Source organism: Mycobacterium sp. NGS27, assembly GCF_059813005.1.
On the sequence record NZ_JCALDT010000001.1, the window covers coordinates 1 to 115,343 of the forward strand.

A 115,343-nucleotide genomic window follows, 5' to 3' on the forward strand; every position below is an offset into this window, starting at 1 on the left:
TTGCGGGGCTGACAAGCCGTCCCCTCAGCCGCCCCGGGCCGCGATCATCGCCGAGCGATTGACCTTGGTTGCCGCGGTGCGGGGGATGGCGTCGACGAACTCGACGGTCTTTGGTGCCTTATAGGGGGCCAGCCGGCTCTTCGCGTACTCGATCACCTGCTGTTCGGTGACCTGCGCGCCGTCCGCGATTTGAATCACCGCGTGCACTCGGCGTCCCCACTGCCGATCAGCCAGCCCGATCACCACCACGTCGGCGATCCCGGGATGACCCGCGAGCGCCGACTCGACCTCCGCCGGAAAGACGTTGGCGCCGCCAGTGACGATCATGTCGACGCGGCGGTCGACGATGTAGAGGTAGCCGTCCGCGTCGAGGTGACCGATATCGCCGGCGGAGCGGAAGCCGTCGTCAGTTGACGGCAGCGGTGTCGCACCCCCGAGGTAGCGGGATCCCGCACTCATCGGCGCGCGCAGGTACACGTCGCCGTCCTCGCCGGGACCCAGCGGTCGTTTGTCGGCGTCCAGGATGCGGATCTCGGTATCGCGGAAGCCGCGGCCCACGCTGCCCGGGTGGGTGAGCCACTCGTCGCCGCGCAGCGCGGTGAGTCCGAGGTTCTCGGTCATGCCATACGCCGACACGATCCGCTCCGGGCTCAGGAGTTCGAACCAGGTGTGCATCAGCGACGGCGGCATCACCGCGGCGCCCTGCAAGATGAAGACGACGCTGGACAGGTCTCGCTGCCGGACGTCCGGCCGGGCCGCAATGCGCGCAAGCATGGTGGGCGTGGCGGTGAAATTGGTCACCCGAAACCGTTCGATCACATCCAACACCAGTGCGGCGTCGAACTTTTCGAGTATGACAAGGTGGTCGCCGGCAAGCAGGAAGAAAAACGTCGCAAAGCCGTTGGTGTGATACATGGGTGCCGGCACCATGATCGTCTGCGGCTGTGCCACCGGCGTCCAGTTCGACAGAAACGGCTCGCCGTGCTGAGGCGTCCACAACGACGGTGCCAAGCTCAGGATCACTTTGGGTACGCCGGTCGAACCGCTGCTGCAGATGCCGTTGACGTGCGGGGAGACGGCGGTGGGCAGCGGGCTTGCGGACTCGCCGGCCGCGCGAGTCTCCAACTCCCACCGCGTCTTTTCGTCGACCACGACGGCGGGGTCGATCACCTCACGCACCCGGTCTCGCTCCCACTCGGGAAGATCCCAGTGCATCGGGACGGGGACAGCGCCGACCTTCCAGCACCCCAGCGTCGCCAGCACCAGATGTACCGAGTTCGGAATGGCCAGTGCCACTAGCGAGCCCGCCTGCGCGCCCAGGCCGGCCAGCGCCCGGCCCCACTGGTTGGCGCGGGCATCGAGTTCGCCGAAAGTCAACGCCTCCGCGGTGCCATCGAGCGCGACAATGGTGACGCCTAAATCGTCGCGGCGTTGCTCAGCGAGCTCGTGCAATTTGGTCGCGAATGGTATTCCCTCGTCGAACGGATTGGGCGTCACCTCGGTTGCGGGGGACTCGGTCACGCCGATACCGGCCCGCTGAACAATGTCTCGAATGACCCATCCGAGACGCACGGCATGAGGCGCAACGCGAGTTCCTCGGTGCCCAGCGGCAATCGCATCAGCGGTTGGGTGTGCCGGTCGAGCACGCTCACGTCGGACTCGTCGCAGAAGCCCAAGGCTCCCAGTAACTGGTGCGACGTGCGCATCACCTGTCGTGCGGTGTCGGCGGCCTTGAGCCGAAGGATCAGGGCGTCGGCCGAATGAATCTGCGCGGCAAGCGATTCGGCGCGGCAGATGGTGAACTTAGCGAGTTCATGCAGTCCGCGGACCGCGACGGCCGCATCGGCGACGGCGAACCTGACGGCCTGAAAGTCCGCGAGCGGCTTGCCGAACTGAATCCGGGCGCGTACGTGCTCGGTGACAATCCGCAACGATTGCTGCACCGCTCCCAGAATCCGCCATGATCCCAGCACGAGATGAAGGTTAATGTCGGCGGCGGGCACGGTTGCATCGGGTGCGCTCAAGGTGGCCGGGACCAGGAACGGGCCCAGCTTGGCGCCGGTCCGCGAGGCCGGCTGAGGCCGGTACCGATTTCCGTCTAGGTCCGCCGCCACCCAGTCACCGGCCAGATCGCCATGGTCGATGCGCGGGGCCTTCGGATTGACCAGGGCAAGGCGCGCGCCATCAATGGCCAGCAGCTCCTCCACCAAGGGGTAGGGGAGCGCCGTGGCGCCGGCGGCCTGACACAGCACCGCCGCGGCCAGCAGGTCATCCGGCGCCGAGCGCACGTCGAGGTCGAACGCGCCGACATCGTGCAGCGCGACGCGCGCCGCGTCGCGGATGGCGTCGTCGGTCTCGGCGCGCAGCGCGGCCGGCGGTCCGCCCAACCGGATGAGTCGCTTGCCGGCGACTACGGCGAAATCGCTGACATCTTGTGGTAGATCGGTTTTCACCTGTGTTCTCCCAATACGTCTCGTGCCACCAGCATCCGTTGCACCTCGATGGTGCCCGACGCGACGGTCGCGGCTTGTGCGTAACGCCAGTGGTCCTCGATGGCTCCGTGCAGCGCCGCGGAACTCCCGCTGTCGAGCGCCGTCGGGCCGAGCACGTCGAACAGCAGCTCGGCGACGAGTTGGTCGCACGTCGTGGTGATGATGCGTGCGGCACTGGCGGCCGCCCCGGCCGCCGCGTCGTCCTGCAGGGATACGGCGCGATAGGCGAGCAATCGGGCGACCCGCAGATCGACGAGTGCGCGCACCCATCGGGTGCGGATTGTTTCGGGCAGCTGATCCCAGTCGTCGCCGAGTTGGGCGCGCATCCTTTCGAGCAGCGATTCACAGCGCGCGTAGCGTGCGATGCCCACTCGCTCGAAAGCCAGAGCTTCGCGCATCACCCGCCAGCCGTCGCCGACCTCGCCGAGCACGTCGCCGGGAAACGCCTGCACGTCGTCGAGGAACATCTCGTTGAGGTGGTGCGGTCCCAGCATCGACGGGATCGGCCGGACGGTGAAGCCGGCCCGGTCCATCGGAATCAAAAACAGGGTGAGCCGCTTGTTCTTTGGTGCCTCGGGGTCGGTGCACGCCGCCAACACGCACCACGATGCCATCAGCGCATACGACGTCCATACTTTCTGGCCGGTGATGCGCCACCCGTCGCCGTCGGCAACGGCGCGGGTGCGCAACGACACCAGGTCGGTTCCGGCCTCCGGCTCGGAAAAGCCCTGGCACCAGATCACATCGCCCGAGGCGATGGCCGCCAGGTGCTTGGCCTTCTGTTCGGCCGTCCCGTACCGCATCAGCGCGGGCCCGACCCAGTTGATGCCCATGTACTGCGGACCGCGCGGCTCGTGCTGTGCCCACATCTCCTCGCGCAGCACCGTCTGCTGCCAGACCGAACCACCGCCGCCACCATGCTCTTTCGGCCACGCCAGCGCCAGTAGCCCCTCGGTCGCCAGCAATTTGCAGAACGTCTCGGTGGTGGCCAGGTCCTGCGGGTTCTCGGTGCAGGCTCCCAGAAAGTCGGCCGGGATGTGGTTGGCAACCAGCTCACGCAGATGGCTGCGCAGTTGCCCTGCATCGTCGCCGAGGTCGTAATCCATTGTCGTCATCCCTTCGGCAACCCGAGCAGCCGCTCGGCGATGATGTTGCGTTGAACCTCCGATGTCCCGCCGTAAATAGTCGCGGCCAACGCGTCCTGGCGTTCGAACAGTAGATCCGGATCGGTGGCGGAAACCGGGCCCGTCACGGCCGCACTCAGTTCCCAAACACGCTGTAAGGTAAGCGATCCGAGCAACTTCATGGTGTCGGCTTCCGGACTGGGCCGTCCCGCGAGTTCGTTGCCCAAAGCGCGATATCCGGTGGCCCGCAACGCTTTAGCGTCTGCCAACAGCGAACCGAGTTCGGCATACACGTCCTGGCCCGAGTCCGCGGCGCCGGCATCACGCACCGAGGCCAGTCCGCGTTTGATCTCGACCCAGTTCATGATCCAGATCATCTGGCGTTCGTGGTGCAGCGACGACAGGGCGACATTCCAACCGCCGTTGAGCGGTCCCAGCAGATTTTCGGCAGGCACCTCGACGTCGTCAAGGAAGACCTCGCAAAAGGTTTCGTCGGAGATGGAGGCCATCCGGATGGGCTCGACCCTGACCCCGGGCGAATGCAGGTCGAGGATGAGGCAGGAGATGCCGCGGTGTTTCGGGGCTTGCGGATCCGTGCGCGCGTATAGCGTGCACCACCGCGACTCGTGTGCCTGGGTGGTCCAAATCTTGTGACCATTGACCCGGAACACGTCCCCGTCGCGCTCGGCACGGGTTCGCAGACCGGCGAAATCCGACCCGGCTTCGGGCTCGGACATGCCCAGCGCCCACCACTCGTCGCCGCGCAGCAGCGGAACGAGCAGACGCTCGATCTGGGCGGGCGTGCCGAACTGGCGAATGCCGGGAGCGGCGACGTTGGGTCCGGCGATGTTGGGCAGCTTGGGCGCCGACCGCATAGCCGCCTCGATCCGGACTTCCATGGCGTCGCGCAAGCCCAGCGATCGGCCGCCGTGCTCGCGTGGCCAGGTCGGCTGCAGCCATCCGGCCTCGAACGAGGCGCGCTGGTACTGGCGCCGCAACCCGAGATCCCATCGGTACTGCCGGTAGTTCGCGTAGTAGTCGTGGGGCAGGAACTCCGCGAGCCAAGCGCCGAATTCCGCCACGACCGTGCTCACGGGCACCGCTCCTCCTCATCGCTGCGCTCTGCATCGTCGCCGGTGCGGCTCATGCGGCACCCCCGCAAAATCGTCGCCCCACCTCGAAGTACAGGGAGCGGCTGTCGCCCAGCATTGCGGCGCCCTGCCAGGCACGCCTGACGTACAGGTGGGCGTCGTGTTCCCAGGTCTGCCCGAGCGCGCCGTGTACCTGGACGGCGGTACGCGCACAGCCGACCGCCGCGTCGTTGGCCGCCGCCTTGGCCAGCACCGCGGCGGTCCACACTTCGGTGCGCGGCGCGGCCGGATCGGCGAGAAGGGCCGCCGCCGCATAGGTCAGGCTGCGGGCGCGTTCGACGCTGACGTAGTTGTCGGCCAGTGCGTGTTTGACGCCCTGGAACCCGCCGATCGGCTGGCCGAACTGCCGCCGTGATTTGGCGTGCTCGACCGAGCGGTGCAACGCGGCGCTCGCCACGCCGAGGAGGTCGGCGGCCGCGGCCACCCAGGGCGCCGTAAATGCCGATTCGAGGTCGACCGGTGCAATAGCGATGGGCTCGGTGTCGATTTCGACGGCGGCCAACGGCTGAGCGGGATCGGTGGATTCGGTCGCCGGCACCGCGGTTACCCCGTCACCGCAGCGGGCGACGGCCGCCACAGTGTCACCGTCGTCGGTGCGAGCCAACGTGACGACGAGCTCCGCGCGCGACAGGTTGGGGACGGCAACGGCGGTGCCGCGCAGCCGTCCCTGGGACAGGGCCATCGGCGCGCCGGGCAGTCGCGATCCCTTGGCGTGGACAGCCAGGGTGGCCACCACACCGCCGGCGATGTCGGTCAGCACCGCGTCGAGCCCACTGTTGCGCAACACGCCCGCGGCCAGTCCGACGCTGCCCAGCAAGGGAATTGGCGCAAGGGCCGCGCCGCATTCTTCGAGAACCGCGGTTAGCTCGACCGGCCCGTAGTCGCCGGCGTCAGGGGCGGCCAGCTCGGTCCAGCCGAGATCGACGACGGTCTTCCACAGGGCGCGCCAGCGCTCGGGGTCGCTGATCGCTTGGCGCGCGGCGTCCGGCGGGCACTCCGTACGTAATATGTCGCGTACGGTGTCGCGCAGCGACAGCTGCTCCGAGTTCAGTCCGACATCCATAAGACCTCTAACATAGTAAAGATAATAAACTAGCCGTGCCGTCGCAATCGCACGGATATCAACGCATAGGTGGCGCATGGCCGAGTGGTATCTGTTTCTGCCGCAGGTAAGGCTGTCGGCGGCCGCCATCGCCGACCGGGCGCGTCACGCTGAGGCCAGCGGCTTCGACGGGATCGCGTTCATCGATCACCTCGAGGCCCCGGGGCTCCCCGACGAAAGCATCTGGGAGGCAATGGGCATTGCGACCTGGGTGGCGGCCAGGACCGAGCGGCTGCGGGTCGGTCATCTGGTGCTGTGTGACGCGTTTCGGCACCCGGCCGTGCTCGCCAAACAGGCCGTCACCCTGTCGGAGGCGTCCGAGGGGAGGTTCGAGCTCGGCCTGGGATCGGGATCGTGGCCCTCCGAATTCGCGAGATTCGATGTCGGCCAACAGGATCCGCGGGCCCGAGTCGAGCAACTGGGCCGTCACCTGGATCTGATCAGGCAGTACTGGGGCGACGGCGACGAAGGATCCGGCCCGGCTGCACAAGCCCCGCGCCGCTCGTACCCGATACCGCTGGTTCTGGGTGGGAGCGGACCAAGGATGATGGAACTCGTTCGCAGACACGCAGATTGGTGGAATCTGCCGGCGAATCAGCTCGACAGGCTGACCAAGCTCGCCCCGGCCGCGGGAACGGCCAGGATGTCGATTCAGCAGATGGTGGGTTTCGTGCGGTCGGGCAGCGACCCCGACACGGTGGGCGAGGTGAGCACCCGTCGGTTCGGCAACCTGGGGTCCGGACTGGTCTGCGGCGATGCCGACGAGTTGATCGGGCACTTCCGCGGTTTGGCCGCCCAGCGGGTCGAGCGGTTCTACGTGTGGTTTGCCGACTTCGCCGCCCCGGACTCCCTGCACGAGTTCGGCGAATCGGTGATCAAGGCGTTTGCCGGCGGCGGCGGGCTTCGGTAGGCACCACCGGCGGGCGGGCGAACGGGCCCCGTTCCACGGCGGACAACCGGATCTCCGGTAGATCGACCGACGGATCGACGGTGTCCAGCCAGGCGACCGCCTCGGCGACGTCGGACACTCCGATGGCGTACATCTCGAACGGAACGTCCTGCAGCATCTCGGTGGCCACCGGTCCCGGGGTGACGATGTGCACGCTGATGCCGTCGCGGTCGACTTCGAGCGCCAGGGCTCGCGCGAACGCGTTCATGCCGGCTTTCGAGGCGGAGTACGCGGTGCGGGCCGGCATGGGCTCGTGTGCGGCGGACGACGAAATGAACACCAGTCGGGAGCCCGCGGTCATTTTCGGCAGCACCGCCGAGGTGACCACGAAACACGAATCGAGGTTGGCCGACATGATGGCCTGCCACTGCTCGAAGGTCTGCTTGCGGGCGTAGGTTCCGCCGAGCGCACCGGCGGCGTGCACAACGAGGTCGATTGTCTCCAATGCGCTTATCGCGGCGCCGAATCCGCTGGGGTCGGACGCGTCGGCCACGACGTGTCGGGCACCGATCTCCTCGGCGGCCGCGCGTAACGGGGCTTCGCGGCGCGCCGAGAGCACCACGTCATAGCCGCGTTCAACGAGCTTGCGGGCGCATCCTTTTCCGATCCCGCCGCTTCCGCCGGTGACTAATGCGGTTCGCATGACCGTCGCAGGCCGCTCGTCAGGAGTGCCGAATGTCCCGCGGCCGCGACAACGCCTGCGGGGAGAGCGCATAGATGCGTTGATCGTGCTGACCGGACAGGACGTAGGTCTGCGTGTCGGCCAGGTGGCGACCCGCGATGCGGCGGGCGCGGTCGACGTTGCCCTCGGCGATCGTCTCGGTCAGCTTGACGTGCGTGTTGAGCACCGCGCGGCGCTGGGCAAGCGACGGGTAGGTGCCACGCGACGCGCTCTCGTCGGCCCACTGCCGTTCGTGACTGCTCCAGAGTGTCTCCAGGCTTCCCACGACCGCGATGATCGTGTGATTGCCGCAGCCGCGGACGATGAGATCATGGAACTCGCGTCCGATCTCGGTGAAAAGCCTTCCGTCGTCCAAGTTTTCGGCCATTGACTCGTTGATCCGGGTGAGCTCGGGCACCAGCGTGTCCGCCCGGTCCGGCCGGCGGGCGGCCAGGGCGGCGCAGGCGGGCTCGAGTTCCTGCAATGCCATGCCGAGGTCGGCGACCTCGACGGACTCGCTCTGCAGCAACAACCCGAGCATGTAGGCGGCGCTGGTCTTCGCCGGGGCGTGGACGACGGCACCGCCGCGGTTGCCGCGCCGCACCGAGACCAGGCCTTCGGTCTCCAGGATCCGCAGGGCTTCGCGCAGCGAGACCAGGCTGACGTTGAACTGTTCGACGAGCACCTCTTGGCGCGGCAAGAGATCACCGTCCGCGAGCTCGCCGTCGATGATTTGACGGCGCAACTCGTCGGCTACGATTTCGGCGATCCGCGGCGCCGACAACCGGCGCCGGGCGTCGGGGCCAATTCCCAAGGCGGTCATCCGATCCTCGAAACGAAATGCAACACGCTGGCTTAGCTATTTTAGCAGTAATGATATAAATAGCTTCTCTGATCGCTTGCCGATCGGAAGGGCGGGTGCAATTGAGCGAGCGGTCCGAAAGCCGGCCGACACCCCTAAACGATTTGTGTGTCGTCGAGATCAGTGACCGGATAGCGGGCAGCTATTGCGGCAAGCTGCTGCGCGACGCCGGCGCGCAGGTGCACAAAATCGAACCGCCGCAAGGGGATTGGCTACGACGATTCTCCGCCAGCGGTTCCCCGATTGCGCAGGAACGCAGCGCACCGTTTTTCAGTTACCTCAACGCGGGCAAACGCAGCATGACTTTCGCACCCGGGACCCAGCGCTACCGTGACGAATTGGCCGGCGCCGACGTCGTCGTCGTGACCGGCGGGCGGGCGCGCGCCGCGGCGCTGGGCGTCGACCCGCAACAACTGCTGGAACTCTCGCCGCGGGCGATCATCGTGTCCATCTCCGACTTCGGCTGGGCCGGGCCCTACGCGGACCGGGCGGCCACCGAGTTCACCCTGCAGGCGTGGGCGGGCTCGCCCGGCTTCCGCGGCGACCCCGCCGGGCCGCCGATCTCCATCGGCGGCGATCTCGGCGAGTACATGGGCGGCGTGTTCGCCGCCTTCGGCGTGCTGGCAGTCCGCCGCCGTGTCGAGCACGGCGGTCCCGGCGAACACCTGGACCTGTCCATGCTGGAAGCCATCACCACCATGCAGAGCAGCGAATGGCTGCATTCACAGCTGCTGCGCGTCCCGCCGATCCGGCGCACCACCGAGGTGCCGTCGATCGAGCCCGCCAAGGACGGGTACGTCGGGATCACCATGGTCACCGGTCAGCAGTGGCTCGACTTCGCCGCGATGGTGGAATGTCCGCAGTTGGAGGAGATCGAACAGCTGCGGTTCCAAATCGGCCGGTGGCAATACCGGGACCTGATCCGCGAGCAGATCCACCCGTGGCTGGCCGAACGGACGGTCGCCGAAATCGTCGAACTCGGGCAGCTGTTCCGGCTGCCGATCGCCGCGCTGGGCAACGGCTCGACCATCCGGGAGCTGGATTACGTGCGCGAGCGCGAGGTCTTCACCCGCAACCCCGCCGGGTTCGATCAGCCCCGGCCGCCCTGGCTGATGTCGGTGTGTGCGCCCGCGCGCTTGGGCGATACGCCCGCTCTTGGTGAGGCCGACGGCGAATCCCCTTGGCGCCGTGTGGAACCCGAGATAGAAGGGGCGCCGAACGGGCTTCCGCTGGCCGGCGTGCGCGTCGTCGACCTGACCGCGTTCTGGGCCGGCCCCGCCGCGACCCACCTGCTGGCCGCCTTCGGCGCCGACGTCGTCAAGATCGAGTCGATTCAGCGTCCCGACGGCATCCGGTACTCGGGCGGGATGCGCACCGACGTCGACGACTGGTGGGAGTACGGCTGGGTGTTCCACGCAATGAACACCAACAAGCGTTCGGTGACACTGGATTTGGGATCCGAGCAGGGCCGTCGCCTGTTCATCGAGTTGGTCGGCCGCGCCGACGTCGTGATCGAGAATTTCTCGCCACGGGTGATGGAGCAATTCGGGCTCACCGACGACGTGCTGCGCGAAGCCAATCCGAAACTGGTGTTCGCCCGGATGCCCGCGTTCGGCGTCGAGGGGCCGTGGCGGGAACGGGTCGGGTTCGCCCCCACCATGGAACAGATCGCCGGTCTGGCCTGGGTGACCGGTCTGCCGGAATCTCCGCCGGTGACACCACGCGGGGCCTGCGACCCACTGGCCGGCGTGCACGCCGCGTTCGCCGTGCTGGCCGCCCTGAACTTCGCCGAACGCACCGGGACGGGTCAGCTGGTCGAGCTGCCGATGCTCGAAACCGTGCTCAACGCCACCGCGATTCAGGCGATCGAGTCCGAAGTCTTCGGGGTGACCCTGAGCCGCCGCGGCAACCGCGGTCACAACGCGGGCATCCAGAACATCTACCGCTGCGCCGGATCGGACGACTGGATCGCGATCACCGTGCGTGACGACGCGCAGTGGCGGGCGCTGGTGGAATCGATGGGGCGACCAGCCTGGTGCGACGACGAGGAGCTTGCCACCATCGAAGGGCGCCAGGGGCTAGCCGACGAAATCGATCGCGGGCTGGCGGATTGGTGCCGCGGGCAGCCACTTGTCCCGACGGTGGAGCGCTTGGCCGCTGCGGGTGTTCCCGCGGCGCCGGTGGTGTCACCGTCACTGGTCACCGACAACTCGCAACTGCGCGAACGCGGATTTTTCGAGGCACTGCATCACGCGAGTACCGGACTCGGCCTGTACCCCTGTCCGCCGTTCGCCCGGCTCGGCGGTCAGGACCAGTGGCTGCTGCGGCCGCCACCGAAGCTGGGCGAGCACAATGAGGAGATCCTGCGCGATCGGTGCGGGCTGACCGACGAAGAACTGACACGCCTCGCGACCGGCGGGGTGATCGGGACCCGACCCAAGGGCCTCTAGAGAAGTGGAGGGCAATCAATGCGCGTGACGGTCGACGAGAACTTGTGTGAAGCCAACGGTTTTTGCGAATCGCTTGCGCCGGAGGTGTTCGAGCTGGGCGACGCCGATGTGGTGCAGATCGCGGACGGCCCCGTGCCGCCGCGGCTGGAAATCGACGTGCGCGCCGCGGTGGACCAATGTCCGAAGGCCGCCTTGCGGTTGGTCGACTGACGGCCGCACGAGCGCCGTGCGCTGACTCAGCGCCGCTCGGTCAGCTTGATGGACATCTCGTCGTAGATCGACATGTTGGTGGCCAGGTTCGGATGGGACACCTTCGCCGGACCGATCTCGATGTCGTCGCAGCGCAGAAACAGTTCGTCGAGGACCGCGCGGAGTTCCGCCCGGGCCAGCATGGCGCCCAGGCAGTGGTGCGGGCCGCCACCCCCGAAAGCCACATGAGGATTGGGCTGCCGGCCGATGTCGAAGGTGAACGGGGACTCGAAGACCTCCTCGTCGCGGTTGGCCGAACGCAGGGTGGACACCACGCGTTCGCCCTTGGCGATGTGCTGACCGTCCATCTCGACGTCGACCTTTGCGGTGCGCGTCCAGTACGCCACCGGCGACGCCCAGCGCAACACCTCCTCGACCGCGCTGGCGCGAAGGTCTTCGCGCTCGCGATACCGTTCGATTTGCCCGGGGTTGGCGACGAACGCCTGCAACCCGATGGCCAGTGCGTTCTTGGTGGTGTCGCTGCCGGCGAACGCCAGCACAAAGAAGAAGAACTCGAGTTCGTTCTCGGGGAGGCTGAACTGCTCGCCGTCGTCACCGGTGATCACCGCGGACGCGAGCGTGCTCCAGATGTCGTCGGTGGGATTGCGCCGCTTCTCGGCGGTGAGCTCCATCGCGTACCCGAAGACCTCGCCGAAGAGTTCGAGTTCCACCTGCCCGCTCGGGCCCGCCTCGGGCGCAAGCACCTTCAGGATGCGGTCGAAGATGTCGAATATCCGTGGCCGGTCTTCCTCCGGGATGCCAATGATGTCGCCGATGACCGACATCGGTAACGCGTCGGCGACGTCCTCGATCCAGTCTCCACCGCCCTGCGCGAGCAGGCCGTCGATCATCCGCGCCGCACGCGCCCGGATGCCGTTCTCCAGCTTGGCGATCGCGCGCGGGTTGAAGGCGTTGGAGATCAGTTTCCGGCGCTTGTTCAGGTCCGGCGGGTCCAGCGTGATGATCGTCGGGAACGACGAGAACATGGCGACTGGCTGAATGAGTGGGCCGTCGGCCGCGGTGAACGACTCGGTGTCGCGGTGCAGGCGGACCGCGTGACGGTGTTTGGTGGCCACCCAGAACTGACGCTGGACGGTGTCGACGACGCCCGGTGTCAGATCGTGCCGAAAAAGCGGCCTGGTGCGCCGCAGCTCGGCGAACAGCTCATCGGGAAAACCATTACGCCACAAGGCGAAATCGGAAAGGTCCACTGCAGCGGCCGTCATGCGAACCCCCATCGGCTCAGGCGTCACGCGGCGACCCGCCGGTGCCGCGTTGACGTTCAATGCTTAAAATAGTAAAAATAGACTTTAGTCGTCGAAACGCGGTGAGGTAAGAGCGGCCCATGATGCGCCCGGCCGCGTGGGAAACGGAGTTCTCGTGACGAATACGATTCCAGAATCAGACCCGTCAGAACGGGAGTTCGGGCAGGCCGGCATCGCGCTGTCGGCCTACCGCTTCCCGACGGGCTGGTTCATCGTCGCCTTTGGAACCGATCTGGCTCCCGGCCAGGTCAGGCGCGCGCACTACTTCGGTGAGGAACTGGTGCTGTTCCGCACCGAGTCGGGCCAGGTCCACGTGATGGAGGCCTACTGCCAGCACCTCGGCGCGAACCTCGGGGTCGGCGGCACGGTGGAAGGCGAGAACATCGTCTGCCCGTGGCATGGCTGGCAGTGGCGCGGCGACGGTACGAACGCGCTGATTCCCTACAGCAAGATCGGCTGCAAGAACAACGTCCGCATCCGGACCTACCCGAGCATGGAGTGGTACGGCTTCATCCTGGCCTGGCACGAGCGGCACGGACGGGCGCCCTACTGGCAGCCGCCGGTGCTGCCGGAATTGGAAACCAACGAGTACTACCCGCTGCACCCGCACACCCAAATGCTCAACCGGGTCAAGGTGCATCCGCAGATGATCATCGAAAACGCGGCTGACCCCTACCACGTTCAGTACGTGCACAAGGCCGCCAATCCGGCCACTACGGCGTCATTCGAGGTGGCCGGCTATCACCTGCACGCCACCGTCAACGCCCATTTCGGCGGGGGACGGGCGCAGACGTGGCTGACCCCGAACGGCCCGGTCGACGCCAAGATCATCTACGACAACTACTCGCTGGGCCTCGGCGTGGTGCGCTTTCCCAGCGAACTGGTTGCCACCGTGCAGGTCACCGGCCAGACGCCGGTCGACGAGGATTACACCGACTACTTCTACACCCAAGCTTCCGTACGTGAACCCGGCGACGGCGGTGACGTGCCCACCGGACGTGCCGCCCGGTTCCTGGCGCTGCAGCAAGAGGTCATCAAACAGGACTTCTTCACCTGGGAGAACATGAAATACCTGGAGAAGCCGAATCTGGCTCCCGAAGAAGCGCACGACTACGCGGCCCTGCGGCGCTGGGCGCACCGCTTCTACCCGGGTGAGGAGCCGTCGCCCTCCGACTTCGGTTACAGCGCCGACGGTGAGCCCGACCCCGCGGCCGCCAAAGCTTGATCAGAGCCAGACACCTCGATGTGCGCTGACCGCAGCGGGCCCGCACGGCCCTCCGATTTCGGCGTCGACAGTTTCACCGTGCCGGCCGTGCTCGATCGCCGCGCGCGGCAGCACCCCGATCGGGTGATGATGTCCATCGCCGGTGTCGACGTGACCTTCGAGCAGATGCGGCAGCGGTCCTGTGCGGCGGCAAACATGTTGGCCGGCTTGGGTGTCGGGCGCGGAGACCGCGTCGCGCTGTTCACCGGCACGTGTCCGGAGTGGGTGTACTTCTGGCTGGGCGCCGCGCGGATCGGGGCGGTGAGCGCGGCGGTCAATGCCGCGAACAAGGGCGACTTCCTGCTGCACGCCCTTCGGCTGTCGCAGGCCAAGGTGATGTTGACCGACGCCGAACGCCAGTCCCGCGCCGTCGAGGTTGCCGACGCGGCAGAATCTCTGACAAACATTGTGGTGCAGGGTGATTCACTGACGGAGGCGCTGGCTCGGAACGCAGAAGGCGCAGCCACCGACGCCCCCGGAGATCCGGGCGACCTTGGCTGCTTGTTCTACACGTCAGGAACCACCGGCCCATCCAAAGCAGTCGCCACGACATGGCACTACCTGTTTTCGGTGGCCGCAACCGTCGCGTCGGCCTGGGAATTTCGCGAGGGCGAAGTGCTGTGGACGGCGATGCCGCTATTTCACCTCAGCGCGGCGCCCAGCATCCTGGCGCCCATGCTGGTAGGTGCGACGACGGTGCTGGCCGGGGCTTTTCACCCGGGCGAGGTGTGGGATGACATACGCGCCCACGGTGCCGTCGGATTCGCCGGCGCCGGGGCGATGGTTTCGATGCTGCAGAGTCTTCCCGCGGATCCGGACGACGCACGGCTACCGCTGCGGTTCATTTCCGCCGCCCCGATCGACGCGAAGTCCCACCGCGACATCGAAAAGCGCTACGGCTGCCGCATCGTCACGATGTACGGGCTCACCGAGGCGTTCCCCATCGCGGTCAAGGCGCTGGCCGACGCCGGGGTTCCCGGTACGTCGGGTCGGCCCAATCCCGATTTCGACGTGCGGATCCTCGACGAACAAGGAAACCCGCTACCCGCCGACAGCGTGGGTGAGATCGCCTGCCGGCCCAGGCATCCGCACGTGATGAGCGAGGGTTACGTGGAGGCGGACTCGCGAATAAGGCCGCATCCGGAATGGTTTCGCACCGGCGATCTCGGGCGCCTCGATTGCGATCAGAATCTGACATTTGTCGACCGTGCCAAGGATGCGCTGCGCCGCCGCGGCGAAAACATCTCTTCGGTCGAAGTGGAGCGCGTCGTCATGTGCCATCCCGCGGTTGCGGAGGCCGCCGCGGTCGGCGTGCCCAGCGAACTGGGTGAGGACGATGTACTGGTGGTCGTTACGTTGCGACCAGGCACCACACTGGATTTCGTGGAGTTGCTCGACTTCTGCGCGTCACGCATGCCGTATTTCTGTGTGCCGCGATTCGTGGAGACCGTTGGCGAACTCCCGAAAAATGCGATCGGCCGGATACGCAAAGACTTATTGCGCGAACGGGGCGTCAATCCGACTACGTGGGATCGTGAAAAGAGTGGGTATGTCGTTAGCCGTTAGGTTCCGATAGTGTCGCTAGTAGTCGATGAGTTGTCTCAGTGTTCCGTCAGCCGTTGTTGGCAGTCATTTCCGAGAGAGGCTGAAAAGCGATGACCATGACTTATCAGGAACAGCAAATGCTCCAAGCGGCCACCGGACGCGGCGCCATCCTGGATTTGGATGCCCGGCACAATCGGGCCTATTCCGACGGTGACCGTGACCGCTGGATCGCCACCTTCCGCCACTCCGGCGCCAGCTACACCCGCGACGGCGAGCTGTTCAACGACCTGCGTTCGGCCTTCGACGGTGGCGATGGCCAGCGACTGATCACGGTCGATCACGAAATCCAGGTCGACGGCGTCAACGCGACTCAGCATTGCGTCGCCGTGCTTTTCGCAGCCCTTTATGGCGACACCGTGCTGCGCGCCACCGGGATATTCCGTGACACGCTGATCTACGAGCGGGGCGGCTGGTATTTCACTTCCCGCATGTTGCAGTGGGATTCGGTGCCAAGTCGGCACCCGCTCGTCATGTGAGCGGCGCCGATTACGTGGATCGGGATTTCGGTGAGCGGCTGGCCTTCGGCACGTACGACGACGCGCTGCGGATGGTCGGCGCGAAAGGCGAGCCCCGCACCGCAGCCACCGCGGTCAGCGCCGCGCGCATCCAGCTGTTCGCCGCGATGGTCCGCGACGCCAATCGCTCGTATTGGGATCCCGATTTCGCGCGCCTGCATTGGGGTGGCCTGCTGGCGCCGCCGGCGCTGTTGATGGGCTGGCTGGTCGCACCGCCATGGCAACCGGGAGGTAGGAGGGCGGCTTCCTTGATCGCCCTGCGGGTGCCGCTGCCCGGCACCACAATCATCAACGCGGCCAACGAGGTTGAGTTTCCACAACCCATCGTCGAGGGCGACGTGCTGACCGTCGTCGACGAGCTGGTTTCGGTGTCGCCGGAGAAGCGGACACGGCTGGGCGTCGGCCATTTCGTCGAGACGCTGGAGACCTATCGCCGCCAGGATCAGACCGTGGTGGCCACTTGTCGCAATACCTTGTTCCGGTTCACTCCGAAAGCGTCCACGTGAGCGCCGACGGCCTGGAGTGGCACCAGATCACCGTTCCGGTCGACCTGCCCGAGGTGATCGACCACATCAGCTACCAGCGGGTGGTGGAGAACGCCGGAGCGACGTGGGACTATTTCCCCGGCCATTTCGATCCGGAATACGCTGCGGCTCAGGGGAACCCGACAATCTACGTCAACACGATGCACCTGGCCGGATTCGCCGACCGCATCGCGACGGACTGGGCTGGCCCGCGCTCGCGCGTGGTGCGGCGGTCCATGCGGCTCGCCGGGTCGGTGTATGCCGGCGACACGATGATCGGCCGGGGCCGGGCCGTGGCGAAGCGCCGGGACACCTCGGTCGACCCTCCGCGCTGCTTGGTCGACGTCGAGATTCAGGTCACCAATCAGCATGGCGCGCTGTGCTGTCCCGTCGAGCTGACCTTGCACGTGCCCGACTCCCCGCGCGACGGCGATGGATGACGCCGGCGAACTGCATTTGGCGGTGTGCCGTCGCTTCGGCGCGGCGGTCGCCGCGGCGAACGGCAAGTGGGACCGTCCGTCGCCGTGCGATGCGTGGGACGCGCGGGGAGTGCTCGAGCACGTCATCGGGTTCCATGACGTTCTTCTATTGCGTCCCTTGGGATTGAAGCCCGACCGGCCACGCGATGATCCTCGGGCGCGGTGGCAACTCACCTACGACTCGCTGGCGAAGGCCCTCGGGTGCGGCGGAGCGACGCAGCTCGATGCCTACAGGTTGATGCCGAACCTGACCCGTGACGTCCTGGTGCATACCTGGGACCTCGCCCGCGCGGTGGGCGCCGACGACGGCGTGGACCCCTCGTGGTGCGAAATGTTCTGCGCCGCTCTCCCGGAGGACCTTCAGGCGTTGGCCGCATCGGGGATGTTCGGTGCGCCAGTCGTGATCGGCGACAGAAATGGTGCGCAGGCAACGCTTTTGGCGCGGCTTGGCCGCGACCCGCGGTGGCGAGCGGAAACCTTATACGGGCGGCAGCTGACCTTTGCAGATCAGCGTCTGCAGCTCGACATACTCATCTAGCCCCTCCGGTCCGAACTCGCGCCCGATGCCGGACTGCTTGAACCCGCCGAACGGTGCACCGATGTCCAGGGTGTACATGTTGATGCCATAGGTCCCGGTGCGGACGGCGGCCGCGACCTCAAGGCCGTGCTGGATGTCGGCGGTCCACACCGAACCGGCCAGGCCGTAATCGGTCTCGTTGGCGATGCGGACCGCGTCGTCTTCGTCACGGTAGCGAAGCACGGTCAGCACGGGACCGAAAATCTCCTCGCGGGCGATGCGCATGTCGTTGGTGGCGTCGGTGAACAGCGTCGGCTGTACATACCAGCCCCGCTCGGAAGGGCTCTGTTCGCCACCGAGCACAACGCGGGCGCCTTCGCTGCGGCCCGACTTGATGTAGTCCTGGACGCGGCGCTGTTGGCGTTGGGCCACAAGCGGTCCGATGTCCGTGGCGTCGTCGGCCGGGTCACCGACATTCAGCGCGGACATCATGTCGGCCAGCGCGTCGACGACCTCGTCATGCTTGCGGTCGCTGACCAGAATCCGGGTCTGCGCGACGCACGCCTGGCCATTGTTCATCAGCCCGGCGGACTTCAGGCCCGCCACCGTCTTACCGATGTCGGCGTCGTCGAGAATGATCGCCGCCGACTTGCCGCCCAGCTCCAAGCTCACCCGCTTGAGCTGCTCGCCGCACAGCGCGGCGATCCGGCGGCCGACAGCACTGGACCCGGTGAACGCGATCTTGTCCACGCCGGGATGGCGCACCAGCGCCTCACCGATCTCGGGGCCGCCCGGCAGCACCGACACCACGCCTTCGGGTAGCCCGATCTCCTCGATCATCTCGGCCAACCACAAAGCGTCCAAAGGGGTTTCGGGTGCGGGTTTGATGATGACCGTGCAGCCGGCGATCAGCGCCGGGATCAGCTTGGGCATGATCAAGAACTGCGGCACGTTCCACGGTACGATCGCGCCGACCACCCCGACTGGGGCCCTGCGCAGATGTACTTCGCCGAGCACACCTTGGCGACGTTCCTCCCACGGGAACTCGCGCGCGGCGGCCAGCGAGAGGTGGATCAGCGCTACGGCGGCCGCCCCCTGGCCCATCCGGCTGAAGCTGCGCGGCGACCCCATCTCGTCGGTGATGAGGTCGGCCATTTCGTCGGCATGGCCGGCGTAGATCCCGGCGAGCTGCTCGACTTTGGCCATTCGATCGGCATGGCTCATCCGTGGCCACGGACCGTGATCGAACGCGTGCCGTGCGGCGGCGACGGCGGCCTCGACGTCGTCGGGGCCCGCGACCTGGACATGCCCGACCGGCTCTTCGGAGTGCGGCGAGATCACCGAGAGCTGCTGGGGATTGGCGGGCTTGCGCCACTGGCCCCCGATGAACAGCTCGTTATAGGAGCGATGGCCGGAAGTCTCTGTCATCGGGGCACTTCCTCAGGGATCGGGCCGTGGCCGTAATTTCGCTATTCACGCTAACATAGCGAAAAAAGCAGCGAGGCCCTCTATGACCAGCGATTGGCGCAGTTACCCGTTTCAATTGGTGCCCGGCGACGGCCAGTTGGAGTTCCCCGCCGCCGAGGGCGAACACCCCGACCAGGAGTCGGACACCTGGTTCATCGCCGGGCAACTCGACTCCGCCCAGGCCGATCGGTCGTTCGCCTTCCTGACCATCTTCAACAAGAACCGGCCCGGGGGAACGGTCGTCGCAGACTTCTACACGATGGCGCTGTTCGACCTCGACACCGGTGAATACGGCACCTTCACCGATTACGACATGCCGCCTGCCAACATGGAGCCCGGCGCCCAGCGCAAGCTGACGATGGCGGTGGGCCATCTCGACATCAACTACCACAGCAGCGCGGGAACCGCGTCGTGGACGACCAGTCGCAACGGCGATGGCGAACTGCTGCCCTACACCTACCGGGTCAGCCTGGTCGGAAAGGATCAGTCCGGGCGGCCCATGCGACTTGATCTGGCCGTAACCCCAACGCGCGCACCGACACCAGTTGGTGCATCGACCTATAACGGAAAAATCGTCTGTTTCGGTCAAAGCGATACCTACTCCTATTTCCAGACCGGCATGGCGATGGCCGGCACTCTGCGCTGGGGGAACGTGGTCGAGCAGGTGTCCGGCACCAGTGGGCACGTCGATCGGCAGTGGTTCCCCAAATACGCCGGCGGCGGGGGATCCGCGGGAGACCCGCGGGCCCGGTCACACGAATGGCGCACGATCAATTTCGACAACGGGGTGGACCTGAGCATCTGGCGGCAGTTCGACCGCAAAGACGGCAATGCGCTGCAGCCGTTCACCGGTGTCACGACGAGCTACCCGGACCCCGCGATCCCGCCGGAGTGTGCCGAAGACATCGAGGTCACGGTCAGCAGCTATGTGCGGTGGCCCGAGGCCATCCGGCCCCTGGTGCGGCCTCTCGCGCCGGCCCGGTACATGCCCGACCGGCACCGGATCACCTGCCCCACACTGCAATTGGATCTCATCGGCGAGCCGCTGGTGGCGGCCCCGGCCCACGGGTTGCCGATCGAGTACATGGAGGGCCCCTATCGCTACCACGGGACCATGTGGGGAAAGCCGGTGACGGGCTTCGCGTTCAATGAACGATCGCTGGCGCTGTACCGGGATTGGGAACTCGTCGAGGTGCTGTCCACGACTGTCGGGAGCCTGGCACCGCCGGAGCCCGAGCTGCAGGCGATGGTGGATCGGGTCGCGCCGCTGGTGGCGGCGGGCCGGCGCAAGGACGCCGTCGAACTGCTGTCCAACGTGGCGTCTGCCGAAAACCACACGCTGGCACAGCTTCTCGACGATCTGATCGCGGTCCTGTCAGCCGGGGTCAGCTGACCGCGACAGCGCCCGGTCCCACGTGATGTGGCGATGCTGCAACCCGGGTTCGTTGCGGCCGAAGACCAAGTGGTCTCGGACCCCGGACTCGAGATTGGCCTGCAGCCCCTCGACCAGCCGGTAATCCTCGTCGCGCACGGTGGCGTGCGCGTACTCGAAGACGGCTTGGGCGCCGGCGGCCACCGACTCATCGGCGAGGTCCTGCGGTGTTGCGTTCTGGTGGACGGTGATTGAGCTACCGGGCCGATCCCCGGGGTAGACCCGGAACAGCTCGCCGTTGGCGATGGTCACCGATAGCACGATGTTGGGGAACAGCGCATAGATCACCACCATGTTGTGGAACGGATTCCATTGATCCTCGGGCACATCGTCGAGCTCCAGAATGGTGTTCAGCGGGAAGATCAGCCGGTGATGCGGCCCATAGGAGTCGAACACCGTGCAGTTGCTGCGCGCAATCGTGGCGAACGTCTGCTGATGCACGGTGGCGAAGTGGTAGTTCTCGGCGAACGTGTCGATCGCCAATTTCCAGTTGATGGGGGAGTCCAATACCTTTTCGCCCAGCGGTGACCAGCGCCCGATGCCCCACGAGTCGAGTTCCTCCGCGAGCGGGCCCAAGTGTGCCGCCACATCCAACGTCGATTCGGGATTCAATGCCACCCAAAGGAATCCGGCGAACTCGGTGGCCGGGAGTTCGGTCAGACCATCGGACTTGACCGTCACTTCTGGGAAACCCTCTCGCCCGGGAACTGCCACCAGGCGACCTGTGTTGTCGTATGTCCAGGCGTGGTATGGGCAGGTGAACCGCTTTGCGGTGCCGCATCCCGTCGCCACCTGCGACTGGCGGTGCAAGCACACGTTGCTGAACGCCTTGACCGTTCCCGCTGATGTTCTGGTCAGCAGAATGGACCGCCCCATCACCGTTTTCGTGCAATACGAACCCGGAGTGGGAAGTTCCGAGACGTAGCCGACCAACTGCGGGCTGGCCAGCAGCATGGCCCGATCCCGGTGGTGCCGCTCGAGACTGGTGTAGTCACGCGCGTCGACCGTGTGCTGGGCCGGAGCGAGATCGGTCGCCTTGTCCCGCGCCAACTTCAACGCGCGCCGTGTCAGGTCGATGAGCTGGTCGTGATCCATCTGATCTCCGATTGCAGTCAAGCGCTCTCGATAACTTTACTAACTTTATAGTGACAATAAAATAAGGCCAACCGCAGTCCCGGCGCGTCAGCGGGACCCGAGGAAGGGCAGCACCTGGGGGTATCGCCGCGCGATCGCGCGCACACGCTGATCGCTGTCGAGGTTGTGCAGGTAATCGGCGGTGGCAGGGTCAGCAGGGAAGAACGACTCGATGATCAGGCTCTCCACCGAAATGTCGAGCGGGCTACCGAAGGTCGCGATGGTGCTGACGAACCGGAGCTCGGTTTCGTCCAGGGTGACCATTCGAAACGGCACGTACAGCTCGCCAGTCCGCTCGCCGCGCTGGACTCCCCGGGGCGCCGGATAACTCGACAGCTCCTCGTAGAGACGGCGGATGTCGGGTGCCGCCGTGGCCTGCGCGTGCCGGCGAACCCGACCGATGATCGCCGAGTGCACCTCGGCGCGGTTGAGTAGTCGCTGCGCCAATCCCTGCGGATGCAGGCACAATTTCATGACGTTGATCGGCGGGCGCAGCAACTCCGGGTCAACGCCCTCGGCGAGCACGACGCAACCGACATTTCCGGCTATCAGGTTCCAGCACGCATCGGTGACGATGGCCGGATACGGGGCATGGCCGGCCAGCACCGAGTCGACGGCCGCCTTCACGGGCCTCATCCGTTCGGCATCCAGGGTGTGCTCGCCGAACACGGGTGCGTAGCCGCCGTCGAGCAGCAGTCGGTTGCGCGCGGCGAGCGGAAGATCCAGCGACTCGCCGATGCGCAACAACAGGGCCCGGCTGGGATTGGCCCTGCCGGTCTCGACGAAGCTGAGGTGGCGAGGCGAGACACCGACCTGATGCGCTAGTTCCATCTGGCTCAATCGCCGGCGAGTGCGCCACTCGCGCACCGCTATCCCCGCGGACATCTTTCGAACCTAACGCGTGCGCGAAGGTGAACCACTACCTCGAAGGTAATCGACACACTTACGTCGGCGGCGAAAACTGCAGTTATGAACACCACACTGACACGCACATCGCCGCCGCAACCCAGGGTTCTGCGCCGGGCATTCACCGCGGCCGCGGTCGGGCGGATCCTGTTGGGCGCCACCGCATTTGCCTACCCAGCTTCTCAGACTCGCATGAACGGCGTGCCCGACCACATGCTGTCCACGGAGCTCAAGTATTTGATCCGCATTTTCGGCGCCCGCGCCCTGGCGCTTGGTGTCGGCTATCTCGGTAGTGACGAGCCCAACCGCCGGCGTTGGCAACGGATCGGCCTGATGGTGGACACGCTCGACAACGTCAACGCCCTGGTGGAGCTGAGACGCCTCAAGCGTGGCGACCCCAAGATTCGGTCGCTGCTGAGCCTGATGGCGGTGACCGGTCCCTATGCGGTGTTGGGCGCGGCGGGCGCGCTTCAGCGCCGATGTGGCACTGTGACGCACCTGTGACCCGTGTGATCAATGTGGTATCTGAGGTGTTTGTCGTACTCTGTGGCTTGTGTTATCCGTTTCGCGTCGCGATTTGCTTAAAATCGCGGCCGCGACCCCGGCCCTGCTTGGCGCGGGCGTCGCGGGCGCGTCGCTGAGCGTCCCGAGGGCATCGGCGTCGCTCGGCACTCTGCTGGACTACGCGGCCGGAGTCATCCCGGCCAGCCAGATCCGGGCAGCCGGTGCAGTGGGGTCGATTCGGTACGTTTCCGATCGGCGCCCCGGCGGCAACTGGATGCTCGGCAAACCGATTCAGGTCAGCGAAGCGCGCGACCTCGACAGCAACGGGCTCAAAATCGTGTCCTGCTATCAGTACGGCAAGGCCAGCACCGCGGACTGGCTGGGCGGTGCCAACGCCGGCCTGCAGCACGCACAGCGAGGGATGCAGCTGCACGCCGCGGCCGGCGGGCCCGCCACCGCGCCTATCTATGCCTCGATCGACGACGACCCGTCCTATGAGCAGTACAAAAGCCAGGTGGCGCCCTACCTGCGCTCGTGGGAATCGGTGATCGGCCATCAGCGCACAGGCGTGTACGCCAATTCGAAGACCATCGACTGGGCGCTGCATGACGGGTTGGGCTCCTACTTCTGGCAGCACAATTGGGGCTCGCCCAAGGGCTACGCCCACCCGGCAGCCCATCTGCACCAGGTTGAGATCGACAAACGCAGCGTCGGAGGGGTCGGCGTGGACATCAACGAGATCCTCAAGCCCGAATTCGGCCAGTGGGCCTAGCGGCCGATGCCGTCGCCGGGCGCGGCCGAGACTCCCGTTCTTAAAAATTCCAGCAAACACTCGTTCGCTCATTTTTCAGACGCGCGCGGGCGGCCGATCGCGGTCAGCCGCGGCCGACGGCGCCGCGACGACGCTTTGCGACCAAAAATTTTTATGTAACGATTCGATAACAAGACAGCTTTGATCTGCGCAGTTATAGCTACTCGACCGTAACCACCTGCATGCAGCGGGTTTGTGAATCGGCTCCGCGCCGCCGGTCAAACCGCGTGTTACCCAGGACACGGTTACCCATGCGTAGAACTCACCAGTAACCGATCAGCACGCAAAACGAGGGCCAATCCTTATGACACTCTTAGTACAGCCGATGGAGTCCGTCGCGCCGCCCGGGCGGTTCGCCGACCACACATCGGCCGGCCGTTTCCCGGTTAGTGATTCGACGCTGAACCACGCCGCATCGACAGGACCCCGCCCTGCGGTGGTGAACCGCCAGACGAACGAGACCTAAAGACGCATACAGGGGAGACAACAAGGTGACGATCCACGAGCACGATCGGGTGTCCGCTGACCGCGACGGGCACGGCCCGCAGGGGAGTCAGAACTCCCACGCCGGGGACGCCCTCGCTCTGGTCGACCGGCTGACGGCCGGGGAGCCCTACGCCGTGGCATTCGGCGGCCAGGGCAGCGCCTGGCTCGAGACCCTCGAAGAACTGGTGTCGTCGGCAGGGATCGAGTGCGAACTGGCAACGCTGGCGGGCGAGGTCAACCTGCTCCTGGAACCGGTGGCCAAAGAGCTGGTCGTGGTGCGACCGATCGGCTTCGAGCCGCTGTCGTGGGTGCGTGCGCTGGCGGCCGAGGATCCGATCCCGTCGGACAAGCACCTCACCTCGGCCGCGGTGTCGATCCCGGGCGTGCTGCTCACCCAGATCGCGGCCGTGCGTGCGCTGGCCCGGCAAGGCATGGACCTGAAGGCGACACCGCCGGTCGCCGTCGCAGGACATTCGCAAGGTGTGCTCGCCGTCGAGGCGCTGAAGGCCGGCGGTGGTCGCGATGTCGAGCTGCTGGCAATGGCCCAGCTGATCGGTGCGGCCGGGACGCTGGTGGCCCGTCGGCGCGGCATCTCGGTGCTTGGCGACCGCCCGCCGATGGTGTCGGTCACCAACGCCGATCCCGAACGCATCGGCCGGCTGCTCGACGAGTTCGCACAGGACGTGCGCACCGTGTTGCCGCCCGTCTTGTCCATCCGCAACGGCCGCCGCTCGGTCGTCATCACCGGCACCCCCGAGCAGCTCTCCCGGTTCGAGCTCTACTGCCAGCAGATCTCGGAGAAGGAGGAAGCCGACCGGAAGAACAAACTGCGCGGCGGTGACGTCTTCGCGCCGGTCTTCGATCCGGTGCAGGTCGAGGTGGGCTTCCACACGCCCCGGCTGGCCGATGGCATCGACATCGTCGGCGGTTGGGCCGAGAAGGTCGGCCTGGACGTCGGGCTGGCCCGGCAGCTGACCGAGTCGATCCTGGTGCGTCCGGTCGATTGGGTGGAGGAGATCACCCGGGTCAACGATGCCGGGGCGCGCTGGATTCTCGACCTGGGGCCCGGCGACATCCTGACCCGGTTGACCGCGCCGGTGATCCGCGGTCTGGGTGTAGGAATCGTGCCCGCGGCGACCCGCGGCGGGCAGCGCAACCTGTTCACCGTCGGGGCCGTCCCCGAGGTGGCGCGGGCCTGGTCCAGCTACGCTCCGACGCTGGTTCGCCTGCCCGACGGCAGGGTCAAGCTGTCGACGAAATTCACCCGGCTGACGGGCCGCTCGCCGATCCTGTTGGCCGGCATGACCCCGACCACCGTGGACGCCAAGATCGTGGCCGCCGCGGCCAACGCCGGACACTGGGCCGAGCTGGCCGGCGGCGGGCAGGTCACCGAGGAGATCTTCGCCGACCGCATCGAGCAGATGTCCGGGCTGCTCGAGGACGGTCGTACCTACCAGTTCAACGCGCTGTTTCTGGACCCGTACCTGTGGAAGCTGCAGGTCGGCGGCAAGCGGCTGGTGCAGAAGGCGCGCCAGTCCGGCGCGGCCATCGACGGCCTGGTGATCAGCGCCGGCATCCCCGACCTCGAGGACGCCGTCGACCTGATCGAGGAGCTGGGCGAGGTCGGCATCAGTCACGTCGTCTTCAAGCCGGGCACCGTCGAGCAGATCCGCTCCGTCATCCGCATCGCGACCGAGGTGTCCACCAAGCCGGTGATCGCGCACATCGAGGGTGGACGCGCCGGGGGCCACCACTCCTGGGAAGACCTCGACGACCTGCTGCTGGCGACGTACTCCGAGTTGCGGTCGCGCTCCAACATCACCGTCTGCGTCGGCGGTGGCATCGGCACGCCGGAGCGGGCGGCCGAATACCTGTCGGGACGCTGGGCGCAAGCGTACGGCTTCCCGCTGATGCCGATCGACGGCATCCTGGTCGGCACCGCGGCGATGGCGGCCAAGGAGGCCACCACGTCGCCGTCGGTCAAGCGGATGCTGGTCGAGACGCAGGGTACCGATCAGTGGATCGGCGCCGGAAAAGCCTCCGGCGGAATGGCTTCCAGCCGTAGCCAGCTCGGTGCGGACATTCATGAGATCGACAACAGCGCGTCGCGGTGCGGCCGGCTTCTCGATGAGGTCGCCGGTGACGCCGACGCGGTCGCGGAGCGCCGCGACGAGATCATCGCGGCCATGGCCAACACCGCCAAGCCGTACTTCGGCGATGCCGGTGAGATGACCTACCTACAGTGGCTGCAGCGCTACGTCGAATTGTCCATCGGCGACGGCGATTCCACCGCAGACACCGCGTCGCCGGGCAGCCCATGGCTGGCCGACACCTGGCGCGACCGTTTCGAGCAGATGCTGCAGCGGGCCGAGGCGCGTTTGCACACACAGGATTTCGGTCCCATCGAGACGCTGTTCGACGGCTCCACCGACGACGGCGCGCGGCTGCTGGAAAATCCTTCCGAGGCAATCGCCGCCCTGCTGGCGCACTACCCCGACGCCGAACGTGTGCAGCTGCACCCGGCCGATGTCCCGTTCTTCGTCTCGCTGTGCAAGCTGCTGGGCAAGCCGGTCAACTTCGTGCCGGTGATCGACAAGGATGTGCGGCGCTGGTGGCGCAGCGATTCGCTGTGGCAGGCGCACGACGCGCGCTACGACGCCGATCAGGTGTGCATCATTCCGGGTACCGCCGCCGTGGCCGGCATCACCCGGATGGACGAGCCCGTCGGTGAACTGCTGGACCGCTTCGAGCAGGCGGCCATCGAGGAGGCGCTCGCCGCCGGGGTGGAGCCCACCTCGGTGACCTCCCGCCGGACCGGCCGCGCCGACGTCACCGGGCCGCTGGCCGTCGTGCTGGACGCCCCCGATGTCCAATGGGCGGGCCGCACCGCGACCAACCCGGTCCATCGGATCGCCGATCCCTCCGACTGGCTGGTGCATGACGGGCCCGAGAGCCGCCGCGCCACACATTCGTCCACCGGGGCGCAGCTTAAGGTCGACGACGACCGAGTCGTGCTCAGCGTTCCCATATCGGGCACGTGGATCGACATCCCATTCACGTTGCCGCCCAACACTGTTGACGGCGCCACCCCGGTGGTCTCCACAGATGATGCCGCCACGGCCATGCGGGCGGTGCTGGCCATCGCCGCAGGCGTCGACGGGCCGGAGTTCTTGCCTGCCGTCACCGACGGAACCGCAACCGTCACGGTCGACTGGGACCCCGAACGCGTCGCCGACCACACCGGTGTCACGGCCACTTTCGGAGAACCGTTGGCGCCCAGCCTCACCACCGTCCCCGACGCACTCGTCGGGCCGTGCTGGCCCGCCGTCTTCTCGGCGATCGGCTTGGCCGTCACCGAAGCCGGTGTGCCGGTCGTCGAGGGCCTGTTGAGCCTGGTGCATCTCGACCATGCCGCCCACATGACCGGCAACCTGCCGAAGGCCCAGGCCCGATTGACAATCAGCGCAACGGCTTCGGTGGCCCTCGACACGGACATGGGGCGCGTCGTCCCCGTCTCGGTCACCATCGCCGACACCGACGGTCAGGTGATCGCCACCCTCCAGGAGCGTTTCGCGATCCTAGGACGCACCGGCGCCGCCGAACTGACGGACCCGACGCGCGCCGGTGGTGCGGTCTCGCAAAACGCGACCGACACTCCGCGTCGGCGCCGCCGCGACGTCGCCATCACCGCCCCGGTCGACATGCGGCCGTTCGCGGTGGTCTCCGGTGACCACAACCCCATCCACACCGACCGGGCCGCGGCGCTGCTGGCCGGCCTGGATTCGCCCATCGTGCACGGCATGTGGCTGTCGGCCGCCGCCCAGCACGCGGTGACCGCCACCGATGGTCAGGCGCGCCCGCCGGCGCGGCTGATCGGCTGGACCGCCCGGTTCCTGGGCATGGTGCGTCCCGGCGACGAGGTCGCGTTCCGCGTCGAGCGGGTCGGAATCGACCAGGGCGCAGAGGTTTTGGAGGTCGCCGCCAAGATCGGATCGGATCTGGTGATGTCGGCGACGGCACGTCTGGCGGCCCCGCGCACGGTCTATGCGTTCCCCGGGCAGGGTATTCAGCACAAGGGCATGGGCATGGACGTCCGGGCCCGGTCCAAGGCCGCCCGCAAGGTGTGGGACAAAGCCGACAAGTTCACCCGCGACACGCTGGGCTTCTCGGTTCTGCATGTGGTGCGCGACAACCCGACCAGCATCATCGCCAGCGGTGTGCACTACAACCACCCCGAAGGCGTGCTGTACCTGACGCAGTTCACCCAGGTCGCGATGGCCACGGTGGCCGCCGCGCAGGTCGCCGAGATGCGCGAGCAAGGCGCCTTCGTCGAAGACGCGATCGCCTGCGGTCACTCCGTCGGCGAGTACACCGCGCTGGCCTGCGTGACCGGCATCTACGAGCTGGAAGCTTTGCTGGAGACGGTGTTTCACCGCGGATCGAAGATGCACGACATCGTGCCTCGCGACGAGCTGGGCCGGTCCAACTATCGCTTGGCGGCCATTCGGCCGTCGCAGATCGATCTGCCCGACGACGAGGTTCCGGAATTCGTCGCCGATATTGCGGCGAATACCGGTGAGTTCCTTGAGATCGTCAACTTCAATCTGCGCGGGTCGCAGTATGCGATCGCGGGCACCGTGCGCGGCCTGGAGGAGCTCGAGGCCGAGGTGGAGCGGCGCCGCAAGATCACCGGCGGCAAGCGCTCGTTCATCTTGGTGCCCGGTATCGACGTGCCGTTCCACTCGCGGGTGTTGCGGGTCGGTGTGGCGGAGTTCCGGCGATCGCTCGACCGAGTCATGCCGCGCGACAAGGATCCCGACGTCATCATCGGGCGCTACATCCCCAACCTGGTGCCGCGTCCGTTCACCCTGGACCGCGACTTCATCCAGGAGATCCGCGACCTCGTGCCGGCCGAGCCGCTCGACCCGATCCTCGCCGACTACGACACCTGGCTCGCCGAGCGCCGGATCGAGATGGCCCGCATCGTCCTCATCGAGCTGCTGGCATGGCAATTCGCCAGCCCGGTGCGCTGGATCGAAACCCAGGACCTGCTGTTCACCGAAGAGGCCGCCGGCGGTCGCGGCGTGGAGCGGTTCGTCGAGATCGGTGTGAAGTCCGCACCGACCGTCGCGGGCCTGGCCACCAATACCCTCAAGCTGCCCGAATATGCCCACAGCACAGTCGAAGTGCTCAACGCCGAGCGCGACGCGGCGGTGCTGTTCGCCACCGACACCGACCCCGAGCCGGAGCCCGAGGACGAGCCGGAGGTGCCCGCCGAGAGTGCGTCAGCGCCGGAAGGGGCCGCGGCCACACCGGCCCCCGCCGCCGCGCCGACCGCGCCGTCGGGCGCGGCCCGACCGGACGACATCGGATTCGATGCCGCCGACGCCACACTCGCGCTGATCGCGCTGTCGGCGAAGATGCGCATCGATCAGATCGAGGAGCTGGACTCCATCGAATCCATCACCGACGGCGCGTCGTCGCGGCGCAACCAGCTGCTGGTGGACCTGGGTTCGGAGCTGAACCTGGGCGCCATCGACGGCGCGGCCGAAGCCGACCTGGCCGGGTTGCGCGCGCAGGTGACCAAGCTGGCCCGCACCTACAAGCCTTACGGCCCAGTGCTTTCCGACGCGATCAACGACCAGCTGCGCACGGTGCTGGGGCCCTCGGGCAAGCGCCCCGGGGCCATCGCCGAGCGGGTCAAGAAGACCTGGGAACTGGGCGAGGGTTGGGCGAAGCACGTCACGGTCGAGGTCGCACTGGGGACCCGCGAGGGGACCAGCGTCCGGGGTGGCGCCATGGGTCACCTGCACGAAGGTGCGCTGGCCGACGCCGCGTCCGTCGACAAGGCGATCGATGCCGCGGTGGCTTCCGTCGCCGCGCGTCGTGGCATCGCGGTTGCGCTGCCGTCTTCGGGCGGCGGTGGCGGAGCGACCATCGACGCCACCGCGCTGGGCGAATTCACCGACCAGATCACCGGCCGCGACGGTGTGCTGGCCTCGGCGGCCCGCCTGGTGCTCAACCAGCTGGGCCTCGACGACCCGGTCACCGCTTCGCCGGCGGCCACCGACGCCGAGCTCATCGACCTGGTCACCGCCGAACTCGGCGCCGACTGGCCACGCCTGGTGGCGCCGGTGTTCGAGCCGAAGAAGGCCGTACTGTTCGACGACCGATGGGCCAGCGCGCGCGAAGACCTGGTCAAGCTCTGGCTGAGCGACGAGGGCGACATCGACGCCCGGTGGGTCGATCTGTCCGAAAGGTTCGAGGGCGCAGGCCATGTCGTGGCCACGCAGGCCACCTGGTGGCAGGGCAAGGCCCTGTCGGCCGGCCGTCAGATCCACGCGTCGTTGTACGGCCGCATCGCGGCCGGCGCCGAGAACCCGGACCCGGGCCCGTACAGCAGCGAAGTCGCCGTGGTGACCGGCGCATCCAAGGGCTCGATTGCCGCGTCGGTGATCGGGCGACTGCTCGACGGCGGTGCCACCGTCATCGCCACCACGTCCAAGCTCGACGACGAGCGGTTGGCTTTCTACCGCGGCCTCTACCGCGAGCACGCCCGGTTCGGCGCGGCCCTGTGGGTGGTCGCGGCCAACATGGCGTCCTACTCCGACATCGACGCGCTGGTCGAGTGGGTGGGCACCGAGCAGACCGAAAGCCTTGGGCCGCAGTCGATTCACATCAAGGACGCGCAGACCCCCACGCTGTTGTTCCCGTTCGCCGCACCGCGGGTCGCGGGCGACCTGTCCGAGGCCGGCTCTCGCTCCGAGATGGAGATGAAGGTGCTGCTGTGGGCGGTGCAGCGGTTGATCGGCGGGCTGTCGAAGATCGGCGCCGAGCGCGACATCGCGTCGCGGCTGCACGTGGTGCTGCCGGGTTCACCGAACCGCGGAATGTTCGGCGGCGACGGCGCTTACGGCGAAGCCAAGTCGGCGCTGGACGCCCTGGTGAGCCGTTGGCACGCCGAGTCCTCGTGGGCGGCCCGGGTCAGCCTCGCGCACGCGCTGATCGGCTGGACTCGTGGCACCGGGCTGATGGGCCACAACGATGCCATCGTCGACGCGGTCGAGGAGGCCGGTGTCACGACATACTCGACCGACGAGATGGCCGCAATGTTGCTGTCGCTCTGCGACATCGAGTCCAAGGTCGCCGCGGCCGCCGCGCCGATCAAGGCCGACCTGACCGGCGGGCTGGGCGAGGCCAACCTCGACATGGCCGAGCTGGCCGCCAAGGCCCGCGAGCAAGCCACCTCGGCATCGGACGACGAGGCCGAAGCCTCCGGGGCCGAGGGCACCATTGCCGCGCTGCCGTCCCCGCCGCGCGGCTTCGCCCCGGCGCCGCCGCCGGAATGGGCGGACCTCGACGTCGACCCGGCCGATCTGGTGGTCATCGTCGGTGGCGCGGAACTGGGCCCCTACGGCTCGTCGCGGACCCGCTTCGAGATGGAGGTCGACAACGAACTGTCGGCGGCGGGCGTCCTGGAGTTGGCCTGGACCACCGGCCTTATCCGCTGGGAGGACGACCCCCAACCCGGTTGGTACGACACGCAATCCGGTGACCTTTTCGATGAGTCCGAGCTGGTGGAGCGCTACCACGACGCCGTCGTCGAGCGTTGCGGCATCCGCGAATTCGTCGACGACGGCGCGATCGACCCCGACCACGCCGCGCCGCTGCTGGTGTCGGTGTTCCTGGACAAGGACTTCGCGTTCGTGGTGTCCTCGGAGACCGACGCGCGCGCCTTCGTCGAGTTCGACCCGGAACACACGGTCATCCGGCCGGTGCCCGACTCCAGCGACTGGCAGGTCATCCGCAAGGCCGGCACCGAGATCCGGGTGCCGCGGAAGACCAAGCTGTCGCGGACCGTTGGTGCGCAGATTCCCACCGGGTTCGACCCGACCGTGTTCGGCATCAGTCAGGACATGGCCAGCTCGACCGACCGGGTGGCGCTGTGGAACATCGTCGCGACCGTCGACGCGTTCCTGTCGTCGGGATTCACCCCGGCCGAGTTGATGCGGTGGGTGCACCCGGGCCTGGTGGCCAGCACGCAGGGCACCGGCATGGGCGGGATGACGTCGATGCAGACGATGTACCACGGCAACCTGCTGGGCCGGAGCAAGCCGAACGACATCCTGCAGGAAGTTCTGCCGAACGTCGTTGCCGCGCATGTCATTCAGAGTTACGTCGGCAGCTACGGCGCGATGATCCACCCGGTGGGCGCGTGCGCGACCGCGGCGGTGTCGGTCGAGGAGGGCGTCGACAAGATCCGTCTCGGCAAGGCGGAGCTCGTGGTCGCCGGCGGATTCGACGACCTGACGCTGGAAGCCATCATCGGCTTCGGTGACATGGCGGCCACCGCCGACACTTCCATGATGCGGGGCCGGGGCATCCACGACTCGAAGTTCTCGCGGCCCAACGATCGACGCCGGCTGGGATTCCTCGAGGCGCAGGGCGGCGGCACGATCCTGCTGGCGCGCGGCGACCTGGCGCTCAAGATGGGTCTGCCGGTACTGGCCGTGGTGGCCTACGCGCAGTCGTTCGCCGACGGCGTGCACACCTCGATCCCGGCGCCGGGGCTGGGCGCGCTGGGTGCCGGTCGCGGCGGCAAGGATTCGATGCTGGCGCGGTCGCTGGCCAAGCTCGGGGTGGGAGCCGACGACGTCGCGGTGGTGTCCAAGCACGACACGTCGACCCTGGCCAACGATCCCAACGAGACCGAACTGCACGAGCGGCTCGCCGACTCGCTGGGCCGTTCCGAGGGCGCTCCGTTGTTCGTGGTGTCGCAGAAGAGCCTCACCGGGCACGCGAAGGGCGGCGCGGCGGTCTTCCAGATGATGGGCCTTTGCCAGATGCTGCGCGACGGGGTGATCCCGCCCAACCGGAGCCTGGATTGCGTCGACGACGAACTGGCCGGCTCGGCCCACTTCGTCTGGGTGCGCGAAACGCTGCGGCTCGGGGACAGGTTCCCGCTCAAGGCGGGGTTGGTGACCAGCCTTGGGTTCGGCCATGTTTCGGGGCTGGTCGCGCTGGTGCACCCGCAGGCGTTCGTCGCCGCGCTCGACCCGGAGCAGCGTGCGGACTACCAGCGCCGCGCGGGCGCACGCGTGCTGGCCGGTCAGCGTCGGCTCGCGTCGGCGATCGCCGGTGGAGCGCCGATGTATGAGCGGCCGCCGAACCGGCGCTTCGACAACGAAGCGCCGGAGAAGCGTCAGGAGGCCGCGATGCTGCTGAACCCGGCCTCGCGCCTGGGTGACGGCGAGGCCTACCGGGTCTCCGCCGGATGACGTCGGCGATCCGTTAGCCTGGCGACCCATGGGAATTGTCGGTGTGGGGATCGATCTCGTCTCCATTCCTGATTTCGCCGAGCAGGTCGATCAACCGGGAACCGTCTTCTCCGAGACGTTCACCCCGGGGGAGCGCCGCGACGCCTCGGACAAGAGTTCGTCGGCGGCGCGTCACCTGGCGGCCCGCTGGGCCGCGAAGGAGGCCGTGATCAAGGCATGGTCGGGGTCGCGGTTCGCCCAGCGTCCGGTGCTGCCGGAGGACATCCACCGCGACATCGAGGTCGTCACCGACATGTGGGGCCGCCCGCGGGTTCGATTGAGCGGCGACATCGCCAAGCACCTGGCCGACGTGATCATTCACGTGTCGCTGACGCACGAAGCGGATACGGCCGCCGCGGTGGCCATTTTGGAGACGGCGGCCGACTAGCGCTGGCGTCGAGGGTCACGCCAGCGTGACGCCCGCGAGCGGGAGGTGCCCCCAGCTCGGCGCGGGCCGACTAGCCTCGATCCCATGAGCGATCTGGTTGAGCGCGTCCGCGAGCTGCTGCCGTCGGTGCGCCGCGATCTGGAAGACCTGGTGCGCATCGAATCGGTGTGGGCGGACCCCGGCCGCCGCGACGAGGTACACCGCAGCGCGCAGGCCGTCGCGGATCTGTTGTCGCAGGCCGGTTTCGGCGATGTACGCATCGTCAGCGAAGGGGGAGCGCCGGCGGTCATCGCTCACCACCCCGCGCCTGCCGGCGCGCCGACGGTGCTGCTGTACGCCCACCACGACGTGCAGCCCGAGGGCGACCGCAGCCAATGGGTGTCGCCGCCTTTCGAGCCCACCGAGCGCGACGGCCGGCTCTACGGCCGCGGAACCGCCGACGACAAAGCCGGCATCGCAACGCATTTGGCGGCATTTCGGGCGCACGACGGTCAACCGCCGGTGGGCGTCACGGTCTTTGTCGAGGGCGAGGAGGAATCCGGGTCGCCATCGCTGGGCCGGCTGCTGGCCGCCCACCGCGACGCGCTTGCCGCCGACGTGATCGTCATCGCCGACTCGGACAACTGGAGCACCGAAGTCCCGGCGCTGACGGTGACGCTACGGGGCATGGTCGACTGCGTCGTCGAAGTCGCCACGCTCGATCACGGCCTGCACTCCGGCATTTGGGGCGGCGTGGTGCCCGACGCGCTGAGCGTGCTGGTGCGAATGTTGGCCAGCCTGCACGACGACGACGGCAACGTGGCCGTCGCCGGACTGCACGAAAGTACCGCCGCCCCAGTGGATTACCCACCCGAGCGGGTGCGTTCGGACTCCGGCCTGCTGGATGGGGTGTCCGAGATCGGATCGGGTTCGGCACCGCAGCGACTGTGGGCCAAACCCGCGATCACCGTGATCGGTATCGACACCACACCCATCGAGAAAGCCTCGAACACCCTCATCCCACGGGCCCGGGCCAAGATCAGCATGCGCGTCGCGCCGGGCGGGGACGCCGCGGCGCACCTGGATGCGTTGGCCGCCCACCTGCAACAGCACGCGCCGTGGGGCGCACACGTCAGCGTCACCCGCGGCGACGTCGGCGAGCCCTACGCCATCGACGCAACCGGCAGCGTCTACGACGCGGCGCGGGCCGCGTTCCGGCAAGGGTGGGGGACCGATCCGATCGACATGGGCATGGGCGGATCGATCCCGTTCATCGCCGAGTTCGCCGAGGCATTCCCGCAGGCGAAGATCCTCGTGACCGGCGTGGAAGATCCCGCCACGCAAGCCCACAGCATCAACGAGAGCCTGCATCTGAGCGTGCTCGAACGCGCGGCCATCGCCGAAGCTCTGCTATTAGACAAAGTAGCTAAATAAACGTTTTCCTGGCCATTGAGGCCAGGGTAGCCAGAAAACAGCGACGCCGTCTGGCGAAGTCTTCCGCTTTCGCATCGATATCGCTTCTGCCCCATCACATTCCGTGGAGCAGTTCCTCAGCGACCCTCGGCATCAAAGCCATCTGCTCGTTCGCTTGCAAGGTCCATCATTTCGTGTAACCTTCTTAAATATTAAGTAAGTGAATAGATTGGGAGTTGCGAGAGGTGGACGTGCGGGCGCAGCTGTCGCACTTGAGCTCGGAAGCACGCGAGACCTTGGCGACCAGGATCAAGACCCTGTTGGACGACGACAGCCTGGCCGCCGATCACGACGTCGCCGTCATCGGGGGCGGCGTCGCCGGCCTCACCTTGGCGTTGGAAATCCTCACAGCGCGCCCGCTGACCAGGATCCTCGTCATCTCATCGAATGCCCACCCCGTGCCTGAGGTCACCCACACGGTAGGCGAGTCGACGGTCGAGGTTTCCGCACATTACCTCCGAGAGCGCCTCGGATTGGCCGACCATTTGCATAGCTCGCAACTCCGCAAAATGGGATTGCGAATGTTTTTCTCGAACGGCGCAAACACCGACATCGCGCGGCGCCTGGAGCTTGGCAGCTCCTCTTTCATACCCCAGGTGACTTACCAAATCGACCGCGGCAGGTTGGAGAACGAGCTCAACCGGCGTTGCCTGTCCGGCGGGGTCGAAATCACCTGCGGGCGAGTGGTATCGGTCGATCGCGGACCAGGAGTCCGCTCACACCTCGTTTCCGTGCAGAGCGGTGACACGATTACCCGCACGACGGCACGCTGGGTCGTCGACGCGTCGGGGCGAAACCGTGTGCTGCCGCGTCGGCTGAAACTGACGCGCCCCAACGAGCACAACTGCAATGCGGTGTGGCTACGCGTCGGCGCTGAATTGAACGTGGGCGAGTGGAGCGACGACCCGACGTGGCAAGCGCGACTCGTCGAGGGTGATCGTGGGCTTTCAACCAATCATCTGATGGGGCAGGGCTACTGGGTTTGGCTGATTCGGCTCGCGTCGGGGTCTACCAGTGTCGGCATCGTCGCCGACCCCGCCTTCCACGATTTCGACCGTTTCAACACGCTCGCCAAAGCCAGGTCTTGGCTTGCCGAGCACGAGCCACAGTGTGCCGCGGTCCTGGCGGAGCACGAACACTTGATAAAAGACTTCAGGGTCATGAAGAACTACAGCCACAGCGTCGATAAAGTCTTCGATGGCCGTGACCGCTGGTGTCTGACCGGGGATTCCGGAGTCTTTCTAGATCCGTTGTATTCATCGGGACTCGATCTCATCGCGATCGGCAACGGCCTGATCACCGACATGATCGCCCGCGACCTCGACGGTGAAGACGTCGTCGCACGAGCGGGCATCAGTGACTCGTTATTCCGATCACTCACCGAAATGTGGCTTGCTGTGTACTGCAATCAGTACACCCTGATGGGCTCGCCCACCGTGATGTCGGCCAAAGTGATCTGGGATATCGCTTTCTATTGGGGATTCATAGGTCTGCTCTATCGCAACGGTCGATTCGTCAGCGTCGCGGACGATCCTCAGGTCGTGCCGCACTTGAAGGGCCTCATCAGTCTCAGTAACCGTACCCAGGCGTTCTTCCGGGAGTGGGCCGCCATCGAAACGTCTCCTCCGTCAGCGGGATTCATTGATTTGTACTCGCCTTTCAATTTCATGGTGACCCTCCACACCGCAATGATGCGAGAAAGCGACGAGTTCTCCGCGCAATTCGACGCGAACGCCCGGCTGCTACATCAGCTTGCGGGCCAGCTGGTCGACACCGTGATCTCTGAGAAAGCCGGCATTTTTGGCCAAGATGACGTCATGCGGCAGGTGCAATCCTGGCAGCGGGATCCTCTTCTGCGCGACCTCCGGTCCATCTATCGCCGCGAGCAGATCACCAACCCGATTCGCCGAGAGTGGATTCTTGGCGCCGCGACCGCGCTAGAAGCAAGTTGACCCGAAGAGTAATCGGCCACGAAAGCCGCGAGCCGACCTTCTGCTGGCGATCCGGTGTGAACCCGTGAACGGCTTTGAGGCGAAAGGATGAACATGCGTAGCGCACAGGGAATGCGCGAGCCCTTGGCAATCGTGGGAATCGGGTGTCACTTTCCGGGCGGTGCTTACACGCCGCACAGCTATTGGAGTCTGCTGGCCAGTGAGACCGACGCCACGTGCACAGTCCCTGAGACACGATGGAACGCTGCGAAATACCACGACCCGAATCCCGCCAAAGTCGGCAAGATGGCGACCCGACGGGGCGGGTTCCTCAGCGAGATCGACCAATTTGACCCCCAGTTCTTCGGTATCTCGCCACGGGAGGCGAACTTAATCGATCCGCAGCAACGCCTCTTGTTGCGGACCACCTGGGAGGCGTTGGAAGACGGCGGGATTCCCGCGGACAGCCTCGCCGGGACTGACGTTGGTGTGTTCGTCGGAGGCTTCACCCTCGACTACCAACTTCTGCAGAATCAGGGGCGGGTCAGCCGCTATCGCTTCAAGAGCCATTCCGCCACCGGGATGATGATGACCATGCTGGCCAACCGGATCTCGTTCGCTTTCGATTTTCGCGGACCAAGCATGACGATCGACACGGCGTGCTCGAGCTCGCTCGTCGCGGTGCATCTTGCGGCGCTGAGCATCTGGAACGGCGAATGTGATTTGGCGTTGGCCGGTGGCGTCAACATCATGATCGGACCCAACACCGCTATCGCCGAGTCGAAGAGCGGATTTCTCAGCCCGGACGGGCGCTGCAAGGCTTTCGACGAATCCGCTGACGGTTACGCGCGAGGAGAAGGCGGCGCGGTCGTCGTCATCAAACCGCTGGAGCAGGCCCTCGGTGATGGCGACCAAATCTACGCCCAGATCCTCGGCACCGCGGTGTCACAAGATGGTCGCACCGACGGCATCACCGTTCCCAGCGCTCAGGCGCAAGAAGCCGCAATCGCCACAGCCTTGCGGAGAGCGGGCGTTCGGCCCGATGAAGTCGGATATGTGGAGGCACACGGCACCGGAACGCCCATCGGTGATCCCATCGAGGTCCGGGCGCTGGCCAATGTCCTCGCCGCCAACCGTCCGGCTTCGGATCCGCTGCTTATCGGATCGGTCAAAACCAACATCGGCCATCTCGAGGCGGGCGCGGGGATAGCCGGACTGATCAAAGCAGCACTGGTGCTCAAACATGGCTACATTCCGGCTAATCTGCATCTGAGGAATCCGATTACCGCAGATAGCACGGGAATTGACATTCCCCGCGTCGGTCGGCCGTTTCCCGACAGCAAGCGGCGCGTCGCGGGCGTCAACTCGTTCGGCTTCGGCGGCACCAACGCCCACGTTGTGCTGAGTGAACCCCCCGTTGGGGCGGGAGGCAACAACGCGGATTGCTCTCAGCCGCTGCCGCTGGCCGTGTTGCCGATTTCGGCGCGCAGCGAAGAGGCCCTGGCAGCGACAGCCGAGCGATTGGCCGAGCATGTGAGCCTTCACCCCGACATCACACTGCTGGACCTTGGATACACCCTGAGCCGTCGGCGCTCGCACCTGAATCATCGTCGTGCAATTGTCGCGGGCGGCCTCGCCGAGGCGCGGGACCAACTTCGGGCGGTCGCTGAACACGGCTCGCTGGGCCGCACGCCATCGACCGCGCCCAAGTTGGCATTCGTCTGTACCGGGATGGGACCCCAGTGGTGGAAGATGTGCCGAGGATTGCTTGACGTCTATCCCGCTTTCACCGACAGCATCATGCGCAGTGACCGCGAGCTGTCCCGTTACACCGGTTGGTCGTTGATCGATGAACTTCGAACTGACGAAACCCGCTCTCGGATGGCGGAGACGAATGTAGCCCAACCCGCCAACTTCGCCGTTCAGATAGCGCTTGCTGAGCAGCTCAAGGAGTTCGGCGTCAGACCTGACGCCGTGGTTGGGCACAGCGCCGGCGAGGTGGCCGCCCATTATCTGGCCGATCTCCTGACCTTCGAACAAGCAATTCAAGTGATCTATCACCGAAGCCGCCTGCAGCAGCGCACCAGTGGATTGGGCCGGATGCTCGCCGTTGGGCTCAGCGCCCAAGCGCTCGCAGAATCGATCGACGACGGAACATTCGAGGACAGCCGGCGAATATCCCTCGCCGCGGTCAACGGCCCGTCATCCGTCACGGTCGCGGGCGATAGCGACGCGCTGGACGACATTGCCCGCCGACTGGACGAACTCAGGGTGTTCAACCGGTTCCTCACCGTCAAAGTCCCGTATCACACCCATTACATGGAAACAGTGCGAGATGAGCTCCACGCCGCGCTGGAGGGGCTGTCTTCCAACGCCGCGACGATCCCGCTGTACTCCACCGTGACCGGCGAACGACTGGATGGATACGCTGCCGGCGCCTCCTACTGGTGGCAAAACACCCGCGCCACAGTTCTTTTCGAACCCGCGATCAGCAGGATGCTCGATGACGGGTACACCCACTTCGTCGAGCTGGGACCGCATCCGGTGCTGGCGACGTCGATTGTCGAGATCGCGGCAGCCCAGAAGACGGACGTTGTCGTCTTGGCGGCCCAGCGCCGCGGCGATGACGATAGTCGGACGCTGATGAACTGCGTTGCGGCGCTGCACTGCAATGGTCACCCGGTGGGGTGGGACGCTCTGTATCCACGACAGGCGGCGCGGCTGCTGAGCCTTCCGTTGTACCCGTGGCAATCGAAGCGGTACTGGAACGAGACCCAGGAAGCTGCGGAGGACCTGCACTACCATCCGGTGCATCCGCTTCTCGGGCAATCGGTGAGTGCGGTGCACCCCACCTGGGAAGTCGAGTTGAGCACGGCGGCCGTGCCTTTCCTCGCGGATCACCAGGTCCAGGGAAGTGTTCTGGTGCCCGGGGCGGTATTTATCGAGATAGCCCTGGCCGCTGGAAAAGAAGCGTACGGGTCAGCAGACCACAGAGTAGACAACTTGACGCTGCGACGCGCCCTCATCCTCGACGACACCTGCGACCCCATTCTCAGGACGACCCTCAACCAGGACACCGGCGCGCTCGAATTCGCCGCATTCACAGCAACAGCCGGTGGGGACCTGAAGTGGACGATAACGGCAACCGCCGAACTCAGCACACTGCCTACGTCGCCTGACCGCGCCGAGACCCGCTGTGGCACGGAACAGGTCACCACGATCGACGGTGACGAGTTCTATGCCCGTACCCGAGCCGCCGGATTGAATTACGGTGATGCGTTCCGGACTGTCACCGGGGTCGCTGCAGGAACTGGGTGGGCGAGCGCCCGCGTCACCATCCCCGCGCAGCTCGACGACGAAATCGACTCGTATCGCTTCCATCCCGCTCTTATCGACGGCGCCTTCCAAACACTGCTCGGCGCACCTCTGTTTGGGAACGACCAACATGAAAGCCCTTACCTTCCCGTCCGAATCCGCCAATGCGCCATATATCGTCCGCCCGCGCAAAACATGACCGTCCACGTGCGTGTCGTATCGGCCGACGAAGACGAGATTCACAGCGACATCACGATCGCGAACGAAGACCGACAGCCGCTCGCTGTCATCAACGGCTTCGTCGTGCAATCCCTCAGTGCGTCATCTCGCATCTCGCCCGAGCGAGTCGACAAGGGGCTCTATGAAATTCAGTGGGTCGCGCATGCCGGCATCCAGCGAGATCAACACGAGGACGCGGTCGCGACCGACGGCACGTCGTGGCTCATTTTCATCGATTCCGCCGGTACCGGAACAGCGCTCGCGGAGGAGATGCGCCGAAGCGGCCAGCGCGTCCGAACGGTCGAGCATCGACCCGTCGATGCGCTGACAGAACTTGACGGCGGGTACGCCCTTGATCCGCAGCGCCCCGAGCAGCTGCAACAACTGCTTCACACGCACTTCGACAGGCACGGCGACCTCTCCGGCATCATCGACTGCTGGCCGTTAGACATCAGCCCGCTTCCAGACGGTGAATCACCTCGCCTCGGCGTCATCGAGCATGTCGGCCAAGACAGCCGGTCTCCGGACGAGGGTGTCGCTGAAACGAACGAACGCCTAGGCCTTTTCACCATCCTCCACTTGGCCAAGGCCCTCGCGGACAACGACACCGTTCAGCCACGCCTCTACCTGGTCACCGCTAACGCGCAACCGGTACTTCGAACCGAACCGCTTGCCGTCGAACAAGCGGCCATCTGGGGACTCGGTCGTGTGATGGGTCATCAGGAACTGGTCAAAAACTGGGGCGGACTTATCGACATCGACGACGGCGACCGCCCCGAGACAGTTGCCCGAATCTGCGAGCATCTTCTCGTCGATGAGACCGAGGACCAGCTCGCCATCCGCGGCGGTGCGACGCTCGTTCCGCGCTTTCGCCCGATCAGCAGCCTGACGAGGGCCTTCCCAACCAAGCTCACCCCCGACGCCACCTATGTTGTCACCGGCGGAGCAGGTGCCCTCGGTCGTACCGTAGCCACATACCTCGCCCAGCGGGGAGCGCGGCATATCACGTTGCTGGGCCGCAGCGAAATACCGCAAAGGATTCATTGGCCGTTCCTGCCCCGCGACCATCGGCATTACTCAACGGTCAACGCGATCCGACACATCGAGAGCCTCGGCGCTCGGGTCACGACGGCCAGCGTCGACATCACCGACCGGGGTCAAGTCGAGTCTTGGTTGAGTGAGCACATCCGAGACGGGGGCCATCCGGTTCGCGGAATCGTCCATGCCGCAGGGTCTGTCGACGATCGACTTCTCGTCAATATGACCGAAGCGCATTTCGCCACCGTGCTGGGTCCCAAGGTCACCGGTACCCTCGTGCTGCACAACGCTTTCAAAGGACACGAGCTGGAATTCTTCGTGATGTTCGGATCTGCAGGCTCGGTTATCGCATCACCGGGCCAAGGCAACTACGCCGCGGCCAACGCATTCCTCGATGCCTTTGCGCACTACCGACAGTCCGAAGGATTGCCGGCGCTCACCATCGGGTGGGGCCCCTGGTCGGTCGGCATGGTGGAAGAGCTCAACCTCGAAAGGGTCTACGCTCAGCGAGGAATCGAGCTGATCACGCCCGCGGCCGGCACCCAGATCCTCGATCGGCTGATCAACCAAAGAGCGCCAAACGTCATCGCCATCAGCGTCGACTGGACGCGCGCCCGCCGTGTCGGGCTTGTCGGACAATTGCCGTCCATGTTCTCTGAATTGGGAACAGATCAGGCTTCGCCCGCTGACACCGATTCCGAATCGTCCCTGCTCGATGCTCTCTCGGATTGCCCAGAAGCTGAGAGGCTCGACATGGTCAGGCGCCTCGTGCGGCAAATCGTGTCCGCGGTGTTCGAGGTCGGCATTACCGAAATCGCACCAGACGACGCACTCGACGATCTCGGGTTGGACTCAATGATGGCAATGGATTTCAGGACACGCATCAGCGCGACCTTCGCGATCGATCTACCGGTGCTGGAACTGCTCAGGGGGGTTAGCGTCAATTCGCTGGCCGATCGCATACTCGCCGAGCTCCAACCGAGCGAGGGCAACCCTCCCGATGAGCAGCGGCAGGCAGCCCCCACGTTCGAAGACGTGGATCGGCTGATCGAGCAGTTATCCGAGTCAGACCTGCGGGAAGTACTGGCCGATCTTCAACCCCGTTCCCCCGAACACGGTTCGGAAGGACCACAGTCGTGACTGGCGCACCAGCGAGTTCGCACCGCGCAGGTGCGCCGCATTCGGCGATAGCGGGCAGCCAGCCGGCTCGGGCGAAGCAAACGATGCGGCCAAAGCGATGACGACGGCCGATCGTTCGTCCGCCGTGCACGTTCGGGGGCTGTCGAAGGCCTACGGACAGTTGCAGGCGGTGCGTGATCTGAATCTCGATGTCGGCCATGGCGAGATTTTCGCGATCCTCGGGCCGAACGGTGCGGGTAAGTCGACGACCATCGAAATCCTTGAGGGGCACCGACACCGCGATAGTGGGCACGTGCGAGTTCTGGGTGAAGACCCCGGAACCGCGGGGCGTAGTTGGCGCGCCAAAGTCGGCGTAGTGTTACAAGAAGTCAGCGACTCCGGCATGCTGACGGTGTCCGAGACCGTGCGAATGTTCACCAAATGCTATGGGAAGGCGCGTGTTCCGGAGGAAACGCTTGAACTCGTGGGACTCGCTGCTGTTTCCGGCTCCAGAGTGAAAAATCTTTCCGGCGGGCAGCGGCGCAGGCTCGACGTTGCCCTCGGCATCATCGGCATGCCCGAACTGCTCTTCTTGGACGAGCCGACGACGGGGTTCGATCCAGACGCGAGACGCCGATTTTGGGACCTGATCAGGCTATTGGCCAGCGATGGCACAACCATCCTGTTGACCACCCACTACCTCGACGAGGCTGCCGCCTTGGCGGACCGCGTGGCGGTCCTCGCCGGCGGCAGGGTGGTGGCTCTCGACTCGCCGGACAGACTGACCGAACACGTGAATTCCGCCGCGACGGTCCGGTGGGTGGAGGGAGACCGGGTCCACGTGGAGGAGACGGATCATCCCACCGACCTGATCAGGCGGCGGTCCAAGGAGGGAGCAGAGTTGGTTCAGCTCACGGTCTCTCGTCCGACGCTCGAAGACGCTTATCTTCAGTTGGTCGGACTGGCGTGATGGGCATCGACCGCCTCGAAAGGGCCGCGCCCCCGAAACACGGCCTCTCGGCAGTAAAGTCGCCGCTCCCGTCGCCGCTGCGCATCGGGGCATCGCGAATCATGCCCGAGTTGAAGATGTTCTACCGCCGGCCGGAGCAACTGGTTCTGACATTCTCGATGCCGGCCGTGATCGGTATCCTCCTGGGCTCGATCTTCTCGATGAAACTGCCGCATAGCGATACGAGCACGGGCGCTGTGATCGCCGCGAGCATTCTCGCGTACGGGATTCTCTCGACTTCGTTCATCAACCTTGGCATCAGCATCGCTGCCGACCGTGAAAGCGGCGCGCTCAGAAGGCTTCGCGGGACCCCGGCGACCGCGACGTCGTACTTCATCGGAAAGATCTCTCTGGTTGCCGCCGCCAGCCTGGCCGAGGCGGTTGTACTGCTGTCGGTGGGTGTGCTGGTCTTCAAACTGCATCTACCGACAACTGGTTTCGGATGGTTCACGCTGGCGTGGGTGTTCATCCTGGGCATCGTCAGCTGCTCGTTACTGGGCATCTTCGTCAGCAATCTGGCGAGCAACGCGGTATCGGCCGCTGTGATCACGAACGGGCCGGCGGTAGCTCTGCAATTCGTCTCGGGCACATACGTTCCGCTGATGGCTTTGCCGGCATGGATGTTGACCCTCGGTTCGGTGTTCCCGGTCAAGTGGATGGCTCAAGGATTCCGCTCGGTGCTGTTACCACCGGACATGGCCGCATTCGAGCCGGCCGGCAGCTGGGAACACTGGATGACGTTTCTGATGCTGGCGGTATGGAGTGTCTTCGGACTCATCGCCTGCCTCACCGTTTTTCGTTGGTCGGACACAAGATAACGGGTTCTCACATGCTGCACTACTCCCGATAGGAAGCAACGATGCCTTCCCTACTCGCTATCACGTCTCACTTCTTCCTCCAGATCGCTTTCATACTGCTTACCTACCGTCTGTTGTGGCCACTCTTCCGCCGCTTGGGCCAGGTGCAGGTGGTGGCGATCATGGTGGCTGGATTCGTGCTCGGCCCTTCGGTTTTGGGCTGGATATGGCCGGCGGGGCAGCGGTGGTTGTTCCCCACCAAGCTGACCATCGGCGCGGAAACCTTCACCCACCCGAACCTCACGGCCATCTACGTCGTCGGCCAGCTCGGGCTGGTGCTCTACATGTTTCTCGTGGGCGCGTCTTTGAAGCTGGAAATTCTGAGCGCACATTTCAGGCAAGCGGGGGCCACTGCGGCCGCCGGCATCGGTGTTCCGTTGGTGCTCGGCGGCGTCACCGGATGGCTGATGGTCAGCTTTGGCGGCTACTTCACGGCCAAGGTGGCGCATTGGCAAGGGGGCCTGTTCGTCGCCTCCGCGGTGGCCATCACGGCATTCCCGATGTTGGCGTGGATTGTCTACGACTCCGGATTGCTCAACACCCGATTGGGGACAATGTCGCTGTCGTGCGCCGCTGTTGACGACGCTTGCTCGTGGATTCTGCTGGCGACGCTGGTCGCGACTTCCAAAGGAAGCCTGTCCGGAGCGGTTCTGGCGATCGGAGGCGGGTTGGCGTACCTGCTGTTCATGGTGTTCGTCGGCCGGCCGCTACTTGCCAGATTGGAGACCTGGACACCGCGGCGCAACGCGGTCGAGCGCACGGGCGGGTTGCCGATCGCGCATCTGTCCGTCGTCCTTCTCGTCGTGCTGACCGCGAGCTGGTTCACCGATCTGGTCGGAATCTATTCCGTCTTCGGCGCTTTCGTGGCCGGCGCGGTGATGCCGCGCGGTACGCTGCTCGATTCAATCCGAGACCGGTTCGAACCGCTGGTCGCATACCTGTTGATTCCGGCGTTCTTCATCTACTCGGGGCTCAACACTCAGCTCAGCCTGATCTTCGACGGATCCACGCTCCTGATGGCGATCGTCGTCCTGGTCGTGTCGTTCGCCGCGAAGTTCGCCGCCATCGGACTGACAGCGCGTTGGCAGGGCATGAGTTGGAACGAAGCCGGCGCGATGGGGGCTCTCGCGAACGCCCGCGGCCTGATGGAGCTGATTTTGATCAACATCGGGCTCGATGCGGGACTGGTCACCGGCAAGACCTACACCATCCTGGCGGTCATGACGATCATCACCACCTTCGTCGCGACGCCGCTGCAGCGGGTGTTCGAACGTCGGCTGAAAAGACTGGGATCCGTGTTCGGACCCGCGGGCGAAGAACCTTGCCCTGAAGCCGTTGGCGGAGCCGGGCGGCAATAACCACGTACGCCAGATTGGCCGAAGCGCTGATGCTGGACAACCAGGGCTAGAGCGAAACTCGCCCCCCGGATTGCGTATGTAGAACGGCGGTCTCGTCGCATACTGCATTTACACGCAGCCACTCGTCCGCAGGAGACGCCACCGTGAGCACGGAAGACACCGTGACCGAAGACGCCGGCAACACCAACCGTTACCACTTCGATCGCCACACCCCGGAGTACCGCGAGCGGTTCACCGCAATCACCGAGGACATGCACGCCAGGTGCCCGGTGGCGTGGACCGAAACCTACGGCGGGCATTGGGTGGCCGCGGGCAACCGGGCCGTCTTCGAGCTCGCTCGATGCCCGCACGTGTCTAACGACCATGACGTGACCGGCGAAGGCACCGGCTACAAGGGCATCACAATCCCCACGCTGCCGCAGGGCACCGGCGTCCGTGGCGGCATGCTCGAAATGGACGAGCCCCTGCATTCCGCCTACCGCGGCATCCTCAACCCCTACCTGTCGCCGGCGGCCGTCAAGCGCTGGAAACCATTTGTCGACGAGATCGTGCGGGCGAGCATCGACGAGAAGATCGAAGTCGGACGGATCGACTTCGTCGACGATCTCGCGAATGTCGTGCCCGCCGTCCTGACTCTGGCAATGATGGGCGTTCCGCTGAAGAAATGGCAGCTCTACTGCGAGCCGGCCCACGCCAACGTGTACACCCCCGCCGATTCCCGGGACGCCCCAAGGGTTTTGGAGCAGACGATGGCGATGGGGGCGGACCTGTTCAACCACCTTCTCGAGATCCGCGAGAACCCGCGCCCGGGCATAGTGGACGCATTGGCCAGACTGAAGATCGACGGCGAACCCGCCCCCGACGCCGAACTGCTCGGAATGCTCGGCTTGATCATCGGCGGGGGTTTCGACACGACGACGGCGCTGACCGCGCATGCCCTCGAATGGCTGGGCGAGAATTCCGAGCAGCGCGAACTGCTCAAGCGGGATTTAGCAACGCTGCTCGACTCGGCGACCGAGGAATTCCTGCGTTACTTCACGCCCGCGCCCGGCGATGGTCGCACCATCGCCGCCGACCTCGAACTCGCGGGCACGCGGTTCAAGGAGGGCGACCGCCTGTGGCTGTCCTGGGCGATGGCCAACCGCGACCCCGCGGTGTTCCCCGATCCGAATCGATTGGACCTGAGCCGAAAGAACAACCGGCACTTCAGCTTCGGGCTCGGCATCCACCGCTGCATCGGCTCCAACGTCGCGCGCGTCGTGTTCAAGTCGATGCTCACGGCGGTGCTCGATCGGATGCCCGACTATCGCTGCGACCCCGAGGGCACGGTGCACTATCCGACGATCGGCGTGATCCAGGGCATGCAGCACCTGCCGGCGATCTTCACCCCCGGCAAGCGGCTTGGCCCGGGGATCGACGAGACGCTGGAGAAGCTGCAGCGGGTCTGCGACGAGCAAGGAATCGCGCGGCCGATCACCGAATACACCGAGGCCGCCGTCATCGGCGACTAGACCGACAGGTCGCGGCGAAGCTTGGCGACATGGCCCGTCGCCTTCACGTTGTACTGCGCGACGGCGATCTTGCCCTTCTCGTCGACCACGAAGGTGGAGCGGATGACGCCGGTGACCTTCTTGCCGTACATCTGCTTCTCGCCGTAGGCGCCGTAGGCCGTCAGGACCTTGCGGTCGGGGTCGGACAGCAGCGGGAACGTCAGCTTCTCGGCGTCACGGAACTTGGCGAGCTTCTCCGGCTTGTCGGGGGAGATTCCGATGACCTCGAGGCCGGCGCCGTTGAGCTCGGCCAGGCTGTCGCGAAAGTCGCACGCCTGCTTGGTGCAGCCCGGCGTCGACGCGGCCGGGTAGAAGTACACGACGACACGACGCCCCTGGTAGTCGCCCAGCGACACCTTGTTGCCGTCGGCGTCGGGCAGGCTGAAGGTGGGCGCCTTATCACCCGGAGCAAGCCGCGTGGTCTCGGTCAAGGTCAGCACCTTTCTCTTCACCGGAGCGACGGGGTTACCGCCAGCTGATCTAGGGTAGTTCGGGCAGGTGTAGGAGCTGGATAGTGGGCGACTTGGAGGACACAGTGGCGGACCGGGACCCCGAAGCCATCAAGCAGGACATCGACGTCGCCCGTGACCAGCTGGCGGCCACCGTCGACTCGCTTGCCGAGCGGGCCAACCCCCGGCGCCTCGCCGACGACATCAAAATCCGGGTGATCGGATTCGTGCAGAAGCCGGTAGTGCTGGCCTCGCTTGCCGGCGTCGGGGCCCTCGTAGTGGTGGTGGCGGTACGCCGCGTCAGGAATCGGTGACGCGACCGGTCTGGACGTACACCGGAATGTCGTCGGCCCAGGGCTGGTTGGTGGCCATGTCGTCGACGTCGCAGTAGCCGCGTTCGAATTCACCCGTCGCCGCGTCCACCAGCCGGTACTCCTGCCGCTGTCGGTGGATGGGCTGGGCGTCCAGGATGACGACCCGCACCTCGCCGGGCTCGAACCCGCATCGTTGTTGCAGCGCGTCGATCAGGCACTCGTTGTGCATGTGCCCGTCGCCGAAATTCCAGCCGAGAACCATTGAGCACAGGACTTCGCCCTCGCACAGGTTGTAATCGTCCTCGTCGTAGTCGGCCATGGCCCGGTGCGCCAGGGTCAGCAGTGCGCGTCCGTGCGTGTTCATGCCCCGGAACGCCAGCGCGAGGTGCAGGGGGATCAGGGTTTCCTCTTTGCTGCCGTACAACCGCTCGAGCTGCAGGCGCTGCATCGGGCCCAGGGCGCGCGAGCCGACGCGGAACTTCTCGTCGGCCGACGGCCGCACGCACCACAGCGTGGTGTCCCAGTTGCCGGCGTAGTACCGCATGCCCGGCAGGAACGAGACCTTGCGCGGGTACAGGTTCCCGAGCGCGACGGTGCCGGCGATGACCGCGAACAGGACGGCGATCGGCAGCGGGTGGGCGACGTCCGACAGCCCCAGGCGCGCGTGCGCGACGAACAGCCACAGCACCCCGAAGATCATGAACACGTTCCACTCCAGCGGCACACCCATCGGGAAGGCCAGCAGGATGTTCAGGTGGAACACGATCATCACGAAGGCGGCGAGCGCCGTCGGCCACCCGCCGTGTGAGAAGAGCAGCACCAGCGGTACCAGACCCTCCACCGCGGTTGAGAAATGCGCGATGAAGCCCGCCAACGCGCTGGGCCGCAGGTCGTCTGGGTGATGCTTGAACATCGACCGCTTGAGCGCGCCGGACGGGATGAACGGATTGTTCGCCAGCATCGTCGAGATCACGAACGGGAAGTGCTTGTTGAGCTTGGAGGTGGCCGCGCCGAGCCAGATCACCATGAACACGACCTTGGCCCCGACGACGATGTCCGCGCCGGCGAACAGGAACGTCAGCGCCAGCGGCGCATACACCTCGCCACGGGCTGCCAGGAAGATGACCTTGTCGCGCAAGCTGAGCGCCGCCAGCACCCCAAGGATCGCGACGGTCTGCCACCGAGGCAGCACGCCGATCATTGTGTCCAGGGCCGGAATCGGCCCGCTGCCATCGGACAGCAGCGCGGACACGAGCAGCACCAGCAAAATGCCGTAGAGCAAAGCGTCGAACGGGGTGCGGTTGCTGCCGTTGGTCAACGGCACCCGAGCGGGCCAGGGTGGCAATCGGATGGTGCCGGGCCGCAGCCAGTACAGGATCGATCCCATCGGGGGGAAGTAGCGCCCGGCCAATGGCCCGAAGCAGCAGCCGAGACCGATGACTTCGAACAGCATCGTGTAGAGCACGGCCTTCTGGAACACGATCGGCTCCGACCACCACGCGCCGACCTGTGTGAAGCCGCCGATGCCGGAGGTCGACCACGCGAACAGCCAGCCGCCCAGGATGTACAGCGCGATCTTCACGCCGTACATCACGTGTATCACCAGTGGGGTGCCGAACCCGTGCTCGGCGATGTGGCGCGCCATCGGGACGATCCGTTCGGCGCGTGAGCGCGTGCTCCATTCGGTCATGTCGACGACCGGCAGGTTGGGCCGGATGAACCCCATTGCAGCTCCTTCGACGCAGCGTGTCCCACGGGGCCTATCGGCGCCGACGGCGCCAATCGGTGCCAGCAAAAAGTTACCTGCAAGAGCGGCTATTGCGGCGGGATACGACGGCAAATGGTGCGCCGAAAATGGTGACGCCTCGCGACAACGGGCGACCGGCTACTCCCAGCCCGGCGGGTCGTTTTCGGCCATGTAAGCCTCCCAGGCGGCGCGTCGCATGGCCCGGGTGTGCAGGTCCTGACAGATCGCTTGTGCCTCGGCGGCGGTGCCGCCCCTGCCCAGGTCGTGGTGCACAAAGCCGTCATCGACGCGCTCGGCGCGGAAGCCGCCCGTCGAGACCGCGTGGACTCGATACTCGCTGCGGTCGTCGATGCTGGCTTGGAAGTGGCCCTCATGCGGCTCGACCCACTTCAGCTCAGTCTTCACACGTCTCCTCTGAAATGGTCATCGGAGCGATGGTAGGACTCGCGGGCCATTGCCGGTGCGACGAAATTCGCTTGATCCATTCGCCGTATCGCAGTGACGAAGCATCAACTCTGATTAGCTGAAGCTGCGCATCGACCGCCATCGTGTCGCGGCCAGTTAAGTACCGGATGGAGGAGGCAGTCATGTTCCTGTCAGAAATTGATCCGCGACGGGTGCTGTTCAGCGCGGTCGGCGCCGGCGCGGTTACCGGCACACTGTTATGCGCTACTGCGGCGACCGCCGCAGCTGATCCCCCGCCACGGCCGCCCGACTGCACAGCTGCAAACGTGGCCAGTGTCGCGGCCGGTGTTGCGACGGCACTTTCGAGCTACCTGTTTCTGCACCCCGATGTGAACGATTTCTACACCGGCCTGCAGGATCAGCCCAAGGATCAGGTCCAGGGCGCTGTGCAGAATTACTTCAGCGCGAACCCGCAGGAGCAAGCCGACCTGGAGGGCATTCGTCAGCCGATGGTCGACATCAGGCAGCGCTGTCAGTGGACTCCATTGATTGGCCAGCCCGGCGTAACCCCGTGACCGGTAGGGCGCGGGTTCTGCTGACGAATTCGGGTCGACCGTGCGGTGACAGAAATATAATGCTGCCCAGCTCATTCATTGGCCCATCGGGCCAAGTGGAGCTGGCGGTCACACAAAGGAGATCGCGATGAAATTGTCTGTGCGGTCCTGGACTGTCGCGGGGATAGCGGTGCTGGCTCTGACGGCGATTCCTGAGCTCTATGCCGTCGTGGAGCCCACCGGTGTGGCCCACGCCGACGTATGCGCAAGCGCCGGCAGGCGTGTTTCGGTGAGTGGGTGTACCAACGTTGCCGATACGGTCAACAGCTTTGCCCCACCGCCGGACGCCTACGCGCCGTTGCCGGGGGATTTTCCGCCCCCGCCGCCACCCCCACCCCCGGTAGGGGTCTGCGTGGGAGCCGGCCGGCGAATCCATGTGAGTGGGTGCTTCTAAGAGCGCAACTTCGCCGGCCGATGGTCCGCCCCCTGGTGGAGGGGTGGACCCCGGTGAATAGCTCTGATGTGCGCCGTCAGGGTTTCGAACCCCGGACCCGCTGATTAAGAGTCAGCTGCTCTACCAACTGAGCTAACGGCGCTTGTGGTCGGTCGAGACCGCGTAGGCGACAATAACAGGCGTTGCGCTACGGAGTGAAATCCCGACCTCGTTCCAGGATAGCGGCCCGGCGGCGAGCAAGCCGGTAGACGTCCGAGGTCGCCCTGGTCGGCCAGCGCCGGGCCGCCGACGACTTTTGGCACGCCATCCCTTGTGCTGGTGAAGAATGCTGTCGCGCAACGAGATCGGCCTACAGCACCGTGCCGGTGTACGGTGACCGGTCGGTGCTGAAGGCAGCGTCCAGCTCACCCAACGTTCCTTGGCGCACCTCGGTGATGCGGTTGGCGCGGGCAAGCTGGGCCGCCCGGTGTGCCCCCATGTAGATGGTGGCTAAGTCGGCCAGACCGATCTTGATGTCCGGTGGGCCCTCGTGGGGGGTGCATTTCCCGATGCCGTCGCGGGTCTGCAGCTGAAAGGTCCCTCCCGCAAGGTCGAGCGGGTCCGTGACTTCCAGCACGATGTCGGCATCGGCGGCATAGTTGCGCGCGCCGAGCGTTTCGGGAATGTCGTTGATGCGCACCCACAGAAAGTCGCTCACGCCTTTGGTTTCAGCGGCGCGTTGGTCGACGAGTTTGAGCGGTAGCGGATCGTCAGGAGCTACGTCGATTTCGATGCGATAGAACATCTCCAATACCAGGAGCGTCTGCAGCAGCTCGGTATGCGCTTCGTCGGTGATGGGGCAGAAGTCTTCGACGACCACGGTGCCAAGCGGCGGACGGAACGCATGCTGCTGCGAGCCGACCACCCGGTAAGTCAAGAAACCGTCCGGATGGATCGTGTAGTGCAGCGCAGATCCGTTGCCGCGCTGGGTTGCTCGGTCGTCCAGGTAGTCGGCCCACCACTCGTCGTCGCGCGAGATCGCGCCAGTGGTTGCGGCACACCACCTTTCGTAGAGTTCGGGCAGCTGCCGCCGCGCCTCGGCGGTGTTGACCTCGCGCGCCCGAATCTGGCCCGGCGCGGCGCGCAACTTCGCAAAGCGGCGGTCAATGGAGTAGGTGTGGCTGTAGCTCGACACCCCGGCGCCGAAGCCGTCGTACATCGCTGTCTGCGTCGGAACGCCGCAAACGATGGGATAACCGCGCTCCAACAGTATTCCGAGTCCCTGGGCGCTGAGCTGCGCCCAAAGACCCTTGCCCTGATGCGTTGACGCAACGGCGATCATCGTCAGCCAAGCGACCCGCAACTGGGCGCCGCCCGGTGCGGTGAGCCGCGAGGGGTAGATGATGGACGTTCCGACCAGATTCGGATGCTCCGGATCGCAGACATCCTCGGCGATCAAAATGTTGTCGAGGCTGACTCGACGTCTCCACGCCTCGAGGTCTTCTGGGCCCACCGGATCGCCGAAAGTCCTGGCCTGATTCTCGAAAACCGCCTGCCAGTCCGCTTCGGTGGGATGCCGGATATTGATGCCGTCGTCCTTACCGTCCATCGCACATCCAATCTGCTTGTAGCCCAGGCAAACCGGCACTGCGCACGCCGAATCCAGGTACCAAGTGTGCTTTTAGATTCGATACCCGAGCGCCAGCAGGTCAAACCTCGATCCCGGAGATCACCGACGACGCGCCGCAAGGACACCGATGTGAGCAATTCCATACTCGGCGGGTCAACCCGCGCGGTTTGGGGTAGGCGATACGCCATGCTGCAAGTGATCACCCGGCTTGCGATCGCCGCGCCGCGCCGCATCATCGCGATCGCCGTGTTGGTGCTGCTGGGGGCCGCGATTTTGGGGCTGCCGGTGGTCAACAGCCTGTCCGGCGGTGGTTTCCAGGACCCCACGTCGGAGTCTTCCCGGGCGAGCGACACCCTTCGCGACAAGTTCAACCAGACCGATCAGCAGATGCTGATCGTGCTGACTGCGCCGACCGGCGCCCGCGGTGCTCAGGCGCGCCAGGTCGGTACCGACATCGTCGACCAGCTAAAACGTTCGCCATGGGTGCTCAACGTGTCGTCAGCATGGACGTCGCCGCCCGCGGCCGCGGCCCAGCTGGTCAGCAAGGACGACAAGTCCGGAATGATCGTGGCCGGCCTCAGGGGCGGGGAAAACGACGCGCAGAAATACGCCCGTGCGCTGACGAAGGACCTGGTGCATGACCGCGACGGCGTCACGGTGCGCGCCGGCGGCATGGCCGTAGCGTACGCGCAGATCAACGACCAGAACCAGCGCGACCTGCTGTTGATGGAGTCCATCGCGATTCCGTTGAGTTTCGCAGTGCTGGTGTGGGTGCTCGGCGGAGTCGTCGCCGCTGCGATGCCGATCGTCTTGGGCGCATTGGCCATCGTCTGCACAATGTCGGTGCTGCGGCTGATCAGCTTCGCCACCGATGTGTCGACCTACGCCTTGGACCTGAGCATCGCGATGGGCCTCGCCCTGGCCATCGATTACAACCTGCTGATCATCACCCGCTACCGCGAGGAGCTGGCGCGCACCGAGGGCCGCGACCGGAACCAGGAGCTGATGCGGACGATGGCCCGCCACGACGCGCTGATGCGGACCATGGCGACCGCGGGCAGGACGGTGCTGTTCTCCGCCACCACGGTGGGGCTGTCGATGGCGGTGATGGCGCTGTTCCCGATGTATTTCCTGAAGTCTTCCGCCTACACCATCGTGGCCACCGCGGCCATCGTCGCGATTGCGACCGTGGTCGTCACCCCGGCCGCCATAGTGTTGCTGGGGCCCCGATTGGACACGATGGATGCTCGCAGAGTGATGCACCGAATTCTGCACGGGCAGCGGCCCTTTCGTGACCACGCGCACAAGCCGCTGGTGGCGCAGTTCTGGTACCGCTCGACCAAGTTCGTGCTGCGCCGCGCGACGCCGGTCGGCCTGAGCGTCGTCGCGCTGCTGCTTTTGCTTGGGGTGCCGTTCCTGGGCGTGAAGTGGGGCTTTCCCGACGAACGCGTGCTTCCGCGATCGGCGTCGGCGCGCCAGGTCGCCGACATGCTGGACGACGATTTCGCCAACGGGTTGGGGACCTCGGTGTCCGTCGTCGTCCCCGACGCTCACGGCGTGACGCCCGGCGACCTGCAGCACTACGCCGCCCGGCTGTCCCGGGTGCCGGGCGTATCCGCGGTCACCGCACCGGCGGGGACGTTCGTGGCCGGAAATCCGGCGGGGCCGCCCGCCGCCCCCACGGGCATGGCCGACGGCAGCGCATTTCTCACGGTGAAAACCACCGCGCCGCTCTACTCGCGCGCCTCGAACACCCAACTCGACCGACTGCATCAGGTCGCCGGGCCGGCGGGACGGTCGGTCGAGATGACCGGACTGGCGCAGATCAACCGCGACAGCGTCGATGCGATCACCAAGCGACTGCCGCTGGTGTTCGGACTGATCGCGCTCATCACCTTCGCGCTGCTGTTCCTGCTCACCGGCAGCGCGGTGCTGCCGCTGCAGGCAATGGTGTGCAACGTGCTCTCACTAACGGCGGCATTCGGGGCGATGGTGTGGATCTTCCAGGACGGCCGCCTGGGCGCCCTAGGCACCACGCCCAACGGGACACTGAACGCCAACATCCCAGTCTTGTTGTTCTGCATCGCTTTCGGGCTGGCCATGGACTACGAGGTGTTCCTGGTCTCGCGCATCCACGAGTACTGGCTGGCATCGCAAGCCTCGCGCAGAACGCCACCGACCGCGGCCGAAGCGCGCGCCGCCACCGACGAGAGCACCGCGCTGGGCATCGCCGGCATCGGCCGGGTGGTCACCACCGCCGCGGTGGTGATGTCGATTTCCTTCGCCGCGTTGATCCCCGCGCATGTCTCGTTCATGCGAATGCTGGGCCTGGGACTCACGCTCGGTGTGCTCGTCGATGCCACCTTGGTGCGAATGGTCTTGGTGCCGGCCTTCATTCACCTGCTTGGCCGATGGACGTGGTGGGCTCCCCAGTGGTCGGCGTTGTTGCGGAACCGATCCGCGACCGGCGAGGGCGAGGCCGTTGCGGTGGGCCGGGGCCGCTGGGCCGCCGATGCGCGCAGGGAGCCCGTGGCCAGCAGGTGGACCGCCGGAGCCGCGTCCGATCGTGGCTGATAAGCAAGATGCTCTGTGAGGGAAGGACTTTCGCATCACTAGTGCCTGATTTGCCGGACATCGACGGAGATATTTATGACCCAATGGCATATCGCCGCACTGTTGGCGCTGAGTTCTGCGCTTTGCGTGGCGATCGGCGACGTCTTGCAGCAGCGCGCCGCGCACTGCATCGCCGACCGGGCGATCGGCTCGGTCGAATTGTTCGCCGGCCTGCTTCGAAATCGACGATGGTGGTGGGGCGCACTGCTTCTCGTGGCAAGCATCGCGCTACAGGCCGCGGCGCTCGGTGAGGGCTCGGTGCTGTTGGTGCAGGCGCTGCTGATGTCTTCGGTGCTGTTCGCGCTGCCCATCAACGCCAGGTTCCTGCACCGCAACGTGACCGCAGGCGAGTGGGTATGGGCCGCGTTGCTGACCACGGCGGTGATCGTGGTCGTGATCGTGGGCAACCCGCAGGCCGGGCATCCGGGCGCCTCCCTGCGAACCTGGACTGCGGTTGCCGCTGTCCTCGCGCCGCTGTTGATCGGCTGCATCGTGGCCGGCCGAACATGGGGTGGCGCCGCGGCGGCGGCGCTGTTCGCCTTCGCGTCGGGGTCGTTGTGGGGCGTCTTCGCGGTGCTCGCCAAAGAAGTGGTCGCCCGGCTCGGCGAGGGAGCGGCCGCGGTGACCCGGACCCCCGAGCTGTATGCCTGCATACTGGTCGCGCTGGGTGGCGTGGCGTGGAGTCAGTCGGCGTTTCGGGCGGGTCCGTTGACGGCGTCGATGCCGACCCTGCAGATGTCGCAGCCGGTGGTGGCGGCGGTGCTCGGCGTCGTCGTCCTCGGCGAGACGCTGAACACCGGTCGCGCCGGGGCGATCGCCCTGGTGGCGGCGGCGCTGGTGATGACGGCGGCCATCGTCAGACTCGCGCGCGTCGAGGCCGTCAACACCCGCGACATGGTCGACGAGCAGCGGCACGACGAGGTCGGCTCGCCGGCGTAGAACGGGCCCCGGCGGGCTGTGGACCGCGCCTGGATGACGAATTCATTGCGGTGGCGACACCGATCGGCCGCCTGGGCTCGCATCCGCCGGGGAGTGTCGGCAAAAGCCATTAGAATGCCTGCAGCTACCTGACTGGTCAGCGGTGACCAACTGGAGAATCACATGGAAGGTCACTGGATGACGCGTTTGCGGAGGCGACGATCGTGGCTGGTGGCCGCGATTATTCCGATTGCCGTGTTCAGCGGCGCGTGTAACGGCGACCACGCGGCGGCACCGGCGAAAGTCATCTTCGACAAGGGCACGCCACTGGCCGACCTGCTGGTGCCGAAGCTCACCGCCTCGGTGACCGACGGCGCCGTCGGTGTGACGGTGGATGCGCCGGTGACGGTGACCGTCGCCGACGGCGTGCTCGCCTCGGTCACCATGGTCAACGAGAACGGTAGGTCGATCAATGGGCAGTTGAGCCCCGACGGCCTGCGTTGGTCGACCACAGAGCCGCTCGGCTACAACAGGCGCTACACGCTGAATGCGAAGGCCACCGGCCTGGGCGGCGCGGCCAACAAGCAGATGACGTTCGAGACCAGCTCACCGGCGCACCTGACCATGCCCTACGTCAGTCCGGCCGATGGTGACGTGGTGGGCATCGGTGAGCCGGTGGCGATCCGCTTCGACGAGAACATCGCGAACCGCGCGGCGGCCCAGAAGGCCATCAAGATCACCACCAACCCTGCGGTGGAGGGCGCGTTCTATTGGCTGAACAACCGCGAAGTTCGTTGGCGCCCGGAGCGTTTCTGGAAGTCGGGAACAACCATCGACGTGGCCGTCAACACCTACGGGGTTGACCTGGGCGACGGGATGTTCGGCGAGGACAACGTCAAGTCGCACTTCACCATCGGTGACGAGGTGATCTCGACGGCCGACGACACCACGAAGACGGTGACCGTGCGGGTCAACGGCGATGTCGTCAAGACCATGCCGACGTCAATGGGCAAGGACAGCACCCCAACGGCTAACGGCATCTACATCATTGGTGGGCGGTTCAAGCACATCATCATGGATTCCTCGACATATGGCGTTCCGGTCAACTCGCCCAACGGATATCGCACCGAGGTCGACTGGGCCACCCAGATGTCCTACAGCGGCGTCTTCGTGCACTCGGCACCGTGGTCGGTGGGCGCCCAAGGCCACACCAACACCAGCCACGGATGCCTCAACGTGAGTCCGAGCAACGCCGAGTGGTTCTACGACCACAGCAAGAGCGGCGACATCGTCGAGGTAGTGCATACGGTGGGGTCGACGCTGCCGGGGATCGAGGGCCTGGGCGACTGGAACATCCCCTGGGCGCAGTGGAAAGCGGGCAACGCCAACACCTGACGAAGCGGTCGGTTCTCGCGACTCCGGGTCAAAAAAGGTCAGGGAGCGGCAACGCTCCCTGACCTGTGGGGTGAGTGACGGGACTCGAACCCGCGACATTCAGGATCACAACCTGACGCTCTACCAACTGAACTACACCCACCACGGCCGCCAGCCGACCTTCACGCGATGACGGTCAACGAGCGGCGACGTCGATACTAACCGGTCGGCGGCGCGCTGGCCGAATCGCTTGGCCCCGGTGCGTCTTTTCCGTCGCCAAGGGCGGCGACCACCGCCTCGATTTCGCTGGTAGACGGCCCCGGCGGCGAGACGAATGCGGTCTGCCGGTAGAACTGCAGCTCGCGAATGGACTCGTGGATGTCCGCCAGCGCGCGGTGGGCCAGCCCCTTGACCGGCTGGCCGAAGTAAATGCGCGGATACCAGCGCCGGCAGAGTTCTTTGATCGAGCTCACATCGATCATGCGGTAGTGCAGGAACGAATCCAGGGCGGGCATGTCGCGCACGATGAAGGCGCGGTCGGTGGCGATGGAGTTGCCGGCCAGCGGCGCCGTCTTGGGTTGTTTGACGTGTTCGCCGATGTAATCCAGAACCATCGCCTCCGCGGTCGCCAGGTCGACCGTGGACGCCCGCACCTGGTCGGTCAGCCCGGAGCGCGAGTGCATTTCGGTGACCACCTCGCCCATCGCCGCGAGCGCGGCGTCGTCGGCATGGATCACTACGTCGACCCCGTCGCCGAGAACGTTCAAATCGGCGTCGGTCACCAGTGCCGCGATCTCAATGAGCTTGTCCGAACCCAGATCAAGCCCGGTCATCTCGCAGTCGATCCACACCAATTCGTCTCGCACAGCGCTCAGACTAGTGGCGATCGCAAGTGCGGCGAAGCCGGACGCGGCGGGTCGCCACCATCGGACCAGGCCCAGGTGACGCGCGCGCCGGACCTCGCCCCCGGAGAAGGTGGGGAAGTAGGGTGGAGCGTTGTCGAACTGCACGCCGAATCGTCGGGGAAGAGAGGCGCAGCACGATGAGCACCGATTCAGCGGCCACGGCCGCGACGCGGATCGCCGATGGATACGCCGTCGACGGCCAGGCGCTGGAATTGGGCACCGTCGTCATCGACGGCGCGGCCGATCCGGCGGCCCAGATTCGCATTCCGCTGGCCACCATCAACAGGCACGGCCTGGTGGCGGGGGCGACCGGAACCGGTAAGACCAAGACGCTGCAATTGATCGCCGAGCAGCTTAGCGCCGCGGGCGTCCCCGTGCTGATGGCCGATGTGAAGGGCGACCTGTCCGGGCTGGCCAGGCCCGGCGAAGGTAACGACAAGACCGCCGCGCGGGCCGAAGACACCGGCGACAACTGGCAGCCGACGGGGTTTCCGGCCGAGTTCTTGTCGCTGGGCACCAAGGGAATCGGCGTGCCGATCCGGGCGACCGTCGACAGCTTCGGCCCCGTTCTGCTGTCAAAAGTGCTGGGGCTCAACGCCACTCAAGAATCGACGCTGGGGTTGATCTTCCACTGGGCGAAGGACCAAAACCGTCCGCTGGTCACCACTGACCATCTACGCGGCGCCATCGGCTACCTGACCAGCGACGAGGGCAAAGAAGCCCTGAAATCGCTGGGCGGCGTGTCGGCGACGACGGCGGGCGTGATCCTGCGCGCGCTGGTGAACCTCGATGCCGAAGGCGGGGACACCTTTTTCGGCGAGCCCAAGCTCGACCCGAACGATCTGCTGCGCGTCAATGAGCAAGGCCAGGGCATCATCTCGCTGCTGGAGTTCACGGGTCAGTCGGTGCGTCCGGTCATCTTCTCCACCTTCCTGATGTGGTTGCTCGCCGACCTGTACAGCCAGCTACCCGAGGTCGGCGATGTGGACAAGCCGAAGCTGGTGTTCTTCTTCGACGAGGCGCACTTGTTGTTCGCCGACGCGTCGAAGGCCTTCCTCGAGCAGGTCGAGCAGACCGTGAAGCTGATCCGCTCCAAAGGCGTCGGGGTGTTCTTCTGCACCCAACTCCCCACGGACATCCCCAACGACATCCTGTCCCAGCTGGGCGCGCGAGTTCAGCACGCGTTGCGGGCGTTCACACCCGACGACCAGAAGGCGCTCAGCAAGACCGTCCGCACCTACCCGAAAACCGATGTCTACGACCTGGAGTCGGCGCTGACGTCGCTGGGAATCGGGGAGGCGGTGGTGACCGTGTTATCCGAGAAGGGCGCACCGACGCCGGTCGCGTGGACCCGCATGCGGGTACCGCGCTCGCTCATGGCGTCGATCGGCAACGACGCGATCGTGGCCGCGGCGAAAAACAGTCCGCTGCAGGCGAAGTACGGTCAGACGCTCTCCCAGCCCGCGCAGCCCCCGTCCGTCCCGCCGGATCCGCAAGCCCCGCCCGCGCCGCAGCCGCCGCAAACCCGGTCCGAATACCCGCCGGTCCCGCCCAACGAGCCGGTTCCGCCGATGCCGGAGCCGGCGGAGCCGAAGGGCGCAAAAGGGCCGTCGATGTGGGAGGAAGTTCTGCAGAACCCCACCGTTAAAAGCGGCATCAACACCGCGATACGCGAAGCGGTGAAAGGCATCTTCGGTTCCGGACGCCGCCGGAAATAGCGCCTACCCGCCGCCGAGCTTCTTGTAGAACGCGCCCACGATCGGCGCCACGATGGCGCGCGGACCGTACCCGCTGGCCACCGACATGGCCTTCGACGTCAGGCCGGGAACGACGCGCATCTTGTTGCGCGCCAACGCATCCAGAGACACCCGCGCGGTGTGTTCGGTCGAGATCCACAGGAAATCCGGCACCAGCCGCTCGACGATCGAGGCCTCGGCGTCGTCGGGCAGGTCGGTGCGCACCGGGCCCGGCGCCAGCAGCGTCACATTGACGCCGGACCCGCGCAGCTCGCCGCGCAGCGATTCGCTGAAGGTGTTCGCGAAGGCCTTGCTGGCCGCATAGGTCGCGTTGTAGGGGATCGGCGAATTGCCCGCCGCCGAACCGGAAATCAGGATGCCGCCGGACCCACGCTCGACCATCCCCGGCAGCACCGCCAACGTAAGGTCATGCACCCCAAGGACATTCAGCTGCAACTGGGCCTTTTCACCGGCCGGATCGAGCGTGGCAACCGGGCCGAAGGTCGCGGTGCCCGCGTTGGCGCACAGGATCGAGATGGGCCGGGCTGCCAGCTCGTCGCACAGCTTCGCGCGTTCGCCCGGATCGGCGAGGTCGGCGGGGCGCACGTCGACGGTGACGCCGTACTTGCCGGTGAGGCGAGCGGCCAGGGCCGTGAGCAGGTCTTCGCGGCGGGCGGTGACGATCAGGCTGTGTCCGCGCGCGGCGAGTTCGGTGGCGAGCGCTTCACCGATGTTCTGCGAAGCTCCGGTGACAACGGCGCGCGCCTCGGGGCTTGGGGCGGGTAGCGGCATGCCGCCAATCGTAGACAGCGGTCCGAACGCGGCCCGCAGGCGATCGCGCGCGCCGATAGAGTGCCGGGCATGAGCCAGCCGGAGCCGCGGCCCGCCACCGCCGCGCGATCGCGCGTCGTGGCGTGGGCGCTCTGGGACTCCGGCTCGACCGGCCTGAACGCGATCGTGGCGACGTTCGTCTTCTCCGTCTACCTGACCAGCAGCGTGGGGGTGGGGATATCCGGCTCCACCACACCGGCGAGCTGGCTGGGCCGCGCGGCGGCCATCGCGGGGCTGACCGTCGCGGTGCTCGCGCCCGCCGTCGGCGTGTGGGTGGAGTCCGCGCATCGCAGGCGGGTGGCGTTGAGCGTGCTGACGGCCGCGGCGGTGACGCTGACCTGCCTGATGTTCTTCATCCGCGAGCGCCCCGGCTACCTGTGGGCGGGCCTGGCGCTCCTCGGGGCGACGGCGGCCTGCGGCGATCTGGCCAGCGTCCCCTACAACGCCATGCTGCGTCAGCTCTCGACGCCGCAGACGGCCGGGCGGATATCCGGATTCGGCTGGGCGGCGGGGTATGTCGGCAGCGTTGTGCTCCTGCTGGTGATCTACACCGGCTTCATCTCCGGATCCGGCAAAGGGCCCGACGCGACGCGCGGCCTGCTGCGAGTTCCCCTGCGGGACGGGCTCTATGTCCGTGAGGCGATGGTGGTTGCCGCGATCTGGTTCGCGGTGCTGGCGCTGCCCTTGCTGTTCGTCGCGCACCGGCTGACCGAGTCGTCGGAGCACCACCAGTCGACGAGCATGCTCGGCGGCTATCGCAGGTTGTGGACCGAGGTCGCCGCGGAATGGCGGCGCGACCGCAACCTGGTCTACTTCCTGTTCGCCAGCGCGCTCTTCCGGGACGGGCTGGCGGCGATCTTCGCGTTCGGCGCGGTGCTCGGCGTGAACGTGTACGGCATTTCGCAGGCCAACGTGCTGATCTTCGGGGTCGCGGCCAGTGTGATCGCCGCGGTGGGCGCGGTGCTGGGCGGGTTCGTCGACCACCGCGTCGGTTCAAAGCCCGTGATCGTGGCGTCATTGTTCGCGATCATCGTCCTGGGACTGACCTTGATGGCGCTGTCCGGGCCGGTGGCCTTCTGGGTGTGCGGGCTGGTGCTGTGCATGTTCATCGGGCCGTCGCAGTCGTCGTCGCGCGCTTTGCTGCTGCACATGGCCAAGCACGGCAGCGAAGGGGTGGCGTTCGGGCTCTACACCATGACCGGGCGGGCGGTGGCGTTCGTGGCGCCGTGGCTGTTCTCGCTATTCGTCGACGCCTTCGGCGCCGTGCGGGCCGGCCTGGGCGGAATTCTGCTGGTGCTGCTCGCCGGACTGCTGGCGATGCTGGCCGTCCGGGTTCCGCTGCGTGGCCCCGCCGTCGCCGAACCCGCGGCCGAGCCGTCGTAACCCGTTGGTGTAGCGCTTAGCCGCGGGCGTCGCAGACTGTCAGACCGCCGCCGACGCGCTTGCTGATCTGAACCCCGTCGATAGTGAGCGTGCACGTCACGCTGTGGCCGATGTTGACGATCGTGACGTTGGCCGGGTGGGTCGCCGATTTCGACAGGCTGACCTCCTTGCTCCACGGCAGCGCGACGTTGAATTCGGTCTGGATGAGGCCGCCGGTATCGATGTACATGATGCTGATCGCGCGCCCCTCACCCGAGACTGTGTAGACGACGTCTTGCATCGCCGCCGGCCCGGTGGTCTCGGGCGGCGACTCGGGGCCGCTGGTCGGCGGTATCGGGGCCGGAATGAGCGACGGCGTCCGGTGCGTCGAGGTCGTCGGGGTCTCCGTGCTCGGCTCCGGCATCGCCGGCAACGGCGGGACGGCGGTCTGGGTCTTGATCGCGTCGTTCGCCAGTACCAGCGCAATCACCAAGGCGACGACCAGCAGCACCGCCGCGCCGGCGCCGATCCACAACCATCGCGACGACCTCGGGCCGCCCGGCGGCGGGGGAGCCATGCCCGTCGGCATGTCGGCCGACGGAGGAACCTCTTGCTGCCAGTACGCCGGCAGCGGCCTGGTCGGGTTCGTCTCGTTCGGGGTGGCTGCCCAGGGCGGCGTCGTCCCGCCGTAGCTCTGCGCGTACGGCGTCTGGTCGGCGTAAGCGGGATCAGCGGAGGGCGAATACCTCGGCTGCTGTGGCCCCGGCTGCGATGTGGGAAACCGCTCGGTGGGACGTGAATCGTTCATGTCCACCTCATGGCTTGCAGGGTACCTGGACGCGGTTGTCAACGGGCTGAGCCAGCCTACGACGGACGCTCAGGGGCACTGATTTCCGGCGCCGAGCGCGGCGACCGTCATCGCCCGCATGACGGTGCGCGACCTCGCGGCGCGGCCGGATTTGCCGCGCAAAGTATCGGCGGGCTTGACGCTGTGCGGTGTCGAATTCAGCAGGCCGAACACGGCGTGCGCGGTCAGCCGGGCATCGGCCTCGGCCAGCTCGGGATTCAGCTCGCGCAGCACCCCCACCCAGACCTCGACGTATTGACGCTGCGCTTTGCGCACCTGCTTTTCGGCGACCTCGGGCAAGTACGCGAGGTCGCGATCCTGAATGCGAATGAGGTCGGGTTCGTTGAACACGAAGTCCAGGTGGAAGTCGATCAGCCCGTCCAGTGCGGCGGCCGCGTCGGTGCTGTCGGTCTGCACCTGCCGGGCGCCGGCGAGCAACCGGGTGCTGATGCCCACCAGCAGCTCGACCAGCAGCGACTCCTTATTCGGGAAGTGGCGATAGATGGCCGGACCGCTCACCCCGGCCGCCGCGCCGATGTCTTCGAGCCGCACCGCGAGGAAACCGCGCTCGGCGAACAGCCGTTCGGCGGCGGACAGCAGTTGCAGGCGACGGTCGGACTTCAACTGGCTGCGGCGATTTGGGGCGTCGACGGGACCGGCCCGCCCCTCGGAGGAGGACGCTGTCATGACGGACCTCCGCTTGGTCAATTGGCCCTAACGTAGCACGAGTTATTCGCGATTAACTCGCGGCTTTCGCCAAGCGTGGTCCTGCCTGGACCGGCAACGGCGGGAATGGTATTCTCACTCCTTGAGTTAATCGGCATTAACTCAAAACCCCGATCGCGCGACGGCAAGGAGGCTGCTGGGGCGATGGACAACGTGGTGACCTCGCCCGTCAAGGCTGAGGCGTCGTTCTCCGGTGAGCACCGCCGGCTGGTGGGGGAATTGAACGCCAAGCTGGCGGCGGCGGCATTGGGCGGAAACGAGCGCGCCCGGGAGCGTCACGTCAGCCGCGGCAAGTTGCTTCCCCGCGAACGGGTCGATCGCCTGCTCGACCCGGGCAGCCCGTTTTTGGAGCTCTCGCCGCTGGCCGCGGACGGCATGTACGGCGACGAGTCGCCTGGGGCCGGGATCATCACGGGCATCGGACGCGTTTCGGACCGCGAGTGCGTGATCGTCGCCAACGACGCGACGGTCAAGGGCGGCACCTACTACCCGATGACGGTCAAAAAACATCTGCGCGCCCAAGAGGTGGCGCTGCAGAATCGGCTGCCGTGCATCTACCTGGTGGACTCCGGGGGCGCGTTCTTGCCGCGGCAGGACGAGGTGTTCCCCGACCGCGAGCATTTCGGCCGCATCTTCTACAACCAGGCGACCATGAGCGCCAAGGAAATTCCGCAGGTTGCCGCGGTGCTCGGTTCGTGCACGGCCGGCGGCGCGTACGTGCCGGCGATGAGCGACGAGGCGGTCATCGTGCGCGAGCAGGGCACGATCTTCTTGGGTGGTCCGCCCTTGGTCAAGGCGGCGACCGGGGAGATCGTGTCGGCCGAAGACCTCGGTGGCGGCGACCTGCATTCCCGGGTTTCCGGGGTCACCGACCACCTCGCCGAAGACGACGAGCACGCCCTGCGGATCGTCCGCGCGATCGCGGCCACCTTCGGCCCGCGCCAGCCCAGCCCGTGGGACGTGCGATCCCCGCTCCCGCCCAGGTGCGCGCAGACGGAGCTCTACGACGTGGTGCCACCCGACCCGCGGGTGCCCTACGACGTGCACGAGGTCATCGTGCGGCTGGTCGACGGCGGCGAATTCAGCGAATTCAAGGCCAATTACGGCAAGACGCTGGTGACCGCGTTCGCCCACATTCACGGCCATCCGGTGGGCATCATTGCCAACAACGGCGTGCTCTTCAGCGAATCGGCCTTGAAGGGCGCGCATTTCATCGAGTTGTGCGACAAACGCAAGATACCGGTGCTGTTCTTGCAGAACATCGCCGGCTTCATGGTCGGTCGCGACTACGAGGCCGGCGGCATCGCCAAGCATGGGGCCAAGATGGTCACCGCCGTCGCCTGCGCGCGGGTACCCAAGCTGACCGTCGTGATCGGCGGATCCTATGGGGCGGGCAACTATTCGATGTGCGGGCGGGCGTATTCGCCTCGCTTCCTGTGGATGTGGCCGAACGCCCGCATTTCGGTGATGGGCGGCGAACAGGCCGCATCGGTGCTGGCGACCGTGCGCGGCGAGCAACTCGCCGGTGCGGGCAAACCGTGGTCGACCGACGAGGAAGAGGAGTTCAAGGCTCCCATCCGCGAACAGTACGAAAGTCAGGGCAACCCCTATTACTCCACGGCGCGGCTGTGGGACGACGGCATCATCGACCCCGCCGACACCAGAACCTTTGTCGGACTGGCTCTTTCGGTGTGCGCCCAAGCACCGCTGGAACCCGTCTCCTACGGCGTCTTTCGGATGTGAGTGCAGTGTTCGAAACCGTATTAGTGGCTAACCGCGGCGAGATCGCGGTGCGGGTGATCCGAACCCTGCGTCGGCTCGGCATCCGCTCGGTCGCCGTCTACAGCGATCCCGACGCCGGCGCGCGCCATGTGCTCGAAGCCGACGAGGCGGTGCGGCTGGGACCCGCGGCGGCCCGCGAAAGTTACCTGAACATCGACAGGGTCGTCGAGGCGGCCGTGCGCACCGGCTCCCAAGCGATCCATCCGGGGTACGGATTCCTGTCTGAGAACGCCGATTTCGCCGCCGCCTGCGAGCGGGCCGGAGTGGTTTTCCTGGGGCCGCCGGTCCGGGCGATACAGGTGATGGGCGACAAGGTCACCGCCAAGAACGCGGTCGCCGCGTTCGACGTCCCGGTGGTGCCCGGCGTCGCCAAGCCGGGGCTGAGTGACGACGAGCTGGCCGCGGCCGCGGACGACGTCGGGTATCCGGTGCTGATCAAACCGTCGGCGGGCGGCGGCGGCAAGGGCATGCGGCTGGTGGACGAACCGGGCAGCCTGCGCGATGCGCTGGTGGGGGCGCGACGCGAGGCGGCTTCGTCGTTCGGCGACGACACACTGTTTCTGGAACGATTCGTGTTGCGGCCCAGGCACATCGAGGTGCAGGTGCTCGCCGACACGCACGGCAACATTGTGCACCTCGGCGAACGTGAGTGCAGCCTGCAGCGCCGCCACCAGAAGGTGATCGAGGAGGCGCCTTCGCCGTTGCTCGACGAGGCGACGCGGGCGCGCATCGGGGCGGCCGCCTGCGATACCGCGCGCAGCGTTGACTACGTCGGCGCCGGCACGGTCGAGTTCATCGTCTCCGCGGCGCGGCCCGACGAGTTCTTCTTCATGGAGATGAATACCCGCCTGCAGGTTGAGCATCCGGTCACCGAGGCGGTCACCGGGCTGGACCTGGTCGAGTGGCAGCTGCGGGTGGCCGCCGGTGAGAAGCTGGCGTTCGCCCAGGACGACATCGAACTACGTGGGCACGCGGTCGAGGCCCGGGTGTACGCGGAGGATCCGGCGCGGGGCTTCCTGCCCACCGGCGGGCGGGTGCTGGAGGTTTCCGAACCGTCCGGTGGCGGCGTGCGGGTCGACTCCTCGCTGTTGACGGGCACGCTGGTCGGCAGCGACTACGACCCGATGCTGAGCAAGGTGATCGCCCACGGGACCGACCGCGGCGAGGCGCTGGCGAAGCTCGACCGCGCGCTGAGCCGAACCGTGATCTTGGGTGTTCAGACCAATGTCGAATTCCTCCGATTCCTGCTCGCCGACGAGCGGGTGCAGGCCGGCGACCTGGACACCGCGCTGCTGGACGAGCGCCTGGCGGACTTCGCTCCGCTGCCGGCTCCCGATGACGTGCTCGCCGCGGCCGGTCTCTATCGGCAATCGGCCCTGGCTTTGCGCGCTCGCCGCTTCGGCGACAATCCCTGGGCGGCGCCGACCGGATGGCGGGTCGGCGGTAGCCCGGCACCGGTCCGCACCGACATGCGCACCCCGCTGCGCAGTGCGACGGTGTCCGTGCGGGGCTTGCCCGAGGCGGCCACGGTACAGGTCGGCGAGGGTCAAACCCATTCCGCCGCCGTGCATGTCGAGCCGACGCGGATGAGTATGACGCTCGACGGTGTGCGCCGGGACTACCGCTGGGCCGAAGCCGACCGGCACCTGTGGATCGCCGACGAGCGAGGAACCTGGCATGTGCGTGAAGCCGAGGAGAACAAAATTCACCGCGCCGCCGGCGCGCAGCGGGCCGAGATCGTCAGCCCGATGCCCGGCAGCGTGATCGCCGTTCAGGCATCCTCGGGCACCGACGTTTCCGAGGGCGAGGTGGTGGTCGTCGTCGAGGCGATGAAAATGGAACATTCGCTTGTCGCACCGGTCTCCGGACAGGTGGAAGTACTGGTGTCCGTTGGTGATCAGGTGACGGTGGACCAGGTGCTGGCCCGACTGGTGCCCGAAGAATCCAGCGCGGCAGCCGATTCGAGTAAGGACGCATCATGACCACATCCATCACCGCGGGGACGTTGCCCAAGGAATACGAGGATCTTCGCGACACGGTCGCCGAGTTCGCGCGCACCGTGGTCGCGCCGGTGTCGGCCAAACACGACGAGGAGCACAGCTTCCCGTACGAGGTCGTCGCCAAGATGGGGGAGATGGGCTTGTTCGGCTTGCCGTTCCCCGAGGAATACGGCGGCATGGGCGGTGACTACTTCGCCCTTTCGCTGGCGCTCGAGGAACTCGGCAAGTTCGACCAGTCGGTGGCGATCACCCTGGAGGCCGGCGCCAGCCTCGGCGCCATGCCCATCTACCGGTTCGGCACCGAGGAGCAAAAGCAGAAGTGGTTGCCGGACTTGACCGCCGGCCGCGCCCTCGCCGGCTTCGGGCTCACTGAAGCCGGGGCGGGTTCGGACGCCGGCGGAACCCGCACCACGGCCCGGCTCGACAACGGCGACTGGGTGATCAACGGCAGCAAGCAATTCATCACCAACTCCGGCACCGACATCACCTCACTGGTCACCGTCACCGCCGTCACCGGAACCGCCGCCAACGGCAAGAAAGAGATCTCGTCGATCATCGTGCCCAACGGCACACCGGGATTCACCGTCGAACCGGTGTACAGCAAGGTCGGCTGGAACGCGTCGGATACGCACCCGTTGAGCTTCGACGACGTCCGCGTTCCGGAGGAGAACCTGTTGGGTGGCCGGGGCACCGGCTACTCCAACTTCTTGTCCATCCTGGACGAGGGTCGCATTGCGATCGCCGCGCTGGCGACCGGGGCGGCGCAGGGCTGCGTCGACGAAAGCGTCAAGTACGCCAAGGAACGGCAGGCGTTCGGCCAGCCGATCGGCGCCAACCAGGCGATCAGCTTCAAGATCGCGCGGATGGAGGCGCGTGCCCACGTCGCGCGGACCGCCTACTACGATGCGGCCGCAAAGATGTTGGCGGGCAAGCCCTTCAAGAAGGACGCGGCAATCGCGAAGATGATCGCCTCGGAGGCGGCGATGGACAACGCCCGCGACGCAACCCAGATCCACGGCGGCTACGGCTTCATGAACGAATATCCGGTGGCGCGCCACTACCGCGACAGCAAGATCCTCGAGATCGGCGAAGGGACGACCGAAGTGCAGCTGATGCTCATCGCGCGATCGCTGGGACTGTCATGACGCGCGCCGGCGACGATGCAGAGCCGAGCGATGAGGAGGAGCGGCGCTCATGACGGATGCCAAGTCGGTTGTCCAGCGCGGCTTGTGGTTTGAGGAATTCGAGATCGGGACCACCTATCTGCACCGGCCCGGCCGCACGATCACCGAGGCCGACAACGTCTTGTTCACCACGCTCACCATGAACACTCAGTCGCTGCACCTCGACGCGGCCTGGGCCGCCGAACAGCCCGGGTTTCGCGGCGAGCGACTGGTGAACTCCATGTTCACCCTGTCCACGCTGGTCGGGTTGTCGGTGTCGCAGCTGACGCTCGGCACCATCGTGGCCAACCTGGGCTTCTCCGACGTGTCTTTCCCCAAACCCGTCTTCCACGGCGACACCCTGTACGCGGAGACCGTGTGTACGGGCAAGCGGGAATCGAAAAGCCGTCCCGGCGAAGGCATCGTCACCCTCGAGCACACGGGACGCAACCAGCACGGCGACGTCGTCGCCCGCGCCGTGCGCACCACTCTGGTGCAGAAGCGCCCGAGCAACCAGGAGACCGCGTGAACCTGCAAGCCGCCGGCCCGGGATGGCTTTTCTGCCCGGCCGACCGCCCCGAGCGTTTCGCCAAGGCCGCAGCGGCCGCCGATGTGGTGATCCTCGACCTCGAGGATGGCGTGGCCGAGGCCGACAAGCCCGCGGCGCGTAAGGCGCTGCAGGAGACACCGCTGGACCCGGAACGCACCGTCGTGCGGGTCAATGCGGCCGGCACCGCGGAATACCCTCTCGATGTCGAAGCCCTCGCCGGCACCGCGTACACGACGGTGATGCTGTCCAAGACCGAATCGGCCGCGCAGGTCACCGGTCTCGCGCCACGCGAGGTGATCGCGCTGCTGGAGACGCCACGCGGCGCGGTATTCGCCACCGAAATCGCGGCGGCACAGGGCACCGTGGCGCTGATGTGGGGCGCCGAGGACTTGGTGGCCACGCTGGGCGGGAGCTCCAGCCGCAAGGCCGACGGCACCTACCGCGACGTCGCCCATCACGTGCGGTCGACTGCCCTGCTCGCGGCGTCTGCCTTCGGCCGCATGGCGCTCGACGCGGTGCATCTGGACATCCGGGATCTCGACGGCCTGCGAGAGGAGGCCGAGGACGCCGTCGCGCTGGGCTTCGGCGGAACCGTGTGCATCCACCCCAGCCAGATCCCGGTGGTGCGCGAGGCGTACCGCCCCACCGAGGAGCGACTGGACTGGGCGCGACGGGTCCTGACGGCGGCGCGGTCCGAGCGCGGCGTCTTCGCCTTTGAGGGACAGATGGTCGACTCACCCGTGCTCAAGCACGCGCACATGACGTTGCGCAGGGCGGGTGAGACCGTCCCTGAGTGACGGCTGGTGCATTACCACGGGACGGGGGCTGGACGCCGAAGCGCGACACGCTGTGCCGTCGCCGCAATCAACCGGTCTCCTCCGGTTTGAGCGCATAATGGTGAGTACGTCAGTGTCGCGGCGAGCGAGGCCTTTCGTGTAGCTGGCGATCGATCTCCGCTCGCGGTAGATCCCGGCTGACCGTTTGCCGGGATCCGCTGTGGTCCAGGGGACCACGCGGCACCCGACGAGGGAGGCGGTGTGGCGCAGATGTCTTCGACGCCCATGACTGTCGATCTCGAGCCGATACAACTCGTCGCGCCCGATGGTTCGCCGACGTCCGAAAACCGCTATAGCCGTGAGCTTCCCGCGGAGACGCTGAGCTGGCTCTACGAGATGATGGTGATCACCCGCGAACTGGACGGCGAATTCGTCAACCTCAAGCGGCAAGGCGAGCTGGGGCTGTACGCCTCGTGTCATGGTCAGGAGGCCGCACAGGTTGGTGCCGCGGCGTGCCTGCGCAAGACGGATTGGTTGTTTCCCCAATACCGGGAACTCGGAGCGTTTTTGGTGCGCGGCATCCCGCCCGGACACGTGGGCGCGGCGTGGCGCGGAACCTGGCATGGCGGTCTGGACTTCACGAAGAAATGCTGTGCACCGCTGTCGATTCCGATCGGCACCCAGACCCTGCACGCCGTGGGTGCGGCGATGGCCGCCCAGCGGCTGGGCGAGGACTCGGTGACGGTGGCCTTCCTCGGTGACGGCGCCACGAGCGTGGGCGACGTGCACGAGGCGCTGAACTTCGCGGCCGTGTTCGGCACGCCGTGCGTGTTCTTCGTGCAGAACAACCAATGGGCGATCTCGGTGCCGATCGCCAAACAGACCGCCGCGCCGTCGCTGGCGCACAAGGCGATTGGGTACGGCATGCCTGGAATCCGGGTGGACGGCAATGACGTGCTGGCCTGCTTTGCGGTGACGGCCGAGGCCGCCGCCCGAGCGCGCGCCGGCGGCGGGCCGACATTGATCGAGGCGGTCACCTACCGCTTGGCCCCGCACACCACATCCGATGATCCGACTCGCTACCGGACCCAAGACGAGGTCGACCACTGGGCGGCGCTGGAACCCATCGCGCGGTACCGCGGCTACCTGCTAGGCCGGGGCTTGTGGTCGGAACGGTTGGAGGAAAGGGTCGTTGGCCGCGCGAAGCGGATGCGGGCCGAATTGCGCGACGCGGTGTTCGATGCGCCCGATTTCGAGGTCGACGAGCTGTTCACCTCCGTCTATGCCGAAATCACTCCTGGGCTGCAGGCACAGCGCCGGGCGCTGCGCGCCGAACTCGTTCGAACTGATTGAGAGGCGTCCATGACCCAGCTCGCCGATCGCCCGGCCGGCCACGACGAAACACTCAGCCCGGCAACGCAGAACGTCGCGCTGGGCGCTCAGTCGTTGACCATGGTGACGGCGCTCAACCGCGCGTTGCACGACGCGATGGCCGCCGACGATCGGGTGCTGGTATTCGGCGAGGATGTCTCGGTCGAGGGAGGAGTGTTCCGGGTAACCGAGGGGCTGGCCGCGGCGTTCGGCGAGACCCGCTGCTTTGACACGCCGCTCGCGGAGTCCGCCATCATCGGGATCGCGGTGGGCCTGGCGCTGCGCGGCTTCGTGCCGGTACCCGAGATCCAGTTCGACGGGTTTTCCTACCCCGCTTTCGATCAGGTGGTCAGCCACCTGGCGAAGTATCGCACCCGCACCCGCGGCGAAATCAACATGCCGGTGACGGTGCGCATCCCCTCCTTCGGGGGAATTGGTGCCGCCGAACATCATTCGGATTCCACGGAGTCGTACTGGGCACATACCGCAGGCTTGAAGGTGGTGGTGCCGTCCAGCCCGGCTGACGCGTATTGGCTGCTGCGTCACGCGATCACGTGCCCGGACCCGGTCATGTATCTGGAGCCCAAGCGACGGTATCAGCGGCGCGGCCTGGTCGACGTCACCCGGCCCGAACCGCCGATCGGGCAGGCGATGGTGCGCCGGCCCGGCACCGACGTGACCGTCGTGACCTACGGCAGCTTGGTCAGCACCGCCGTCGGCGCCGCCGAAGAGGCACAGCGGCAACGTGATTGGAGTCTAGAAGTCATCGATCTGCGCTCCCTGGTGCCACTCGACTTCGATACCGTCGCCTCGTCGATCCACCGGACCGGGCGCTGCGTGGTGATGCACGAGGGCCCGCGAAGCCTGGGGTATGGAGCTGGCTTGGCCGCCCGCATTCAAGAGGAATTGTTCTACGGGCTCGAGGCGCCGGTGTTGCGCGCGTGCGGGTTCGACACTCCATACCCGCCGGCGCGGCTGGAGAAGTGGTGGCTGCCCGGCCCCGACCGGCTGTTGGATTGCGTCGAACGCGTGTTGGCGCAGCCATGAACGAGGGGCGGGTCAAGTCGTTTCGGGTCCCCGACCTCGGCGAGGGACTCGAAGAAGTCACGGTGACGCAGTGGCACGTGGCGATCGGTGACGACGTCGAGCTCAATCAGGTGTTGTGCACGGTGGAGACCGCCAAGGCCGAGGTGGAAATCCCGAGCCCATACGCCGGGCGGATCGTCGAAAGGAATGGCGCCGAAGGCGATGTGGTCAACGTAGGAGCGGTGCTGCTGCAGATCGACACAGCGCCGCTCAGCGGTGACGCGCCCGACGTCGAACCCGCCGTGCCGACGCTGGTGGGCTATGGCGCCGACTCCGGCATCGACACCAGCCGGCGGCCCACCCGCCCGCTGGCCGCCCCCCCGGTGCGAAAGCTGGCCAAGGAGTTGATGGTTGACCTCGATTCGGTGCAGCACGCCGCTGGCGCCATCATCACCCGGGAGGATGTGCTGGCGGCGGCTCGCGGGAACGGCGATGGCGCCGATGTCCGGCCGCTGCGGGGTGTGCAGGCCCGGATGGCGGAGAAAATGACGTTGTCGCACAGAGAGATTCCGGCAGCGAAGGTCGGTGTGGAGGTCGACTGCACCGAGCTGGCCAGACTGTCGGACCGGTTGAGCTCGGCGGCGGGGACCATATCGCCCTTCGTGCTGGTGTTGCGACTGCTGGTCATCGCGTTGCGCCACAACGAAATGCTGAACTCCACCTGGGTCGACTCGCCGCAGGGGCCACAGGTGCGCGTCGAGCATGATGTGCACCTGGGCATCGCCGTAGCCACCGACCGTGGGCTGCTGGTCCCGGTCATCAGGGAGGCCGACAGGAAGACGACCCGCGAACTGGCCGGCCGGGCAGCCGATTTGATCGCCGGTGCCCGTGCCGGCAGCCTGGGGCCGGCGGAGTTGCGGGGCTCGACGTTCACCGTGACGAATTTCGGGGCGCTGGGCGTGGACGACGGGGTGCCGGTAATCAATCACCCCGAGGCGGCCATCCTCGGCGTGGGTGCGATCAGGCCGCGGCCCGTGGTCGTGGACATGCAGATCGTGGCGCGCCCGACGATGTCGTTGACGTGCGTATTCGACCATCGCATCGCCGACGGGGCGCAAGCGGCGCAATTCATCTGCGAGTTAAGGGATCTGATCGAGTCGCCTGACATCGCACTGCTGGATCTGTAGGTCGCGCGTCAGGGGACGACGGTACGGCGCACCACGACCTACCTGCGCTGCGCCGCGGCCAAACGCTGTGCGAATTCCGGCGATTGAATCGAATGGGACTGCGGCCCGAGCTCCGCGCGCATCGCGAGCTGATGTTGCTCGTTGTCCAGCGACCCCGGACTGACGGTGGCACGCATGGTGGCCTTGGTCGCCAGCACCACGTCCCGCGGTGCCGCCGCCGGCCCGGCGGCTAGCTCCAGTGCCGCGGCGACCGGATCGTCGGCCACACTCAGCGCGAACCCGTGCCGCACCGCGGCGTCGGCGTCGAAGCGCATGCCGAACAGCAGGGCCGCCCGGGCGACTTGCGGGCCGACCGCCCGCTGCAGCATCCACGTGGCACCTCCGCCGGGGTGTAGCCCCAGCTTCTGGAATCGCGCGTCGAACACGGCGGTGGGTCCGGCGATGCGCACATCGGCCGCCAGTGCCAAATTCAGGCCGGCGCCCACCGCGGCGCCGTTGACAGCGGCAATGGTGGGCAGCCGGCAACTGCCGACGGCCATGAAGCCGTCATAAAGCTGTTGGAGGCCCGCCTCGGCTTCTCCGCCGCCGGCAGCGCCAAGGGCGCTGAGATCGGCGCCCGCGCAGAACGCCTTGCCCGCGCCGGTGACCACCACGGCATGCACACCGGGATCGGCTTCGGCCCGCTCGACGGCCACGCGCAGCTGTCCCGACGACTCGGCACTTATCGCGTTTCGCCGGTCGGGGTCGTTGACGGTGATGAGCGCAACGCGGCTGGTGACCTCGAAGAGGATCGGTTCGGACTGGGCCATCGGGCACCTCCGGCTTCGCTTTCTGGCGGTGGATCGACCGCGGTTCATCGGCTGCAGCGCCACGGGCGAGGTAAGACTACTTCGCGCCGCACGCGCGGGGCGGGGCGGCACAAGCGTGATTTGCGAGAATCAGCAGGACAACGCGGGAATTCCATGTCGGCGAGCCATAGTATTTGCGCCTCGCATCGGCTGAGCGATATTAGCCTGGGCCCGAAGCGCCTTAGGCAGTGCTGAGTGAAGGCGAAAGGATTTGCGGGGCGCGCGGCGGATATCGGAACGTAATGGTAATAATGGATTTATCAAACCGTTATCTGCCGCCTTCGGCGTTTCCGGCCAAATCCCTCAGCCGACCTGGCAAAACGCATGGTGAGACACCGGCGCACTTGCTGGGGGTCGACGTCGACCGTCGGATCGGTAGGGCCGTCGAAATTTGCGGGATCCGCTAGGGCTCGGGTCTTGCTAGCTTCTTCGCCAGCTCATCGAGTTGGGCTTGGCGCTCACGCACCGCACAGCCCCGCCGCTCGATGCGCGTTCCGTGTGGAATGGCCTTCGGCAGCGCATTACTACGCACCTTGTTGTTCGCATAATGGATTGCGGCGTCGATCATTTCGATGTATTGCTCCGCATCGTGCTCTGCGCAGGAGCCCTCGATACGCTGGACTTCATCCCAACATGGATACGAAGAGTACCGGGCGTCGAGTTGTTGTTGAGAGATCTGCGCCCCGAAGTAGCAGCGCCAGTCGCGACTCAACCAACCCCTCGTCTTGACTTCGACTTTGATTCGGCTGCCAACGCCGGCTATGAACGTCGGCTCCCCGACACGCACCACCGGCTGCCATTCATTCGTCGCCATATGTCGCCAACCCTCTCGAAGAGAAGACCCTCTAGCAAAAGCTCTCGAAGTAAGCGCCGTCTGCTCGTCCGACAACGGTGTCCAATGATTAAACCGCATTCTTTTCACATTGGCTTCTGTCTTTGCCCGATTATTGGGCAGTATGAAAGAACTCAGCAGTCGAGTCAGAGGTGGCCGGCCACGAATGTGGCGGCCTGACCCGGCATTGCGGACGCCTGGTAGGACAGGTGCGCCGCCGAGAAGATCTCATCGTGCGACGGCACCGCCAGGGGGCCGGGACCGCACACCGAATCGCCGGGCGCGCACAAGTCAATGGCCTTGGCCCCGTACCAAGGGCTGACCACGCTCACCGGCGCCCCCAGATACCGGTCCGACGGATTCCCGAACAGAGCGAGCGCGGCAACATGGTCCGCCTCGTCCGCCGTCAGTATCTGAGGAACCAAGCCCGCGATCTGTGCCTGGGCGATGGTGATCAGATCGATCACCATCGCGCCCTGGCCGTATCCGCCGAGCACCAGCTTGGTGTGGGGGCAGTTGGCCACCATGGATTGGACGTGAGCGTGGGCGTCGCCGGCGCCCGCGGACGCTGACGGGGCGAAATCCTCGTCGGCCGGGTAGTCGACCGCATACACCGCGGACCGCCCCCCGACCTGGGAACGCAAGGAGTCGATGAAGGCCTGTCCGACCCCGCCAATGCCGGGCGGCTCGGCGGTGCCGCGGGCGAATGTCACCTCGACGTCCGGGCAGGGCGCGGCGGACGTGGAAATCGGCGGGCACAGCAGCGCCGCACCGGTTGTCACCACCGCGACACCCAGCAAACGCGCTAATCGGCGCGCCGTCATCTTCCAGATGCTAATTGACATTTCGTCGAATAGGGAGCGCGCCCGAGACGCCCAGGCGAACTCATACCCGGTCGGTGCCCCCGGCACGACTCGAACGTGCGACCTAGGGATTAGAAGGCCCTTGCTCTATCCACCTGAGCTACGGAGGCAATGTGCAGGTCAGTCTATCCAACCGCACCCGCGGTCCCGATTTCCCGCCGCCACGCGCGCGAAAACCCTTCCGCCACCGCAGTTATCGGTTATGGTGGGGACCCTCGACACACGCACAACATCGGCCGGCAATCGGCCGTTAACCGCAACGAGGCGTGTGCATAACGTCGAGGGGTGGCGTTGCAATGAGCGTGGCCAGTGCTTTGACTTCACACCGCTCGTGGGCGGGCGCCCAGGCGGCACGCCTGGCGGCCGAAGCCCGCGGTGCATATCAGCTGGGCAATCTGGTGCTCCGTGGCGGACCGTTCGCGCTCGGCTGCTTCGCCGGCTGGCTGTTCACCGAGTTTCCTCCGCACGTGGTGACCGGACACGCGCTGTCGCGGGTTGCTCATCCGTCCGTCGGCCGCGTCGGCACGGCGTGGGCGGCCCAGCGGGCGGATCGAACCCTCACCGCCGCCCTCGAGGAGTCCTTCGGATCCGAATTTCGCGAGCAGATCTGCCACCCCGCCGCCGTCGGGGCCCTGTGCGCGCCGCGCGGTCGGCTGTTGAGCAGGCCCGGGCCTCACCGCCGTTACGCGGCGCAGACTTCCGACATCTCCTACGGTCCGAGTCCCCGCGACAACCTGCTCGACGTCTGGCGGCGCGACGATTTGGCGCCCGGCTGCCGGGCGCCGGTGCTGATCCAAGTGCCGGGCGGAGCGTGGGCGCTGAACGGCCGGCGTCCGCAGGCGTACACGTTGATGAGCCGAATGGTCCAACTCGGTTGGATCTGCGTCTCGATCGACTACAGCAAGAGCCCGCGCGCCACGTTCCCCGCGCACCTCATCGACGTCAAAAGGGCGATCGCGTGGGTGCGGGAGAACATTGCCGACTACGGCGGCGACCCCGACTTCATCGCGATCACCGGCGGCTCGGCGGGCGGACACCTGGCCTCCCTGGCGGCGCTCACCCCGAACGACCCCAGCTTTCAGCCCGGCTTCGAAGCCGCCGACACCACCGTGCAAGCGGTGGCGCCCTATTACGGCGTCTACGACTTCACCGATTTCGACAACATGCACGAACTGATGCTGCCGTTCCTCGAGCAATTCGTGATGAAGGCCCGCTATGCCGACGAGCCGGAGCGCTTCACGGCGGCGTCGCCGATTTCCTACGTGCACGGTGACGCGCCGCCGTTCTTCGTGCTGCACGGTGAGAAGGACGAATTGGTGCCCAGCGGACAGGCTCGCGCGTTCTGCGCGGCGCTGCGCGCGGCCGGCGCGGCCACAGTGGCCCACGCCGAACTCGGCAATGCCCACCACGCTTTCGACATCACGCCGACGGTCCGATCGCGGCTGGCCGCTGACGCCGTCGCCGACTTCCTCGGTGTCGTCTACGGGCGGCGCGTCGGCGCGCTGTTGGATTCACTGCCCCTGGCGGCCACGTCGGCCGGCTGAGCCCGCTCCCCAGTACTCGCCGCTCCTTTCACCAGCGGGGCAACCCGACTAGCGTTGGGTAGACGATTGGGGTTGGCGGGTCCAAGGCAGGAGGCTTCGACGGTGACAAGGTTGGCGCGTCGAACTGGTGACCATGGCTGAGCCCGTCGAGGCGATGAAGTTGTCCGACGAGCTCGGGCCGGTCGACTACTTACTGCACAGGGGAGAGGCGAACCCTCGCACCCGCTCGGGGATCATGGCGCTCGAGCTACTGGACACCACGCCGGACTGGGAACAGTTCCGAACCCGATTCGAAAACGCATCGCGACGGGTGCTGCGGCTGCGGCAAAAGGTGGTCGTACCGTCCCTGCCGACGGCGGCGCCGCGCTGGGTGGTCGATCCCGATTTCAACCTGGATTTCCACGTGCGTCGGGTGCGGATATCCGAACCCGGCACGCTGCGTGAGGTATTCGACCTCGCCGAGCTCATCCTGCAGTCGCCGATGGACATTTCGCGGCCGCTGTGGACGGCCACCCTGGTCGACGGTCTGGCCGACGGCAAGGCCGCGGCGCTATTGCATGTCAGCCACGCCGTCACCGACGGTGTGGGCGGGGTCCAGATGTTCGCCGAGATCTATGACCTCGAGCGCAATCCGCCGGCCAAGCCGACGCTGCCGCTGCCCGTACCGCAGGATCTGACATCCAATGACCTTATGCGCCAGGGCATTAACCACCTGCCATTCGCCGTGGTCGGCGGCGTCATGAACGCGCTGTCGGGTGCGGTATCGGCGGCCGGGCGGGCGGTGCTGGAGCCGACGGCCACCGTTTCGGGGATCGTCGGCTACGCCATGTCGGGCATGCGGGTGCTCAACCGGGCCGCAGAGCCCTCGCCGCTGCTGCGGCGCCGCAGCCTCGCCACCCGCAGCGAGGCGATCGATATCCCGCTCGCCGACCTGCACAAGGCCGCAAAGGCCGGTGGCGGGTCGATCAACGACGCTTACCTCGCCGGACTGTGCGGCGCCTTGCGTCGCTACCACCAGGCGTTCGGCGTGCCGATCAGCACGTTGCCGATGGCCGTGCCGGTCAACCTGCGGGCCGAAGCGGACGGGGCCGGGGGCAACCGATTCACCGGTGTCAACCTGGCGGCGCCGATCGGTACCGCCGATCCCGTGTCGCGAATGAAGAAGATCCGTGCTCAGATGACGCAGCGCCGTGACGAGCCCGCGATGAACATCATCGGCTCGATTGCCCCGGTACTCAGCGTCTTGCCGACCGCGGTGCTCGAAGGGATTACCGGCTCGGTGATCGGATCCGATGTGCAGGCCAGCAACGTACCGGTCTTCCCCGGCGACACGTACATCGCCGGCGCAAAAGTGTTGCGGCAGTACGGGATCGGTCCGCTGCCCGGTGTGGCGATGATGGTGGTGCTGATTTCGCGCGGTGGGTGGTGCACCATCACGGTGCGCTACGACAGGGCCTCGGTGAAAAACGAGGCGTTGTTCGCCCAATGCCTGCTCGAAGGTTTCGACGAGATCCTGGCGCTGGCCGGTGATCCACTGCCCCGGGCGGTGCCCGCCTCGTTCACCGAGCCGGCCGTGTCCGCGCGATCGGCGGCGGGCTCATGAGCGCCTCGACGGAGCAGCCCGACGACCGCGCAACGCAAAACGCCGGGCAGGAGATGCGGTTGCCCGGCTCGGTGGCCGAGATCATGGCCAGCCCCGCGGGCGCCAAGATCGGTGCCTTCTTCGACCTGGATGGCACGTTGGTCGCCGGGTTCACTGCGATCATCTTGACCCAGGAGCGGCTGCTGCGCCGCGACATGGGCGTGGGGGAGCTGCTCGGCATGGTGCAGGCCGGCCTGAGCCACACCCTCGGCCGCATTGAATTCGAAGACCTCATCGGCAAGGCCGCCGGCGCGCTGACCGGGCGACTGCTCGACGACTTGGAAGAGATCGGCGAGCGGATGTTCGTTCAGCGGATCGAGTCGCGGATCTACCCGGAGATGCGCGAGCTGGTGCGCGCTCACATGGCTCGTGGTCACACCGTCGTGCTCAGCTCGTCGGCGCTGACCATCCAGGTAAACCCGGTCGCGCGTTTCCTCGGCATCCCCAACATGCTCACCAACAAGTTCGAGACCACCGAAGACGGCATGCTCACCGGTGGCGTCGAGAAGCCGATCTTGTGGGGTCCGGGCAAAGCCGCTGCGGTGCAACGCTTTGCAGCCGAGCACGATATCGACCTCAAAGACAGCTATTTCTACGCCGACGGTGACGAGGACGTCGCCCTGATGTACCTGGTCGGCAATCCGCGCCCGACGAACCCTGAAGGCAAGATGGCCGCGGTGGCCAAGCGCCGTGGCTGGCCCATCCTGCGGTTCAGCAGCCGCGGCCCCGTGGGCCTGCGGCGGCAGCTGCGGACCCTCGCCGGCTTCGGCTCGATGTTCCCGGTCGCCGCGGGTGCGGTGGGCGTCGGTGTGCTGACCCGGAATCGGCGTCGCGGCGTCAACTTCTTCACCTCCAATTTCTCCCAGCTGTCGCTGGCGATCGCCGGTGTGCATCTCAACGTCATCGGCGAGGAGAATCTCACCGCGCAACGGCCGGCGGTCTTTATCTTCAACCACCGCAACCAGGTTGACCCGGTCATCACCGGCGCGCTGGTGCGCGACAACTGGGTCGGTGTAGGCAAGAAGGAGCTGCAAAAAGACCCCGTCATGGGCACGCTCGGCAGGCTCCTCGATGGCGTGTTCATCGACCGTGATGATCAGGCCGCCGCGGTGGAGATGTTGCACGAGGTCGAAGACCGTGCGCGCAGGGGACTTTCGATCGTGATCGCCCCGGAGGGCACCCGGGTCGACACAACCGAGGTCGGCCCGTTCAAGAAGGGGCCGTTTCGGATTGCGATGGCCGCGGGCGTCCCGATCGTCCCCATCGTGATCCGCAACGCCGAGCTGGTGGCCGCCCGGAACTCGACCGTCATCAACCCCGGGACCGTCGACGTCGCCGTCTTTCCGCCACTCTCGGTGCAGGACTGGACGCTCGATACGCTGCCGGAGCGCATCGCCGAGATCCGCCAGCTCTACCTGGACACGCTCGCCGACTGGCCCGTCGACGAACTTCCCGAGGTGGATCTGTACGCCGAGAACAAGGCGGCAGACAAGGCGCGGAGCCGGCCCGCCAAAGCACCGGCTAAGAAAGCGCCGGCCAAGAAGGCGCCCGCCAAGAAGGCACCCGCCAAGAAGGCGCCGGCCAAGAAGGCGGGGGCGAAGAAAGCAGCGGCGAACAAGGCGGCGGCCAAGAAGACGCCCGCGAAGAAAGCCGCACCGAAAGCCAAGCCGCACAAGGCAAATCCGCACGAATCCCAGCCCGCGCTCAGAGACGGCGAGGCGCAACGACCCGCCGCCGAGGCGGCCGTCAACGCCGAGCCACCGGATTCGCCGCCTCGAGGGCATCCGTGACCGAACCGGCTGCAGACAGCAGCGCTGTTCTTACCGGAAGAGACTCGCTGGTATTGGCGTCGATGGCCTCGGCGGTCGAGATGGAACTGGTGACCGCGTGGCTGGATCACCAGCAAACCGACCATCCGGGAGCGGATTTCGGCTTGGTGAAGCTGCCTGCGCTCGACGCGCCGCCGGAAGCGATGACGGCCCTGGCCGAAGAGCTCGAATCCGGCCAGGACCGTTCGATCGTGCCGGTGCGAGTGTTCTGGCTGCCGGAGCCGGATCGCGGCCGTTTCGCCAAGCTGGTCGGGCTGCTTCCCAACCGGGATCCCTATCAGCCCAACCACCGTCAGCAAGAACAGATCGTGCGGACCGCTCCACAGCGCGCACGGGTGGTGGCCGGTGAGGCGGCCACCGTCTCCGAACTGCGCCGGCAGTGGCGCGACATCACGGTGGGAGAAGACAAGAACGACTTCGCCCAATTCGTGATCCGCCGCGCCATCTTGGCGATGGAACGCGTCGAGTACCGGATCCTCGGACCGCAGTACAAGTCGCCGCGGTTGGTGAAGCCGGAGATCCTGGCTTCCAACCGGTTTCGCGCCGGGCTGGCCAAAATCCCCGGTGCGACCGTCGATGAAGCCGGAAAGATGCTCGACGAACTCGCCACCGGGTGGAGCAGGGCATCGGTCGACCTCGTCGGGGTTCTCGGCAGGATGCTCAGCCGCGGGTTCGATCCCGAGATCGACTACGACGGTTATCAGGTCGCGGCGATGCGGGCCGGCCTGGAAGCGCACCCGGCGGTGCTGTTGTTCTCCCACCGCTCCTACATCGACGGCGCGGTGGTGCCGGTCGCCATGCAGGAGAACCGGTTGCCGCCGGTGCACGTGTTCGCAGGCATCAACTTGTCGTTCGGCGCCATGGGACCGTTGCTACGGCGTTCGGGTGTCATCTTCATCCGCCGCAACATCGGCAATGACCAGCTCTACAAGTACGTGCTGCGCGAGTACGTCGGTTACATCGTCGAGAAGCGGTTCAATCTGAGCTGGTCCATCGAGGGCACCCGCTCGCGAACCGGAAAGATGCTGCCGCCCAAGCTTGGCCTGCTGGCCTACGTCGCCGACGCCTACCTGGACGGCCGCAGCGAAGATATTCTGCTGCAACCGGTTTCGATCAGCTTCGACCAGTTGCACGAGACCGCCGAATACGCAGCGTACGCCCGCGGCGGTGAGAAGACGCCCGAAGGCGTGGGCTGGTTGTACAACTTCATCCGCGCCCAGGGTGAACGCAACTACGGCAAGATCTACGTCCGCTTCCCGGAAGCGGTGTCGATGCGGGAGTACCTAGGCGCTCCGAACGGCCCGCTGTCCCACGATTCGGACGCCAAACGTCTTGCGCTGCAGAAGATGTCGTTCGAGGTCGCCTGGCGGATTCTGCAGGCGACCCCGGTGACGGCAACGGGCCTGGTCTGCGCATTGCTGCTGACGACCCGGGGTGCGGCGTTGACGCTCGGCCAGCTGCACCACACCCTGCAGGACTCGCTGGATTACCTGGAACGCAAACAAGACCCGATGTCCACCAGCGCGTTGCGGCTGCGCACGCACGACGGGGTTCGCGCGGCGGTCGATGCGCTCTCCCACGGGCACCCCATCACCCGGGTCGACGGCGGCCGAGAACCGGTGTGGCGCATCGCGCCCGAAGAACAGCACGCCGCGGCCTTCTACCGCAACTCGGTGATCCACGCCTTCCTGGAGACGTCGATCGTCGAGCTGGCGCTGGCACACGCCCGCCACGCCGGCGGCGACCGCATGGGGGCCTTCTGGGCCCAGGCGATGCGGTTGCGCGATCTGCTGAAGTTCGACTTCTATTTCGCGGACTCGACGACGTTCCGGGACCACATCGCCGAAGAGATGGCGTGGCACAACAATTGGGAAGCTCACGTCGCCGCCGGGGGTGACGAGATCCGCGCGCTGTTGTTCGCGAAGCGTCCGCTGATGGCCGAAGCGATGCTGCGGGTGTTCTTCGAGGCCTATGAGATCGTCGCCGATGTGCTGTGCGACGCACCGGCGGACATCGGACACAAGGAACTGACCGACTTGGCGCTGGGCGTCGGGCGGCAGTATGTGGCGCAGACCCGGGTCCGCAGCAGCGAATCGGTCTCGACGCTGTTGTTCGCCACCGCACGCCAGGTTGTCGAGGACCAGGACTTGATCGCGCCCGGCGCAGACCTGGCGGTAAGGCGAGGCGCCTTCCTGAAGGAGCTGCGCGACATCCTGCATGACTTCAACTACGTCGGACAGATCGCGCGCGATCAGTTCGTGGCCCGGGAGGAAAAGGCTCGCCGGGACCTGCTGAACAGCCAGGCACTGTAGCCGGCGGGCCCGCCCATACCCTGTACGTATGACCGTCGCCCCGCCGGCCGGCACGGCGCCGACCGAGGCCGCTGCCCGGCGCCGCACGCCGGTGTGGCCGGTGCTGGTCGGGGTGGCCGTGCTGGCGGGCTGCACGGCCGCCGGCATCGGGACGCTCTCGTTGGCCAGCGCGCTGACCGCGACGGGCCTACCCGATCCGGGCCAGGTGACCACGCTGGGGCTGCCCTTCGTCCGGGCGGCGGGTGAGATCGCCGCGGTAGTCGCGGTCGGCGCGTTTCTGTTCGCCGCATTTCTGGTGCCCCCGCAACGCAACGGTGTCCTGGACGCCGGCGGGTATCGGGCCCTTCGGCTAGGGACGGTGGCGTCGGGGGTGTGGGCGGTGTGTGCCGCCCTCCTGGTCCCGCTGACCATCTCCGACGTGTCCGGACATCCCGTCGCCGACATTCCCGCGATGCGGATGTGGTCGTTGGCGGGTCTGGTCACCAACGCCTCGGCCTGGCGTTGGACCGCGGTCTTGGCCGCGGTGATCACGCTGGCGAGCCTGTCGGTGCTGCGCTGGTCGTGGACGCCGGTCCTGGTCGCCGCCTCGGTGACGACGTTGATTCCGCTGGGGTTGACCGGTCACTCGTCGGCCGGCGGTTCGCACGACCTGGCCACCAATGGCCTGCTGATCCACCTCGTCGCCGCCAGCCTGTGGGCCGGTGGCCTGCTCGCCCTGCTTGCGCACGCGTTGCGTGGCGGCGATCACCTGGGGCTGGCCGCCCGGCGTTTCTCGATGATCGCGCTGTGGTGTTGGGTCGCGATGGCGGTGAGTGGCCTGGTCAACGCCCTGGTCCGGGTGCAGCCTTCTGACCTGCTCAGCACCGAGTACGGGCGGCTGGTGATCGCCAAGTTCGTCGCGTTGTGCCTGCTGGGCGGGCTCGGCTGGCGTCAGCGGCGCGTGAGTGTGGCTGCGCTGCAAACGGATCCGAGTCACGGGCGCGGCGCGTTGCTGAGGCTGACGTTGATCGAGGCCGCTGTTTTCGGCCTCACGTTCGGTATCGCCGTCGGCCTGGGTCGCACCCCACCGCCGCCACCGCCGGCGCGGCTGCCGTCGATTCCCGAAGCCGAGATCGGTTACGACTTCGACGGGCCACCGACCGTGGCGCGCATCCTGTTCGATTGGCGCTTCGACCTGATCTTCGGTTCGGCGGCCATCGTGTTCGCCGCCCTCTACGTGGCCGCCCTGGTTCGGTTGCGCCGCCGCGGCGACACCTGGCCACCGGGGCGCACCTCTTCTTGGCTGCTCGGCTGCCTGGTGTTGCTGTTCGCCACGTCGTCGGGCGTTGGGCGCTATATGCCGGCGATGTTCAGCATGCACATGGTGGTCCACATGTGCCTGTCGATGCTGATCCCGATCCTGCTGGTGCTCGGCGCCCCCGTCACCCTGGCCTTGCGGGCACTGCCCGCCGCCGGCCGAGACGATCCGCCGGGCATGCGGGAGTGGCTGTTGGCCGCGCTGCATAGCCGCTTCTCTCGGTTCCTCACCAATCCGGTGGTGGCCACCGTGCTGTTCGTCGCCGGGTTCTACGGGCTGTATCTGTCGAACCTTTTCGACACCACCGCGAGCAGCCACGCCGGGCATCTGGCCATGAATGTGCATTTTTTGCTCAGCGGCTACCTGTTCTATTGGGTGGTGATCGGGGTCGATCCCACGCCGCGGCCGATCCCGCCGCTGGCGAAGGTGGCCGTGGTGTTCGCATCGCTGCCGCTGCACGCCTTTTTCGGGGTGGTGCTGATGGGCACCAAGAAGGTGCTCGGCGCCGACTATTACCGCTCGCTCGGCCTGTGTTGGCACACCGATCTGCTGGGCGATCAGCGCCTGGGCGGGGGCATCGCCTGGGCGGCGGGGGAATTCCCGCTGGTGATCGTCATGCTCGCGCTGCTCATTCAGTGGGCGCGCAGCGATCGCCGCACCGCAACACGATTGGACCGGGCCGCCGAGCGTGACGACGACGCCGAGCTGGTGGCCTACAACGCGATGCTTGCGCAGCTGGCGCAGGGCGAGAAGCCCAAGCCGTCCGGCGCGGCCGACCCCGACTGATCCACAGTCCCGCTTTCGTCCACAGCTACGGCCGATCGCCGGGCCGTTTCCCGCGGCGTTCGTCGGTGGCGCCGCGCTAAATGGCGGCCATAGCCAATGCAATCGAGAAGGGATCAGCCCATGTTCGAAACTTCGCTTACCGTCGTCGGTCACATCGTCAACAACCCCGAGCGTCGACAGGTCGGCACCCAGGAGGTCATCAAGTTTCGCGTCGCCAGCAATTCCCGGCGCCGCACGGCCGACGGCGGTTGGGAGCCCGGCAATTCGCTCTTCATCAACGTCAATTGCTGGGGCAGGTTGGTCACCGGCGTGGGTGCCGCGCTCGGCAAGGGCGCGCCGGTGATCGTGGTGGGCCACGTGTACACCAGCGAATACGAGGACCGCGACGGCAACCGCCGGTCGTCGCTGAAGATGCGCGCCACCTCTGTCGGGCCCGACGTGTCCCGTGCGATTGTGCGCATCGAGCGCCCGGGCTACACCGGTCCGACGCCCACGGAGGCCATCGCACCGGCGGCGGATGAGCCCGACGCCGCTGGTGAGGACGCTGATGCCGATGACGTCGAGTCAGCTGACACCGGCCCGCTGCCGCTGACCGCTTAGCGGCGGGCCGCGGCTGCCGCGCGATGCCTAGGATGGTCCGCGAGATCACTGCACCAGAAAGGCATAACCGCGGCATGGCTGAGTTCATCTACACGATGAAAAAGGTCCGCAAGGCGCACGGCGACAAGGTGATCCTGGACGACGTCACGTTGAGCTTCTATCCAGGCGCCAAGATCGGTGTCGTTGGCCCCAACGGCGCCGGCAAGTCGAGCGTCTTGCGGATCATGGCGGGCCTGGACAAGCCCAACAACGGCGACGCCTTCCTGGCCAACGACGCGACCGTCGGGATCCTGCTGCAGGAGCCCCCGCTGAACGAGGAGAAGACCGTTCGCGGCAACGTCGAAGAAGGCCTGGGCGAGATCAAGGTCAAGCTCGACCGCTTCAACGAGGTCGCCGAGTTGATGGCCACCGACTACTCCGACGAGTTGATGGAGGAGATGGGCCGGCTGCAAGAGGAGCTCGACCATGCCGACGCGTGGGACCTCGATTCGCAGCTGGAGCAGGCCATGGACGCGCTGCGCTGCCCGCCGCCCGACGAGCCGGTGACCAACTTGTCCGGTGGTGAACGTCGCCGCGTCGCGCTGTGCAAATTGCTGTTGTCCAAGCCCGACTTGCTGCTCCTCGACGAGCCGACCAACCACCTGGACGCCGAGAGCGTGCAATGGCTCGAGCAGCACCTCGCCTCCTACGCGGGCGCGATCCTGGCGGTCACCCACGACCGGTACTTCCTCGACAACGTCGCCGAATGGATCCTGGAACTGGACCGCGGCCGCGCCTACCCGTACGAAGGCAACTACTCGACCTACCTGGAGAAGAAGGCCGAGCGGCTGGCGGTGCAGGGGCGCAAGGACGCCAAGCTGCAGAAGCGGTTGACGGAGGAGCTGGCGTGGGTGCGCTCCGGGGCCAAGGCGCGTCAGGCCAAGAGCAAGGCGCGGCTGCAGCGCTATGAGGAGATGGCCGCCGAGGCCGAGAAGACGCGCAAGCTCGACTTCGAGGAGATTCAGATCCCGGTCGGTCCGCGGCTGGGCAACGTCGTGGTCGAGGTCGACCATCTCGACAAGGGCTACGACGGCCGCACCCTGATCAAGGACCTCTCGTTCACGTTGCCGCGCAACGGCATCGTCGGTGTCATCGGGCCCAACGGGGTCGGTAAGACCACGCTGTTCAAAACCATCGTGGGCCTCGAGCAGCCGGACAGCGGCACGGTCAAGGTCGGCGAGACCGTCAAGCTCAGTTACGTCGACCAGACCCGCGCCGGAATCGATCCCAAGAAGACGGTGTGGGAAGTCGTCTCCGACGGGCTGGATCACATCGTCGTCGGCCAGACCGAAGTGCCGTCGCGGGCCTACGTGTCGGCGTTCGGGTTCAAGGGCCCAGACCAGCAGAAGCCGGCCGGCGTGCTCTCCGGTGGCGAGCGCAACAGGCTCAACCTCGCGCTGACCCTCAAGCAGGGCGGAAACCTCATCCTGCTGGACGAGCCCACCAACGATCTCGACGTCGAAACGCTGAGTTCCCTGGAGAACGCCCTCGAGCAATTTCCCGGCTGCGCGGTGGTGATTTCGCACGACCGATGGTTCCTGGACCGCACCTGCACCCACATCCTGGCTTGGGAGGGTGACGACGACAACGAGGCCAAGTGGTTCTGGTTCGAGGGCAACTTCGGCGCCTACGAGGAGAACAAAATCGAGCGACTCGGAGCCGAAGCGGCACGGCCGCACAGAGTGACCCACCGCAAGCTGACGCGGGACTAGTGTCAGCTCTGCCCCGCAGTGCCACGGAACGGGGCGACAGAGCGCACTGACAACCGTCGTGAGTTGGGAGCTATCGGCATGACGATCGATCCCGGAGCCCGACAAGGTCTCGAGCCGTGGACCAGCTTCAGCAAGCAACAGGACATTCCTGAGTGGATCTCGAAAGCCTACGTAGAGAGCTATCGGGGTCCGCATAGCGACGAGCCGGGGGGCGCGGAAACCAGGCCCATCGACCTGACCGTGCCGACGGCCATCGTGACCCCGGCCATGCTGAGCGCGCACTATCGACTCGGCCTGCACCGCCCCGACGGCGAAAGCCGCGTCGCGGTGTACTCCGCGGAAGACCCAGCCGGGTTCGGCCCCGCCCTGCAAGTGGTCACCGATCACGGCGGCATGCTGATGGACTCCGTGACCGTGTTGCTACACCGGCTCGGGGTGCCGTACACGGCAATCATGACGCCGGTGTTCGAAGTCAAGCGCAGCCCCGAGGGGGACCTGCTGCGCGTCGAGGCGAAAGCGGAAGGCGCATCGCAGTACGCCGGCGAGGCGTGGATACACGTGCAGCTGCTGCCGTCGGTCGACAGCAAGGGGCTCAACGAGGTCGAACGGCTGCTGCCCAAGGTGCTGGCCGACGTTCAACAGGTCGCCAGCGACGCGGCGAGTTTGATCGCCGCGCTGAACGATCTGGCCGCCCAAGTCGAGGCCAACGCCGACGACCACTTCTCGGCGCCGGACCGCGACGACGTCGCCGCGCTGCTGCGGTGGCTGGTCAACGGAAACTTCCTGCTGCTCGGCTACCAGCGGTGCCACGTGCACGACGGGCAGGTCTCCGGCGACGGGACGCCCGGCCTCGGCGTCCTGCGCACCCGCACCGGCTCGCGCCCCCGGCTGACCGACGACGACAGGATGCTGGTGTTGGCGCAGTCCGTGGTCGGCAGTTACCTGCGCTACGGCGCCTACCCGTACGCCATCGCGGTTCGCGAATATGTCGACGGCGCCGCGATCGAGCACCGCTTCGTCGGGCTGTTCACGGTGGCCGCGATGAACGCCGATGTCTTAGAGATTCCGACGATTTCGCGCCGGGTCCGCGAAGCGCTGGCCATGGCCGACAGCGACCCGATACACCCGGGCCAGCTGCTGCTCGACGTCATCCAGACCGTTCCCCGCTCGGAGCTGTTCACGCTCAGCGCCGAACGACTGCTGGCGATGGCCAAGGCGGTGGTGGATCTGGGACCGCAACGAAACGCGTTGCTGTTTCTGCGCGCCGACCGCCTGCAGTATTTCGTTTCCTGCCTGGTGTATCTGCCCCGCGATCGCTACACCACGGCGGTGCGGCTGCAGATCGAAGACATCCTGGTGCACGAATTCGGTGGCACCCGATTGGAGTTCACCGCGCGGGTCAGCGAATCACCTTGGGCACTAATGCATTTCATGGTTCGTCTGCCTTCCGATGCGCCCGACTCGGCGCCGGTCGACGTTTCCGAAGACAACCGGATCCGCATTCAGGCGTTGCTGAGCGAAGCCGCGCGAACCTGGACCGACCGGCTGGTCGCCGCGGCCGCCGACGGCTCGGTGGGGCACGCCGACGCCGAGTACTACGCGGCCGCCTTCCCCGAAGTTTACAAGCAAGCCGTCACCCCGGCCGATGCCATCGACCACATCGCCATCATCAATGGGCTGCAGGACAACTCGGTCAAGCTGGTGTTCGTCGAAGGCGACGACGGGACCGCGCAGCTGACCTGGTTCATGGGGGGACGCACCGCCTCGCTGAGCCAGCTGTTGCCGATGCTGCAGAGCATGGGTGTGGTGGTGCTCGAGGAGCGCCCGTTCACGGTCAACCGGTCCGATGGCCTGCCGGTGTGGATCTATCAGTTCAAAATCTCACCGCACCCCACCGTTCGGCTGGCCTCGACGCAAGCAGAGCGCGACGCGATGGCGGAGCGGTTCGCCGACGCGGTCACCGCGATCTGGCAGGGCCGCCTCGAGATCGACCGGTTCAACGAGTTGGTGATGCGCGCGGGCCTGCAATGGCAGCAGGTCGTGCTGTTGCGGGCCTACGCAAAGTATCTGCGGCAGGCGAACTTTCCCTACAGCCAGTCCCACATAGAGTCGGTGCTCAACGAACACCCCTCGACCGCACGATCGCTGGTCGCGCTGTTCGAGGCGCTGTTCGACCCGAGCCCCGATTCGTCGGCGAACCGCGATGCGCAGGCCGCCGCCGGGGCGGTCGCCGCAGACATCGACGCGCTGGTGGGCCTGGACACCGATCGCATCCTGCGGGCCTTCGCATCGCTGGTGCAGGCCACGTTGCGCACCAATTACTTTGTCACAAGGGAGGGTTCGGCGCGGGCCCGCAACGTGCTGGCGATCAAGCTGGACGCCCAGCTGGTCGACGAGCTACCGCTGCCGCGCCCGAAATACGAGATCTTCGTCTACTCGCCCCGGGTCGAAGGCGTGCACCTGCGGTTCGGGCCGGTGGCCCGCGGCGGCCTGCGCTGGTCTGACCGTCGCGACGACTTCCGCACCGAAATCCTGGGCCTGGTCAAAGCCCAAGCGGTCAAGAACGCCGTCATCGTGCCGGTGGGCGCCAAGGGGGGATTCGTCCTCAAGCGGCCCCCGCTGCCCACCGGCGATGCCGCGGCCGACCGCGAGGCCAGCCGCGCCGAGGGGGTCGCCTGCTACCAGCTGTTCATCTCCGGCCTGCTCGATGTCACCGACAACGTCGACCACGCGACCGGGAAGGTCAGCCCCCCAACGGAAGTCATTCGGCGCGACGGCGACGACGCATACCTGGTGGTGGCGGCGGACAAAGGCACCGCCACCTTCTCCGACATCGCCAACGATGTCGCGAAGTCCTACGGATTCTGGCTGGGTGACGCGTTCGCCTCCGGCGGGTCGGTCGGATACGACCACAAGGCCATGGGTATCACCGCCAAGGGTGCTTGGGAGGCCGTCAAACGGCACTTCCGCGAGATGGACGTCGACACGCAGACCGAGGACTTCACCGTGGTGGGCATCGGCGACATGAGCGGCGACGTCTTCGGCAACGGCATGCTGCTGAGCAAGCACATCAGGCTGCTCGCCGCCTTCGACCACCGACACATCTTCCTGGATCCCGACCCCGACGCCGCGCGTTCGTGGGAGGAACGCCAACGGATGTTCGACCTGCCGCGGTCCAGCTGGGAGGATTACGACGCGTCGCTGATCAGTGCGGGCGGCGGGGTGTACAGCCGTGAGCACAAGGCGATTTCGGTCAGCCCGCAGGCCCGCGCTGCGTTGGGCATCGAGGGGCCGGAGGAGGGGGCCACCGAGATGACCCCGCCCAATCTGATCAAGGCGATTCTGCAGGCGCCGGTGGACCTGCTCTTCAATGGCGGCATCGGCACCTACATCAAGGCGGAGTCCGAATCCGACGCCGACGTCGGCGACCGCGCCAACGATCCGGTCCGGGTCAACGGAAGCCAGTTGCGCGCCAAGGTGATCGGCGAAGGCGGCAACCTGGGGGTGACCGCGCTGGGTCGCGTCGAGTTCGACTTGGCGGGTGGCCGGATCAACACCGACGCCATGGACAATTCGGCCGGTGTGGACTGTTCGGACCACGAGGTCAACATCAAAATCCTGATCGACTCCCTGGTGACCGCCGGCAAGGTCGAACCCGAGGAGCGAAAACCGCTGCTGGAGTCGATGACCGACGAGGTCGCGCAGCTGGTGCTCGCCGACAACGAAGACCAGAACGACCTGATCGGCACCAGCCGCGCGAACGCGGCGAGCCTGCTGCCCGTGCACGCCATGATGATTCAGTACCTGGTCGACCAGCGCGGCATCCACCGCGACCTGGAAGCACTGCCCTCGGAGAAGGAGATCGCGCGGCGCGCCGAGGCCGGCATCGGGCTCACCTCACCGGAGATGTGCACCCTGATGGCCCACGTGAAGCTGGGTCTCAAGGAGGAGATGCTCGAGACGGAGCTGACCGAGCAGGATGTGTTCGCCTCCCGACTACCGCTGTACTTCCCAAAACCCTTGCGGGAGCGGTTCACTCCGGAGATCCGCGCGCATCAGCTGCGCCGCGAGATCGTCACCACCATGCTGATCAACGACCTGGTGGACGCCGCCGGGATCAGCTACGCCTTCCGGATCGTCGAGGACGTTGGCGTCGGGTCGGTCGACGCGGTGCGCACCTATGTCGCCACCGACGCCATCTTCGGGGTGGGAGCGATATGGCGGCGCATCCGCGCGGCGAATCTTCCTGTCGCACTGTCGGATCGGCTTACGCTGGACACCCGGCGGCTGATCGACCGGGCGGGGCGCTGGCTGCTCAACTACCGTCCGCAGCCGCTGGCGGTCGGCGCCGAGATCAACCGGTTCGCCGCCAAGGTCCAGGCGCTGACGCCGCGCATGTCGGAGTGGCTGCGCGGTGACGACAAGGCCATCGTCGAAAAGGAAGCCGCGGAATTCACCTCCCAGGGCGCGCCAGAAGACCTCGCCTATTCGGTGGCCGCCGGGCTCTACCGCTTCAGCCTGCTCGACATCATCGACATCGGCGACATCAGCGACATCGACGCCGCCGAGGTCGCCGATACCTACTTCGCGCTCATGGACCGGCTCGGCACCGACGGGCTCCTGACGGCGGTATCCGAACTGCCTCGACGCGACCGCTGGCACTCCCTGGCGCGCTTGGCGATTCGTGACGACATCTATGCCTCGCTGCGATCGCTGTGCTTCGATGTGCTGGCCGTAGGGGAGCCGGACGAAAGTGGTGAAGAGAAGATCGCCGAGTGGGAGCACCTGAGTGCCTCCAGAGTCGAGCGGGCCCGCCGAACGCTGATCGAGATCCAGGAAAGCGGGAACCGGGATCTCGCGACACTGTCGGTCGCCGCGCGGCAAATCCGTCGCATGACCCGCACCAGTGGAAGAGGATCATCAAGTTGAGCGTCGGCTTCGTCGCGCCCGTGCCAGTGCGCTGGTCGGACATCGACATGTATCAGCACGTCAACCACGCCACCATGGTCACGATCCTCGAGGAGGCGCGCGTCCAGTTCCTCCGAGAGGCGTTCGAGGTCGATATCTTGACCATCGGGTTGCTCATCGCCGAGGTCAAGGTGACCTACAAAGGCCAGCTGCGGCTGGTGGATTCGCCGCTGCAGGTGACCATGTGGACCAAGCGGTTGCGGGCGGTCGACTTCACGCTGGGCTACGAGGTGCGCTCGGTCGGCGCGGATCCGGAGTCGAAGCCCGCCGTCATCGCCGAGTCGCAACTGGCCGCCGTGCATATCGAGGAGGAGCGACTGGTGCGCCTCTCGCCACAACATCGGGAGTACTTGCAACGTTGGATCAGGTAGCCGAGCGAGGATTATGGCTGGGCGCCGACGCCATGGACGCCCACCGCAGGGATCTGGCAGCGTTCGTCGACCGCGCACTGCGACTCGATGATGCCGCGATCATCCGATTCCGAACCCGATCCCCGGGGCTGCTGACGGCCTGGGTAGCAACGGGTTTCGACGTGCTGGCCAGCAGGGTGGTGGTCGGCGAGGCGCGGCCCGGCGATCTGTCGGTGGGCGCGGACGCGCTGGCGCGCGGCCTTTCCGCGATGGACGCCTCGGGTTACGTCGATCCCGGCTTCGCGATGGATTCGGCGTGGCGCGGTGCGTTGCCGCCGGAAACCGGCTTCACCCACCTCGAGGACATACCGGCCCGGGTGATGCTGGACTTGGCGCAACGCGGTGCGCAACTCGCCAAGCAGCACAGCGGTTCTCATGGCCCGCCGGTGTCGCTGCTCGATCAGGAGGTCGTTCAGGTGAGCTCGGCCGATGTGCGCGTCGGGCTACCTATGCGCTGCGTGTTCGCGTTGACCGCGATGGGGTTTTTGCCGCAGTCGCCCGATGCGGTCGCCGCCGACGAATTGATCCGGGTCCGGATATTGCCGACGTGGTTGCGTCTGGACGCCCGGTTCGGTTCGGTGTATCGCCGCCGCGGCGATCCCGCGCTGCTGCTGGGCTGACGCGAACCGGTCGTGAGCGATTTCTCAAACGGATCACGCTGAGTTTAAGCCGAATGCGGGCCGGGCTCAGCACGCGGCTCAGGGCCGTAGCGCAGCCACAGCGGCAGCACGGCGTCGAGATGGTCCATGAACTTCTTCAGGCCCACGCGAAACTGCCCGTAGCCGTAGGGGTCTTCGGCGTACTGGGGGAACGCGATGCCCACCCCGAACAGGCCGGGGGCCAGTATTCCGTTGATGCGGTTGTAGTCCAGCCGCCCCCACTGCGGCGTCTCGGGCAACTTTCTGCGTTCGAAACCGACGGTGTAGACCACGCGGTCGCATTGCGCCAGTTTCTCGTCGAATTGCGGGCTCGATACCCAGCAGCGTTCGAGGCCGTCGGGGAGTGCCCCGTCGATGTTCTCGCGCGCCCAGACGGCCGCCTGGCCCTTCAGCCCTGTGTCGTCAAACAGGATCCAATCATCCAGATAGACAGCGTATTTCAGGGGGCTTCGGTAGAAATTGATGATGCGTTTGACGGGGTGGCGCAGCAGGTTCGGCAGCACGATCATCGACGAGTGCGACGAGCCGAACACGGCGACCGTCGCCCCTTCGAGTGATTCTTCGGCCAGCCTGTCGGGGTCCAGGGCGACCTGGACGTCGATCTCCTCGAGGTCGGGGTGGCAAAGCTTTTTGGGATCTGCGCCGACGGCGAGGATCACGTTCTTGGCGAAGATGTCGCGCTGTTCGGTCTCGACCCGCCATTGCCTGTTCGCCAAGAACAGCGCGGTGGCGGTCGTCGTCAAGGCGTCGACCTGCTCACGCAACTGCTCGGTGATCCACACCAGGGGTTCGGCGACCAGGCCGAGCGCACAAGTCTCTTGTGGATCGATCTCCTTGAGCGGCATCGGCGGTGCTTCGGAGAACCGAAAGGCCTTGGAGCCGTTGAAGTACTCGAGGAAGAGCGCGACATGGGTGTTGCTGGAAACAGACCGCCACTTCTGGCCGATGTCGCCGCCGGCGAAGGCCGGATCGATCCAGGCGATCCGTTCGCCCGCGACTCCGTGATCCAGCAGCCTTCCCACCGCGGCGATGCCCGCCGGCCCGGCACCGATCACTGTCCACTCGTAGGAAGCCATGCACAACATATAGAGCAGTCCGCCGCGAAATGCTCACCGTCGATTCGGCGGTGTGACCGCGGACCGGCTACGCCAGCCAGGCCGCGGATTCGGGTGGCAGTTTTCCGCCCAGCAGCGGTGCGCTCGCCAGCATCAGCTCGCCGGGCGGCAGCGGCAACGGCGATTCGCCGGCGTTGAGCGCGCAGACCAGCCCACCGGGGCGCCGGAAGATCACCACGTCGCCGGGCGCATCCAGCCACTCGACGCCGTCGCCGTCGAATTCCGCGCGGCGCTTTCGCAATTCGATCGTCCGCTGGAAGAACGACAGGGTCGAGTCGGGATCGCCGCTCTGCTTCTCGACGGTCAGTGCCGCCCATTGGGCGGGCATCGGCAACCACGTCTGCGACGACGACGAGAACCCGAACGGCGGCTCCTGACCCGACCACGGCATCGGCACCCGGGACTTGTCGCGGCCCCGCTCGGTGTGTCCGGACCGTTCCCAGGTCGGGTCCTGCAGCACCTCCTCGGGCAGATCCAGCACGTCGGGCAGGCCCAATTCTTCGCCGTTGTAGATGAACACCGTGCCCGGCAGGGCGAGCATCGCCAACGCCATGGCCCGAGCCCTGCGCAGCCCGACCTCGCCGCCGCCGTAACGGGTCACCTCGCGTTCCACGTCATGGTTCGACAAGGTCCAGGTCGGGACGGCGTCATAGATCGCGGTGGCCGCGAGCGAGTTCTCGATGGCGTCACGGATCTCGCCGGCGTCGAAGCCGACCTTGGTCAACCGGAAATTGAAGCCCAGGTGCAGTTCGTCGGGCCGTAGGTACTCGGCCCACAGCTGGTTGTCCATCACCCACACCTCGCCGATGGTCACCGCAGCGGGGTACTCGTCGACGACCTTGCGGATTTTGCGGTGGATGTCGTGCACACCCGCGTTGTTGAAACGCGGGTCGTCGTCCGTGTGCCTCAGCACCTTGACGTCGGCCTTGGCGTCGGGCAGGCCGGGCGGCTTGGCCATCCCGTGCGCCACGTCGATGCGGAAGCCGTCCACCCCCCGGTCCAGCCAGAACCGCAGCGACGTGGCGAAGTCCTCGAAGACCTCCGGATTCTCCCAATTCAGGTCCGGCTGCTCGGCATCGAAGAGGTGCAGGTAGTACTGGCCAGGGTTGCCGTCCGGCTCGACCACCCGCGTCCAGGCGGATCCGCCGAACACCGACGTCCAGTTGTTCGGTGGCAGCGCCCCGTCGGGCCCCTTGCCGTCGCGGAAGTGGTAGCGCTCCCGCGCGTCGGTACCCGGGCCGGCGGCCAGCGCCGCCTGGAACCACGGGTGCGCGGAGCTGGTGTGGTTGGGCACCACGTCCATGGTGATCTTTATGCCCCGCCGGTGCGCCGCCGCGATCAGCCGGTCGATCGCGGGCATCCCGCCGAACAGGGGGTCGATGTCGCGCGGGTCGGCGACGTCATAGCCGTGGTCGGCCATCGGGGAGACGGTGACCGGGCTGAGCCAGATCGCGTCGATGCCGAGCCGCTCCAGGTGATCCAGATGGGCGACGATTCCGTCGATGTCGCCGACGCCGTCACCGTTGCTGTCGGCGAACGATCGCGGATAGACCTGGTAAAAGACCGCGTTCGACCACCATGCTGCGGGGCTCATGCTGCTCCGTTCGGTTGCGAGGCATCTAGAAGGGCGAATTGACCAGCGAGTCGGCGGCCATCTCCAGGTAGTTGAGCAACTCGCGGCGGTGCTCGTCGTCGAGCGTCTGCGAATCGATCGACGCGACGGCGGTGTGCATGCACCGCAGCCACGCGTCGCGCGCCAGGGGAGTGATGCGGAAGGGCACGTGGCGCATCCGCAGTCGGGGGTGTCCGCGGCGGTCGGAGTATGTGCGCGGGCCGCCCCAATACTGCTCGAGGAACATCCGCAAGCGTTCCTCCGCGCCCTCGAGGTCGTCCAGCGGGTACAGCTCGCGCAGGATCTCGTCTTCGGGAACCTGGGCGTAAAAGCGGGACACGATCGCGTGGAAAGTCTCGGCACCGCCGACCGCGTCGTAGAAGGACTCTGTCACCTGATCCATCGCCGTCCATTGTGGTGCATCCTCGCGGCACCAAGCGGAGGCGGCCCGGCCCCATGCCTGGTGTTCACCGGATCGACACGGCGGTCACCTGCAATAGGGGTGCGATCGGCGGCGAATCATGGTGGACTGTTCGCGGAGGATCTATGGCGCAGGGCAAGAGACGCCGCAGGCACCGCAGTCAGGTAGCCGCGGCAGGGTCAACCGGGCCCATAACCGCGTCGTCGCTGCATAGTGTTGAGATCCATCCGCCCGTCCGCTCGGAGGGTGCTTCGCTGTGGAGTCGCCGGCGGGTCCTGCTGCTGAATTCCACCTATGAGCCGCTGACCGCGCTGCCGCTGCGCCGCGCGATCGTCATGGTGATCTGCGGAAAAGCCGACGTGGTACACCACGATCCGGCCGGCCCCGTCATCCACTCGGCTACCAGCTCGATCGTGGTGCCCTCGGTGATCCAGCTGCGGTCCTACGTTCGGGTTCCTTACCGGGCGCGCGTCCCGATGACCCGCGCCGCGCTGATGCACCGCGACCGGTTCTGCTGCGCCTATTGCGGGAAGAAGGCGGACACCGTCGACCATGTGCTGCCCCGCAGCCGCGGCGGTGACCATTCCTGGGAGAACTGCGTCGCGTGCTGCTCGACGTGCAACCACCGCAAGGGCGACAAGCTACTCAGCGAGCTCGGCTGGGCACTGCGCCGCCCGCCGCTGCCGCCGACCGGGCAGCATTGGCGGCTGCTGTCGACGGTCAAGGAACTGGATCCGGCGTGGGCTCGATACCTGGACGAGGGCGCCGCCTGATCGGCGATCGGGTGTCCGGTCGTGCCGGTAGATCACTTCGTGGGATACGGTTTGCGTCGTGAGCCCAATGCATGTCCATCTGTTCATCGTCGGAATACCGCTGCTGTTGGTGATCCTGCTGTCGGCGCTGATCTGGTCCCACAAGGGGCCCCACCCGGCGGCCTACAAGTTGGGCGAGAAGTGGACGCATCCGCCGATCTTGTGGGCGGCCACCGGCGAAGACGTCGGCGTTGCCCACGGCGGGCATGACGGGCACGGTACGTCGGAATTCGCAGTCGGAGGTGGCGCCAGTGGCACGTGGTGAGGTAGCGACGAGGGAACCCGCCGGGCTGCCCCACGGCTCGGTGATCACCACGAGCGGACGGATCTCCGGCGTGACCGAGCCGGGCGAACTGTCGGTGCGATTCCCATTCTCGACCAAAGACCTGGTCGCCGTGGACGATGCGCTGAAGTTCGGCTCTCGGGCATCCAAGACGCGCTTCGCGATCTATCTGGGCGACCTGGGCAGCGACACCGCCGCGCGAGCCCGCGAGATCCTGGCCGACGTGCCGACGCCGGACAACGCGGTGCTCCTGGCCGTCTCGCCCGACCAGAAGGTCATCGAGGTGGTCTACGGGTCGCAGGTTCGCGGCCGTGGCGCCGAGTCGGCCGCACCGCTGGGTGTGGCCGCCGCGTCGTCGGCGTTCGAGCGCGGCGACCTGGTCGACGGCCTGGTGAGCGCGATTCGCGTGCTGAGCGCCGGGATTTCGCCCGCCTGACTTAAGGCTCAGTCCTCGCCCGCGTCGACTCGGCGCGCCCGCAACGAACGCTTCACTCCGGCCTGGCCCTCGAGCACGAGGCGTCGCAACGGGGCCGGCACCTGTGGGTCGGACAGGAACTTGTCCGCGGCGGCGACGCCGTCGTCGCTGATGTCCCAGTGCGGGTACAGGCCGATCACGACGGTCTGGGCGACTTCGCTGGACCGGCGCGCCCAGACTCCGGAGATCGCCTCGAAGTAGCGCGCGGTGTACGGCTTGAGCAACTCGGCCTGCCCGGGCGGGGCGATGCCCGCGATGATCGATCGGGCGGTGATGTTCGCCAGGGTGTCGTCCTCGACCACCGTCGTCCAGGCTGCGTCCTTGACGTGCAACTGGGGTCGAGCCGTCGCGGCCTGGGCGCCGTGGCGCTTGCCGGCGGCGGTCGGGTCGCGCTGAATCTCGGCATCGATGAACGGTGTCGCGGGTCCGTCGGCGTCGACCTCGCCCGCGGTGGCCAGCGCCGTGACGATCCGCCACCGCAGGTCCGTGTCGACCTCGAGGCCCGCCAGGCCCGACTCGGCGGGGTCGCGGTCGAGCAGGTTCGCCAGCGTCGCAACATGACTGGCCGACAGCACCGACGAGCACAGCGTGTTGACGAAGGCGAGTTGGTGATCTGAGCCGGGCTGCGCGCCGCGTGCCAGCTCCAGCAGCCGGTCGGCGAACCGCGGCCAGCCGTGCTCGCGCGCCCAGCCCTGCTCCGCGTATGACGTCAGGGCCGTCTGCGCCTGCAGCAACAACCGCTGTGCCACACCCACTTCGGACTCGGCGTGCACGCCGCCCATCACCAGGGCCACGAAGTCGCGGGCGCGCAATTCGGCCTCGCGCGTCATCTCCCAGGCCGCCGACCAGACCAGCGACCGCGGCAGCGGCTCGGCGATGTCGGCGATGCGCTCCAGCGCGGTGCTCAGCGACTCGGCGTCCAGTCGCAACGAGCAATAGGTCAGGTCGTCGTCATTGACCAGCACCAGCCGGCCCCGCGAAACACCAACCAGCCCAGGGATTTCCGTGACGGGCCCCTCGACGTCGAGTTCCTCGCGGTGCACCCGCACCAGCTTGCCGGTCCCGTCGTCGTCATAGATCCCGACCGCCAGCCGGTGCACGCGGGTCTCGCCGGCACCCGGCGCGGCGCCGCTCTGGGTCACCGCGAACCGGGTGAACTCGGCGTTGCCGTCGACGTCGAACTCCGCCCGCAACGTGTTCAGCCCGGTCGTCTTCAGCCACTGCTGACCCCAGTCGGACAGATCACGTCCCGACGCCCGCTCCAAGGCGGCGACCAGATCGTCGAACGTGGCGTTGCCGAAGGCGTGGGCGCGGAAGTAATCGCGCAGCCCGGCCAGGAAGTGCTCCAGCCCGACGTAGGCGACGAGCTGCTTGAGCACCGACGCCCCCTTGGCATAGGTGATGCCGTCGAAGTTCACCTCGACTGCGGCCAGGTCGGGGATGTCGGCGGCGATCGGGTGCGTCGACGGCAACTGATCCTGGCGGTAGGCCCATGACTTCTCGACCGTCGCGAACGTCGTCCACGCCTCGGTGAATTCGGTTGCCTCGCTTTGGCACAGCACCGATGCGAAGGTGGCGAACGACTCGTTCAGCCACAGGTCGTCCCACCACGTCATGGTGACCAGGTCCCCGAACCACATGTGCGCCATCTCGTGGAGCACGGTCTCGGCGCGCCGCTCGTAGGAGGCCCGGGTGACCTTGCTGCGAAAAACGTAGTCCTCGAGGAACGTCACCGCGCCCGCGTTTTCCATTGCGCCGGCGTTGAATTCGGGAACGAACAGCTGATCGTATTTCCCGAAGGCGTAGGGCATGCCGAAGTTCTTGTGGTAGAAGCCAAATCCCTGTTTGGTCTGGGTGAACAGCCGCTCGGCGTCCATGTGTTGGGCCAGCGAGGACCGGCAGAAGATGCCCAGCGGGATCTCGCCGTGCTCGTCGGTGTAGGTGTCGTTCCACTCGGCGTAGGGGCCTGCGATCAAGGCGACCAGGTAGGTGCTCATCCGCGGGGTGGTGGCGAAGGTGTGCAGGCCGTCGTTCACCGACACCGTCTCGCCGTTGGAGATCACCTTCCAATGCGTGGGCGCGGCGACCCGCACGTCGAACGTCGCCTTCAGGTCCGGCTGGTCGAAGCACGCGAACATGCGCTTGGCATCGGCCGTTTCGAACTGGGAGTACAGGTAGGTCTCGTTGTCGACCGGGTCGACGAACCGATGCAGACCCTCACCGGTGTTGGAGTAGCGGCAGTCCGCATCGACGACGACGACGTTGCGGTCGGCCAGCCCGCGCAGCGGGATGCCCGCCGACTCGTCGTAGCCCGAGACGTCCAGATCGCGCCCGTTGAGCGTGGCGCTGCGGATGGTGTCGGCGGCGATGTCGATGACCGAGTCGGCGCCGGCGAGCGCGTCGAACACCACGGTGGTGACCGAGCGGAAGGTCCGTTCGCCGGGCGCGCCGGAGCCGTCGGTGAGATCGAGGTCGATCTGGTAGCTGGCGACGGTGATCAGGGCGGCGCGCTCGACGGCTTGTTCGCGGGTGAGGTTGGGGAGAGCCACATGTCCAACTTACGGGTCGGGCAAATCGGGAACAGGACGTAGACGCCTACGGTTGTGCAGATCAGACTTTCAACTTCACGAAAGGATTCGCCATGCCTGAGAGCGCCGCCGCGAAGAACAAAGCCGATTTCTGGTTCGATCCGCTGTGTCCGTGGGCGTGGATCACCTCGCGCTGGATTCTCGAGGTGGAGAAGGTTCGCGACATCGACGTCAACTTTCACGTGATGAGCCTGGCGGTGCTGAACGAGAACCGTGAGGGTCTGCCCGACGAATACCGCGAACGGCTGGCGAAGGCCTTCGGCCCGGTGCGGGTGGCGATCGCCGCTGAGCAGGCCCACGGGCCCGAGGTTTTGCGGCCGCTGTACACCGCGATGGGAACGCGGATCCACAACGAGGGCAACAAAGAGCTCGATGACGTGATCAAGCTGGCGCTGGCCGACGCGGGCCTGCCGGCCGAGTTGGCGGAGGCCGCGAACAGCGACGAGTACGACGAGGCGCTGCGCAAGAGCCACCACGCCGGCATGGATCCGGTGGGCGACGACGTCGGCACCCCGACCATTCACGTCAACGATGTGGCGTTCTTCGGGCCGGTGCTCTCCAAGATTCCGCGCGGGGAGGAAGCGGGCAAGCTGTGGGACGCCTCGGTCACCTTCGCGTCCTACCCGCACTTCTTCGAGCTCAAGCGCACCCGCACCGAGAAGCCCGAGTTCGACTGACCGGGTCGGGCGGCGATCCCGCGCGATCGCCGCCGCCGGCCCGGAGGCGGGCTGTGTAAGGATTGCGGGCATGCGCGTCTACCTCGGCTCTGACCACGCCGGATTCGAGCTCAAGCAGCAGATCACCGACCACCTCAAAAAATCCGGGCACGAGCCGATCGATTGCGGCGCCTTCAGTTACGACGCCGAAGACGACTACCCGGCCTTCTGTATCGCCGCCGCGACACGCACCGTGGCCGATCCGGACAGCCTGGGCATCGTGCTGGGGGGGTCGGGCAACGGCGAGCAGATCGCCGCGAACAAGGTCCCCGGCGCCCGCTGCGCGCTGGCCTGGAGCGTCGAGACGGCGACCCTGGCCCGCGAACACAACAACGCCCAACTGATCGGCATCGGCGGCCGCATGCACACCGTGGCCGAGGCGCTGGCCATCGTCGATGCCTTCTTGACCACGCCGTGGTCGAGAGCCGAACGCCACCAACGGCGTATCGACATCCTCGCCGAATACGAATGCACCCATCAAGCCCCGCCGGTGCCCGGCGCGGCGGGTTGACGCCCGAAAGGTCTGCGCGTGCCCGAAGGGCATACCCTGCACCGGCTGGCCCGGCTGCACCAACGCCGTTACGCCGGCGCCCCCGTCGCGGTGTCCAGCCCACAGGGCCGCTTCGCTGACTCGGCCGCGGTGGTCGACGGGCGCGTGCTGCAGCGCACCAGCGCGTGGGGCAAACACCTGTTTCACCACTACGCCGGCGGCCCCATCGTGCACGTGCATCTCGGGCTGTACGGTGCCTTCACCGAATGGGAACGGCCCGGTGACGGGTTGTTCCCCGAGGCGGTCGGGCAGGTGCGGATGCGCATGATCGGCGCCGACCACGGCACCGACCTGCGCGGCCCGACGGTGTGCGAAGTCATCGACGAAGGCCAGGTCAGCGACGTGCTGGCCCGGCTGGGCCCCGACCCGCTGCGCGGCGACGCCGATCCGTCGTGGGCGTGGCAGCGGATTGCCAAGTCCCGCAGGCCCATTGGCGCGCTGCTGATGGATCAGACGGTGATGGCCGGCGTCGGCAATGTCTATCGCAGCGAGTTGCTGTTCCGCCACGGCATCGACCCGTTCCGGCTCGGCCGTGACGTCGGCGAGGACGAATTCGATGCGGCCTGGACCGACCTGGTCGCGCTAATGAAGGTCGGATTGCGCCGGGGCAAGATCATCGTGGTGCGGCCCGAGCACGACCACGGCGCGCCGTCGTATCGGCCCGATCGGCCCCGCACCTACGTCTATCGGCGCGCCGGCGAACCGTGCCGGGTGTCGGGCGATCCGATCCGCACGACGGTGCTGGAGGGCCGCAACGTCTTCTGGTGCCCCACCTGCCAGACATAACAGCGTCGACGGCCGGGCATCGAGGCTCCACACGATTCCGTTTCGTGCGCCACCGGCCGGGTACGGCTCCTAGATGAAGAAATCGATACGTGCCGTTGCGGCCACGGCCACGCTTTCGGCAGGTCTGGGGCTGGTCGGACTGGGTGCCGCGAGCGGTGCTCAGGCACAAGTGACGTCCTTCCCGAACTACCCGTGCAATCCCGGCGAGACCTGGAACCCGGGAAACGGGCCCTATTGCAATGTCCCGGGGCCCGGTCCCGGATGGGGGAACGGCGGAGACCTCGGTCCCGGACCCGGCGGCGGTGGACCCGGCGGCGGTGGACCCGGCGGCGGTGGACCCGGCGGCGGTGGCGGGCACGGCGGCGGTGGAGGCGGCGGCGGCCACTAGCGCTGTCGAGCGCTAGACGACTCCGAGCACTGAGTAGACCTCGTTGGACAGGACCAGACTGCGGGGGTCAGCGTTGGCCTTGGTCGGGTCGAAGTGATTGGCCACATAGGCGTAGCCGATGCGGTGCTCCAGGTCGACGAACCCGAACGAGCCGCCCAGTCCGCCATGGCCGAAGATCCGGGGGTTGGGCCCGTTGACGCACCGCTGGTTGAGCATGTAACCCAGCCCCCAGCCGTGATCGGCGACCCGCGGCCCGAGTACTAAATCGGTGTCCTGCCCACCCCGGCACACCCGCACCAGATCCATGTGCTCGCGGCTGAGCACCTTCTCCTGAGCGAGAGCGTTGTAGAACGTCGCCAACCCCAGCGCTGACACCTGCCCGTTGGTGCCAGGGAACTCGAGTTCGCGCCACAGATTCAGATCGTGCGAGCCGAGCTCGTCATCGGGGGCGAACCCCATCGCGATGGATAGCCCCGCCTTCGGGTGCTCAGCCAGGCTGGTCGGGTATTCGGGTGCCTTCGCGTCGGCCAGCAGATCGCGGGCGTGCGGCTTGTTGACCCGCTCGGCGCAGCGGTGTTGCTCGCTCAACGGCAACCCGATATGGACGTCGGCGCCCAGCGGTTCGGCGATCTCGGTGCGCAGGTACTGGCCGATGGTCCGGCCCGTGACTCGGCGGAACACCTCGCCCACGATGAAACCGAAGGTGGTCATGTGGTAGCCCTGCGCGGTGTCCGGCTTCCACCACGGCTCGGCGGCGGCCAGTTGTTCGCAGACGTAGCCCCAGTCGGCGACCTCTTCCCACCGCAGGCGCGTGCGGGGGCCGATGACGCCGGATCGGTGGCTCATCACCATCGCCAGCGTGATGTCCTGTTTGCCCGCCTGGGCGAACTCGGGCCAGTAGTGCGCGACCGGAGCCTGCAGGTCCAGCTCCCCGCGGTCGGCGAGCTGGTGCACGCAGGTGGACGACAGGCCCTTCGTGCCGGACAACACGGTGGTCAGGGTGTTCTGCTGCCACGGCCGGGTACGGGCGGCGTCGGCCCAGCCGCCCCACAGATCGACGACCAGAGTCCCATCGACCCACACGGCCACGGCCGCGCCGACTTCATCGCCTTGCGTGAAATTGCGCTCGAACGCGTCGCGAACTCCGACGTAATCCGAGGCGCATGAGCCATGGATCGACGCGTCGGTCAACAGGTCGCTCATGGCGCCTTTCTATCGAGCAGATAGTTAGCCCGAGCGGGCGACGGGAATCGAACCCGCGTAGCTAGTTTGGAAGACTAGGGCTCTACCATTGAGCTACGCCCGCATGTGTTCAGTCGAGCGTGACTGTAGCTGGCGACAAAGATCAAATCTAATCGACTCGGTTTTGTGATCGCTTCGTGAGGTCTGCGACGTCGCCGCGAAGCCCGTGGCCAACCCGGTGTTTCAGGGGCCTTAGGATCATCGAGGTCAGCGCGGGGTGTAGCGCAGCTTGGTAGCGCATCCGCTTTGGGAGCGGAAGGCCGCAGGTTCAAATCCTGTCACCCCGACCAGCACGACCGGCCCGGTGCCCTGAGCGGGACCCACCGGCGCCAATGACGAGCAACGAACGAGCATTGAGGAGCACACCCGTGAAGAGCACCGTCGAGCAGTTGAGCCCCACCCGGGTGCGCATCAACGTGGAGGTCCCTTTCTCGGAACTCGAACCCGACTTCCAGCGCGCCTACAAGGAGCTGGCCCGGCAGGTGCGACTGCCCGGGTTCCGGCCGGGCAAGGCGCCGGCGAAGTTGCTGGAGGCGAGGTTTGGTCGCGAGGCGATGCTCGATCAGGTCGTCAGCGAGGCGCTGCCGGCGCGGTACGGGCAGGCTGTCGCCGAATCGGAGGTGCACCCGCTGGGCCAGCCCGAGATCGAGGTCACCAAAAAGGAGTACGGCGAGGAGCTGGCCTTCACCGCCGAGGTCGACGTGCGCCCCAAGCTCACCCTGCCGGACCCCGGTGAGCTCAAGGTTTCGGTGGACCCGATCGAGGTCAGCGACGATGACGTGGAGGCCGAATTGCAGTCTCTGCGTGCCCGATTCGGCACCCTGACCGGTGTTGACCGGCCCGTCGCCGACGGTGACTTCGTCTCGATCGACCTGTCGGCCACCATCGACGGCGAAGAGATCCCCGGCGCCGCCGCGCAAGGCCTGTCGCACGAGGTGGGCTCGGGTCGCCTCATCGCGGGCCTGGACGAGGCCCTGATCGGTTTGTCGGTCGACGAACCCAAGGAGTTCACCGCGCAGCTGGCGACCGGCGAGCACGCCGGCAAGGACGCCCAGGTGACCGTCACGGTCAAGTCGATCAAGGAACGTGAGCTGCCCGAGCCCGACGACGAGTTCGCGCAGCTGGCCAGCGAGTTCGACACCATCGAGGAGCTGAAGTCCAACCTGCGCGAGCAGGTCGGCCGCACCAAGCGTGCTCAGCAGGCCGAGAACATTCGCGAGGCCGCCCTCGACACACTGCTCGAGCAGGTCGAGGTCCCGCTGCCGGAGGCGATCGTCAAGGCCCAGGTCGACAGCGCCCTGCACAACGCATTGCACAGCCTTGACCACGACGAGTCCAAGCTGGAAGAGGTGCTGGCCCAGCAGGGCAAGTCGCGCGAAGAGTTCGAGAGCGAGACGCGCACCGCCGCCGAGACGGAAGTCAAACGCCAGCTGCTGCTGGACGCCCTGGCCGACGAGCTACAGGTCCAGGTCGGCCAGGATGACCTGACCGAGCGGCTGGTGGCTACGTCGCGGCAATACGGCATCGAGCCCCAGCAGCTGCTGGGCTATCTCCAGGAGAACAACCAGCTGCCGGCCATGTTCGCCGATGTGCGCCGGACGTTGGCGATCGCCGAGGTGATCCGGGCGGCGACCGTCACCGATACCGCGGGAAACGCCATCGACACCAGTGAATTCTTCGGCGGCCGCCCGGAGGCCGACGAGGCCGAGGCGACGGGTGAGGCTGAGGAGGCCGACAATCCAACTCCGGAGGCCGACGAGGCCGAGGCGACGGGTGAGGCTGAGGCCGACGACCCCGAAGAGGACGACGCCGCGGAGTGACCGCGCCGTGAAGCTGTGAGCGAACGTGGCCCTTTCGGGGGTGCGTGGCCGCGAAACAGTGGGCCCGGTTGGCTAGTGTCGTGAATACGGATCTCGAGAAAGCAGGTAACTCAGTCGTGACTGACATGCGTTCAAACTCGCAGGGTCTCAACCTCACGGACTCGGTCTATGAGCGCTTGCTGTCCGAGCGCATCATCTTCCTGGGTTCAGAGGTGAACGACGAGGTCGCCAACCGGTTGTGCGCGCAGATTTTGCTGCTCGCCGCCGAGGACAGCGACAAGGACATCAACCTCTACATCAACTCCCCGGGTGGATCGATCAGCGCCGGAATGGCGATCTACGACACCATGGTGCTGGCGCCGTGTGACATCGCCACCTACGCGATGGGCATGGCTGCCTCGATGGGCGAGTTCTTGTTGGCCGCCGGCACCAAGGGCAAGCGTTACGCGTTGCCGCACGCCCGCATCCTGATGCACCAGCCGCTCGGCGGGGTGACCGGTAGCGCGGCCGACATCGCCATCCAGGCCGAGCAGTTCCACGTCATCAAGAAGGAGATGTTCCGGCTCAACGCCGAATTCACCGGGCAGTCGATCGAGCGCATCGAGGCCGACTCCGACCGCGACCGCTGGTTCACCGCGCAGGAAGCCCTCGAATACGGCTTCGTCGACCACATCATCACCCGCGCCGCCCACATCACCAATGGAGAAGCCCGATGAACCCCGAAACTCAGCCCCAGGCGCGCTACATCCTGCCGTCGTTCATCGAGCACTCCAGCTTCGGGATCAAGGAATCCAATCCCTACAACAAGCTGTTCGAGGAACGCATCATCTTCCTCGGTGTCCAGGTCGACGACGCCTCGGCGAACGACATCATGGCGCAGCTGTTGGTGCTCGAGTCGCTGGACCCCGACCGCGACATCACCATGTACATCAACTCGCCCGGAGGCGGATTCACCTCGCTGATGGCGATTTACGACACCATGCAGTACGTGCGCGCCGACATCCAGACGGTCTGCCTCGGGCAGGCCGCCTCGGCGGCGGCGGTGTTGCTGGCCGCCGGGACGCCCGGCAAGCGCATGGCACTGCCCAACGCCCGGGTGCTCATTCACCAGCCATCGCTGCAGGGCGTGATCCAGGGGCAGTTCTCCGATCTGGAGATCCAGGCCGCCGAGATCGAGCGGATGCGCACGCTGATGGAAACCACGCTGGCCCGCCACACCGGCAAGGACGCCGCGACGGTCCGCAAGGACACCGACCGCGACAAGATCCTGACCGCCGAAGAGGCCAAGGATTACGGGATCATCGACACCGTGCTGGAGTACCGAAAGCTTTCGGCGCAAACGGCGTAACTGTTCGCCGAAAGTGCACTCACGGCGAATTTTCGCCCGATTTCTCGCCCTGAGTGCACGCTCGGCGAACCGCCGCGACATCGCCGGGCCCGACCCGGCAGCATCCGCCGACGATTCGCGCCCCCGCCGCGACCCAGTGCGCGGCCAGGTCAGCGCTGAATCGCGACGGACCGATCCAGCTGCGTCGCAACGCGTCCCAGCGCTCGCCGCTGTTCGGGTAGACGATGACGGGCTTCCCGACGGCTGCGGCGGTCGCAATGGCCGGCAACACGTCGTCGGGCGCACAGCAGTTCACGCCGATCGCGACGATCTCGTCGACGCCGGCCGCCACCGCGAACGCGTCGGCCAGCGGCTGCCCGGCGCGGGTGCGGTCGCCGTCGACGGTGAAGCTCAGCCACGCCGGTTTCCCGACCGAACGCATCAGCTCAACGAGGGCCTGCGCTTCGTCGGCGTCGGGCACGGTTTCGCACGCGAGCACGTCCGCGCCCGCGTCGGCCAGGATCTCCAACCGTGGCCGGTGCCAGCGCTTCAAGGCGGCTGCCGACAGGCCGTAGCGTCCGCGGTATTCCGATCCGTCGGCCAGCGCCGCGCCGTACGGTCCGATCGAGGCGGCGACGAGCAGGCCGCCGACGCCGGCTTCGTCCCGCGCCGCCTTGGCGAGCTCGACGCTGCGGCGCAACAGTCCGACGGTCTCTCGGCGATCCAATCCACGAGCGGCGAAACCTTCGAACGACGCCTGGTAGCTGGCCGTCGTCGCGATCGTGGCCCCGGCGCGAAAGTAGGCGGCGTGCACCGCGGCGATGTCCTGCGGGGCGTCGGCGAGCAGTCTCGCCGACCACAGCGGGTCGGAAAGGTCATGGCCGCGCGCTTCGAGCTCGGTGGCCAAGCCGCCGTCGAGCAGCACGGATCCGCTGGGCCATTCGAAGCCCACAGCCAAACCCACGTCGCCACTGTAGGGTGATTTCTTGGGGGGCCGGCCAGGCCTCGCGTGAACATTGGCGTTGGGTTGGCACCTCCACTGGAAGCAAGGTCGTAGCCGGTCGGCCTCGGCCGCGTTACGACCGCGACACGCCAAAGACACGCCAAGCGCGCCTTTCGCGAGTTACGGGCACCGTCTGGCTATATGTTTCATCCATACGGACATGCATGAATACCATCGACGCGATTCGGCCCTTATGGTCGCGTCGGGCCCGATCAAACGGGTAGCGTCGATAACACATCCGGGCACCGGCAAACCAACGGCGAACAGGAAGTAGGCCCTTAAGCACCATGGCGCGCATCGGAGACGGCGGTGACCTGCTGAAGTGCTCGTTCTGCGGGAAGAGCCAGAAGCAGGTCAAGAAGCTCATTGCTGGCCCCGGCGTGTACATCTGCGACGAATGCATCGATCTCTGCAACGAGATCATCGAAGAGGAGCTCGCCGACGCCGACGACGTGAAGCTCGATGAACTCCCCAAGCCGATCGAGATCCGGGAGTTCCTCGAGGGATACGTCATCGGGCAGGACACCGCCAAACGGACGCTGGCCGTGGCGGTCTACAACCACTACAAGCGGATTCAGGCCGGTGAAAAGGGCCGGGACTCCCGGCACGAGCCCGTGGAGCTGACCAAGTCCAACATCTTGATGCTCGGGCCGACCGGTTGCGGCAAGACCTACCTGGCCCAAACGCTCGCCAAGATGCTCAACGTCCCGTTCGCCATCGCCGACGCCACCGCACTGACCGAAGCCGGTTACGTCGGTGAGGACGTCGAGAACATCTTGCTCAAGCTGATCCAGGCCGCGGACTATGACGTCAAGCGCGCCGAGACCGGCATCATCTACATCGACGAGGTCGACAAGATCGCCCGCAAGAGCGAGAACCCGTCGATCACCCGCGACGTGTCCGGCGAAGGCGTCCAGCAGGCGCTGCTCAAGATCCTGGAAGGCACCCAGGCCTCGGTTCCCCCGCAGGGTGGTCGCAAGCACCCGCACCAGGAGTTCATCCAGATCGACACCACCAACGTGCTGTTCATCGTCGCCGGTGCGTTCGCCGGTCTGGAGAAGATCATCTACGAGCGCGTCGGCAAGCGCGGCCTGGGCTTCGGCGCCGAGGTGCGCTCCAAGGCCGAGATCGACACCACCGATCACTTCGCCGAGGTGATGCCCGAAGACCTGATCAAATTCGGCCTGATCCCCGAGTTCATCGGACGGCTGCCGGTGGTCGCATCGGTCACCAACCTGGACCGCGAGTCGTTGGTCAAGATCCTGTCGGAGCCGAAGAACGCGCTGGTCAAGCAGTACACGCGGCTCTTCGAGATGGACAATGTGGAGCTCGAGTTCACCGACGACGCCCTGGAAGCTATCGCCGACCAGGCGATCCACCGCGGCACCGGGGCTCGCGGGCTGCGGGCGATCATGGAAGAGGTCCTGCTGCCGGTGATGTATGACATCCCCAGCCGCGACGACGTCGCCAAGGTTGTGGTGACCAAGGAGACCGTCCAGGACAACGTGTTGCCGACGATCGTTCCGCGAAAGCCGTCCCGTTCAGAACGTCGGGACAAGAGCGCCTAACTAGATCCTGGAGCACACCGGCGACCCGAGCGACGCCGTTCCTCGGCGTCTTGCGCACGGCCTGGACCTGCTGAATTTCCTGCTGGCCGACGTCCGTGACGGCCTGGGCCCGTACCTATCCATCTATTTGCTGCTGACCCATCATTGGGATCAGCAATCGATCGGCTTCGTGATGGCCGTCGGCGGCATCGGGGCGATAGTCGCGCAGGGCCCGGCCGGCGCCTTGGTGGATAGGAGCACGGCAAAGCGGGCGCTGATCATCGTCGGCGCGCTGACGATCACCGCGGCGTCGTTGGCGATGCCGTTGTTCCCCGGGTTCTATTCGATCTCGGTACTGCAGGCGCTCACCGGAATCGCCGGATCCGTTTTCGCTCCCGCATTGGCCGCCATCACCCTGGGGCTGGTCGGCTCCCGTCGATTCTCCCGGCGGATCGGACGCAACGAGTCGTTCAACCACGCCGGAAACGCCTGCGCCGCAGCGATTACCGGCGTCCTGGCCTACGTTTCCGGACCGGTCGTCGTCTTCTGGGTGCTGGCCGCCATGGCGAGCGCCAGTGTTGTTGCGACACTGTGGATTCCGGGTGACGCGATCGACCACGACGTGGCCCGGGGCATGGACCACCTCCCCGGGGAACCGCGCCGAACCCCGTCCCGGCTCACCAGGCTGCTGGGCAATCGGCGGCTGATGATCTTCGCCGTGACGGTCATCGCGTTCCACTTCGCCAACGCGGCCATGCTGCCGCTGGTCGGTCAGCGCCTGGCGCTGCACAACAAAGACGTCGGAACTGCCCTGATGGCCGGCTGCATCGTGGCCGCGCAGGTCGTCATGGTGCCGGTGGCGTACCTGGCGGGCGCCAAGGCCGATTCGTGGGGGCGAAAACCGATCTTTCTGGCCGGATTCGCGGTTCTGGCCGCCCGTGGATTCCTTTACACGTGCTCGGACAACTCCTACTGGTTGGTGAGTGTGCAACTGCTCGACGGCGTCGGGGCCGGCGTGTTCGGCGCTCTGTTTCCCCTGGTGGTGCAGGACGTGACGCACGGAAGCGGTCGATTCAACGTCAGCTTGGGGGCGATAACGGCCGCGACCGGCACCGGCGCAGCGATATCGAACCTGGTCGCGGGCTCGATCGTGGTCGCGGCCGGCTACAACGCCGCGTTCGCCTTCCTGGGCGCCCTCGCCGCGGCCGGCTTCGTGTTGTATCTGATCGCGATGCCGGAAACAGCGGAGGCAAAATCCGGCGCCGGAACCGCGGCGGCCGGAGGCGGCCACGGTATGGGCGACAGTAGCTAACGCGCAATACGTGACCAACAACACAGTTTGGTTTCGTACTCGTCAGTAGCTCCGCCTGACTTCGGGTTTTGCCGACAAAACGGCGCCGTGACATGCATAAGGGACCGCCATACAACCCTCAAGGAAATGCCATAATTGATACCGGCAGTGACATGAAGCGCTAGCGGGCCGAGGCCGCTTCGAAGGCGCGTAACCTGGAACGTCGGCGGAGTGTCTGTCCGGTGAGCAAAGTGGAGGGCAAAGACGTGGATCCGAACGGCAGCGGAGCCGCATCAGACTCACATGGGGCTTCCCCCAACGGATCTGCCCGTCAGCGCCTCGAACAAGTCGTCATTCGCTTCGCCGGGGACTCCGGCGACGGCATGCAGCTCACCGGAGACCGGTTCACATCCGAGGCTGCGCTTTTCGGCAACGACCTGGCGACCCAGCCCAACTATCCCGCCGAGATTCGCGCCCCCGCAGGCACCCTGCCCGGCGTCTCGTCCTTCCAGATTCAGATCGCCGATTACGACATCCTGACCGCCGGCGACCGGCCCGACGTCCTCGTCGCGATGAATCCCGCTGCGCTCAAGGCCAACATCGGTGACCTGCCCCGCGGTGGCATGGTGATCGCGAACTCCGACGAGTTCACCAAGCGCAACCTGACCAAGGTGGGCTACGTCACCAACCCGCTCGAGACGGACGAGTTGTCGGACTACGTGGTGCATTCCGTCGCGATGACCACGCTGACGCTCGGGGCCGTCGAGACGATCGGCGCCACCAAGAAGGACGGCCAGCGCGCCAAGAACATGTTCGCGCTGGGCCTGTTGTCGTGGATGTACGGGCGGCCGATCGAGACCAGCGAGAAGTTCATCAGGGAGAAGTTCGCCCGCAAGCCCGAGGTCGCCGAGACCAACGTGCTGGCGCTGAAGGCGGGCTGGAACTACGGCGAAACCACCGAGGCCTTCGGCACCACTTACGAGGTGTCCCGGGCGACCCTGCCGTCGGGCGAATACCGTCAGATCTCGGGCAACACCGCGCTGGCGTACGGCATCGTGGCGGCCGGCCAGCTGGCGGACATTCCGGTCATGCTCGGCAGCTACCCGATCACGCCCGCGTCGGACATCCTGCACGAGCTGTCCAAGCACAAGAACTTCAACGTCATCACCTTCCAGGCCGAGGACGAGATCGGCGGTATCTGCGCGGCGATCGGCGCCTCGTACGGCGGTGCGCTGGGCGTGACCACCACCTCCGGCCCGGGCATCTCGCTGAAGTCCGAAGCGCTCGGGCTGGCCGTTATGACCGAGCTGCCGTTGCTCGTCGTCGACGTGCAGCGCGGCGGGCCTTCGACCGGGCTGCCCACCAAGACCGAACAGGCCGACCTGTTGCAGGCGCTGTTCGGCCGCAACGGCGAATCACCCGTCGCGGTGCTGGCCCCGCGCTCACCTTCGGACTGCTTCGAGACCGCACTCGAGGCGGCGCGCATCGCGGTGTCCTACCACACCCCGGTGATCGTGCTGTCCGACGGCGCGATCGCCAATGGGTCGGAGCCGTGGCGCATTCCGGACGTCAGCACGCTGCCGGGCATCACGCACACCTTCGCCAAGCCGGACGAGCCGTTCCAGCCCTACGCACGGGACCCGGAGACGCTGGCCCGGCAGTTCGCCGTGCCCGGCACCCCGGGGCTCGAGCACCGGATCGGCGGCCTGGAAGCGGCGAACGGCTCGGGCAACATCTCCTACGAGCCGGTCAACCACGACCTCATGGTGCGGTTGCGCCAGGCCAAGATCGACGGAATCTCGGTCCCCGACCTGGAGGTCGACGACCCGACCGGCGACGCCGAGTTGCTGTTGATCGGCTGGGGCAGCTCCTACGGCCCGATCGGTGAAGCATGCCGGCGCGCCCGGCGCAAGGGCATCAAGGTGGCGCACGCCCACTTGCGTTACCTCAACCCCTTCCCGGCCAACCTGGGCGAGGTGCTGCGGCGCTACCCGCAGGTGGTCGCGCCGGAAATGAACCTAGGTCAGTTGGCGTTCCTGCTCCGGGGCAAGTACCTGGTGGATGTGCAATCAGTCAGCAAGGTGCAAGGCGTCGCCTTCCTGGCTGACGAAATCGGCCGCGTCATCCGCGCCGCGCTGGGTGGGACGTTGGCCGAAGTCGAGAACGACAAGACGATGGTCGCCAGGATGGCGGCAGCAACGGTTGGAGCCAGCGCATGAGCTCAATGGTCTTGGCGGGCAACAACATAGAGCGAAACGCGATGTGGGGGCACGTCCCCAGCGGGAGGGACCCCCACCCGCTTGCGGGGGAGAGGAACGACGCTCGTGACTGACGTGATCGGCAACCTGGCGGGCAAAGACCTCGGTGTGACCGCGAAGCTGACAAAGAACGACGGGGTCCCCACGTTGGCTGCTGAGGACCAGCCGCAGAAGTCCAAGGACTTCACCAGCGACCAAGAGGTCCGTTGGTGCCCGGGCTGCGGGGACTACGTCATCCTCAACACCATCCGCAACTTCCTGCCCGACCTCGGGCTGCGGCGCGAGAACATCGTGTTCATCAGCGGCATCGGCTGCTCGAGCCGATTCCCGTATTACCTCGAAACCTACGGCTTTCACTCGATTCACGGCCGCGCGCCGGCCATCGCCACCGGTCTGGCGCTGGCCCGCGAGGACCTGTCGGTGTGGGTGGTCACGGGTGACGGCGACGCCTTGTCGATCGGGGGTAACCACCTGATCCACGCGCTGCGCCGCAATGTCAACATCACGATCCTGCTGTTCAACAACCGGATCTACGGCCTGACCAAGGGGCAATACTCGCCGACATCG

Annotated in this window: 89 protein-coding genes and 5 tRNA genes (1 of these 94 running past the window's edge); 62 read left to right on the forward strand and 32 right to left on the reverse strand. The window is 66.5% G+C overall.

Translation table 11 applies throughout. The annotated features are described in order from the left end of the window. Positions 1 to 24 precede the first annotated feature (24 nt). The 5 genes from AC5Y30_RS00005 to AC5Y30_RS00025 are packed head-to-tail and all read right to left on the reverse strand — an operon-like array spanning position 25 to position 5,830. Positions 25 to 1,521, reverse strand: coding sequence for a class I adenylate-forming enzyme family protein (locus AC5Y30_RS00005; RefSeq protein WP_499915223.1), 1,497 nt, complete (start codon positions 1,519 to 1,521; stop codon positions 25 to 27). Then, the gene (locus tag AC5Y30_RS00010) at positions 1,518 to 2,453 is read right to left on the reverse strand and encodes an acyl-CoA dehydrogenase family protein (protein WP_499915225.1); all 936 of its coding nucleotides are present in this window, start codon (positions 2,451 to 2,453) and stop codon (positions 1,518 to 1,520) included. Before AC5Y30_RS00010 ends, AC5Y30_RS00005 begins: the two co-directional genes overlap by 4 nt. Further along, the gene (locus tag AC5Y30_RS00015) at positions 2,450 to 3,607 is read right to left on the reverse strand and encodes an acyl-CoA dehydrogenase family protein (protein ID WP_499915226.1); all 1,158 of its coding nucleotides are present in this window, start codon (positions 3,605 to 3,607) and stop codon (positions 2,450 to 2,452) included. Before AC5Y30_RS00015 ends, AC5Y30_RS00010 begins: the two co-directional genes overlap by 4 nt. Continuing rightward, a complete protein-coding gene (locus tag AC5Y30_RS00020) occupies positions 3,604 to 4,710 on the reverse strand; it encodes an acyl-CoA dehydrogenase family protein (protein ID WP_499915228.1) in 1,107 nt (368 codons plus the stop codon). The genes AC5Y30_RS00015 and AC5Y30_RS00020 overlap by 4 nt, the downstream gene beginning before the upstream one ends. A gap of 49 nt (positions 4,711 to 4,759) precedes the next feature. Continuing rightward, positions 4,760 to 5,830 carry an acyl-CoA dehydrogenase family protein gene (locus AC5Y30_RS00025; protein WP_499915230.1) on the reverse strand — a complete coding sequence of 357 codons (1,071 nt, stop codon included), beginning with the start codon at positions 5,828 to 5,830 and terminating at the stop codon, positions 4,760 to 4,762. Positions 5,831 to 5,906: 76 nt separating this feature from the next. On the opposite strand from AC5Y30_RS00025, the gene AC5Y30_RS00030 reads away from it, so the two are divergent. Next, complete coding sequence (locus AC5Y30_RS00030) at positions 5,907 to 6,779, forward strand: LLM class flavin-dependent oxidoreductase (RefSeq protein ID WP_499915232.1); 873 nt, start codon at positions 5,907 to 5,909, stop codon at positions 6,777 to 6,779. On the opposite strand, the gene AC5Y30_RS00035 is transcribed toward AC5Y30_RS00030, so the two are convergent. Together AC5Y30_RS00035 and AC5Y30_RS00040 are read right to left on the reverse strand one after the other, a co-directional pair. Continuing rightward, entirely contained in the window at positions 6,745 to 7,461 is a 717-nt protein-coding gene (locus AC5Y30_RS00035) for an SDR family oxidoreductase (protein WP_499915233.1), read from the reverse strand. The genes AC5Y30_RS00030 and AC5Y30_RS00035 overlap by 35 nt on opposite strands. A 19-nt stretch (positions 7,462 to 7,480) precedes the next feature. Then, positions 7,481 to 8,302 (reverse strand): FadR/GntR family transcriptional regulator, encoded by an 822-nt coding sequence (locus AC5Y30_RS00040; protein ID WP_067127936.1) that lies wholly within the window; start codon positions 8,300 to 8,302, stop codon positions 7,481 to 7,483. A 95-nt stretch (positions 8,303 to 8,397) separates the two neighbouring features. Here AC5Y30_RS00040 and AC5Y30_RS00045 point away from each other — a divergent pair, with 95 nt between their 5' ends. Both AC5Y30_RS00045 and AC5Y30_RS00050 read left to right on the forward strand, forming a co-directional pair. Next, positions 8,398 to 10,791 carry a CaiB/BaiF CoA-transferase family protein gene (locus tag AC5Y30_RS00045; RefSeq protein ID WP_499915235.1) on the forward strand — a complete coding sequence of 798 codons (2,394 nt, stop codon included), beginning with the start codon at positions 8,398 to 8,400 and terminating at the stop codon, positions 10,789 to 10,791. An 18-nt stretch (positions 10,792 to 10,809) separates the two neighbouring features. Further along, positions 10,810 to 11,001, forward strand: a complete 192-nt coding sequence (locus AC5Y30_RS00050) for a ferredoxin (RefSeq protein ID WP_499915237.1) — start codon at positions 10,810 to 10,812, stop codon at positions 10,999 to 11,001. Between the two features lie 26 nt (positions 11,002 to 11,027). Here AC5Y30_RS00050 and AC5Y30_RS00055 read toward each other — a convergent pair whose 3' ends face one another. Beyond that, entirely contained in the window at positions 11,028 to 12,326 is a 1,299-nt protein-coding gene (locus tag AC5Y30_RS00055) for a cytochrome P450 (RefSeq protein ID WP_499915238.1), read from the reverse strand. Between the two features lie 94 nt (positions 12,327 to 12,420). On the opposite strand from AC5Y30_RS00055, the gene AC5Y30_RS00060 reads away from it, so the two are divergent. From AC5Y30_RS00060 to AC5Y30_RS00085, 6 genes are all read left to right on the forward strand, one after another. Further along, the gene (locus AC5Y30_RS00060; RefSeq protein ID WP_499915239.1) at positions 12,421 to 13,530 is read left to right on the forward strand and encodes an aromatic ring-hydroxylating oxygenase subunit alpha; all 1,110 of its coding nucleotides are present in this window, start codon (positions 12,421 to 12,423) and stop codon (positions 13,528 to 13,530) included. A gap of 18 nt (positions 13,531 to 13,548) precedes the next feature. Beyond that, positions 13,549 to 15,135 carry an AMP-binding protein gene (locus AC5Y30_RS00065; RefSeq protein ID WP_499915241.1) on the forward strand — a complete coding sequence of 529 codons (1,587 nt, stop codon included), beginning with the start codon at positions 13,549 to 13,551 and terminating at the stop codon, positions 15,133 to 15,135. An 89-nt stretch (positions 15,136 to 15,224) separates the two neighbouring features. Beyond that, positions 15,225 to 15,650: a nuclear transport factor 2 family protein gene (locus AC5Y30_RS00070; protein WP_499915243.1), complete on the forward strand. Its 426-nt coding sequence runs from the start codon at positions 15,225 to 15,227 to the stop codon at positions 15,648 to 15,650. A gap of 14 nt (positions 15,651 to 15,664) precedes the next feature. Continuing rightward, a complete protein-coding gene (locus tag AC5Y30_RS00075) occupies positions 15,665 to 16,195 on the forward strand; it encodes a MaoC family dehydratase (protein ID WP_499916670.1) in 531 nt (176 codons plus the stop codon). Beyond that, positions 16,192 to 16,653 carry a MaoC/PaaZ C-terminal domain-containing protein gene (locus AC5Y30_RS00080; RefSeq protein WP_499915245.1) on the forward strand — a complete coding sequence of 154 codons (462 nt, stop codon included), beginning with the start codon at positions 16,192 to 16,194 and terminating at the stop codon, positions 16,651 to 16,653. Before AC5Y30_RS00075 ends, AC5Y30_RS00080 begins: the two co-directional genes overlap by 4 nt. Continuing rightward, positions 16,646 to 17,230, forward strand: coding sequence for a maleylpyruvate isomerase N-terminal domain-containing protein (locus AC5Y30_RS00085; protein ID WP_499915246.1), 585 nt, complete (start codon positions 16,646 to 16,648; stop codon positions 17,228 to 17,230). Before AC5Y30_RS00080 ends, AC5Y30_RS00085 begins: the two co-directional genes overlap by 8 nt. On the opposite strand, the gene AC5Y30_RS00090 is transcribed toward AC5Y30_RS00085, so the two are convergent. Beyond that, entirely contained in the window at positions 17,171 to 18,637 is a 1,467-nt protein-coding gene (locus tag AC5Y30_RS00090) for an aldehyde dehydrogenase (RefSeq protein WP_499915248.1), read from the reverse strand. The genes AC5Y30_RS00085 and AC5Y30_RS00090 overlap by 60 nt on opposite strands. An 82-nt stretch (positions 18,638 to 18,719) precedes the next feature. Here AC5Y30_RS00090 and AC5Y30_RS00095 point away from each other — a divergent pair, with 82 nt between their 5' ends. Next, positions 18,720 to 20,069 (forward strand): lipocalin-like domain-containing protein, encoded by a 1,350-nt coding sequence (locus tag AC5Y30_RS00095; protein WP_499915250.1) that lies wholly within the window; start codon positions 18,720 to 18,722, stop codon positions 20,067 to 20,069. Here AC5Y30_RS00095 and AC5Y30_RS00100 read toward each other — a convergent pair. Together AC5Y30_RS00100 and AC5Y30_RS00105 are read right to left on the reverse strand one after the other, a co-directional pair. Further along, a complete protein-coding gene (locus tag AC5Y30_RS00100; protein ID WP_499915251.1) occupies positions 20,052 to 21,203 on the reverse strand; it encodes an aromatic ring-hydroxylating oxygenase subunit alpha in 1,152 nt (383 codons plus the stop codon). The two genes, AC5Y30_RS00095 and AC5Y30_RS00100, sit on opposite strands and share 18 nt — an antisense overlap. An 87-nt stretch (positions 21,204 to 21,290) precedes the next feature. Further along, a complete protein-coding gene (locus AC5Y30_RS00105; protein WP_499915253.1) occupies positions 21,291 to 22,127 on the reverse strand; it encodes a helix-turn-helix domain-containing protein in 837 nt (278 codons plus the stop codon). Positions 22,128 to 22,211: 84 nt separating this feature from the next. On the opposite strand from AC5Y30_RS00105, the gene AC5Y30_RS00110 reads away from it, so the two are divergent. The 11 genes from AC5Y30_RS00110 to AC5Y30_RS00160 all read left to right on the forward strand — a co-directional run bounded on the left by AC5Y30_RS00110 (position 22,212) and on the right by AC5Y30_RS00160 (position 47,463). Continuing rightward, positions 22,212 to 22,652: a hypothetical protein gene (locus tag AC5Y30_RS00110; protein WP_499915255.1), complete on the forward strand. Its 441-nt coding sequence runs from the start codon at positions 22,212 to 22,214 to the stop codon at positions 22,650 to 22,652. Between the two features lie 49 nt (positions 22,653 to 22,701). Then, complete coding sequence (locus tag AC5Y30_RS00115) at positions 22,702 to 23,424, forward strand: DUF1906 domain-containing protein (RefSeq protein ID WP_499915256.1); 723 nt, start codon at positions 22,702 to 22,704, stop codon at positions 23,422 to 23,424. Between the two features lie 530 nt (positions 23,425 to 23,954). Then, positions 23,955 to 33,227, forward strand: a complete 9,273-nt coding sequence (locus AC5Y30_RS00120; RefSeq protein WP_499915258.1) for a fatty acid synthase subunit beta domain-containing protein — start codon at positions 23,955 to 23,957, stop codon at positions 33,225 to 33,227. Positions 33,228 to 33,255: 28 nt separating this feature from the next. Next, complete coding sequence (gene acpS, locus AC5Y30_RS00125; RefSeq protein ID WP_499915260.1) at positions 33,256 to 33,654, forward strand: holo-ACP synthase AcpS; 399 nt, start codon at positions 33,256 to 33,258, stop codon at positions 33,652 to 33,654. An 84-nt stretch (positions 33,655 to 33,738) separates the two neighbouring features. After that, a complete protein-coding gene (locus AC5Y30_RS00130) occupies positions 33,739 to 35,067 on the forward strand; it encodes a dipeptidase (protein ID WP_499915262.1) in 1,329 nt (442 codons plus the stop codon). Positions 35,068 to 35,297: 230 nt separating this feature from the next. Then, positions 35,298 to 37,058, forward strand: a complete 1,761-nt coding sequence (locus tag AC5Y30_RS00135; RefSeq protein WP_499915264.1) for an NAD(P)/FAD-dependent oxidoreductase — start codon at positions 35,298 to 35,300, stop codon at positions 37,056 to 37,058. Between the two features lie 93 nt (positions 37,059 to 37,151). After that, positions 37,152 to 42,749: a type I polyketide synthase gene (locus AC5Y30_RS00140; RefSeq protein WP_499915266.1), complete on the forward strand. Its 5,598-nt coding sequence runs from the start codon at positions 37,152 to 37,154 to the stop codon at positions 42,747 to 42,749. Positions 42,750 to 42,846: 97 nt separating this feature from the next. Continuing rightward, entirely contained in the window at positions 42,847 to 43,698 is an 852-nt protein-coding gene (locus AC5Y30_RS00145) for an ABC transporter ATP-binding protein (protein ID WP_499915268.1), read from the forward strand. Next, entirely contained in the window at positions 43,698 to 44,555 is an 858-nt protein-coding gene (locus AC5Y30_RS00150; RefSeq protein ID WP_499915270.1) for an ABC transporter permease, read from the forward strand. The genes AC5Y30_RS00145 and AC5Y30_RS00150 overlap by 1 nt, the downstream gene beginning before the upstream one ends. Before the next feature lie 41 nt (positions 44,556 to 44,596). Further along, positions 44,597 to 45,952 carry a cation:proton antiporter gene (locus AC5Y30_RS00155; RefSeq protein ID WP_499915272.1) on the forward strand — a complete coding sequence of 452 codons (1,356 nt, stop codon included), beginning with the start codon at positions 44,597 to 44,599 and terminating at the stop codon, positions 45,950 to 45,952. Between the two features lie 143 nt (positions 45,953 to 46,095). After that, positions 46,096 to 47,463: a cytochrome P450 gene (locus AC5Y30_RS00160; RefSeq protein ID WP_499915274.1), complete on the forward strand. Its 1,368-nt coding sequence runs from the start codon at positions 46,096 to 46,098 to the stop codon at positions 47,461 to 47,463. On the opposite strand, the gene bcp is transcribed toward AC5Y30_RS00160, so the two are convergent. Continuing rightward, positions 47,460 to 47,933: a thioredoxin-dependent thiol peroxidase gene (bcp, locus tag AC5Y30_RS00165; protein ID WP_499915276.1), complete on the reverse strand. Its 474-nt coding sequence runs from the start codon at positions 47,931 to 47,933 to the stop codon at positions 47,460 to 47,462. The two genes, AC5Y30_RS00160 and bcp, sit on opposite strands and share 4 nt — an antisense overlap. 104 nt (positions 47,934 to 48,037) lie before the next feature. Between bcp and AC5Y30_RS00170 the strand changes: the two genes are divergently transcribed. Next, positions 48,038 to 48,265 (forward strand): DUF3618 domain-containing protein, encoded by a 228-nt coding sequence (locus AC5Y30_RS00170; protein ID WP_499916672.1) that lies wholly within the window; start codon positions 48,038 to 48,040, stop codon positions 48,263 to 48,265. On the opposite strand, the gene AC5Y30_RS00175 is transcribed toward AC5Y30_RS00170, so the two are convergent. Continuing rightward, positions 48,252 to 49,991, reverse strand: a complete 1,740-nt coding sequence (locus tag AC5Y30_RS00175; protein WP_499915278.1) for a DUF3556 domain-containing protein — start codon at positions 49,989 to 49,991, stop codon at positions 48,252 to 48,254. The genes AC5Y30_RS00170 and AC5Y30_RS00175 overlap by 14 nt on opposite strands. A 159-nt stretch (positions 49,992 to 50,150) precedes the next feature. Then, positions 50,151 to 50,417, reverse strand: a complete 267-nt coding sequence (locus AC5Y30_RS00180; RefSeq protein WP_499915280.1) for a hypothetical protein — start codon at positions 50,415 to 50,417, stop codon at positions 50,151 to 50,153. A 167-nt stretch (positions 50,418 to 50,584) separates the two neighbouring features. Between AC5Y30_RS00180 and AC5Y30_RS00185 the strand changes: the two genes are divergently transcribed. Both AC5Y30_RS00185 and AC5Y30_RS00190 read left to right on the forward strand, forming a co-directional pair. Beyond that, complete coding sequence (locus AC5Y30_RS00185; RefSeq protein WP_499915282.1) at positions 50,585 to 50,992, forward strand: heme-binding protein; 408 nt, start codon at positions 50,585 to 50,587, stop codon at positions 50,990 to 50,992. A gap of 139 nt (positions 50,993 to 51,131) precedes the next feature. Next, on the forward strand, positions 51,132 to 51,425 hold the full coding sequence (locus tag AC5Y30_RS00190; RefSeq protein WP_499916674.1) for a hypothetical protein: 294 nt from the start codon (positions 51,132 to 51,134) through the stop codon (positions 51,423 to 51,425). A gap of 69 nt (positions 51,426 to 51,494) precedes the next feature. On the opposite strand, the gene AC5Y30_RS00195 is transcribed toward AC5Y30_RS00190, so the two are convergent. Together AC5Y30_RS00195 and AC5Y30_RS00200 are read right to left on the reverse strand one after the other, a co-directional pair. Then, positions 51,495 to 51,567: transfer RNA gene (locus tag AC5Y30_RS00195), tRNA-Lys, on the reverse strand. A gap of 207 nt (positions 51,568 to 51,774) precedes the next feature. Then, a complete protein-coding gene (locus AC5Y30_RS00200) occupies positions 51,775 to 53,013 on the reverse strand; it encodes a GNAT family N-acetyltransferase (RefSeq protein WP_499915284.1) in 1,239 nt (412 codons plus the stop codon). 207 nt (positions 53,014 to 53,220) lie between these two features. Between AC5Y30_RS00200 and AC5Y30_RS00205 the strand changes: the two genes are divergently transcribed. The 3 genes from AC5Y30_RS00205 to AC5Y30_RS00215 all read left to right on the forward strand — a co-directional run bounded on the left by AC5Y30_RS00205 (position 53,221) and on the right by AC5Y30_RS00215 (position 57,960). Further along, a complete protein-coding gene (locus AC5Y30_RS00205; protein ID WP_499915286.1) occupies positions 53,221 to 55,608 on the forward strand; it encodes an MMPL family transporter in 2,388 nt (795 codons plus the stop codon). Between the two features lie 75 nt (positions 55,609 to 55,683). Next, positions 55,684 to 56,586: a DMT family transporter gene (locus AC5Y30_RS00210; RefSeq protein ID WP_499915288.1), complete on the forward strand. Its 903-nt coding sequence runs from the start codon at positions 55,684 to 55,686 to the stop codon at positions 56,584 to 56,586. A gap of 162 nt (positions 56,587 to 56,748) precedes the next feature. Continuing rightward, positions 56,749 to 57,960, forward strand: coding sequence for a L,D-transpeptidase (locus tag AC5Y30_RS00215; RefSeq protein WP_499915290.1), 1,212 nt, complete (start codon positions 56,749 to 56,751; stop codon positions 57,958 to 57,960). A gap of 66 nt (positions 57,961 to 58,026) precedes the next feature. Here the strand turns inward: AC5Y30_RS00215 and AC5Y30_RS00220 are convergent. Further along, positions 58,027 to 58,102, reverse strand: a tRNA-His gene (locus AC5Y30_RS00220). 55 nt (positions 58,103 to 58,157) lie between these two features. After that, a complete protein-coding gene (gene orn, locus AC5Y30_RS00225) occupies positions 58,158 to 58,805 on the reverse strand; it encodes an oligoribonuclease (RefSeq protein ID WP_499916675.1) in 648 nt (215 codons plus the stop codon). A gap of 176 nt (positions 58,806 to 58,981) precedes the next feature. Here orn and AC5Y30_RS00230 point away from each other — a divergent pair, with 176 nt between their 5' ends. After that, on the forward strand, positions 58,982 to 60,562 hold the full coding sequence (locus AC5Y30_RS00230) for a helicase HerA-like domain-containing protein (RefSeq protein ID WP_499915292.1): 1,581 nt from the start codon (positions 58,982 to 58,984) through the stop codon (positions 60,560 to 60,562). A 3-nt stretch (positions 60,563 to 60,565) separates the two neighbouring features. On the opposite strand, the gene cmrA is transcribed toward AC5Y30_RS00230, so the two are convergent. Further along, a complete protein-coding gene (gene cmrA, locus AC5Y30_RS00235) occupies positions 60,566 to 61,372 on the reverse strand; it encodes a mycolate reductase (RefSeq protein WP_499915294.1) in 807 nt (268 codons plus the stop codon). Positions 61,373 to 61,441: 69 nt separating this feature from the next. Between cmrA and AC5Y30_RS00240 the strand changes: the two genes are divergently transcribed. After that, on the forward strand, positions 61,442 to 62,794 hold the full coding sequence (locus tag AC5Y30_RS00240) for an MFS transporter (RefSeq protein ID WP_499915296.1): 1,353 nt from the start codon (positions 61,442 to 61,444) through the stop codon (positions 62,792 to 62,794). 16 nt (positions 62,795 to 62,810) lie between these two features. Here AC5Y30_RS00240 and AC5Y30_RS00245 read toward each other — a convergent pair whose 3' ends face one another. Continuing rightward, positions 62,811 to 63,587, reverse strand: a complete 777-nt coding sequence (locus AC5Y30_RS00245; RefSeq protein WP_499915298.1) for an MmpS family transport accessory protein — start codon at positions 63,585 to 63,587, stop codon at positions 62,811 to 62,813. Between the two features lie 63 nt (positions 63,588 to 63,650). After that, a complete protein-coding gene (locus AC5Y30_RS00250) occupies positions 63,651 to 64,307 on the reverse strand; it encodes an SACE_7040 family transcriptional regulator (RefSeq protein ID WP_499915299.1) in 657 nt (218 codons plus the stop codon). A gap of 183 nt (positions 64,308 to 64,490) precedes the next feature. On the opposite strand from AC5Y30_RS00250, the gene AC5Y30_RS00255 reads away from it, so the two are divergent. The 8 genes from AC5Y30_RS00255 to AC5Y30_RS00290 all read left to right on the forward strand — a co-directional run bounded on the left by AC5Y30_RS00255 (position 64,491) and on the right by AC5Y30_RS00290 (position 74,201). After that, complete coding sequence (locus tag AC5Y30_RS00255) at positions 64,491 to 66,089, forward strand: carboxyl transferase domain-containing protein (RefSeq protein ID WP_499915301.1); 1,599 nt, start codon at positions 64,491 to 64,493, stop codon at positions 66,087 to 66,089. A gap of 5 nt (positions 66,090 to 66,094) precedes the next feature. Beyond that, positions 66,095 to 68,110, forward strand: a complete 2,016-nt coding sequence (locus AC5Y30_RS00260; protein WP_499915303.1) for an acetyl/propionyl/methylcrotonyl-CoA carboxylase subunit alpha — start codon at positions 66,095 to 66,097, stop codon at positions 68,108 to 68,110. After that, positions 68,107 to 69,273 (forward strand): acyl-CoA dehydrogenase family protein, encoded by a 1,167-nt coding sequence (locus AC5Y30_RS00265; protein WP_499915305.1) that lies wholly within the window; start codon positions 68,107 to 68,109, stop codon positions 69,271 to 69,273. The genes AC5Y30_RS00260 and AC5Y30_RS00265 overlap by 4 nt, the downstream gene beginning before the upstream one ends. A gap of 49 nt (positions 69,274 to 69,322) precedes the next feature. Then, positions 69,323 to 69,820, forward strand: a complete 498-nt coding sequence (locus tag AC5Y30_RS00270; protein WP_499915307.1) for a MaoC family dehydratase — start codon at positions 69,323 to 69,325, stop codon at positions 69,818 to 69,820. Continuing rightward, on the forward strand, positions 69,817 to 70,638 hold the full coding sequence (locus AC5Y30_RS00275) for an HpcH/HpaI aldolase/citrate lyase family protein (RefSeq protein WP_499915309.1): 822 nt from the start codon (positions 69,817 to 69,819) through the stop codon (positions 70,636 to 70,638). Before AC5Y30_RS00270 ends, AC5Y30_RS00275 begins: the two co-directional genes overlap by 4 nt. A 249-nt stretch (positions 70,639 to 70,887) precedes the next feature. Continuing rightward, positions 70,888 to 71,970: a pyruvate dehydrogenase (acetyl-transferring) E1 component subunit alpha gene (gene pdhA / locus AC5Y30_RS00280; protein ID WP_499916677.1), complete on the forward strand. Its 1,083-nt coding sequence runs from the start codon at positions 70,888 to 70,890 to the stop codon at positions 71,968 to 71,970. A 9-nt stretch (positions 71,971 to 71,979) separates the two neighbouring features. Next, a complete protein-coding gene (gene bkdB / locus AC5Y30_RS00285) occupies positions 71,980 to 73,035 on the forward strand; it encodes a 3-methyl-2-oxobutanoate dehydrogenase subunit beta (protein WP_499915311.1) in 1,056 nt (351 codons plus the stop codon). Then, a complete protein-coding gene (locus AC5Y30_RS00290) occupies positions 73,032 to 74,201 on the forward strand; it encodes a dihydrolipoamide acetyltransferase family protein (RefSeq protein WP_499915313.1) in 1,170 nt (389 codons plus the stop codon). The genes bkdB and AC5Y30_RS00290 overlap by 4 nt, the downstream gene beginning before the upstream one ends. A gap of 38 nt (positions 74,202 to 74,239) precedes the next feature. On the opposite strand, the gene AC5Y30_RS00295 is transcribed toward AC5Y30_RS00290, so the two are convergent. The 4 genes from AC5Y30_RS00295 to AC5Y30_RS00310 all read right to left on the reverse strand — a co-directional run bounded on the left by AC5Y30_RS00295 (position 74,240) and on the right by AC5Y30_RS00310 (position 76,854). Further along, positions 74,240 to 75,010 carry an enoyl-CoA hydratase gene (locus AC5Y30_RS00295; RefSeq protein WP_499915315.1) on the reverse strand — a complete coding sequence of 257 codons (771 nt, stop codon included), beginning with the start codon at positions 75,008 to 75,010 and terminating at the stop codon, positions 74,240 to 74,242. Between the two features lie 442 nt (positions 75,011 to 75,452). Next, a complete protein-coding gene (locus AC5Y30_RS00300; protein ID WP_499915317.1) occupies positions 75,453 to 75,863 on the reverse strand; it encodes a hypothetical protein in 411 nt (136 codons plus the stop codon). Positions 75,864 to 76,027: 164 nt separating this feature from the next. Next, positions 76,028 to 76,705, reverse strand: coding sequence for a cutinase family protein (locus AC5Y30_RS00305; protein WP_499915319.1), 678 nt, complete (start codon positions 76,703 to 76,705; stop codon positions 76,028 to 76,030). Positions 76,706 to 76,780: 75 nt separating this feature from the next. Beyond that, positions 76,781 to 76,854 (reverse strand) — tRNA-Arg (locus AC5Y30_RS00310). A 186-nt stretch (positions 76,855 to 77,040) separates the two neighbouring features. Between AC5Y30_RS00310 and lipQ the strand changes: the two genes are divergently transcribed. The 10 genes from lipQ to AC5Y30_RS00360 all read left to right on the forward strand — a co-directional run bounded on the left by lipQ (position 77,041) and on the right by AC5Y30_RS00360 (position 94,503). After that, complete coding sequence (lipQ, locus tag AC5Y30_RS00315) at positions 77,041 to 78,288, forward strand: esterase LipQ (protein WP_499915321.1); 1,248 nt, start codon at positions 77,041 to 77,043, stop codon at positions 78,286 to 78,288. Positions 78,289 to 78,421: 133 nt separating this feature from the next. After that, on the forward strand, positions 78,422 to 79,891 hold the full coding sequence (locus tag AC5Y30_RS00320) for a WS/DGAT/MGAT family O-acyltransferase (protein ID WP_499915323.1): 1,470 nt from the start codon (positions 78,422 to 78,424) through the stop codon (positions 79,889 to 79,891). Continuing rightward, positions 79,888 to 81,720, forward strand: a complete 1,833-nt coding sequence (locus AC5Y30_RS00325; RefSeq protein ID WP_499915324.1) for an HAD-IB family hydrolase — start codon at positions 79,888 to 79,890, stop codon at positions 81,718 to 81,720. The genes AC5Y30_RS00320 and AC5Y30_RS00325 overlap by 4 nt, the downstream gene beginning before the upstream one ends. Continuing rightward, positions 81,717 to 84,071, forward strand: coding sequence for a glycerol-3-phosphate 1-O-acyltransferase (locus tag AC5Y30_RS00330; RefSeq protein ID WP_499915326.1), 2,355 nt, complete (start codon positions 81,717 to 81,719; stop codon positions 84,069 to 84,071). The genes AC5Y30_RS00325 and AC5Y30_RS00330 overlap by 4 nt, the downstream gene beginning before the upstream one ends. Positions 84,072 to 84,099: 28 nt before the next feature. Beyond that, positions 84,100 to 86,154, forward strand: a complete 2,055-nt coding sequence (locus AC5Y30_RS00335; protein WP_499915328.1) for a bifunctional copper resistance protein CopD/cytochrome c oxidase assembly protein — start codon at positions 84,100 to 84,102, stop codon at positions 86,152 to 86,154. A 120-nt stretch (positions 86,155 to 86,274) separates the two neighbouring features. After that, positions 86,275 to 86,754: a single-stranded DNA-binding protein gene (locus AC5Y30_RS00340; RefSeq protein ID WP_499915330.1), complete on the forward strand. Its 480-nt coding sequence runs from the start codon at positions 86,275 to 86,277 to the stop codon at positions 86,752 to 86,754. Between the two features lie 74 nt (positions 86,755 to 86,828). Further along, a complete protein-coding gene (gene ettA / locus AC5Y30_RS00345; protein WP_067357433.1) occupies positions 86,829 to 88,505 on the forward strand; it encodes an energy-dependent translational throttle protein EttA in 1,677 nt (558 codons plus the stop codon). A 78-nt stretch (positions 88,506 to 88,583) separates the two neighbouring features. Beyond that, on the forward strand, positions 88,584 to 93,434 hold the full coding sequence (locus tag AC5Y30_RS00350; protein ID WP_499915332.1) for an NAD-glutamate dehydrogenase: 4,851 nt from the start codon (positions 88,584 to 88,586) through the stop codon (positions 93,432 to 93,434). Next, a complete protein-coding gene (locus AC5Y30_RS00355) occupies positions 93,431 to 93,844 on the forward strand; it encodes an acyl-CoA thioesterase (protein WP_499915334.1) in 414 nt (137 codons plus the stop codon). Before AC5Y30_RS00350 ends, AC5Y30_RS00355 begins: the two co-directional genes overlap by 4 nt. A gap of 32 nt (positions 93,845 to 93,876) precedes the next feature. Continuing rightward, a complete protein-coding gene (locus AC5Y30_RS00360; protein WP_499916679.1) occupies positions 93,877 to 94,503 on the forward strand; it encodes a DUF8185 domain-containing protein in 627 nt (208 codons plus the stop codon). A gap of 44 nt (positions 94,504 to 94,547) precedes the next feature. Here AC5Y30_RS00360 and AC5Y30_RS00365 read toward each other — a convergent pair whose 3' ends face one another. From AC5Y30_RS00365 to AC5Y30_RS00375, 3 genes are all read right to left on the reverse strand, one after another. Beyond that, the gene (locus AC5Y30_RS00365; RefSeq protein ID WP_499916681.1) at positions 94,548 to 95,597 is read right to left on the reverse strand and encodes an FAD-dependent oxidoreductase; all 1,050 of its coding nucleotides are present in this window, start codon (positions 95,595 to 95,597) and stop codon (positions 94,548 to 94,550) included. Between the two features lie 88 nt (positions 95,598 to 95,685). Continuing rightward, the gene (locus tag AC5Y30_RS00370) at positions 95,686 to 97,251 is read right to left on the reverse strand and encodes a glycoside hydrolase family 13 protein (RefSeq protein ID WP_499915336.1); all 1,566 of its coding nucleotides are present in this window, start codon (positions 97,249 to 97,251) and stop codon (positions 95,686 to 95,688) included. 25 nt (positions 97,252 to 97,276) lie between these two features. After that, complete coding sequence (locus tag AC5Y30_RS00375; protein ID WP_156745326.1) at positions 97,277 to 97,663, reverse strand: globin; 387 nt, start codon at positions 97,661 to 97,663, stop codon at positions 97,277 to 97,279. 152 nt (positions 97,664 to 97,815) lie between these two features. Here AC5Y30_RS00375 and AC5Y30_RS00380 point away from each other — a divergent pair, with 152 nt between their 5' ends. From AC5Y30_RS00380 to AC5Y30_RS00390, 3 genes are all read left to right on the forward strand, one after another. Beyond that, a complete protein-coding gene (locus AC5Y30_RS00380) occupies positions 97,816 to 98,463 on the forward strand; it encodes an HNH endonuclease (RefSeq protein ID WP_499915338.1) in 648 nt (215 codons plus the stop codon). A 67-nt stretch (positions 98,464 to 98,530) separates the two neighbouring features. Continuing rightward, a complete protein-coding gene (gene ctaJ / locus AC5Y30_RS00385; RefSeq protein ID WP_499916684.1) occupies positions 98,531 to 98,767 on the forward strand; it encodes an aa3-type cytochrome oxidase subunit CtaJ in 237 nt (78 codons plus the stop codon). Continuing rightward, positions 98,754 to 99,221: a DUF5130 domain-containing protein gene (locus AC5Y30_RS00390; protein WP_499915340.1), complete on the forward strand. Its 468-nt coding sequence runs from the start codon at positions 98,754 to 98,756 to the stop codon at positions 99,219 to 99,221. Before ctaJ ends, AC5Y30_RS00390 begins: the two co-directional genes overlap by 14 nt. An 8-nt stretch (positions 99,222 to 99,229) precedes the next feature. On the opposite strand, the gene pepN is transcribed toward AC5Y30_RS00390, so the two are convergent. Then, on the reverse strand, positions 99,230 to 101,809 hold the full coding sequence (gene pepN / locus AC5Y30_RS00395) for an aminopeptidase N (RefSeq protein WP_499915342.1): 2,580 nt from the start codon (positions 101,807 to 101,809) through the stop codon (positions 99,230 to 99,232). Between the two features lie 92 nt (positions 101,810 to 101,901). On the opposite strand from pepN, the gene AC5Y30_RS00400 reads away from it, so the two are divergent. The 4 genes from AC5Y30_RS00400 to AC5Y30_RS00415 all read left to right on the forward strand — a co-directional run bounded on the left by AC5Y30_RS00400 (position 101,902) and on the right by AC5Y30_RS00415 (position 104,304). Continuing rightward, positions 101,902 to 102,525, forward strand: a complete 624-nt coding sequence (locus AC5Y30_RS00400) for a mycothiol-dependent nitroreductase Rv2466c family protein (RefSeq protein ID WP_499915344.1) — start codon at positions 101,902 to 101,904, stop codon at positions 102,523 to 102,525. A 70-nt stretch (positions 102,526 to 102,595) separates the two neighbouring features. Beyond that, positions 102,596 to 103,075, forward strand: coding sequence for a ribose-5-phosphate isomerase (locus tag AC5Y30_RS00405; protein WP_499915346.1), 480 nt, complete (start codon positions 102,596 to 102,598; stop codon positions 103,073 to 103,075). A gap of 18 nt (positions 103,076 to 103,093) precedes the next feature. After that, complete coding sequence (locus AC5Y30_RS00410) at positions 103,094 to 103,900, forward strand: Fpg/Nei family DNA glycosylase (RefSeq protein WP_499915348.1); 807 nt, start codon at positions 103,094 to 103,096, stop codon at positions 103,898 to 103,900. A 239-nt stretch (positions 103,901 to 104,139) separates the two neighbouring features. Then, on the forward strand, positions 104,140 to 104,304 hold the full coding sequence (locus AC5Y30_RS00415) for a hypothetical protein (RefSeq protein ID WP_499915350.1): 165 nt from the start codon (positions 104,140 to 104,142) through the stop codon (positions 104,302 to 104,304). On the opposite strand, the gene AC5Y30_RS00420 is transcribed toward AC5Y30_RS00415, so the two are convergent. Both AC5Y30_RS00420 and AC5Y30_RS00425 read right to left on the reverse strand, forming a co-directional pair. Next, positions 104,301 to 105,491, reverse strand: coding sequence for a serine hydrolase domain-containing protein (locus AC5Y30_RS00420; protein ID WP_499915351.1), 1,191 nt, complete (start codon positions 105,489 to 105,491; stop codon positions 104,301 to 104,303). The two genes, AC5Y30_RS00415 and AC5Y30_RS00420, sit on opposite strands and share 4 nt — an antisense overlap. A 32-nt stretch (positions 105,492 to 105,523) precedes the next feature. Then, a tRNA-Gly gene (locus AC5Y30_RS00425) sits at positions 105,524 to 105,594 on the reverse strand. Between the two features lie 149 nt (positions 105,595 to 105,743). Between AC5Y30_RS00425 and AC5Y30_RS00430 the strand changes: the two genes are divergently transcribed. The 4 genes from AC5Y30_RS00430 to clpP2 all read left to right on the forward strand — a co-directional run bounded on the left by AC5Y30_RS00430 (position 105,744) and on the right by clpP2 (position 108,698). Then, a tRNA-Pro gene (locus AC5Y30_RS00430) sits at positions 105,744 to 105,820 on the forward strand. A gap of 78 nt (positions 105,821 to 105,898) precedes the next feature. Then, positions 105,899 to 107,350: a trigger factor gene (gene tig, locus AC5Y30_RS00435; RefSeq protein ID WP_499915353.1), complete on the forward strand. Its 1,452-nt coding sequence runs from the start codon at positions 105,899 to 105,901 to the stop codon at positions 107,348 to 107,350. A gap of 80 nt (positions 107,351 to 107,430) precedes the next feature. Beyond that, positions 107,431 to 108,066: an ATP-dependent Clp protease proteolytic subunit gene (locus AC5Y30_RS00440; RefSeq protein ID WP_499915355.1), complete on the forward strand. Its 636-nt coding sequence runs from the start codon at positions 107,431 to 107,433 to the stop codon at positions 108,064 to 108,066. Continuing rightward, positions 108,063 to 108,698, forward strand: coding sequence for an ATP-dependent CLP protease proteolytic subunit ClpP2 (gene clpP2, locus AC5Y30_RS00445; protein WP_066860217.1), 636 nt, complete (start codon positions 108,063 to 108,065; stop codon positions 108,696 to 108,698). The genes AC5Y30_RS00440 and clpP2 overlap by 4 nt, the downstream gene beginning before the upstream one ends. 19 nt (positions 108,699 to 108,717) lie before the next feature. On the opposite strand, the gene mmuM is transcribed toward clpP2, so the two are convergent. Further along, on the reverse strand, positions 108,718 to 109,641 hold the full coding sequence (mmuM, locus tag AC5Y30_RS00450) for a homocysteine S-methyltransferase (RefSeq protein WP_499915358.1): 924 nt from the start codon (positions 109,639 to 109,641) through the stop codon (positions 108,718 to 108,720). A 326-nt stretch (positions 109,642 to 109,967) separates the two neighbouring features. Between mmuM and clpX the strand changes: the two genes are divergently transcribed. The 4 genes from clpX to AC5Y30_RS00470 form a co-directional block, all read left to right on the forward strand. Further along, on the forward strand, positions 109,968 to 111,248 hold the full coding sequence (gene clpX, locus AC5Y30_RS00455) for an ATP-dependent Clp protease ATP-binding subunit ClpX (RefSeq protein WP_064953001.1): 1,281 nt from the start codon (positions 109,968 to 109,970) through the stop codon (positions 111,246 to 111,248). A 7-nt stretch (positions 111,249 to 111,255) separates the two neighbouring features. Beyond that, the gene (locus AC5Y30_RS00460; protein WP_499916686.1) at positions 111,256 to 112,539 is read left to right on the forward strand and encodes an MFS transporter; all 1,284 of its coding nucleotides are present in this window, start codon (positions 111,256 to 111,258) and stop codon (positions 112,537 to 112,539) included. A gap of 245 nt (positions 112,540 to 112,784) precedes the next feature. Next, a complete protein-coding gene (locus AC5Y30_RS00465) occupies positions 112,785 to 114,737 on the forward strand; it encodes a 2-oxoacid:acceptor oxidoreductase subunit alpha (RefSeq protein ID WP_499916687.1) in 1,953 nt (650 codons plus the stop codon). Between the two features lie 81 nt (positions 114,738 to 114,818). Then, a protein-coding gene (locus AC5Y30_RS00470; RefSeq protein ID WP_499915360.1) for a 2-oxoacid:ferredoxin oxidoreductase subunit beta crosses the window boundary here: on the forward strand, positions 114,819 to 115,343 show its 5' end (the start). The gene runs 600 nt beyond the window's last position; only the first 525 of its 1,125 coding nucleotides appear in the window; its start codon is at positions 114,819 to 114,821; its stop codon lies beyond the right edge, outside the window.

Coding starts and splice junctions, on each gene's coding strand:
- AC5Y30_RS00105 (WP_499915253.1), bottom strand. CDS start 22,127: ATGTCCGCGGGGATAGCGGTGCGCGAGTGGCGCACTCGCCGGCGATTG.
- AC5Y30_RS00270 (WP_499915307.1), top strand. CDS start 69,323: ATGACGGATGCCAAGTCGGTTGTCCAGCGCGGCTTGTGGTTTGAGGAA.
- AC5Y30_RS00360 (WP_499916679.1), top strand. CDS start 93,877: ATGGACGCCCACCGCAGGGATCTGGCAGCGTTCGTCGACCGCGCACTG.
- AC5Y30_RS00200 (WP_499915284.1), bottom strand. CDS start 53,013: ATGGACGGTAAGGACGACGGCATCAATATCCGGCATCCCACCGAAGCG.
- AC5Y30_RS00035 (WP_499915233.1), bottom strand. CDS start 7,461: ATGCGAACCGCATTAGTCACCGGCGGAAGCGGCGGGATCGGAAAAGGA.
- AC5Y30_RS00090 (WP_499915248.1), bottom strand. CDS start 18,637: ATGACAGAGACTTCCGGCCATCGCTCCTATAACGAGCTGTTCATCGGG.
- AC5Y30_RS00205 (WP_499915286.1), top strand. CDS start 53,221: ATGCTGCAAGTGATCACCCGGCTTGCGATCGCCGCGCCGCGCCGCATC.
- acpS (WP_499915260.1), top strand. CDS start 33,256: ATGGGAATTGTCGGTGTGGGGATCGATCTCGTCTCCATTCCTGATTTC.
- AC5Y30_RS00400 (WP_499915344.1), top strand. CDS start 101,902: ATGCCTGAGAGCGCCGCCGCGAAGAACAAAGCCGATTTCTGGTTCGAT.
- AC5Y30_RS00130 (WP_499915262.1), top strand. CDS start 33,739: ATGAGCGATCTGGTTGAGCGCGTCCGCGAGCTGCTGCCGTCGGTGCGC.
- AC5Y30_RS00110 (WP_499915255.1), top strand. CDS start 22,212: ATGAACACCACACTGACACGCACATCGCCGCCGCAACCCAGGGTTCTG.
- AC5Y30_RS00290 (WP_499915313.1), top strand. CDS start 73,032: ATGAACGAGGGGCGGGTCAAGTCGTTTCGGGTCCCCGACCTCGGCGAG.
- AC5Y30_RS00350 (WP_499915332.1), top strand. CDS start 88,584: ATGACGATCGATCCCGGAGCCCGACAAGGTCTCGAGCCGTGGACCAGC.
- AC5Y30_RS00335 (WP_499915328.1), top strand. CDS start 84,100: ATGACCGTCGCCCCGCCGGCCGGCACGGCGCCGACCGAGGCCGCTGCC.
- clpP2 (WP_066860217.1), top strand. CDS start 108,063: ATGAACCCCGAAACTCAGCCCCAGGCGCGCTACATCCTGCCGTCGTTC.
- AC5Y30_RS00100 (WP_499915251.1), bottom strand. CDS start 21,203: ATGGATCACGACCAGCTCATCGACCTGACACGGCGCGCGTTGAAGTTG.
- AC5Y30_RS00150 (WP_499915270.1), top strand. CDS start 43,698: ATGGGCATCGACCGCCTCGAAAGGGCCGCGCCCCCGAAACACGGCCTC.
- AC5Y30_RS00305 (WP_499915319.1), bottom strand. CDS start 76,705: ATGACGGCGCGCCGATTAGCGCGTTTGCTGGGTGTCGCGGTGGTGACA.
- ctaJ (WP_499916684.1), top strand. CDS start 98,531: ATGCATGTCCATCTGTTCATCGTCGGAATACCGCTGCTGTTGGTGATC.
- AC5Y30_RS00215 (WP_499915290.1), top strand. CDS start 56,749: ATGGAAGGTCACTGGATGACGCGTTTGCGGAGGCGACGATCGTGGCTG.
- AC5Y30_RS00265 (WP_499915305.1), top strand. CDS start 68,107: ATGACCACATCCATCACCGCGGGGACGTTGCCCAAGGAATACGAGGAT.
- AC5Y30_RS00230 (WP_499915292.1), top strand. CDS start 58,982: ATGAGCACCGATTCAGCGGCCACGGCCGCGACGCGGATCGCCGATGGA.
- AC5Y30_RS00145 (WP_499915268.1), top strand. CDS start 42,847: ATGACGACGGCCGATCGTTCGTCCGCCGTGCACGTTCGGGGGCTGTCG.
- lipQ (WP_499915321.1), top strand. CDS start 77,041: ATGAGCGTGGCCAGTGCTTTGACTTCACACCGCTCGTGGGCGGGCGCC.
- cmrA (WP_499915294.1), bottom strand. CDS start 61,372: ATGCCGCTACCCGCCCCAAGCCCCGAGGCGCGCGCCGTTGTCACCGGA.
- AC5Y30_RS00185 (WP_499915282.1), top strand. CDS start 50,585: ATGGAGGAGGCAGTCATGTTCCTGTCAGAAATTGATCCGCGACGGGTG.
- AC5Y30_RS00140 (WP_499915266.1), top strand. CDS start 37,152: ATGCGTAGCGCACAGGGAATGCGCGAGCCCTTGGCAATCGTGGGAATC.
- pdhA (WP_499916677.1), top strand. CDS start 70,888: ATGTCTTCGACGCCCATGACTGTCGATCTCGAGCCGATACAACTCGTC.
- AC5Y30_RS00325 (WP_499915324.1), top strand. CDS start 79,888: ATGAGCGCCTCGACGGAGCAGCCCGACGACCGCGCAACGCAAAACGCC.
- AC5Y30_RS00030 (WP_499915232.1), top strand. CDS start 5,907: ATGGCCGAGTGGTATCTGTTTCTGCCGCAGGTAAGGCTGTCGGCGGCC.
- AC5Y30_RS00070 (WP_499915243.1), top strand. CDS start 15,225: ATGACCATGACTTATCAGGAACAGCAAATGCTCCAAGCGGCCACCGGA.
- AC5Y30_RS00085 (WP_499915246.1), top strand. CDS start 16,646: ATGGATGACGCCGGCGAACTGCATTTGGCGGTGTGCCGTCGCTTCGGC.
- AC5Y30_RS00095 (WP_499915250.1), top strand. CDS start 18,720: ATGACCAGCGATTGGCGCAGTTACCCGTTTCAATTGGTGCCCGGCGAC.
- AC5Y30_RS00050 (WP_499915237.1), top strand. CDS start 10,810: ATGCGCGTGACGGTCGACGAGAACTTGTGTGAAGCCAACGGTTTTTGC.
- AC5Y30_RS00370 (WP_499915336.1), bottom strand. CDS start 97,251: ATGAGCCCCGCAGCATGGTGGTCGAACGCGGTCTTTTACCAGGTCTAT.
- AC5Y30_RS00250 (WP_499915299.1), bottom strand. CDS start 64,307: ATGACAGCGTCCTCCTCCGAGGGGCGGGCCGGTCCCGTCGACGCCCCA.
- AC5Y30_RS00295 (WP_499915315.1), bottom strand. CDS start 75,010: ATGGCCCAGTCCGAACCGATCCTCTTCGAGGTCACCAGCCGCGTTGCG.
- AC5Y30_RS00155 (WP_499915272.1), top strand. CDS start 44,597: ATGCCTTCCCTACTCGCTATCACGTCTCACTTCTTCCTCCAGATCGCT.
- AC5Y30_RS00025 (WP_499915230.1), bottom strand. CDS start 5,830: ATGGATGTCGGACTGAACTCGGAGCAGCTGTCGCTGCGCGACACCGTA.
- AC5Y30_RS00320 (WP_499915323.1), top strand. CDS start 78,422: ATGGCTGAGCCCGTCGAGGCGATGAAGTTGTCCGACGAGCTCGGGCCG.
- ettA (WP_067357433.1), top strand. CDS start 86,829: ATGGCTGAGTTCATCTACACGATGAAAAAGGTCCGCAAGGCGCACGGC.
- bkdB (WP_499915311.1), top strand. CDS start 71,980: ATGACCCAGCTCGCCGATCGCCCGGCCGGCCACGACGAAACACTCAGC.
- clpX (WP_064953001.1), top strand. CDS start 109,968: ATGGCGCGCATCGGAGACGGCGGTGACCTGCTGAAGTGCTCGTTCTGC.
- AC5Y30_RS00380 (WP_499915338.1), top strand. CDS start 97,816: ATGGCGCAGGGCAAGAGACGCCGCAGGCACCGCAGTCAGGTAGCCGCG.
- AC5Y30_RS00040 (WP_067127936.1), bottom strand. CDS start 8,302: ATGACCGCCTTGGGAATTGGCCCCGACGCCCGGCGCCGGTTGTCGGCG.
- AC5Y30_RS00420 (WP_499915351.1), bottom strand. CDS start 105,491: ATGAGCGACCTGTTGACCGACGCGTCGATCCATGGCTCATGCGCCTCG.
- AC5Y30_RS00015 (WP_499915226.1), bottom strand. CDS start 3,607: ATGACGACAATGGATTACGACCTCGGCGACGATGCAGGGCAACTGCGC.
- AC5Y30_RS00240 (WP_499915296.1), top strand. CDS start 61,442: ATGAGCCAGCCGGAGCCGCGGCCCGCCACCGCCGCGCGATCGCGCGTC.
- AC5Y30_RS00210 (WP_499915288.1), top strand. CDS start 55,684: ATGACCCAATGGCATATCGCCGCACTGTTGGCGCTGAGTTCTGCGCTT.
- AC5Y30_RS00065 (WP_499915241.1), top strand. CDS start 13,549: ATGTGCGCTGACCGCAGCGGGCCCGCACGGCCCTCCGATTTCGGCGTC.
- AC5Y30_RS00415 (WP_499915350.1), top strand. CDS start 104,140: ATGTCCCGGGGCCCGGTCCCGGATGGGGGAACGGCGGAGACCTCGGTC.
- AC5Y30_RS00340 (WP_499915330.1), top strand. CDS start 86,275: ATGTTCGAAACTTCGCTTACCGTCGTCGGTCACATCGTCAACAACCCC.
- AC5Y30_RS00300 (WP_499915317.1), bottom strand. CDS start 75,863: ATGGCGACGAATGAATGGCAGCCGGTGGTGCGTGTCGGGGAGCCGACG.
- AC5Y30_RS00405 (WP_499915346.1), top strand. CDS start 102,596: ATGCGCGTCTACCTCGGCTCTGACCACGCCGGATTCGAGCTCAAGCAG.
- AC5Y30_RS00175 (WP_499915278.1), bottom strand. CDS start 49,991: ATGGGGTTCATCCGGCCCAACCTGCCGGTCGTCGACATGACCGAATGG.
- AC5Y30_RS00255 (WP_499915301.1), top strand. CDS start 64,491: ATGGACAACGTGGTGACCTCGCCCGTCAAGGCTGAGGCGTCGTTCTCC.